This window comes from Microtetraspora malaysiensis (genome assembly GCF_050947145.1).
GTDB classification, from domain to species: Bacteria; Actinomycetota; Actinomycetes; order Streptosporangiales; family Streptosporangiaceae; genus Microtetraspora_A; species Microtetraspora_A malaysiensis.
The window spans coordinates 6,047,948-6,159,970 of the sequence record NZ_CP191998.1 but is presented as its reverse complement, the minus strand read 5'-3'; the positions used below and the strand labels follow the sequence as shown (position 1 = coordinate 6,159,970).

The window sequence follows — 112,023 nt, the reverse complement described above, 5'->3', positions numbered from 1 at the left end:
CACCTTCGCCGAGGCACGTCGAGTGCTCGCCGACGACGGTACCTGCTGGCTGAACTCGGGCGACAGGTACGCCACGAACTCCGACGGCTGGGCCCGAGGCAAGGCATACAACCCTCGCCGACCGGAGGCGCGACCCAAGGCACGGCTGGCCGTACCGCTCAAGAACCTCCTTGGGATGCCCTGGCGGGTCGCCTTCGCCCTCCAGGAAGACGGCTGGATTCGACGCAACGCCATCGTGCGGCACAAGCCGAACGCGATGCCGCAGTCCGTCCTCGACCGGCTGTCCAACCGCTACGAAATGATCTTCCTGCTCGCCAAGCAGCGGCAGTACTGGTTCGACCTCGATCCGATCCGCGAGACCTACACCGGGGACCGTTCGATCACCAGGCGCGCACGAGCCGGCCGCAACAAGCCGAACAGCATCAAGACGGCATGGCCGCCGCCTGGAAAGTACGGCACGTCCGGTGAGGACTCCGCCGGTGCGCGGCATGGAGCGGCAATGCGGCCGACAGGGGAGCGGCACACCGCGGCTCACCCCAACGGCAAGAACCCCGGGGACGTCTGGCCGATCTCCACCCGGCCACTACGGGCGGCGCACTACGCGGCCTTCCCGATCGACATCCCACTGAAAGCGATCGCCGCCGGCTGCCGTCCCGGCGGCACCGTCCTGGACCCGTTTGCCGACAGCGGCACAACCGGCATCGCCGCGCGGCAACTCGACCGGAAGTTCCTCGGCATCGAACTCCACGGCGACTACTGCGAACTTGCCCGAACCCGGCTCCTCGCTTCCCGGGGCCAGGCAATCCCGGCAGGAGGCGAGGGTGACTGAACAGCCACAAAGGGCCTGCTCAGGGCCTCCCGCATCACATTCATCGGCGTACCCTGCAGGGCTCCGAACGAAGGGCGGTACGCGGCCCGCACACCCCAGCGACATCGACCAACAAGATCACCAGCGCCGTTGCCCGGCGGATGGCAGACAGCTCTACCGGGTTGCTGACGTCATGCGCCTGCTCAGCATGAGCCGAAGCGTGATCTACGAGCAGATCCGATCCGGTCGGTTGCGCTCCGTCAAACAGGGCCGCACTCGGCTGATCCCGGCCTCGGCCATCACCGACTACATCACCCTTCTCGAACAGGAAGCGAGGAAGCTATGACCGCACGGCGCAGCCGGGGAGACGGCGGCCTGCACTGGGACGAACAGCGGCAGCGCTGGATCGCCTCGGTCACCGTCGGCTATGCCCCTGACGGCAAGCGCATTGTCAGGAAGGCCAGCGGCAAGACCAAGACCGAGGCCAAGGCGAAACTCAAAGAGATCCTCCGCGACCACGACGACGGCCTGGCCAGCGGTCCGGCCAACTTCACCGTCGCCGACGCGGTGACCAGCTGGCTCACCTACGGCCTGCAGGGACGCGACACCGAGACAGTGGCCAACTACCGGATCCTGTCCGACAAGCACATCATCCCCGCCCTCGGCGCGCGGAAGCTGCGGGACCTCAACGCTGAAGACGTGGACCGATGGCTTATGGGCAAGGCCAGGACGCACAGCACCCGCACCGTTCGCCTGCTCCACTCATGCTTGAACCGGGCAGTGAAGTTCGCCCAGGCACGGGACAAGGTCAAGCGCAACGTCGTGGCTCTGTGCGACGTCCCCGAAGGCAAACAAGGACGCCCTTCCAAGTCGCTCACCTTGGACCAGGCGGCGGCGATCCTGGCCGCCGCGGAACACTCGCGGCTGTACGCGTACGTGGTGCTGTCGCTCCTTATCGGAGCCCGCACCGAGGAGCTCCGCGCGCTCGCCTGGTCAGAGGTGGACCTCGACGGAGATCCCGACAACGGCATCCCGCCATGGATCGCCGTCTGGCGATCCGTCCGCGAGGGAGGAGACACAAAGACCAAGAAATCCCGCAGGTCGCTCGCCCTGCCGAAACGATGCGTGGAGGCTCTTCGCGCTCATCGAGCGCAGCAGGCCAAGGATCGCCAGCATGCCGGAACCACGTGGATTGAAAACGGTCTCGTCTTCGCCTCGCAGGTTGGCACACCCCTGGACTCCCACAACGTACGGCGCATGTTCCGGAAGATCGTGAACGACGCCGGCCTGGAGGCCAAGGACTGGACACCCCGGGAGATGCGGCACAGCTTCGTCTCCCTGCTCTCTGACTCCGGTGTTCCGCTGGAGGACATAGCCCGTCTGGTCGGTCACAGCGGGACGGCCGTCACCGAAGCGGTCTACCGCAAGCAGATCCGCCCCGTCCTCCTCGGCGGAGCCGAGGTCATGGACCGCATCTTCTCGTGACCACGCAGGTCTCGCGGCGGTGCGCCGGGGACTGTACGGTCTTCGGCGTGCGCCGTGAGGCGCTGTGATTCGAGCGGAGGTGAAAGACCTTCGTCGCCTGCCCTGTCGTAGCAGGGAGGTGGAGCTGGGGGCAGCCTGATCCGGGTGGTGCCGGGAGGGCGGAGCAGCCCCGACAAGCCGGAACGTGCCAGTACTGCCAGATGGTGCGGGTTCAGTAAGCGGGATGGAGAGGAGTAGGCGAGGAACCGGCGTCGTTACGTCCCTCAAAAGTACACCGGCTCGAACCTGGCGGATCAGGTCCGGAGGCGGTGCGCACCCGACCCCCTTTCCGGGGCGGGGAACTCCTGGGTGGCTTGCCGATGGCGCCCGGGAGGCCATGAGGAAGGACTACGGCGTACTCATGGCGATGCCGCTGGGACAAAGTCGGGCTCCTCCTTCGTCGAGCGAATCACAGTGAACACGGGAACCGTCTCGGATCTTGCCTGCCGTCTCGTGGCCAGCGGGGTGGGCGGGCTGGGCGCACCGACCGCTGATCGGTCCGGGACGGGGCGGAGCCGCCGTAGTAGTCCGAGGCCGGGAAAGCCGGTCACATGGCCAAGGGCGGCAGCGGGAACGCGAAGGGATGGGTGCTGCAATGCCGAAAGACGCGCCGCCGAATGGTGGCGCCCGGCCGGAGCAGGTCCCGATGGGGCAGCGTCGGCGGGTATCGGAGATGCAGGCCAAGCTTCACCGTTGGGCGGCCGGCCGAGTCTGGCCGCAGGTTCGATGACCTGTTCAACCTCGTGCATGATCCGGCGACGCTGCTGGTGGCGTTCGACCGGGTCGCGGGTAACACCGGATCCCGGACGGCGGGCGTTGACGGGTTGACCGTCGCCGCCGTCGAAGAGCAGATCGGGGTCCGGGGGTTCCTGGACGACCTGCGAACCAGTCTGAAAGAGGTTCGTTCCGGCCGCTGCCGGTGCGGGAGCGTGTGATTCACAAGCCGGGTGGGTCGGGGAAAATTCCGAAGTCCCCCGCCTCTCGGGATACCGACGGTGGCCGACCGGGTTGTGCGCGCTCTCGACCTGGCCAAACAGCGAAACCCCTAACCGGGTCGAACGGGCCTGCGCCCGACTCCACCATGAGGGCCGACCCGTCACCTTCACCGCCGTCGCCGCTCTCACCGGCCTCGGCCGCACCACCCTCTACCGCAACCCCACAGCCGGTCCGTCATCGACGAGCACCGGCACCGCACCGCCGCCAGCGGAACCCTCACCGGTCTCACCGACGAGATCGCCACTCTCCGCGCCGCTGTCGATGCCATCGCCGCCCGGGTCCGCCGACACGAAGAGCAACTCCGTCGGCTGACCGCCCACACTCGCTGAAAGCGTTAACTGGCCAACCGGGAGAACCGCGATCATTAGCCGGTTAAGCTCTCGACAACGCCGCGGCCGAGGCGTTCAACAGCACGCTCAAGGTCGAGTATGTGCACCGCAGCGTTTCCGGACTCGGGCCGAGGCCCGCGTGAAGATCGCAACCTGGATCATCGACTTCTACAACGCAAGGAGGAGGCACAGCGCCAACGACGGACTGTCGCCGATCACATTCGAGCGTCAGATGACCGAGAAGAGGCAAATCTCAACGGCCCTGCTGAGGGCCGCTGTGGCATAGGACTGTCTCCACGTTTTCAGGGGAGCAATGCTTGAGATCTGTGGATCGGCCGGGAAGGGGTGTACCTTCCCGGTGATCGTTTGAGGTCTCTCACGCATGGCCGACGCGCCAACGTCGGCTGGGAAGGCACACCCGATGCTCACCGTAGTCCCTGACCCCGCCGGCGGCGACCGCCGTCCGGCTGATGGCCCCGTCTCCTCCTCGCTGATCGACGAGATCGTCCGCGAAGGCGCCCGCCGGATGCTCGCCGAAGCACTCAAAGCCGAGGTCGACGCCTACATCGCCGCCTTCGCCGACCAGCGCGACGAGGCCGGGCACCGTCTGGTCGTGCGCAACGGCTACCACCAGCCGCGGGAAGTGCTCACCGCAGCCGGCGCGATCGAGGTCCAAGCGCCACGCGTCAACGACAAACGCACCGATGAGGTCACCGGCGAACGCAAGCGATTCTCCTCCGCGATCCTGCCGCCCTGGGCACGCAAGACACCGAAGGTCACCGAGGTGCTGCCGCTGCTCTACCTGCACGGCCTGTCCAGCGGGGACTTCGTCCCGGCGCTGGGGCAGTTCCTCGGCTCGTCCGCCGGGCTATCGGCACCGGTGATCACCCGGTTGACCGAGCAGTGGAAGGCCGAGCAGCGCGCCTTCGCCGCCCGCGACCTATCCGAAGTGGACTACGTCTACCTGTGGGCCGACGGCATCCACGTCAACGTCCGTCTGGAAGAGCAGCGGCTGTGCCTGCTCGTGATGATCGGCGTGCGCGCCGACGGCCGAAAAGAGCTGATCGCGCTATCGGACGGCTACCGCGAGTCGACCGAATCCTGGGCCGATCTACTGCGTGACTGCAAGCGTCGGGGAATGCGCGCCCCGGTCCTAGCAGTCGGGGACGGCGCGCTCGGGTTCTGGGCTGCGCTGGGTGAGGTGTTCCCGCAGGCCAGGGCTCAGCGCTGCTGGTTCCACAAGATCGCCAACGTGCTCGCGGCTCTACCGAAATCCGCTCAGCCAGGGGCGAAGAAGGCCTTGGCGGAGATCTGGAACGCCGAGGACAAGGACCACGCCCACGCGGCGGTGAAGGAGTTCCAGGCCGCCTACGGCGCCAAGTACGGCAAGGCCGTGGCCAAGGTCGTCGACGACCTGGACGAGTTGCTGGCGTTCTACGACTTCCCCGCAGAGCACTGGGTGCATCTGCGCACGACCAACCCGATTGAGTCGACGTTCGCCACGGTCCGGCACCGCACCAAGGTCACCAAAGGCCCTGGGTCCCGGGCGGCTGGGCTGGCCATGGCGTTCAAGCTGATCGAGTCGGCCCAGGCCCGCTGGCGCGCGGTCAACGCTCCCCACCTCGTCGCCCTGGTACGTGCCGGGGCGACCTTCATCAACGGCAGGCTCGTCGAACGTCCCGACGATCAGCCCTCACCGGCAGCTGCTTAGAAACTCGTGATCCACAGGTCTTGACGATTGCTCTTTTCAGGGGATTGACACCCGCTAGCTGCGATGTCCTTCTCGGCAGCTTGTTGCGATCCTAGAGACATGGCACCACGTTGTCTGATCGTTGATGACAGTGATCACTTCAGGGAGGCCGCTCGCCGTCTGCTCGACGCGGACGGGATCGCCGTCGTCGGCGAGGCATCCACAGTCGCCGAAACCCTTGATCGGTATTCCGAGCTCCGGCCAGATGTTGTGCTGATCGATATCGACCTGGGCGAGGAGTGCGGATTCGATCTGGCCCGAAAGCTCGTGGACGCGGCCGCTGGGGGTCCGCCGTGCGTCGTCATGATCTCGGCCTATGACGAGCAGGACTTCGCGGAGATGATCGCGGCCAGTCCCGCGATCGCCTTCCTATCGAAGCTCGATCTATCGGGGGCGGCGATCCGCGAAATTCTCCGCGTGGCAGCAGGCGGACGAGCTTGACGAGCATCGGAATGGCCATCGACGCTGAGTCGCTCTTCTTAGCTACCCAGGGTGTTCACACTCGCCAGGCTGGGGTCAGGTTGAATCTGACCTCGAACCCGAACGGGCGGACCAGGGGATGATGGGCACATGAAGGCGGGGCCGCTGATATTCATCTAGATGGATGTGCCACCAGTTCGGGCGGAGTCGGAGATCTCGGATCCGAGGCTGGCCACGGTGTTCTTCAGGTGGACGAAGCGCTGCGGCTCGTACCCCTCATGCACGCTGGCCGTCCAGGCGAGGCCGGTCGCGACGCTTCGGGGGAGAACCGGCGCATGAATGAGGTGCGGTGCTCCTTCTTGTCCACGTCGAGGCGGAAGTGGTCCGCCATCCACGTCTGGAACTCTACGAGTTGGTCGCGCATGCGCCCTGGTTGCCCGGGTAGCGCGTGATCTGGCGAACCGGGCGCAGTCAGAGGAACGGCTATGACGCGAGAAGATCCTCAACGGGAACCACGCAAGGCACCGGAGAGCCCCACCGATCTGCCCAAGAAGTCGTGGTTCGACGTGCTCAAGCGCACAGTCAAGGAGTTCCAGCGGGACAAGGTCACCGACCGGGCGGCCGCGCTGACGTACTATGCGGTGCTCTCGCTCTTTCCCGCGCTGCTGGCCGTGGTGTCGATACTCGGGCTGCTCGGCGCCTCGGCCACAAAGCCACTGATGAGCAATGTCACCGCTTTGGCTCCCGGGCCGGCCAAGCAGACCCTCGGGCCCATTCTGCAGGCGCTGCAGGGAAGCAGGCCAGCCGCAGGCGCCGCGGCCATCATCGGCATCGTGGTCGCCATCTGGTCGGCTTCGGGGTATGTCGCGGCCTTCATACGTGCGGCCAACGCGCTGTACGACATGCCCGAAGGGCGGCCCATCTGGGTCACGTTGCCGCTGCGGGTGGGCATCACCGCGATGCTGATCGCGCTGACCGCGATCGGGATGTTCGTCGTGGTGTTCACTGGCGGACTGGCGGACAAGGCCGGTCAGGTGTTGGGAATCGGCGAGACGGGAGTCGCGATCTGGAACGTCGGCAAGTGGCCTGTTCTGCTGGTCCTCGTCGCGCTGGTGCTCGCCCTGCTGTTCTGGCTGGCTCCCAACGTGCGGCAGCCGCGCTTCCGCTGGCTCACTTCTGGGACCCTACTGGCGGTGATCGTGTGGATCGTCGCGTCGCTCCTGTTCGCCCTGTACGTGGCGAAGTTCGGCTCCTACAACAAGACGTACGCCACGCTGGCCGGGGTCGTCGTCTTCCTGATCTGGTTGTGGATCACCAACATCGCCATCCTGCTCGGCGTGGAGTTCGACGCCGAGCTGGCGCGCGAACGCGCTATCGAGGCCGGCCACGCCCCCGACGAGACGCCGTACGTCGATCCCCGAGGCACCAGGAAGATGAGAAAAGAGGCATGACCTCCTTGTTCAGGGGCCGCACCGTTTAGGGACCATCAGCGCGAGACAGCGCGGCGGCGGGCGACGAAGCCGAGCACACCGACACAGGCGAGAGCGACCAGGCCGACCAGTCCGACGACGGCGAGGGATGCCGGCGACGACGAAGAACGGCGTCCGCGCGCCGAAGTCCCGGGCCCGCCAGGGGGTGACGACGCTCGGCGTCTTCGGGATGGGCAACATTGGCACCGCCGTCTCGGGCTGCCGTCCTGCACGCTGTCGGCTACACGATCGCCGCGCGTGAGGACGCTGCCGAATTGCGTAGGGGCCTTGAGCTGACTTCCAGATGCACCACCTGCGCGGAGGTATCCAGGCGAAGCTCTGCTGATAGCAGAATGCCCCGCCGGTGGTGAACACCACCGGCGGGGCCGCTTCTACCGTCCCGGGTATTGATCAGGCTGAGCGGGCGGCGGAAGCGAGTCTCTCGTTGAGAGACGGCTTGCGGGAGCTCGATACGAGGCCGAAGGCGACGAGAGCCGCCACTCCTATTGCCGCAAGGGCGACAATCGCCTTGATCATCACTTCTCCCGTTACGTCACTCTCTGCGTTGGGCACTACTCTCCGTAATGTCTCCGATGCTGTCGCCACCAAACGGGTCTCGGAGAAATCACTAGCCAGTCGGAGCCAATCGGGGGAATCACATGGCAAACGTCGCCCTTGCCGCTTCAGATCCCATGGATGCGTGGCTTCAGCGGCTACTTCGCCTCACAGGCGCCTGCGCAGCCGTACCCGAGCAGCGGGTCCATCTGCCCAGGGGTATCGCGCCGCATGCAGTTGATTCTTGCGGCGAGGAACGGCGCGCGGCTGATGCCTGATCCCTGCGCGGGCACGGCGAGGACCGCTGTCCTCTCGGACAGGGCCGGTCCGTCTCGTACGCCCTATGGCCTGGCGGTCGCCGAGGGGCGCGCCAACATGGCCCCAGCGCGTAGTACGCCGCGGGGCAGGCACTGGCGGTAGAGCTTCGAGCATGAGCGGACCCGCCCTCAGTGAAGCGCTCCGGCTTCGGTGGAGGCTCACCGAGCTGATTGAGGACACCGACAGCCTCTCGGCGTTCGAACGCGGTGAACTACGCGGAAGATCGCGGCCAAGCCCGGCCTGAACCGCTACCTCAAAACGACGCCAGCCGGCAAGCTCCGCCTCGACACCACCAAGATCAAGGCCGAGGAGAACCTCGACGGCAAGTACCTGCTGCGCTGCTCCGACCCGCACCTGACCGCCGAGGACAACGCCCTGGGCTGCAAGCAGCTCCTGGAAGTCGACCGAGGCTGGCGCGACATGAAACAGATCATCGATCTGCGGCCCGTCTGCCACCGGCTCGAAGAACGCATCCGCGCTCACGTCCTGCTCTGCTGGCTTGCCCTGCTCTTGATCCGGATCCTCGAGACCCGCACCGGCACCATCTGGACCGCCGCCCGCCGTGGGCTCGACCGGCTCCACGTCGGCACCTTCACCGGCCCCGCAGGCCTGTTCCGGCAGGTCGCCGCTCTGACCAAGCCTCAAATCGGCCTGCTTGCCAAGCTCGACATCCCCCACCTCAAGCAGGTCATCGACCTCCAGCCCGCAAGCCGCTGACCAGCCAGAACGCCACTTCCTAGAGAAACGCTCTCCAGGCGGCCCCAGCCATGTCCGCCCTGGTCAGAACCCAGGTTCGTGTCTCCAGCCAACCGAATTACCTCGAACCCGGGTAAGGGAGCAGCCATTCGCGATGAGTAAAGGATCTGCAGGCGGGACTCGCGAAGATCCGGTTCCGCTACGACCCTCACAGAATCCTGAGATGGAGAAGGGGTTCCCTTGCCTGCACACCGGATAGTTTTCCCGATAGCGGACAATCGCCGCATAGCGGAAGGAAGTCTGACATGGGTAGGGGTGACAAGGTTTCCAACAAGGCTCAGGAGCTCAAGGGCAAGGCCAAGGAGCTCGTCGGCGAGATGACCGACGACGAGCGTAAGGAAGCCGAAGGCAAGGCCGACAAGGTCAAGGGCTCCATCAAGCAGGCCGGCGAGAAGGTGAAGGACGCGTTCAAAGACTGATCTTATGGACCTGCGGGTGGTGGCGACCAACGATCTCCGTCGCCCGCTGCATCGTCTGCTCCCTAAAAGTAATCTCCCAAGCCCGCGAACTCTGAGGAAGTCTGCCGTCGCCCTGGGGCCGGACCGGGGCTGCCTTCATCACGGCAAGTTCGTCGATGGTCCTGCATCTCCCCGAACATGAGCGGATGGCGCGGCCGGGTACTGCCCGTCGGCCTCATGCCCAGGAGCCGTGCGCTTCAGGTGCGCAAAGGGAGGCGGAGCACGAACCTGGTGCCGCTGTGGGGAGTCACCGATCGTGAGCGTGCCGCCGTGTCGTGCCACTTCTCGTGGACGCAACCCCGAGTCGTCGGTAGAGGGGTGTTTGATCTCACTCAGCTCGCCATTTCGACGTGGCGCGCGTGCAGCCGCGCCCCCACGAGAAGGGCGCCCCCTGCGATTGCCGCCGCGGTCGTGGCCTGGCGGTGCCGCGACAGCCACGTCTCCGCGCTCGTGGAGCGGGACCTGTCGTCGAAGCGGCCGTGCGCCCCGAAGTCGTGCCCGTCCTTGCCGTCCGCTGGCTCCCACAGGTTGACAGGGCCGTCGGGCGGGCTCGGCTCGGATGTCTGCTGCGACGCGAAGCCGGTCCAGCCCAGATAGCGGTCGATAAGGGCGGGAAAGATCCTGTTGGCGATCAGCGCGACCGCCGTGGACCCGCCGACCCAGAACTCCTTGCGCCGGGGATGGTCGGTGGCGAAGAGCACCGCATGGGCTGCCACCTCCGGCTGGTAGACGGGTGGCACTGGCTGTGGCCGATGCGGCAATCGGGACAGCACCCAGTCGAACTGCGGCGTGTTCACCGCGGGAAGCTGCACCATGGTCACCCGTACGGCACTGCGCCCGTGTAGCAGCTCACATCGGAGCGACTCGGTGAACCCCTTGATCGCGTGCTTGGCACCGCAGTACCCGGACTGCAACGGAATGGCCCGGTAGGCGAGGGCGGAGCCGACCTGCACGATCGTGCCGTGGTTCCTGGGCAGCATCAGGTCGAGCGCAGCCTGCGTGCCGAAGACGTAGCCGAGGTATGTCACTTCAGTGATCCGCCGGAACTCGTCGGGGGAAATCTGCGTGAAGGGCGCGAAGACCGTGGCGAAGGCGGTGTTGACCCAGACGTCCATGGGGCCGAGCTCGTCCTCCACCCGCCGCGCGGCGTCGGCTACTTCCCGGTGGTCAGCGACGTCCGTCGGTATGGCCAGGGCTCGCCCGCCAGCTGCATCGATCTCCCGCGCTGCCGCGGCAAGGCCCGTCTCTCCACGGGCCAGTAGCGCCACTGTGTCGCCGCGGGCGCCGAACATGCAGGCGGTCGCACGGCCCACGCCAGCGCTCGCTCCGGTGACGACCACGATCCGGGGCCTTTGCCCCGCCTTCCGTGTCATGTGGTTCACCCCCAAAGGGCTCGCTACCCGGAGAAGGCGCATCTAGCCGTCACCATGTACCGGCGGCCGATCCGCTTGTGGTCGACGGTCGTGATCCAGCCGCGTAGCCCGTGGCCCTCCGGCCAGTGCCGGGCCACGCGCTCACCCGCGGCCTCCTCCGCCGCCTCGTACGCCTCGCCTGCGTTCGCGATGCTCATACGCGCTCCTAACGCAGCGTTCCGAGGTACGCGATGAGCGCATGCAGTTGGTCCGGGGTGAGGGGCTGGGGCGGCATGACGTTACCCGGTTTGATCGACTGGGAGTCGGCGATCCAGCCGCCCAGGTAGCCGGGGGTGTTGGGGATGGCGCCGGCGGCGAGGTAGCGCCTGCTCGCCACGTGGGTCAGGTCGGGGCCGACCCTCCCGTCCACCGTGGTGCCGCGCACGGTGTGACAGGAGGCGCAGGACGCGGACTGCAGCGTGCGCAGGCCGCGCGCTGCCTCGCCGCCGGATGGGTGGCCGCGGGCCGCGACTGCCCGGCCAGCCACGATGCGAAGGTGGCGGGGGGCTGGGCGACCACGTGGAAGGCCATGTGCCCGTGCTGGATCCCGCAGTACTCCGCGCACTGGCCGCGGTAGACACCGTCGCGCTCGGCGCGTAGCCATGTGTCGTTCACCCGGCCGGCGACGAGGTCGGTCTTCACGGCGAGCTGGGGCACCCAGAAGCTGTGGTTGACGTCGGCGGTCCGCAGCCGCAGGTGCACGGTCCTGCCGGTGGGCACGTGGATCTCGTTGGCGGTAACGAAGCCCGAGCCGGGATAGCGCACCTCCCACCACCAGCGATGGCCGGTGACCTCGACGACGAGAGCATGGGGATCTTCCGGGACGGCCAGGTCGCGTAGGTCGCGCAGGCCGACGGTGTAGACGAACGCGAGCACGATCGTGGGCAGCGCCACCCCCAACGTCATGCGTCGGATCGGGCCGCGCCCTTGCGATCGTCGGGGACGTGGGGCGTGGGTCCTTCGGGTTCGATGCCCGCCGGAGCCTCGGCCCCTGCGGAGTCTTCCCTGTCATCGGGCACGTGAGCCGGAGGCTCACCTGAGGTGTGCTCCGGGTCGGTTTCAGTCATGGAACTCTCCTGCCTCGGTGATCCCTTCCCGCCCTGGCACCGCTGGGCAGCCGGAACAGGGCGGTCCATCCATGTGACTCCCCTATCCGCGGAATAACGAGGCATGGTCTGCGGAGGTAAAACTCTCCGAAAAGCGCTTCGGCCCTGCACCCCCTGTTCGTCTACTCCCGCCCCGGGAGTGCCGAAGGACCGCTCCGTTGATCGTTTCGCGTTTGGCCGCCGTACTCCTTCGCCGAACTGACCGACGACCGGGAGGGGCGTGTTGCGATGATCATTTGATCACCGCTTCCTCTCGATTTCCGCGACACAGTGCATGAAGCGGGAAATGGGGACAGAAACCTTCGCAACGGGGCAGAAGGCGTCTCGTGGGTCGCCACACCGTCTCGTGGAGTACTCGTCTGAGGCCGGAGCGGCCCGGGGATGATGCCCATCCTTTGGGAGGCGGGAATGACGACGCGCGTGACGATCGTGGTGGCCACGCGGAACCGCCGGAAGGAGCCGGAGCGTTCGCTGGCCCACCATGAGTGCCCCGCCATCCTCGTCGACAACGGCTCCGCCGACGGAACCCCCGCGTTCGTACGCCAGAGGTTTCCGTCGGTCGAGGTCGTCGAACTGGGGGAGAACCGGGGCGCGCCCGCTCGCAACGTCGGCGTGCGCCGTGCCTCCACGCCGTACGTCGCGTTCGCGGACGGTCCCTGCCATGAGCGGTCCACTCATGAGCGGCCCCGGAACCGCCCCGCCAGCACCCGTGCCTCGCCGCTGAGCCGGTGAGCGCAGGCGGACGGCGGGATGACGACGGTGGACCGGATCAATGTCGGTCGCCGTGACCGTGTCGTGACCCTGGCCCACAGGCTGTGTGGCGGCGACCTCTCCGGCAAGCGGATAGCCGTCCGGGGAGCGGCCTTCAGAGCCGGCACCGACGACGTCCGCGACTCGCCCGCGCTCGACGTCGCCGCCCGGCTGCACCGTCTCGGCGCCACGGTCACCGTCTACGACCCGATCGCGATCGACGCGGCCCGCGCCAGTCATCCCCACCTCGGTTACGCCAACGACCCGGTACGGGCGGCGGTCGGCGCCACGCTCCTGCTCACCATGACCGCATGGCCGGAGTTCCGCGCCATCCATCCGGAGCTTGGTCGGCGCCGTGGTCTCCGAGCGCCTCGCGATCGATGCCCGGAACGCCCTCCACGATGCGCGATGGGAGGGAGCGGGGTGGACACTGCACCGACTCGGCCGCGGTATTGGGCTGGCCAACGCGCAGCCCCGATGACAGAGCACAAGCGCGGGCGGTGCGTCGCGCCGTAGCCTGGTGGTCGACTACACGCCAAGGACAGGCGGCGACGGCGGGCAGCCTCATGGTCACCAGCCGTCTACCAGGTGAGACGGCACCCGATGGACGCGAACGAGACAGCGTTTGTTCGTAAGGAAGCTGGGCAGCGGGGCTCAAGAGGTGACTGATTTGCCAGTACGCGAAGAGCTTCCATCAACCCTGCGCCGCCCTCCGAAGCACGCGCAGGAGATCTGGATCCGCCCACGACTCGGCAGTGGAAACGTACGGCGAAGGGCAGCGTGCGCATCGCACCGCTTTCGCCGCGCTGAAGCACTCCTACGAGAAGGTCGGCGACCACTGGGAGGAGAAGCGGCGGAAGGGGCCGTCCGACGATCAGGCGGCGAGAAGCACGCCCGACGTGGGGGAAACCGCCGAAGGCGTGGACGTCAACGCGTCCAATCAGCACCTCCAGAGTATTGCCCAGCGTCTTGGAGTCCAGGGCCGCTCCCGAATGACCAAAGAGGAGCTGGTTGAGGCGATCAAGAAGGCGAACAGGCGAGCCACCGCAAAGGCCCGCGGCTGAGCCACGAAGGACGTGTCTTCGCCAGGCCATCCCGGCGGAGGTTCAGCGGGCAGACGTCTCGGGTACAGCCGCTCAAGCCTCCGAATCGGGTGGTATGGGAAGTGCTTCGTGTTCACCGGTGAGGCAGCCGCACGGTAAAGCCGATCTAACGGAGAAGAAGAATTCTGATGGTGCGCAACCTGCTGAACGGCGCTCTCAGCGGCGCCCTCGCCACCGTAGCGATGAGCGCAGTGATGTTGGCCGGAGAGCAAGCCGGGCTCATGCGAGAGCATCCGCCCAAACACATCACCCGTGCCATCCTTCCGGGCCACCGGCACCGTCCCAAACGAGGAGAGAAGCCGCTCAGTTTGCTCGCTCACTTTGGATTCGGAACGTCGGCCGGAGCTCTCTTCGGCATCCTCTGCCGAGAACGGGAACCCGGGATTCCATTGGGCCTCGGTTACGGACTCGCGATATGGATCGCCAGCTACGAGGGATGGGTGCCGAGCATGGGGATCTTGCCACCGATCTCGCAGGACGAACCGGGCCGCCCGGCGGTGATGGCGGCGGGACACCTGGTGTACGGTACGACACTCGTGCTCATGAACCGCCTCTTGAGGCCATCCACCCAGCATCCATGATCTCCGAAGCCGTTGACGAAGTACGTGAAAATTCGGCGCGCATCACCAAACATGAGGATCGCGGGCGACGTCCGGCGCAGCGCCAACTTTGTCAACGGCATCAAGGAACTGCTGGAGTCTTCCGGGGGAAGCTCACCGCTTGTTCGAGCGGGACGGATCGATGCACGAGGAGCTCAAGACCAGCTTGGAGAAGCGGGCGCGCAGGACCGATCTTGATACCGAAGGTCCGCCATGCCGCAGGCCCGGATCTAGCCGCACGGCTATGTGGCTACGCACGGAAGTGCTGGACATCGGGGCTGGGCGGCGCAGCGTTTCGAGGGGCGTGCACTCGCTGCTCGGGCACGGCTGCGCAGGCACCCGTGAGGCGAAGAAGCTGCTGAAGCCACGCGTCGATCGGATCGGGCGTCCCATCGGCCACATTTATCACGGTTCCTCCAGCTGACTCTTATGGGACTTTCCCGCGTTGTAAGGCGGAAGTGATCACTCCAGGTGCCTGGTTTGGCGGTGGCGACGCCCGGATAGGTTGCATAGCGTAATTCCCCATCGCGCAGAGTGATCTAACGGGAAAAGTGATGATCAAGGCGATTGTCGACCTTGCGGCGATAGGACTGGCGGCTCTCGTCGCCTTCGATCTCCTGTCGAACTCCCGCAAGTCGTCTCTCAACGAGAGACTCGCTTCCGCTGCTGGTCCGGTCTGATCCGCCCCACGACTGCGGAAGCAGCCCCGCCGGTGGTGCCGCCACCGGCGGGGCTGCTTCCAGCAGAGCTTCGCGTGGATATCTCCGGGGCGAACACCTCGCGCAGTGGTGCATCCGGAAGCCGGTTGAAGGTCCAGGCAACTCAGCAGCGTCGTCACGTGCGGGCGATCTGTAGCGGATAGTTACAAGGCAGCGTGTTCCTGGCTAGTGGCCCGTCACGCAACCTTGGCCGGGTAACTCGTCCAGCTTCTGATCGGTGAGCTGGCAGCGAAGTTGGTCTTGGGCTCGGCTCGGGCGTTGCGCCAGCGCACGTAAGCGCCGATCGCCGCGTTTTGCTCGTCATGGGTGCGGTGGTCGGTGCCGTTCAGCGCGTAGTAGCGCAGCGCGGCGAACTCTGATTCGATCCAGTTCAACCAGGAGCCGTAGGTCGGCAGGAACACCAGCTCAACATCGTTGTCAGCAGCCCAGGTGCGGACCTGGGGATGCTTGTGCGGCGAGTAGTTGTCGGCGATCACATACAGCTTCTCGCCAGGCCAGCGGGCCCGCAACGTCTTGAGGAACGACAGGTATTCGCGCCAGCGCTTGCGCTTGCGGATCCGGTAGTACAGCTTGCCGGTGGCCAGGTCGAGCGCGGCGATCATGTGCATGACGCCGTTGTAGCGGTTGTAGGTGGCACGCAGCCGGGCCGGTGAACCCGCCGGCCGCCACCGCTTGCCCTTTCGAGGCATCAGGTTCAACGGCCCGAACTCATCGACGCAGATCACCCGCCCATCGGCGGGCGGGTGATCGTAGAGGTCCAGGACGCGCTGCATCTTGGCGATGAAGTGCGGGTCGGTGGAGGACTTCCACGTCGTGGTGGTCTGCCAGCTCACCCCGCCTTTACGGAGGATCCGCCGTAGGTGCTCGCGGCTGATCGCCGCCACCACTCCGCGGGTGATGAGGTGCTCGGCCAGGGTGCGCAGGCTCCAGGTGGAGTGTCCGGTGATGCCCCATTCGGCGGGGACCGTCTTGGCGATCAGGCAGATGTGCTCACGCACCTGGCTACTGATCGCTCGTGGACGGCCCCCGTTCCATTTTGGGTCGAGCGCGTCGAACCCCTTCTCGTTGAAGGCGTGGATGACATCCCGTACGTAGTCGTCGCTGACCTGCATCAACGAGGTGATGTCCGGGACGCTTTGGCCCTGGCCGGACATCATCACCACGATCGCCCGCCGCAGCTTGATCGGATCTTTAGCGCTCCGCGTGATCCGTTGCAGCTTGCGGCCTTCCTCCATGGTTAACGGCCGGACGAACACTTCCGGTCGGCGAGCCACGACCACCTCCCAACGTTGAAGAGGTAGCCAGCCTGACGGGTTCACCACCGGAGATCAATTACCCGTCCAAGATTCGGTGACGGGCCACTAGTCCAAGGCGCCGTAGACGATGGCGTCGTGCCGAGTCGGATAGGTAGGTATGCGCCCGACAAGGCCCAAAAGGATGAAGAGCTTCTGGAGATGTGGCCCGAGTCCGCAGACGGCGACTCGATCGTTGGAGCCCAGTGCGTAGTAGGCATCACGGATCACGTCGACTCCGTGGGTGTCGATGAAGGTCACGCCAGTGAGGTCGAACAGCAGGCGGGGCGGCGCTTGATGCAGGGCCGCCTCTACGATGCTGCGGAATGCATCCTCGGTGTCGAGGTCAAGGGCATCCCTCCACTGTGATCACCCTCCACGGAGGGCGAAACTCAGTCGAAACGCTGAACGCCTCCACTCTGGCCACCTCCATCGCAGGTGAGCGCGGGCCAGACGAGTGCTCCCTATCAAGAGCTTAAGCCGCTCGTTCTTCGCGATGTTGAAGGGAGAGCTGCTGGATGGGCGGGTCTGGCCGAGCCGGGCTACCGCCCAGAGTGCGATCTTCGAGTCCATCGAGAGCTGGTACAACCTGCACCGGCTCCATATGGACACCCTCACCACTGCAATCATGGGATTGCCCCGAGCAAGACCGGGGGAATCCCATGACTACAGCTGAGGGCCGTCTGAGCCCCCTGTTGGCGGGCGTGTGGAACCCGGACGCCGATGCGTCGTTGCCGTAGTCGCGGGCCCGCCCGGCGATCGCGGGCCCGCCCGGCGATCGCGGACGCAACCTCGTCGGCGAAACAGGCGGCGCGCGGGCCATGGCCCGTTGACTGCCCGGCCGACCCTGCTGCGTCAAGCGCGCAACGAGCAACGCGCGTTTCTGTCAGCCGTCCAGAAACTGCAGGTCGAGACGTTCGAGGTGTTCGGGGTCGGCGAGGACGTCGATCGCGGTGACCTTCCCATCGGTGAAGGTGAAGCCGAACACGACGCGCGGCTGACCGGCCGGGGCCCACACCAGCCCGCCGTCGATGAGGGCCAGTTGTGCGGCCTTGGCGCGTCCGGCGAAGCTACGGGCCACGGCGTATGCGCCGCGGGCTTGCGGCCCGTGGGGTCGCTGCGCAGCACCGCATCAGAGGCCAGCAGTGCGAGCAGTGCGTCAAAGTCGCCGCCGCGTGAGGCAGTCAGGAAGGTCGCGACGAGCTGGCGGTGGCGGGCGACGTCTGGCCTCAGGGTGGTCTACGCGCTACGGATCCCCACCAGCAGTGTGATGATTACTGCGTCCGCGGTCGGCCGCCTCTTCTTCGCCGGACTGTGCACCTTCGCTGTCGCGTTCGTCAGCGGGCGTTACGGCTTGGAAACGGTGAGCGGACCAACCCGATCGTTGGCCTCAGCGCCCCGAGTGGCCTCGACGGCCTCCGCCACCTCTTGCTTCACCTTCGACACCGCGTGCCTGGTGATGACACCTGTTTCGCGTAGCCTTCCCACCCCCAACAGTGCGAGCGCGGCGGCCGCGGTCAGATAGCCGGAGGCCAGCACGAGAGCAGCGTGCCGAGGAGACATCACCGATTCGAGCGCGCGGAGCAGAGCGACCGAGCTAGCGTGCAGTGCCAGCAGACCGAAGATGCCGCCTGCCGCCAGCAGGACGCTGCCGACACCCGCACGCCGCATGTCTGCCGTCAATTCAGCGCGAAGCTGCGTGATCTCCTGGCGCACCAGTCCGGCCGCGTCAGCCGCCAGCCGACTCGCGGCGTCTTCCTCGGCCCGGGATGGATTGTCGTAGTTTGTCATGTTCGCCTCCATCCCGCTCCTGAGCAGCAGGACGTTGTCGACGCTGACTCGCAGCGAGGTCGCTACCTGATCTCCACACTCGGCTGTGCGTGGAACGTCCTCCAGCGCCTACTGCCCGCGGTATGGCAGTACATACAAGTCGGCAGGACCGGCCGAAACTAGACGGCGCTGAAGTCGAAGTCGCACGTCGATGCAAGTGATGCCGTGGGCCGAGCGAAGCCGTACCACCGTGTCAGCAGACCTTATGGTCGGCTGAGGTCGGCGATCAGGCTGGCGGGAGCGGAGTTGCCCTTCCCTGTAGCGATAACCCATACGTTGTCACCGACCGTGATCTCGCTGAGTCCCTTGCGCCCCGCACAGATCCGGCTGGAGTCCGTGATGGCATACGTCCGTGCGAAGCCATCCTGGCTCTTGAGTGCGATGGACGTCTGGTTGATCGACGTCACGATGCCGGTCTGAGTGGTGAGGGTCTGGTAGCCGCCCCCTTTCTTTGCGATGACGAGTTCGCCGTGCATGGCGTTCAACGGACCCTGCATCTGGTGACCGCCATAGGTCGGCGATTGCTCAGTGGGAGATGGACTCGGCTGGGTGAAAGCCTGATGGATGAGCATGCGGTTGGCGATGGCCGGGCGCGTGTTGTCACCAAGAGGCGCACGCTCGTGGCCGCTGTCAGCTGCAGCCGCTACACCCGCACTCGTGGTGAGCAGCACCGCTGCGGTGACCCCGAGAATGATCCTTCGGCGGACAACGCCTCTTGCCTGCTTCGCACCGTCAACGCCGGCTCGTATGTTCTCAGGCATAGGTCTACGGGGCGGATCTCCGCTGTCACAGGCGAGGACGTCGCCCCTCCTCCCTTCCGGTTTCGTTGCGCAGTGTCCACTTCGAGTTTTTGGGTGCGCGTGCGGTTGCCTGGCTGGCGCCCCTGCTCGTTGCGGGCAAGAATGCTGCGTGGCTTTCTCAGCTACCCCGCGAAGGATGGGACTGGCCGCCGCATCGGTAAAGCTCTCGTCCCGAGCAAGGGGAAGGCAGTTACCATGGGTCGATGAAGCGTGCCGCAGCAGGGAAAAGATCACTCAGCTCTTCCTGCGTGTGAACAATTCCTGGGCCTTGGTCTTGAGGCCCTTGGTAACCACGCCGAACGCATTGGGGTCGCCCTTGATGATGGCCTCGGCGGCATCCTTGATCTGCTCGAACTCCGCGTGCGGCGGGATCGGCGGGATATCGGGGTCGCAGTGCACGTCGAGCACGACGGGCCGGTCGGCGGCCAGGGCACGGTCCCAGGCAGGGCCGATCGCCTCGGGCTTGTCGACCTCGATGCCCTCCAGGTCTAGCGAGCGCGCGAAGGCGGCGTAGGAAACGTCGGGTAGAGACTGGGTCTCGGTGAACTTCGGGGCGCCTCCCATGGCCCGCAGCTCCCAGGTGACCTGGTTGAGGTCGTTGTTGTGCAGGACCGCGACGATCAACCGCGGATCGGCCCAGCGGGCGAAGTAGCGCTTGATCGTGATGAGCTCGGCCAGGCCGTTCATCTGCATGGCGCCGTCGCCGACGAACGCGATGGCGGGCCGGTCCGGGTGGCCGAACTTCGCGCCGATCGCGTACGGCACGCCTGGCCCCATGGTTGCCAGAGTCCCCGACAGCGAGCCGCGGACGCCGGCGCGGATCTTCAGGTCGCGGGCGTACCAGTTCGCGGCCGAGCCGGAGTCGGCGGTCACGATGGCGTTCTCGGGGAGTCGCGGGTTCAGCTCCCAGAACAGCAGCATCGGGTTGATGGGGTCGGCTTCCAGCTTGGCTTGGCGTTCGACCGTGCTCCACCAGCGCGCGACGTTCTCCTCGACGGTACTGCGCCAGGACCGGTCCTGTGTGCGGTTCAGGAGCGGGATGAGGGCCCGCAGTGTCTCGGTGGCGTCCCCGACGAGGTTGACCTCGGTCGGGTAGCGCATGCCGATCAAGCGGCCGTCGATGTCGATCTGCACACCGCGTGCCTCGCCGAAGGGCGGCAGGAACTGGGTGTATGGGAAGTTGGATCCGATAATGAGGAGGGTGTCGCAGTCGCGCATGAGCTCGTATGACGGCCGGGTGCCGAGGAGGCCAATAGCCCCGGTGACGTACGGCAGGTCATCGGGCAGGACGTCCTTGCCGAGCAATGCCTTGGCCACACCGCCGCCGGTGAGCTCGGCCACTTCCATGACCTCGGCCGCGGCCGAGCGGGCGCCTTGGCCTACCAGGATCGCCACCTTCGAGCCCGCGTTGATGACGTCGGCGGCGTGTTCGACTTGGTCGTCCGGCGCGCGGGTCACCGGCGGGGTGTAGCCCGGCGCCGACGACGGCACGTTCTTGAACGCGTGCGCGGGCGGCTCGTAGGTCTCCTCCTGCAGGTCGGACGGGATGATCACGGCCGTCGGGGCGCGCTCGGCAATGGCGATGCGCATGGCACGGTCGATGAGATTCGGCAACTGTGCCGGGACGGTCGCCATCTGCACATACGCGCTCGCGACGTCCTTGAACAGGCTCAGCAGGTCCACCTCCTGCTGGTAGTTGCCGCCCATCGCGGCGCGGGCGGTCTGCCCGACGATCGCCACGACCGGCACGTGGTCGAGTTTGGCGTCGTACAGGCCGTTCAGCAGGTGGATCGCGCCCGGCCCGCTGGTGGCTAGGCAGACTCCGGGTTTGCCGGTGAACTTGGCGTATCCGACCGCCTCGAAGGCGGACATCTCCTCGTGTCGTGCCTGGACGAATCGCGGGCGGTCGTCCGCGCGGCCGAGTGCCGCGACGATCCCGTTGATGCCGTCGCCGGGATACCCGAACAGGTGGTCCACGTTCCACTGACGCAGGCGTTTGAGCAGGTAGTCCGCCACGGTAGGCGCCATGATCAGATCCCCCCGGGGGTGGTAGTGACCCTCTTGCGGGCCCTGCCCGGACCACACGATTGAAACCAATGCCCTGGGTAGTCGCTCCCGTATGTCCGCAACGCTGCCTGGCCGGCCAGTACTGCGGCCCGCCCGCCACACGAGCGGATATGCCGCACGCAACTCTGGCCGTCCCGGCATGTGCTCCATGGCGATCTCGGCGGTCGACCGCGCGTTGTGGGACTTGAAGGCGTGCCAGCTCGGCCTGCCGCTGCACCGCCGGCTCGGAGCCGTCCACGATGGGTACCCGTGTACGGCTCAGGCAGCTTCACGACGTGCGGCGCGACACGCCTGCGCGAACAGCTCGACCACTGGACCGGAGACCAGGGGATCACTCACGTGAAGATCAAGATTGGTGAGGCGTGGGCACGACGCGGGAGACCCGGGACCTGTCCGCGCACTGCGCCCCGCACCTGCACGCCGCCGCCATGGCGGCCATCCCCAATGCCCGGCACATCGAGTGGTTCCATGGCCACGTCCGTATCGAGTCGATGCTCTTCGACGGCGTGCTCGGCCCGTTCGGCGGGGCCGTCCGCCCGCGGGAGGACGCCCCGGGGCTCGGGCTGGAGTTCCGTCCGCCGGACACGGAGGCGCGTCGGGTGACATGAACGACGAGCGGTATCCGGCTCAGGTGCTGAGGGAGTACGCGCTCATCGCGGATGGTGAGCGCGGTGTCGTTGTGGGGCCGCGTGGGGAGTTCTGCTGGATGTGCGCGCCGCGCTGGGACGACGACGCGATCTTCGCTTCCCTGATCGGCGGTGCGGGGATCTACGCCGTCACCCCACAGGAGCGGTTCGTGTGGGGAGGCGCGTATGAGCCGGGCTCGTTGATCTGGCGCAACCGGTGGGTCACGCTCGGCGGAATCATCGAGTGCCGCGAGGCGCTGACGTTCCCTGGCGAGCCTGGGCGCGCCGTGCTGCTCCGGCGGATCATCGCCAGGGACGGCGACGCGCGGGTGCACGTCATCTGCGACCCGCGACCTGGGTTCGGCGCCTGCCGCCCGGATTTCTGCGGCGCGTGGGAGGCAGACGCGGGAGGTCTGTGGCTCCGCTGGACGGGCGCTGAGGAGGCGAAGGCCGGGCACGGGCTCGAGCTGGACCTCATCGTCCCGGCCGGGGGGTACCACGACCTGGTCCTGGAGGTCGCCGACCGGCCGCCGCGGGAGGGCCCGCCCGACGCCGATCGCGCCTGGCGCGCCACCGAACAGGAATGGGGCCGCACGATTCCGCGGCTGCGCACGATCGCTGACCGGGACGCGTGCCACGCGTACGCCGTCATGCGCGGCCTTACCGGCGCCGGCGGCGGGATGGTGGCCTCAGCCACCACGAGCCTGCCCGAGCGCGGTGAGGCCGGCCGCAACTACGACTATCGCTACGTCTGGATCCGCGACCAGTGCTTCGCGGGCCTCGCGGCGGCCGCGGCCGGGGCATACCAGCTCCTGGACGACGCGGTACGGTTTGTGAGCGCGCGGCTGCTGGAGGACGGACCGCACCCCAAGCCCGCGTACACCGGCACCGGCGGACCAGTGCCCGACGAGCGCCGCTTGGACCTGCCGGGCTATCCGGGTGGCTACGACCGGGTCGGAAACCGGGTAACCCGCCAGTTCCAGCTGGACTGCTTCGGCGACGCCCTGCTGCTGTTCGCCGCCGCGGCACAGCACGATCGGCTCGACGCCGACGGCCGCCGCGCGGCGCGGACAGCCGCGGCGGCCGTCGAGGCACGCTGGCGAGAACCGGACGCGGGCATCTGGGAACTGGAGAGCCGCGCGTGGACGCACAGCCGCCTCAACTGCGCGGCCGGGCTACGCGCCCTCGGCCGGACCGGGCCGGCCGACACGATCGTGGCCGACACGAAGGCCCATGCCACGCACCCGTCGGGGCGCTGGAAACGGGCGCGCGACGACCCCCGGCTTGACGGCGCGTTGCTGCTGGCCGCGATCCGTGGCGCGGTCCCCGCCAGCGACCCGCGCAGCCGACGCACGCTGGAGGCGTACGTCGACGAGCTCACCGACGACGGGTACGCCTACCGGTTTCGACACGACGATCGGCCGCTCGGCGAGGCCGAAGGCGCTTTCCTGCTCTGCGGCTTCCTCGTCGCGCTCGCCGCCCACCAGCAGGGCGACGTGCCGACCGCGCTGCGCTGGTTCGAGCGCAACCGCGCGGCGTGCGGACCGGCAGGTCTGCTGGCCGAGGAGTACGACGTGGCGCAGCGGCAGATGCGTGGCAACCTCCCGCAGGCCTTCGTCCACGCGCTACTGCTCGAATGCGCCACGCGCCTTGACGGGTGACCGCGAGGGCGTGCGGGCTGCAGATCAGGGCGCGAGTCACGCTGGCTCTCACCGGTGAGGACGCCGAAAGGTCCACAGCTTTCGACGAAGAGTTGTGCGCGGCACAGCTCGATCGTGCCGTTGATGCCGATCACCTCGCGTACCTCTCCAGCACGGCGTTAGCGGAACATGCAAAGCACCCGAATCTGGTGGTTTGACCGGCACTTACGTAAGGGCCAGCTGCTGAACTCGTAGGACTCCTTCGATGCAGTGGTCCGTCCTTTGGCCAGCGAGAACACCGACGACGCAGCCACACGGTTCGCGCACGCCGCGGCTGACCCGAACCGCTCCCTGAGCTCCCGGTATGCGTCACGCGGGATGCCGGAGCAGTACCCCCGTGGTTCGAGCTGGACGGCATGACGGGGTCGGTGACCTCCTCTTGCGGTCCAGGTGTCAAGACCGAGGCCATCCGCTCCGAGCTTCGCCGCGAGCGTGCCAAGCACGCTGACCCCGGCGAGATCGCGTCTGTGACCCCGTTGCGGGGTCAGCAGTGACCCCGACCGTGACACGGACCCGAGCGGAGGGCTTCAAGAGAAGATCCCGGCTCGGGTCGTGGTCGCCGCTCGGCGGATGGGGTGGGCCCCAAGGGTGGCTCGACGGGCGGCCGCGCTACGCCTGTCGGATCCATGGCGGGGAGAAGGGCTACGACTGGAAGTAGCTGCCCGGTGGTGCAGGTGGTGTGCCGCGCATGGGTGTGCGCGGCCGGGGCCTGCCTCCTGCACCACCGGAGGCGGCGCTCCGAACCAGAGGGCGGGCGGATGGAACACGACAGGGCGGCAGGTTACAGGGATGAGAAGGAGTTGAGTCAGCGCGGCGTTTCCTCAGTTATTGGCGGAGCTCGTCCAGGAGCACCCGCCCTCCCGGGGTGTCGATCTTCCAGTACTCCCAGCCGTTCACCGAACATCCTGCGTGCTGTGAGGCCGGTGACGAGACCGAAGTGTGGCGGGTGCCCCCGTACTGGACGGTGCCGTCAGGGTTGACCGTGGCCGTCTTCGGGTTTGTGGGCGACCTGCCGATGAGCGTCGTACCTGGGGCGAGAAGCCCTTCGCGGATCAGGTCGATCAGCTCGATCACCAGACCAGCATGCGCAGCTACATCCCGCCGGTCCTCAGCGTGCTGAACCTGCTCGGTCACCACCTCACGCCCTCAGCGCCTCGAGGCCGCCGCAAGCTCGATGACCAGCAGGCTACGTAGGTGCCCCACACACCTCGCGTGTAGGCCATAGGGCGTACGAGACGGACCGGCCCTGTCCGAGAGGACAGCGGTCCTCGCCGTGCCTGCGCAGGGATCAGGCATCAGCCGCGCGCCGCTCCTCGCCGCAAGAATCAACTGCATGCGGCGCGATACCCCTGGGCAGATGGGCCCGCTGCTCGGGTACGGCTGCGCAGGCGCCTGTGAGGCGAAGTAGCCGCTGAAGCCACGCATCCATGGGATCTGGAGCGGCAAGGGCGACGTTTGCCATGTGATTCCCCCGATTGGCTCCGACTGGCTAGTGATTTCTCCGAGACCCGTTTGGTGGTGACAGCATCGGAGACATTACGGAGAGTAGTGCCCAACGCAGAGAGTGACGTAACGGGAGAAGTGATGATCAAGGCGATTGTCGTCCTTGCGGCAATAGGAGTGGCGGCTCTCGTCGCCTTCGGCCTCATGTCGAGCTCCCGCAAGCTGTCTCTCGACGAGAGACTCGCTTCCGCCGCCCGCTCAGCCTGATCAGTACCCGGGACGGTAGAAGCGGCCCCGCCGGTGGTGTTCACCACCGGCGGGGCATTCTGCTATCAGCAGAGCTTCGCCTGGATATCTCCGGGCAGTCGATGCATCTGGAAGCCGGCTAAAAGCCCCTACGCAATTCGGCAGCGTCCTCACGCGCGGGCGATCGTGTAGCCGACAGCGTGCAGGACGGCATGTTCCGGGCTAGTCCAAGCCACCGTAGACGATGGCGTCGTACCGCGTCGGATACGTGGGGATACGCCCGACAAGGCCCAAAAGGATGAAGACCTTCTGGATATGTGGCCCAAGCCCGCAGACGGCGACCCGATCGTCGGAGCCCAGCGTGTAGTAGGCATCACGGATCACGTCGACTCCACGGTGGTCGATGAAGGTCACGTCAGTGAGGTCGAACAGTAGGCGGGGCGGCGCTTGATGCACGACCGCCTCCACGATGCTGCGGAATGCGCCCTCGGTGTCGAAGTCAAGGGCACCCTCGACTGTGATCACCTTCCAGGGAGGGCGAAACTCTGTCGTAACGCTGAAAGCCTCCACTCTCGTCACCTCCATCGCGGGCGAGCGCGATCCAGCCCAAGAGCGGCTTCCTCAGTAAGAGCTTAAGCTCCGCAGTGAACGGTTCGTGGGTGCAAGTCAAGCGTCCGCCTGTGAGTCCGCCGCCCATGCGGGCAGTGGCAGATCATGACGGATGCTGAGAGTTACCGCCCGGGGATGATCGTCCCCGAGAGCGGGATCTACGAATGCGACTCCGGGTGCGGACACCAGTGGTCCACGGACGTGAAGGGGCACCGGTTCCCGCCGCTTCCGGACGGCTGCAAGGGCGGCGGGTGGAAGCTCAAGACGAAAGCGCCGATCAAGTAGCCCGAGACGACGAAGAGCGCCCGCCCTCCCACAGGGGAGAGCGGGCTCAAACGTGCCGGGTGACTCGCTGGTGAGAACCGTCGCGTCGGGGGCATGGGCGTAGGTGAGGGCTCCGGCCCGGAGCCCTTGCGAAGGAGACGCGCGAAGGGACAAGAGACATGCCTCGGGGTTCGAGCCCGAAGCGGGAACGCCAGTACGAGCACATCAAGGAAAGCCTGCGCGAACGCGGCCGCAGCGAGAACCTCGCCGAGGAGATCGCGGCTCGCACGGTGAACAAAGAGCGCGCCCGGGCCGGGGAATCCAAGACCGCCAGCCGTACCTCGATCAACGACATCTCTTCCAGTCGACGCGGCGGGCTGCGGTCGCACTCCGGCGCGAAGGGGCGCACGCGCGACCAGTTGTACGCCGAGGCCAAGCGCCGCAACATCAAGGGGCGGTCGAAGATGACCAAGGCGCAGCTGGAAAAGGCCCTCAGCTAGGTGGAGTAGAGGTCGTCGAAGCCACAGTTCGGGACGATCTCCAGCGCCCGCCCCCTCGCTCCAGAGGGGCGGGCGGACCTGTTCATGCGCGACTACCGCTGGCGCTGCTCCGACTGGGCGGAGTTCGGCACCACATATGGTGATGCCCATCGCGCCGAGCACGGCCAGGGCCACGGTGACCCACTCGCCGGGCTCGATGGCGCTGTCGCCCATCGCGGTGACGAGCGCGGCCGTACCGGCGGAGACGCCGACACGATGGCCTTGGCGGACAAACCAACCTTGATCATTTCCCCTCCTCGGGGGACAGCCCGCCGGCGGCGGGACGCATCTACTTGGGTTTCGCGGCGAACGTCGAGCGCCAGGTGAGCTTGCCGACGATCCCGTCATCGCCCAGCCCAGCCGCGCGCTGGATCTTCCGGCACACCGCCCGCGACGACGGCCCGTACGCGCCGTCCACGTCGAGCTGGTAGCCGAGCGCCTTCGCCTGCTTCTGCCACCGGCGCACGTCATCGCCGCGCGCGATCGGCGGGTACTTCAGCAGCCGCCCCGTGAACGCAGGGACCTGCCCGCCGGTGGCCGGGGACGCGCCGCCGCCGGGCCGCGGAGCGCCCGCCTTCACCCAGGCGTACAGCGCGGGCCCCGGGCACTCCGTGGTTCCGGCGCGAGGGCGGTGCCCTTGTAGGAGCCGACGAGCAGCGCCACGTAGTAGTGGCCCTTCGCGCCGCTCGACGCAGCGTCGGTCCACAGCGCGTGTGCCGGGGTCACGACGACGGCGGCCTTCCAATCGCCCGCCGCCGGACGGGACCCGCCAGAGAGGAGCGCCACCTCGGCCCCGCCGCTGGGCGGCTCCCGGATCACGCCGAAGTACGGTACTCGGTGCTCTCCTGCTGTAGGACAACGTTCATGTCCCCACCCCCGTGACTTCGCGGCTCACCATCTGGACTGTCCAGGACGCGCCGTACGGCGGGGCCGGGACGGTCTGGACGACGCGGGCGGGGCCCGTCCACGGGCGTCGGCGGGATGGCCGTACCGTCCAGCCCGCGGCGCACGGCCGGGCTGTCCAGGACGCGCCGCACCGCTGGCCCTGCGCTCGGCAGCTCGGCGAGGCCGGGGCCATGGACGTTTGCATGGATGCCGCGCAGCACCAGGACGCTGCTGTGCTGGCTCGCGGCCATGGCGGGCAGCGTGGCCGCCGGCTCGCCGGGGACGGTGACAGCGCCGGACAGGCTGCCGGAGTGCGCGGGCAGCGCTGCGGCGGCCGTACCTGCGACGGTCGCCTTGGCCGTGATGCTCGCGCCCAGCGGCGGCAGGACGGCGGCGCCCGTACCGCGCGCGAGCAGCTCGCCGACGACGTCCGCGGAGAGCGCGGGGAGCGTGGCGGCCAGGGCCCTGGTCGCGTCCTGCGGGATGGCGCCCGTCAGGTCGGCGGCGAGCGGCGGCAAGGTTGTGGCCAGGGCGCCCGAGGCGATCGCCTCGCCCGCGAGGCTCCCAGCGAGCGCGGGCAGCGTGTCGGCCATGCTTGGGCTCATACCGACGAGCGGAAGTGCCGTGCAGGGCGAGCATCTGGATCTATGTCAGCAACTCGCAGGCCAGCGCAACGATCTCCAACCAGATCTGGTTCTGGGCGACGTCGTGCAGCGGCAGGTTGGCTAGACCGGTGTCCTTCGCGCAACGGATGCGGTCTTCGCAGCGGGCGCGGCGGCGGTGGCGTAACTCCAGATCGGCGAGCTGACCGTGCCGGGCGTTGGTGGCGTCAGGCCGCAAGGCGGTACGACGTCCCCGCCCACGAGATCCTGCAGTGGGTCGGCGAAGCCGGGCACGTCGGCGGCCAGGAAGACATGATCACGAGCAGGCCTTATTGATCAGCGCTGGCCGCAGAATATGCGAGGCAGTGACGCAAGAGTCAGCGTGAGAACGCAGTCTACTGAGTGACCAACTGTGTGAGCGCGTCACGCAGCGTGGCCGGGGAGGCGGGTCGACGTCTTCGCTTGAAGCCGCTCTGACCGGAGAGAATCGGGCGGCCTCTCCCTGCCTCGAAGCGGCAGTGGAGGGGCGGCGTGGATACCTCGGGGTGCCTCGGGGCCGTCCCTCGCATCCGGGGCGCCCGCGTCGAGCGGTGGTCCGATCAGACGTCGCCGGACGGCGCCTCCCGCCGCACCCGGCCGCGAACACCACCGGGATCGCCGCGATCAGCGCGGTCGCCGTCCTGCTGAGCAACGAGATCATGCCATCGGCTGGTTCCTGATGAGTGTGGGAGCTGTTCCATCGGGTGGTGCCGCCATCGCCGCCGCTCTCCTACTGCCGCCGGCTGGCCAAATGAGACGACGTCTAAAATGATCAGATCATGCTTCCGATCACGGTCGTCCAGGTACCGCAGTAGCAGGGATCGAGCGTCGCCGATGCCCGGCGCCTCGCGCGCGGTTCCGCACTGCTCGCCTCTCTGGTGCAGGCCGTCCGTATCGTCCGGGTACCCGTCCCTGACGCCGAGGGCGTCGAACGGGACGGCGTGCGTGCTCTGGACGTGTTGACCACCGTCGCCGCCCGGACCCGCGCCGCCCTTGAGAAACGGGCGCGGCCCCGGTGGTGACGGTCGGCGGCGACTGCGGGGTCGAACGGGAGCCCGTGTCGGCCGCCCTGGCCCGGTATGGGGATGCGCTCGCCGTCGTCTGGTTCGACGCCCACGGCGACCTCAACACCCCCGATTCCTCACCCTCGCACGCCTTCCACGGCATGGTCCTGCGCACCCTGCTGGGCGAGGGGCACCCCGATCTGGTTCCCGTACGAGCGCTCCGGCCCGAACAGGTGATTCTCGCGGGCGCCCGCGCGCTGGATCCGGCAGAGCTGGCTTATGTCGCCGACGCGAAGATCGCCTGGCATGCCGTCGCCGACCTGGCGTCCTCGCCCGACGCCCTGGTTGCGGCCGTGGCCGCGACCGGAGCCACGGCCGTCTACATCCACATCGATCTCGATGTCCTCGACCCGGGACGGTTCGGCCCGCTGAGCTGTCCCGAGGCCGGCGGCCTCACCATCGAGGCGTTGCGTGAGGCCGTACGGGCGCTCACTGCCCGCTTCGTACCGGCGGGCCTGGGCATCACCGAGTACGCCCCGCACCGCGAGGAGGACCAGGCCGTCCTCGCCTCACTCGTGCCGGCATCCCTGCACAGCTGATCATCCGGCCCAGCCATGGGTCCGACAGGTAGCCGGTCGCCGGCCACGCTCTCACCGGCTCACGCGCAGACGCTAGTGCAGCGCCGGTCTCGGTCCAGGCACCGGTTGTCGGTCTTCGCATCCGGAAGCGGGACGGGACGATGAGCCGACCCAACGGAGCTCAAGCGGTGAAACGCCACCGTCCGCAGGTGGTGCCCGACCACCTGTCCCGCTGAAGATGCCCCTGATCTCACGGGAGGGCGATGCGGTCGTCCGAGTGACTAACTGACCGGAAAATGATCCACCTCAGCCAGCGCGCGGCAGCGAACCCCGCCGGTGATCGCCGGTTCGGGGTTTGCCACAGCGGTATGGGTCAGGCGGCCGAGGTCAGGGTGACGGTCAGACCGAGTGCTTCGAGCTGCCGGACGTAAGTGCGGATCCTCTTGTCCTTGTTCACGCGGTCGGCGTGGTACCCGGCTCCTAGGTCGAAGTACTTGGCCGTGGGGTCGGCGAGCAGGTGCCAGATGATGACCAGGATCGACCGGGCGACGGCGACCAGAGCCTTGAGCTTGCCGCGGCGTTTGACGATGCGCCGGTAGCGTTCGCCGAGAAAGCTATCGGTCCGGGCAGCCACGGCCGCGGCTTGGCCGAGGACTCCTTGAGGTAGGGGTTGCCCTTGCCGGTCCGGCCGCCAGTGGGGCTCTTGGCGCCGGACTGGATCGTTCGCGGGCATAGTTTCGCCCAGGACACCAGATGGCCGGCGGTGGGGAACCGGTTCATGTCCAGTCCCACCTCCGCCAGGATGACTTGAGCGACCGCCGGGCTGATGCCGGGAATCTCATCGAGCCGTTCCACGGCCGACAGCATCGGCTGACTGGCCGTGGTGATCTCGGGATGGTGACTGGGGCTCGTGGAAGAATTCCCGTCCCGGCCGCTGTCGCCCGAGGCGCGATGTGGCTGCGCGGCAGGCAGATCGTCTAGAAGCTGCTCGATTCGGGCGGTGAGCTTGCCGATCTGCGCATCCAGACCGTCGATCTGGGCCAGTAGCAGCGCCGCGATCTCGGCGTGGTGGTCGTCGAACTGGCCGGTGAGCGCTTCGACCAGTGCTGGGATCTTGGCGCGCATCCTGCCGCGGGCGAGCTCGGCCAGCACCCGTGGATTGCGTTCTCCTGCGATGAGCGCTTCGATCATGTCCCGGATGGAGGCTGTGGTCAGTGTGCTGGCCACCGCCGACACCTTGATCAGGGAGTCTTCCAGTAGCTTTTCCAGCCGTAGCCAGTACCGGGTCCGCTCGGCGGTCAGGTCGCTGCGCATCCGCGTGTAGTCACGCAGCGTCCGAATCTCCTTGGGGGGTACGAACGAGGGCCGAACCAGGCCTTTCTCGGTGAGCTTGGCCAACCAGACCGCGTCCAGTTTGTCGGTTTTCGACCGGCCTGGCAGGTGCTTGACGTCACGGGCGTTGACCAGTTGCACGTTCAGTCCCCGGGCCTCCAGCACGTAGTACCAGATCCGCCAGTAGTCGCCCGTCGATTCGACGGTGACCTTCTCCACGCCCAACTCGATCAGCCGGTCGCTGAGTTCGGTGACCGCGTTCATGGTGGCTTCCACGTCCCACACCTTGGTCACCCGGCGTCCGGACGTGGACGGGTGCGGTATCCGCGTGCACACCTTGCCGAACGCCTTGGCCACATCGATCGCCGCGACTCGTTCGATGAGATGTTCATGCTCCTCATCCGGGACTTCCACGGGTTCTCTCATCGCCATGGGGTGATCGCTCCTTGTCGGCCGGGGGTGGTGGCGGGCTGCTCGGGGGCCTCGGTCGGGAGCCGAACATTCTGACCGGCGTGCTCGAAGCAAACAGTGCGTGACCCATCAAGGTCGGGGCCCCAGCGCCAGACTGAGTGACGGGATCGATGTGTCCCACGTTATGACCGGCGTCGGCGAGCAGCCCGCTCAAATTTTCACGCCTGTGTGGCGTCCGTGGAAGGGTCAGGATGACTGAGTGACAACGCACCCGGACGAGTGCGGATGGTGATGGACTAGCAGGGACTGTTTTTCCAGCTCAGAGCAGCTTTAGTGCCGCAGGGGCGGACGAGTTGGGTTGCCTGGGGGTCAAGGGGTCGCAGGTTCAAATCCTGTCGTCCCGACCGCGTTTACGCAGGTCGGATGGGGTGTCACGAGATCACGTGGCACCCTTTTCTGTTGCTGAGTGACTATCGCCGATGACGCGGAGACGGGTGTCTACTGGTGCTGTATTCCCCGTGACCGCAGGGGTTCTGCTTCGTCGGGCCGCCTCTTCGCGACGACCTCGTTGACCGTAGCCTGCGCGCGATGCTCGGATGTAAAGGGGCGGCGGGTTCAAAAAGCCCTTCACTGGCAACATCGGACATGCGATCTCGCAGAGCGGGGAATCACGGCTGGTCGCTGGACAAGCTGATCAGGCTTCGTGATGCCCACTGTGCTGGCGATTGTGAGATCCCTATTGGCGGGGACGGTGCTCCGGCATGCGGTTCACCTTCGCCGGTGAGGACGGGCTGGCGTGGGTCCCCTCAACAGTCAGACATCCCTGGAGCTTGGATGTCAAGCTATGAGGGCTTGGGATCGGTGTGACCAGGCGGTTGTCTGGTCGTAGTAGGCGCGGACCTCGGAGTCGTGCAGGATGGCGCAGGAAGCCTGGAGATGGAGCGCGTCCACGAGGCGGTCGTTGTGGACAAAGCGGGCATGAACGGTGCGCATCTTCCCGGATTGGCGGGTGATCGGGCTGGTTCCCGCGTAGTTCTTACGGGCCTTGGCAGAGGTGTAGCGTCCGGGAGCGTCCCCGAACTCGGCAAGCACCCGGGCGCCGAGAACGACACCGATACCGGGCTGGCTGAGGATGATCTCAGCATCCGGGTGCCGGCCAAAATGCGCCTCGACCTCGCTCTCGAGGGTGCTGATCTCGGCGTTCAGAGTGGTGATGACCGCGACCAGGGCGCGGACAGTGGAGGCGTAGGCGGCGGTGACCAGGCCAGACTGGCCCAGATGCTCACCGCGCAATGACTGCTGGATCGCGGCGGCTTTGCCCGCGATGTCCCGGCGGCCCTTGAGTGCCGCGCTGATCTGGCTGATCGTCAGCTTCGCCGCCGCGGCCGAGGTAGGTGCCTTGGCCAGCAGCTTCAGCACCGGCTCGGAGGTCAGGCCGAGGGGCTTATAGGCGTCCAGCGCGGCGGGGAAGTAGTCGCGCAATGCGACCCGCAACCGGAGCATGTGCCGGGTGCGTTCCCACAGCAGGGTCTGGTGGGCCCGCGTGACGACCTTGACCGCCTCGGCAATCTCGGAGTCACCGGCGACCTCCAGCAGTTGGTGGTGGCGGGTGCGCACCATGTCGGCCAGCGCATGGGCGTCGCCCCTGTCACTTTTGGCGCCGGAGCTGCTCAGGATCTCCCGATGCCGGGCGGCCTGCTTGGGGTCCACCCCGAACACCCGGTATCCAGCTGCCCGCAGCGCCCGCACCCACGGGCCCCGGTCGGTCTCGATACACACCAGCACGTCAGACGGCTCGGCGTCCTCGGCCACGAACCGGGCCACCAGTTCGTGGAAGCGCGATATCCCGGCTATGCCCTCGGGCAGCCGTACTCGCTTGAGAACCTTTCCGGCCTCGTCCTGGACCTCCACATCGTGATGTTCCTCAGCCCAGTCATCTCCGACGAACAGCACCGAGCCCCCAAAGATCGACAACATGACCAGCAGCCTGCAGGAGCCGGTCAGCGACCTAATGGACAAGTGTTCACGCCATGCGATCGGCGGACACGACATCCCATCAGCGATCAAGACCCCTGACCACTGGTGAGGGCACAATCTGACACTAGGGGCTGTACGGAGTTGAGATCAGAAGGATTCGCCTGCGCCTCGGTCTCTGATGCTGATAGGCCATCGCCATGGCGCGTGGAGACCTCACCGACGAGGAATGGCCCTTGATCGAGCCTCACCTGCCCCTGGGTGAGCGAGGCCCGATCCCGAACCTGCGACAGCAGTTCAACGCCGTGATGTGGCGGTTTCGCACCGGCAGCCCGTGGCGGGATCTGCCCGCCGAGTACGGGCCGTGGTCCACCGTCTATGACAGGTTCCGCTCCTGGGCGACGGCGGGCGTCTTCGAGCACCTGATGCAGGCCGTGATCGCCGAAGCCGCGGCCCAGGGGCAGGCCGACCTCGGCCTGGTCAGCGTGGACTCCACCACGGCCCGTGCCCACCACCACGCCGCCGGGATGGCCCTGGACGGCGAGCTGGTCACGGCGCTGGTGGAGGCCGCCGAGCAGGAAAAGGGGCTTCGTCAAAGACCCTGGTGGTTAATTTGTGACACACGGGCGGATGTTGATGATCTGGGGCTGTCTGGCCGGGATCATGCGGTGTGCGGCTGTTCCCCCGTCCCGGCCGCGAATATGGAGCAGTCGTGTCGATGCAGCCGCAGCCGTGGCCGCAGATTCCGGAGATGACCGCGCGGGTGGCGCGCGCGGCCTCGGCGAAGGGCGCGTATCCGCTGGCCATGCGGGTTCGAGATGAGCTAGGCGAACTGTTTGCCGATGCCGAGTTCGCTGAAGCGTTCGGGACGCGGGGCCGCCCGGGCCTCTCCCCGGGCTTGCTCGCGCTGGTCACGGTTTTGCAGAAGGTGGAGAACCTGACCGACCGGGCCGCCGCTGACCGGGCCAAGTACGCGATGGACTGGAAGTACGCACTATCGCTGGAGCTGGACGATCCCGGGTTCGACCACACCGTGCTGAGTGAGTTCCGTACCCGGGTGGCCGAGCACGGCCTGGAGGAGAGGGTCCTGGATCTGCTGCTGGCCAGGCTGGCCGCAAAGGGCCTGGTGAAGGCTGGTGGTATGCAGCGAACTGATTCCACGCATGTGATCAGTGCGGTGCGGGATCTGAACCGGATCGAGCTGGCGGGTGAGTGTGTGCGGGCGGCGCTGGAGGCGCTGGCCGCGGCGGCTGCGGGCTGGGTCGAGCAGGTGCTGGAGGTGGGCGGCTGGTCGCGGCGGTATCACGCCCGGGTGGACTCCTGGCGGCTGCCGACCTCGGCCACCAAGCGAACCGAACTCGCCCTCGCGTACGGCGCGGACGGATATGCGCTGGTGGAAGCCGTTTATGCGCCGTTCTCCCCACCCTGGCTGCGGCAGTTGCCCGCCGTGCAGGCGCTGCGGGTGATGCTGATCCAGAACTACACCCGGGTGACTGGCAAGGACGGGCGGGAGGTGGTCAAAAGGCGGCAGGCACTCGATGAAGGCGGAGAGGGACTGCCGCCGGGCAGATGGCGTCTGACCTCCCCGTATGACACCGACGCCCGCTGGGCGGCCAAGGGCGATGACCTCGTCTGGAACGGCTTCAAGGTCCACATCAGCGAGACCTGCCACACCATGGCCCGCAGTTCGGCCGGCAGTTCCCACTCGATGGAGGCAAGCGACGGGCGCGATGTCACGAACAGGGACCCGGGCAACACAGACCCGGTGAGCGAGGAGCCGGAGAACGGGGAGGATCGCCTCCCGCCCAACCTGATCACGAACGTGTCGACCACGGACGCGACCGTGCCGGACGTGGCGATGACCAGCATCATCCACCAGGCGTTGCGGCGGCGCGGCCTGCTGCCGGCCGAGCACTACGTGGACTCGGGGTACGCCGCCGCGGAGCTGCTGGTCACCTCTCGCACGGTCTACGGCCTGGCGTTGATCACCCCGGTCCTGCTCGATCACTCCTCGCAGGCCCGTGCCGGTGCAGGGTTCGACCGCACCGCGTTCACGGTCGACTGGAAGAGCGAGCAGGTCACTTGCCCGCAGGGCCAGGTCAGCGCCTCGTGGAGCCCGTGCACCCAGCGCGGTGCCGAGGCGATCGTGGTCAAGTTCCCCGGCGAGAGCTGTCGGGCATGCCCGGTCCGGGCTTCGTGTACCACGGCGCGGAAGGGTGGCCGTCAGCTCACGTTGCGTCCGCGTGAGCTGCAGCGAGCCCTTGATCAAGCGCGCAGCGAGCAGAACACCAAGGATTGGCAGGCCAAATACGCTCTCCGCGCGGGAGTCGAGGGCACTATGCATCAAGCTGTCGCGGTCACCGGGATGCGCCGGGCCCGCTACCGGGGTCTGAAGAAGGTCCATCTCGACCACGTCTTCTCCGCGGTCGCACTCAACCTGATCCGTCTGGATGCCTGGTGGAACGGCCATGCGCTGGACCGCACCCGCACCAGCCACCTCGCTCGACTCGAACTCACCCTCGCCGCCTGATCGAATTAGCCACCAGAGTCGTCAAAGGGGCAAAACCCCCATGATGGCGACGATGGGGACGAGGAGCGAGGCGAACAGCGGCGATTACGACTGCGGCGCCGGATCCGGCTGACGGCAGCCAAGCTGGGCCGCTCACGGGGTGGGCTGACCAGCAAAGTCCACCTGTCCGCCGACCGGCGCTGCCGCCCTCTGTCCTTCGTCCTCACCCCGGGCCAAGCCGGAGACAGCCCGCAGTTTCACGCCGTGCTGGCCCGTATCAAGGTCCGCATTCGCGTCGGGCGCCCGCGTACCCGCCCGGACGCGGTGGCCGCCGACAAGGCGTACTCCTCTCGCGCCAACCGCGCCTACCTGCGCCGACGCCACATCCGGGCGGTGATCCCCGAGAAGGCGGACCAGGCGGCCAACCGCAAGAAACGCGGCTCGCGTGGCGGCCGCCCGGTCAGCCATGACGCGGATCTCTACAAGGAGCGCAACACGGTTGAGCGCTGTATCAACCGGATCAAGGACTGGCGTGGGCTGGCCTTCCGGTTCGACAAGACCCCTGAAAGCTATCTGGCCGGCCTTCATCTACGTGGAGCCATCTTGTGGATCCGAAGCCTCCGGCCTGCCTGAAGATCCGAACTCCGCACAGGCCCTAGGACTCGAGATCCAGGCCGTGGAAGTGCTCACTCACCAGCGGCTACCAGGCACCGAGTCTGCCCGAACAGCAGGCCCGGTAGCTTCCATTAGGCCGTACGGCGCCCTCACGGGCGTGGGGAGGACCTTGTCCACGGCGCTCTCGTCACATGGAACGACGGCTCACCCCCACGGGCGTGGGGAGGACGTGGAAGGGGATCACGTCCGCGGTGCAGGTCGCGGCTCACCCCCACGGGCGTGGGGAGGACACTTCGCGACCTGCGGTTTCACAAAGGCACTTGCAGGTTTCCGAACGGCGCTAATGCCGTAAATTCGATCAGCTTCGCTCTGTCAGCTCCGTGATCGCTCGCGCTTTCACTCCATCGAGACCGCCGGTTAACCGGGATCAGTGCTCCCCGGGCGTCGACCTTCAATCGTAAAGGACCTCCAGTGACATGACCGCCGACTCTGGCTGATCTGCGCACGGAAATGATCATCACTGATCTCGCTATGCCCCGGCGAGTCAACCGGGATCGCGCCTGGGGGTTGACTCCGCAGCTCTGCGCGCAGACGAAGTAGGGCTCGCCAGGTTCTCTCAAGCGGTCCAGGCGACGAGACGGCCGCCCCGCACCTCCTTGTTCGGAGAGACTTCGAAGCTTCGATTGGGCTGAAACCTCCAATGTCATCGAGAGAGCGCTTATTCACGGAGAAAGCTACAAATATGCATTCGCCCAGCTCAAGAGGTAGGGCGTAGTAAAGGATCTGTTGCTTGAAACGTACAGACCGCTGCTGGACAAGATCGACGCACGCGAAGCTGCCCTGACCTGCGAGGCTGAACAGACACGCGCCCGGATTGATGAACTCACCGCGAGGCTGCACGAACTCGACCAGGCGATCGATCACCTGCAGATCACCCGCAAGACCCTCGTCTCACTCGCCAGCGAATGTGACACCGAGCCGGCCGCACCACCTCCCGCGCTGCCCGACCACCCCGCCTACCAGCAGATTCTGACCGTCTTCGCCGACGTCAACCGACCTTTGCGCGCTCGCGACCTGTGCCAGGCCCTGGACCTGCCCATCGTGTCGAAGAACACCGAGAACATCCGCTCCAAGCTCAAACGCCTAGTCAGCCGCGGCATCCTCGTCGAGACCGAGCCGGGCTTGTTCACTCAGCCACGCCCGTAGCCCAGCAGCCGACCCCCTGACCAGCCCGCCTCTTCCAACCCCAATGACGAAAGGGACATCAACTCACGAACCGCCCCCTCAGGAGGCGCGTTGACATTTCACGATCATCTCGCTTACCTTTTTAACTATGGAAGTAGATAAAGAGCTACCTTCACCGATCGAGTTCCGGCTCGACCCCGGCTCTGGAGTCCCGACTTACCTGCAGCTGGTGCAGCAGGTGGAGCAGGCCCTGCGGCTCGGCTACCTGAAACAGGGCGACCAACTGCCCCGGGTCAAGGACGTGGTCGCGGGGCTGGCCATCAACCCCAACACCGTGCTCAAGGCCTACCGGGAGCTGGAGCACAGGGGACTGGCATCGGGGCGACGCGGCCAGGGCACCTTCGTCGATGGCGCGCTCCCGATGGTGGGGCTGCGCGAGCAGGAGGCGCTGCGGCGCGACCTGCTGCGCTGGATGCGGACCGCCACCGCGGCGGGCCTGGACGAGGAGGGCATCGTCGCGCTGGTCTCCAGCGCGCTCCACGACCTCCACGCGGAAAATGAGGAGGTGGTGGCGTGAACGCAGTGGAAACCTCACGGCTGGGCAAGCGATACGGCGGGACCTGGGCGCTGCGCGATTGCACGCTGGCCATCCCGGCCGGGCACGTGGTAGCGCTTGCCGGGCCGAACGGCGCGGGCAAATCCACCCTGCTACATCTGACGGTCGGCCTGGCCAAGCAGAGCACCGGTGCGATCAGCGTCCTGGGAAACGCGGCAGGCTCTCTGCCAGCGCTGGATCGAGTGGCGTTCATGGATCAGGACGCCGCGCTCTACAGCGGCCTGTCGGTCGCCGACATGCTGCGGATGGGGCGCAGCATGAACCGGCGCTGGGACCAGGCCAGAGCCCGTGACCGGCTGGCCGAGCTGGACATCCCGCTCACCCGCCAGATCGGCAGGCTGTCGGGCGGCCAGCACGCCCAGGTCGCGCTCACCCTGGCCCTGGCCAGGCGCCCCGACCTGCTGGTGCTGGACGAGCCAATGTCCTCCCTCGACCCGCTGGCCAGGCACGAGTTCAAGTCCGCGCTGATGACCGCGGTGGCACAGGACGGCCTGTCGGTGATCTTCTCCTCGCACATCGTCTCCGATCTGGAGCGGGTCTGCGACTACCTGGTCGTGCTGGCGGGCGGCCGGGTCCAGGTCGCCGGCCAGACCGAGGACCTGCTGGCCGGGCACCACGTGCTGGTCGGGCCAACCACCCAGGCCGATCAGGTCGCCGCGACGCTGCCGGTCGTGCGGGACCGGCGGGCCACAGCCCAGACACACCTGCTGATCCGCGCGACGGGACAGACCCTCGCCACACCACCGGGATGGCGCAAGGAGCCGGTGGGGCTGGAGGAGTTGGTGCTGGCCTACCTGCGAGAGCCCGACGCGTTCGCGCTTCCCGGCCCGCGGACCAGCGATGCGACCAAGGAGGCGACGTTCTCATGACCGTGATCGACACACCGGTGAGCACGCGCGGGCTGTCCTGGGTGGCCTGGCGCCAGCACCGCACCGCCCTCGTGGCGAGCCTGGCCATGGTCGGCGCGCTCGCGCTCGTCCTGCTGGTCGGCGGGCTGGCCATGCGCGGCGACGAGCACAGCATGGCCATGGACACCTGCCAGGCCGACACGTTCGCCTGCCAGCAGCGGTTCGGCCCCTTCAGCGAGAAGTACGACAACCTGATCGGCCTGACCAGCTTGGTCGCCATGTTCATGCCGCTCCTGATCGGCTCGATCCTCGGCGGTTCGCTGCTCGCCAGGGAATATGAGACGGGGACCTTCAGGTTCACCTGGACCCAGGCGTGCGGGCGGATGCGCTGGCTGCGGGTCAAACTCGCGCTGCTCGTGACCGGGGTGACCGTCGTCGGCCTCGCGATCGGATGGCTCATCACCTGGTGGTACGGGCCGGAGGAGCGCTTCGACAACCGGTTGGAGGGGATGAACGTCTTCGACGCGATGGGGCTGATGTTCGCCGTCCATCTGCTGTTCTGCCTCGCGGTCGGAGCTTTCGCCGGCGTCGTCATCCGCCGGGTGATGCCCGCGGTCTCCGTAGCCCTCGCTGTCTCCCTGGCCGTCATCATGATCCTGACGCCAGCCCTGCGCGCGAACTACATGCCTGCGGTGGAGGGGCCGATCCAGATCGCGACCAACGAGTGGAAGCTCGACACCTGGTGGGTCGGTCCGCAGGGGCAGCGACTGACCAACGAGCAGATGGCCGAACTCGCCGACAAATCCGTATCCGCGTTGCCCGCCAAGGGCCCGGCGGGCAACGCGGCCAGGCTCCTGTGGAGCTCCCAGAACCACTACTCGCCTGTGATGAGCTACCAACCGGCGAGCCGGTTCTGGCCCTTCCAGTTCATCGAGGCGGGCTGGATGCTCGCCATCGCGATCCTGCTGGGCGCTGCCACCATCTGGCGGGTACGGCGCAGCCCCACCTGAGCTGCCCTGGACCTCGGGGGTTGTCTTCATCGCGCCACCGATAGCCGTTGCCGATGTCAGGCGTACCTCGACGGTCGCCACGGCTGGATGATCGCTGGCTCGGTTCGCTCAGATGATCACGGGCTCAATCAGGGCCCACCGTTCGTCGGATAAGTCGCTCGGGTACGGCTTGCGCTCACTTATCGGGTCATCTCAGCACGCCCAAGCCCACCGACCGGCCGTAACGCTACAAACTCACGCGATCACACTTCGCAATTCGGGCATTCGCTCGCGAAACGCCCTCTTAGATCGAGGTTAGGATCAAAGTTTCTGATTGGCCGGTCTGGGTTCGACGTTCTGATGGTCCCGGTGGTCCCGCTCGCGCTCTGCAGTGTCCCGACTGGGTTGATCGGTGTGGTTGCCGCCGTCTGGCCGACCCAGCGGGCCGGATGGACGTTCTGGCAGCGATCACACACGAGTGAAACGGGTAACGTTTACATGGTGACGTGGTCCTGGACGCCGCGGATTCGCTTCCCCTTGTTCGACACCGGGTTCGCGGCCGCGGTCACGATCGTCGGTAGTGGGCTCAGGCTGGGACCCAGTCCGTTGTCTCCCGGTCGGGGCGCGCACGCGCCCGCCATCGTCGTCGCGGGTATCGCCGGCCTGTTGCTGGCCTTCCGGCGCCGCATCCCTTTCTCGGTGGCCCTGGTGTGCTCGGTGGCCGCAGTGTTCGTCTCCCCGCTCGCGCTTCCCTTCAGCCTGTACGCCCTGGCCGTTTACGGCCGGCGTCACACTCTGCTGGGATGGGCCGCCGTCGGAGCCGTACTGCTGGTCGCCGTGGGCGTCCACCTGCACTACGCGCAGGCCGTGTGGGGGAGGGCCCCTACCTGGGCCGAGATGGTGGGCGTCGCGGTTGCGAGCGTTGGGGTGATCGTGGTGGTCCCCGTGCTGCTCGGCCTCTACCAGAAGTCGCGGCGGCGGCTGATCCAGGCGCTGGCCGAGCGGGCCGAGCGGGCCGAGGCCGAGCAGGAGATCCGGGCCGATCAGGCCCGCCTGGAAGAACGAGCCCGGCTGGCGGGGGAGATGCATGACGTGGTCACCCACCGGGTGAGCCTGATGGTGCTGCAGGCGGCGTCGCTGCGCACCCGTGCCCCCAACAAGGAGGTACTGGCTGCGGCCGAGGAGATACGAGTGATCGGCAGGCAGGCGATGAAGGAGCTGCGAGATCTCGTCGGGGTGCTCCGCTCGCAGGACCAGGTGGGGACCGCGCTCAACGACGAGGCCGACGTGCTGGACGTGTCGGCACTGGTCGCCGACTCCCGATCCGCCGGGATCGGCGTAGAGCTGGTCACCGACGGGGAGCCGTTCCCTGTGGAGTCCGCTGTACGGCGCACCGCCTACCGGATAGTGCAGGAAGCTCTCACCAACGTGCACAAGCACGCTCCCGGAGCCAGTGTCCGCATTCGGGTGCGCTATGACGCCAAGTGGATCTACATCACGGTGCGCAACACCTGCTCCGCCCGCAGGCCCGATGTCGAGCTGGGCACGGGCGGCACCGGGCTGGAGGGACTGCGCCAGCGCATCGACCTGGTCGGCGGCCACCTGCACGCCGCATCGCAGCCTGATGGCGGATTCGAGCTGGCGGCGGCGCTGCCCGCAGGCGGACGATCATGACCAAGGTGCTGATCGTCGACGACGACCGGCTGGTCTGCGCGCACCTGCGGATCATCCTGCAGGACGCGCGGGACCTGACGGTGGTGGGCGTGGCGCACGACGGGGCCGAGGCGGTGGAGTCGGTCGTACGGCTGGCCCCGGACGTCGTGCTGATGGACCTGCACATGCCGGGTGTGGACGGGCTGACCGCCACCGAGCGCATCGCACGTCTGGCCGATCCGCCCAGAGTCATCGCCCTGACCACCTTCGACCTCGACCAGTACGTGGTCCAGTTGATCGACGCGGACGCGGCCGGCTTCCTGCTCAAGGACACCCCTCCCGAAGACCTCATCGCCCTCATCCGGGTCGCCGCCCGTGGCCACACCGTTCTGTCACCGGGCCCCACCAAGCGGCTGGCCGCCGCATCCGCCCAACACCAGGCGACCCGCCGCCACGCCCAGGCGAAGATCGCCGAACTCACTGAGCGGGAACTGCAGATCCTGGCGTGCATCGGAGCAGGTCTGTCCAACGCCCAGATCGCCGAACGAGTGCACTTCAGCGAAGCCACCATCAAGACCTACGTCTCCCGGATGCTGACCAAACTCGACTGCGCCAACCGCACCCAAGCAGCCAGACTCGCGTTCCACGCCGGCCTCGACCTGAACTGACCCCTGGTTGACGCAGCGCGACATGGAGCACGAGGCCGCCGCGATCCCAGGCTCCCTTCTACTCTGGCCCGGCGCACTGCGTCAGCGGGTCGGGCTCCCTGCCTGCCCTGCCGGATCGCACTCTGCAGTCCAGGCCGGCCACTGTCATCTCATGAGGAGGCGTGCTCAAGGGCGGAATCAAGGCGTTGGGTTCGTCGACTTTGGTTGATCGGGTCGGCGACGAATGCCGATTCCGGGGGCGGGATGTCAGGCCGCAGGGTGGAGCTGTACTCAATCACCCTGGTCAAGGAGCCCGCCGATGTCGCTTGTCCCCCGCCTTTCTCCTGCCTGGAGACGTCCCCTGGCAGGTGCCGCGGCGGTAGTGAGTCTCGCTGCTGCCGCGGTCACCGTGCCGGCTTCCCCTGCCGCCGCCACATCGGGTAGGCACATCGACTGGCGTCCGTGTCCTCAGGACGCGAGTGCCGATTGCGGGACGCTCGTACTGCCCATCGACTGGGCACGTCCGGACGGGGCCACTTTCGGACTGGCCGTCGCGCGACGCAAGGCCACTAATCCGGCGGCACGCATCGGCTCACTGGTGACGAACTGGGGCGGCCCGGGCACCTCCGGTGTGGATGCGGTGGTGGGCCCGTACAAGGACGTGTTCTCACCGGCTGTCAGGGCCCGCTTCGACCTTGTCTCCTTCGACCCCCGCGGTGTCGGCCGCAGCAGCCCTGTCACCTGCGACATGGCGGTGGTCGGCCCACAGCCGACCACCGATCCGGCCACCCAGAGAGGGTACGCCGATCTGGTCGGCTACAACCGGCGTATGGCCGAGAACTGCCGCAGCCACACCGGCGCGATCTACGACCACATCGATTCCCGTAACACCGCCCGGGACGTCGACGCGCTCCGGGCGGCCCTCGGCGACCGAAAGCTCACCTACTGGGGGGTGTCGTACGGAACCCTGATCGGACAGCAATACGCCGAACTGTTCCCCGGCCGGATCCGCACGCTGGCCCTGGACAGCAACTTGGACCACAGCCAGGGGGTACGGGGCTACCTCGACACCATGGCAGCGGCAAGCGAGGACTCCTTCAACCAGTTCGCCACATGGTGCAGCGCGAGCGCGGGATGCGCCCTGCATGGAAGGGACGTCGGGGCGGTCTTCGACCAGCTGTATGCGCGAGCCGAGGCGGGCACCCTGCCCGATCCCGACGATCCGACGAGCGGCATCACCCCGCAGTACCTGCTTAATCACACCCAGCACCATTTCGCCATGATGGGATCGGACAACTGGGCTTCGCTCGCCACCATACTCGCCGCCATGAGCCGACAACCGTCACGCCCCGTAACGCCCAAGAGCGCTCCGGACGCCGGCCAGGGGCTAGGTTATGACCAGAAGGTGTTCTGCTCCGACTGGCAGCTGTCCCTCGACGGGCCGGGAGCGCTGGCAGCGGCCGAGCGCCGTCTGGCTCGGATCGCGCCGCACATGCGCCGGCAAATGCTCGCCTGGAGCGTGATGACCTCCTGCCAGGGCAAGCCGGTGACCCTCACCAATCCTCCGCACCGTTTCCGCATATCGGGGGCGCCGCCGATCCTGCTCGTCAACAACCTGCACGACCCCAACACTCCCTACGCGTTCGCCACCGATGTAGCCAGGCAGATCCCCGCCTCTGTCCTTCTCACCTACAACGGCTGGGGACACGGCAGCTACAACAGAAGCCGCTGCATCGCTGACCTGACCGACCGCTACCTCATCGACGCTCAGCCTCCTGCCCACGGCACCCGTTGCCCCGCTATCCCGCCTGTCGACACACCCCGTACTCCTTAGCGTGCCTGTACTGCTTCTCTAGTAGGGCTTGAGCTGGGAGTTCTCCGAAGGGCTACGTGGCTCGGTGCTCGGGGCGTCGAGCCACGTATCGTCCTCCGAGGGTTACTTGTCCCCTGGTGTCCGAGGTAGGAGTCCGGGGCCGGATCAATGGGACCGTCGTCCAGGTCTTGGGGACGGTCCCTGAGTCGTTGCTCTCCGCGGGACGTCGTCGAAGAACTGTTCGGCAACCTGGTTCGTCATCACAGCACCGCCAGTCCGGGCTCGGCGAGCAGGGCGGCGGTGTCGGCGAGGACCTGGGAGCCCTCGGCGCCGTCGAGCACGCGGTGGTCGAAGGAGAGCGCGAGCTGGAGGATCGATCGGGGCTCGATCCTCTCGCCCGCGGCGTCCTCGACGACCCAGGGCTGCCGACGGATGGCGCCGACGGCCAGGATCGCCGTCTCACCCGGGTTGAGGATGGGGGTGCCGGTGTCGACGCCGAAGACGCCGACGTTGGTGATTGTCGTCGAGCCGCCCGCCATCGCCTCCGGCGTGGTCTTGCCGGCGCGGGCGGTGGCAGCGAGCTCGTTGATCGCGCTGGCGAGGTCGAGCAGGCCGAGGGTGTGCGCGCCCTTGATGTTCGGCACCATCAGGCCACGTGGAGTGGCGACGGCGAGGCCGAGGTTGATGCCGGAGGGGACGACGATCTCCTGGGCGGCCTCGTCCCAGCGCGCGGTCGCCATCGGGATCCGGGCCAGGGCGCGGAGGTAGGCACGGGCGACGAACGCCAGGGGTGTGAGCTTGGTGTCGCGGAACTCGCGGCGTCGCTGGACCAGCTCGCGCAGCTCCAGGGTCTTCGTCACATCGACGGTGATGAACTCGGTCACGTGCGGTGCGGTGAAGGCGGAGGCGACCATCGCGGCCGCGGTGTGCTTGCGCACCCCCTTGATCGGGATCCGGGTCTCCGAGCCGATGGCCATGGCCGGGGCCGGCTCCGCCGACGTGGGGCGAACGCCGGACTCCGAGGCACGCAGTACGTCGGCACGTAGGACGGTCCCGTCCGGGCCGGTCGGCGCGACCGCGGCGAGGTCCACCCCGAGGGCCTTCGCCAGCTTGCGGACCGGAGGCTTGGCCCGCGGCCTGTCCCGGCCGGGAGCGGCGGATGGCGTGGCTGCGGGGGCGGCCGCGCCGCTTGGGGCGGCGCCACGGCGACGCCGGCTGCGGACGACGTCCCTGGCGCCGTAGCCCACCAGCAGCTTGGGCTCCGGCCCGCCGGCCTCGCCCTCGGCGGGATCGGCCGGAGCGGCTGCCTGTGCGTCGCGGGTGCGGATGGCGATGATCGGCGAGCCGACGGCCACGGTCTCGCCCTCGGCGGCGAGCAGCTCGACGACCTTGCCGGCGTACGGCGAGGGCAGCTCGACCACGGACTTGGCGGTCTCGATGTCGACGATGATCTGGTTGACGGTGACTGTGTCGCCGACGGCGACATGCCAGGTGACGATGGCGGCCTCGGTGAGGCCCTCACCGACATCGGGCAGCAGAAAGGTCTGTGCAGTCGCGGTGGTCAAGGTGTGCTCCTGCGGGCGGAACGGATGGGGCCGTCTCGGGATGGTGTCAGTGGCTCAGGCTGAGGTCGCAGGCCTCAAGGATCCGGTCGATGTTCGGCAGCCAGTCCTCCTCAAGGCGGCTCGCCGGGTACGGCGTGTCGTAGCCGGTGACGCGCAGGATCGGCGCCTCGAGCTCGTAGAACGCCTGGGCCTGCACTCGGGTGGCGAGCTCGCCGCCGATGCCGCAGGTCTGGGAGGCTTCGTGGGCGATGACGAGGCGGCCGGTCCGCCGTACGGACTCGACGACCGTGGCGTCGTCGATGGGCGAGAGGGAGCGCAGGTCGATGACCTCGACCTCGCATCCTTCCTCCGCCAGCACCTCGGCGGCCTTGGTCGCGACCGGCACCAGGGCGCCGTAGGTGACCAGGCTCAGGGCGTCCCCGGGCCGCACGATCCGGGCGCGCTCCATGTCGAGCGACGGGGCTGACAGGTCGACGTCGCCCTTGGACCAGTAGGACCGCTTGGGCTCGAGGAAGATGACCGGGTCGTTGCACCGGATCGCCTGGCCGAGCAAGTCGTAGGCCTCCTGTGCGTCGGACGGGCAGAGCACGCGCAGTCCGGGGGTGTGCGCGAAGTAGGCCTCGGGCGACTCACTGTGGTGCTCGATCGCACCGATGCCGCCGCCGACGGGGATGCGGATGACGACGGGGAGCGAGATCTGGCCCTCGGAGCGGTGGCGGTACTTCGCGAGCTGGGTGACGATCTGGTTCATCGCCGGGAAGACGAAGCCGTCGAACTGGATCTCGCACACCGGCCGGTACCCGGCCAGGGCAAGACCGATCGCACTGCCGACGATGCCGGCCTCGCCCAGGGGTGAGGTGACGACGCGGTCGTCGCCGAAGTCCTTCTGCAGGCCGTCGGTGATGCGGAAGACGCCGCCGAGCCGGCCGATGTCCTCGCCGATGAGGATTACCTTGTCGTCGGCCTTCATCGCGTCGCGCAGGCTCGCGTTGAGGGCGTGTGCCATTGCGGTGCTCACGCGTGGTCTCCTTCGGCTGTGGCCACGAAGGCCAGGTGCTCGTCCATCTGCCGCTTGAGGTCGCGTGGCATGCTCTCGAGGGTGTGGAGGAACGGGTCGCCCGCCGCGGGCACGGGGAGGGCCCGGCAGCCGCTGCGTAGACGCTCGGCCAGCTCCTCCTCCTCACGGGCCAGGTCGGCCAGGAACGCCTCGTCGATCTGCGGCGAGCAGTCACCGCTGGTCAGGAGGGCACGGAGCCGGTCGATCGGGTCGCGGGCCGCCCACTCGTCGTTCTCCGAGCCAGCCCGATAGCGCAGGTCGTCGTCCGACGTGGTGTGGGGGTTCCGGCGGTAGGTGACCGCCTCGATCAGGGTCGGGCCGCCACCGGCGCGGGCGTTCGCAAGCGCCGCCTGGGTCACTGCGTGGCAGGCGATGACGTCGTTTCCGTCGACCCGCACGCCCGGGAAGCCGAAGCCCCGGGCGCGCTCGGCCGCCGGAACGCGGCTCTGCACGGAGAAGGGCGCCGAGATCGCCCACTGGTTGTTCTGGCAGAAGAACACCACCGGCAGGCTCTGCGCGGCGGCCCACACGAACGCCTCGTTGGTCTCGCCCTCGCTGAGCGCTCCGTCGCCGAGGAAGACCAGTACCGCTCGATCCCGGTCGGGGTCGCCGGTGCCGACGTCGCCGTCACGCACGATGCCCATCGCGTAGCCGACGGCATGCAGGGTCTGGGCGCCGATGACCAGGGTGTACAGGTTGAAGTTGCGCTCCCGCGGGTCCCAGCCGCCCATCGTGGTGCCGCGGAAGAGCCCCAGCAGCTGGACCGGGTCGACGCCGAAGCACCAGGCCACCGCGTGCTCGCGGTAGGTAGGAAACACCACATCCTGCGTCCGCAGCGCGGAACCCGCGCCGACCTGGGCACCCTCCTGGCCCAGCATCGAGGGCCACAGCCCGAGCTCACCCTGCCGCTGCAGCGCGATCGCCTCGGTGTCGACGCGGCGGGCCAGGACCATGTCGCGGTAGGCGGCCTGCAGGTCCAGGGCGTCGGCGCCGGCCGGGATGCGGTCGTCCTGGCGCAGTTTGCCCGCTGCGTCGAGGACCGACCATGGCTCGGTCGTTGGAGTCGCGGAGGTCATGGTGCTCCCTGAATCGTCGTGCGGAGCACTCTCGCAACAGCTGAATCCCGGACGCAATCAATGAGCGCAAGATGCGCGCAAAACGCTGATACTGTGCGTCTATCTCACTGCAATCCGCAAGAATTGCGTGCATTGCGGCACATTCTTTCGCACTCCGAGAGGCGTGATGGACAGCATCGACCGACAGATCCTGGAGCTTCTCCGCACCAACGCGCGCATGCCGGTCAGCGAGATCGCGCGACGCGTCGGCTTGTCCGGAGCTCCCGTCTCGCGGCGCATCGAGCGGCTGGAGGCGGAGGGGGTCATCCAGGGCTACGTCGCGCTCGTCAGCGAAGAAGCGGTGGGCGAACTCGACGCCTTCACCGAGATCCGCCTCACAGGGGACACCGACACCCGGGAGATCGAGGAGATCGCGCGTCAGGTCCCGGAGGTCCAGCAGTACTACACGATCGCCGGCGACCCGGACGCCCTCGTGCGGTTCCGGGTCCGCAACGTCGATCACCTGCAGCAGGTCGTCAACGCCATCCGGCGCACGGGGATCGTGGCCGGCACCAAGACGCTCATCGTCATGTCGACGTGGGACCGCACCCGCACCCTGGACTGAGGGTGCGGCTAGAGGTACAGCCGCGGGAGGATGGGAGATGGCCACTCGAGCGACTGTCGGCGGGTTGCGACGCCTGGTCACGGCGTTGTCCAGCGCTGAGGCTCTGATCGAACGAACGGTCCGCGATGTTCGGGCCGATGTGCCGGCCTACGAGGCGGTCCCGACCGCTTCTGTGATCGCGAGCGTCGAGCGAAACCGGGCATTGGCATCCCGGGTCCTCGCTGAGGGTGTCGTCCCGCCGAGCAGGGACATCTGGGAGGCGGAGCTGTCGACCTCGGAACGGCTCCACCAAGGTGTCGAGATCCAGGACATCATGGGTGGGTTTCGGGTGGTGATCGCCTGCATCCAGGGGTGGGTCGTCGACAACGCATCGGCCCACGGGGTGGACGCGACCGAGACACTGCGTCTGTCCCAGCTCCTGTGGCGGCTCAGCGATGCCTTCTCTGCGCGTGCTGCCATGACCTACCGCCAAGAGGGAATCGCTGGAGCCCTTGCCGACGAGCAGCGGCGCGCCCAGTGGGTGCTGGGCCTGCTGGCAGGCACACTCGAGCCGCCCCAGCTCCAGGAGGGGTGTGCCAGGTACGGGCTGAGCCGAGACACCCGGTTCCACGCTGTCTGCACACAGCAGCTGCCCGACAGCGACCTCGCGCGGGTGCGCGAAGAGCTGACCCGCTCGGCCACACCGAACGCCTACGGACCGCACCGACGCGCCGCGATTCTTGTACCAGCCGAAGGACGCCTCGTCGGACTCGCAGCTACGCCGCCCGTCGGATCAACTGTCGTCGTGGCCGTTGGACCGGCGGCGGAGGTCGAGGAGCTGCCGTCGTCCTTCGCCGTAGCCGAACAGGTCCTCATGGCCGCAGGCCTCTACACCGACCGCGGGGTGCACACAGTCGAGACGGTCACGTGGCGAATCGCCGTACCGGTGCACCGTGAGGTGAGCGAAGTCCTCCTCGCCCGCTATATCGAGCCGTTGCGCGAGCAAGGACCTTTTGGCGAGCTGGTTCTGGATGCACTCGACGCCTGGCTCGGCCACGCGCGGAGCATCCCGCGAGCCGCGGCCAGCATCCCCGTCCACGTCAACACGCTGCGCTACCGACTGGCCCGCTTCGAGAAGCTGGTCGGCTGCTCGCTCGAAGACACCGACACCATCCTCGAGTTGTCCTGGGCGCTTCTCGCGAGAAAGACAGCGTCGTAGCCAGCTACGAAGGGCAGCCAGCGGGATTGGGCGGACGACCGTAGTGCGACGGCTCCGGGAAGTCCTACGTTGTTCTGGTTCCCAATGCTCGCGTGCGGGAACGCCTCGTCAAGCCCGCTCGACAGGGCGGTCACGCTCTCCTGGAGCCTCAATGACAGAGCACGCCTCCGGTCGGAAAGCCCTTCCTCTTCGCCATCTCGCCTCCTTCTGTCGTCCCCCGGCGCTTCGGCGACGGCTCGTGGGTCGCTGAGTTAATTGGAAGGGGATACCGGCTGATGAGTACCAGCGTCTGGATCGCAGGTGTGGGCATGACGCCCTTCGGCATCCATTCGGACAAGACGGTCAATGAGTTGGTCCGTTGGGCAGTGAACGACGCCATCTCCGACGCGGGAGCGTCGTCCGTCAACAGCGTCGACGCCGCCTTCTTCGGCACAGCCACGCAGGGTTTCCTGCAGGGCCAGGTCATGATCGCCGGCCAGATCGCCCTGCGTGAGGCAGGCCTGCAAGCCATTCCCGTGTTCAACATCGAGAACGCGTGCGCCACCGGAGCGAGTGCCTTCACGCTGGCGGTGAACCACATCCGAGCGGGCGCCGGAGACGTTGTGCTCGTCGTGGGCGTCGAGAAGATGCACATCGGCAACCCTGAGCGGTCGATGGCGGTTTTCGACACCGCATACAACGTGGCAGATCCCGAGGCCCTGACCAGGACGCTCAAGGAGCTCGGCGGCGAGGTCGACGAGCCGAACCTCGGCCACCGGTCGATCTTCATGGACATTTATGCCGCCATGGCCCGCAACCATATGCGCCTGCACGGCACCACGCCCGAACAGATCGCCGCGGTCGCGGCCAAGAACCACAACCACGCAGCGGACAATCCGCGCGCGCACTACCGCGAACCGATGACCGTCGAGCAGGTACTGGGCGCGCGGAAGCTCTCCCATCCGCTGACCGTCCCCATGTGTGCCCCGCTCACTGATGGCGCCGCCGCGATCGTCGTCTGCAGCGATGAGGGGATACGCCGTATTGGAGCGCGCCGAGGCGTGGAGGTGCTGGCTGCGGTCGTCGGCACCGGGACCGATCGGGATATCACCATCTTTGACGGGCATCTAAGTCAGCGCGTCTGCGTCCAGGCATACGAGGCAGCCGGCGTAGGCGCCGGCGACGTTGACGTGGCCGAGGTGCACGACGCCACCGCGTTCGCGGAGATCCTGCAGACCGAGATGCTCGGCCTGGTTCCCCGGGGCGAGGGAGGGCCCTGCGCCGAGCGCGGCGAGACCTCCTTGGGCGGCCGAATCCCGGTCAATACCTCCGGTGGACTTGAGTCCAAGGGTCATCCCATCGGCGCGAGTGGACTGGGCCAGATCTTCGAGTTGACCGAGCAACTCCGTGGCGCCGCCGGCAACCGACAGGTAGAGAACGCCCGTATCGCCCTCGCCGAGAATGGCGGCGGGTTCCACCGTGGCGAGGAAGCGGTCACCTCCGTCGTCATCCTTGGAAAGGCCTGACCCATGGCGATCATTGACTTCTTCGATCGCGGACGGCGTATCAACCCTCACGGCGTCGCCTATCGGGACACCGTCAGCACCTGGACCTTTGATCAGGCGGGAGCCATGTCCTGCCGCATCGCCCACGCGCTACTTGCGGCGGGCGCGCGCACCGAGACCAAGGTGGCCGTGCTTTCGCCCAACGACCCCCTCGCATGGATCTGCGTGCTCGGACTCTGGCGGGCCGGCGCGGCCTGGGTGCCGCTCAACCCAAGCCATCCTGTCGACGACAACGTCGTACTCATCAACCGGCTCGACGTGGAGATCCTGTTCTACGCACCCGCGCTGGCCGACGAGGTCGAGCGGATGCGGAGCCGGCTCCCGGGCATCAAGACCTGGGTGGCGCTCGGTGCGGGCACCGGGGACCCAGCGCTTGCGGACTGGACCGCCGGTCATCCCGATACCAGCCCCGCGGTCCGCTACGACATGGACGACGTCATCGCCATCGCACCGACCGGCGGCACGACCGGTACGCCCAAAGGCGTGATGAACACCCATCGCAGCTTCTCGACCATGGTCGCCCATCAGATGATGGCGCTCACCTATCCCGCCGACGCCCCCATCGTGAATCTCGCCGCCGCCCCGATGACTCATACGTCTGGCTTGTTCAGTCTCCAGGCGAGCGCGCGCGGCGGCACGGTGGTCGTCGTGCCCGGAGCGACTCCCGACCACGTCCTCGACGCCATCGAGGAACACGGCGTCACCGAGCTGTTCCTGCCGCCGACAGCGGTCTACCGCCTCCTCGAACGGCTGGACCAGCGCCCGGCTGACACCGCAACACTGCGCTACCTCATGTACGCCGCTGCGCCGATGTCGGTCGAGAAACTACGCCAAGGCATTGAACGCCTGGGGCCCGTCTTCATCGAGTGCTACGGGCAGATGGAGGCACCGGCGGCGATCAGCTTCCTGCGCCCCGACGAGCACCTCATCGCCGGCGAGATCGCGCCGCCGGCCAGGCTCTCTTCTTGCGGACGTCCGTACCCCCTGGTCACCGTGGCGATCATTGATCCCGAGACAGGTGCGATGGTCGGGCCGGGTGTCACCGGCGAGATTTGCGTTCGCGGTGACCTACTGATGAAGGGGTATTACAAGGACCCTGATCGCACCGCCGAAGCAATCGTCGACGGCTGGCTGCATACAGGTGACCTGGGGGACATGGACGAGGCGGGCTACCTGCACCTCACCGACCGCAGCCGCGACGTGATCATCTCCGGCGGATTCAACGTCTACCCGGGAGAGGTCGAACAGGTGCTCTGGGGTCATCCCGCCATCCGCGACTGTGCCGTCGTCGGCGCTCCACATGACGACTGGGGCGAGGTGGTCACTGCGGTCGTCGAACTGAACGCAGGTGCGGAGGTCGACGGCGCTGAGCTCATCGCGTTGTGTCGGCAGCGGCTCGGCCCCGTTCGGGCCCCTAAGCAGGTGTTCTTCGTCGACCAGCTACCACGCAGTCCCAACGGCAAGGTCCTCAAGAAGGATGTACGGGCGGGTTTCTGGGCGGACCGCGGGACAAGGATTTGACCATGGCGTGAGCCGCTGCATCGTCCCAGTGGGGCCGGTGAAGGCGCCGACGTGGAGCCGGTCGAGTTCGCGGCGGCCGCGCCGGCGCCCGCACCGATGAGGCGAACAGGGCGGGCGCCGTCTACAGCCGCTCAGTAGCCGGAGCTGAGCGGCTGTGGCTTCGCCCCCGCCACCACCCGCTGCCGGATCTCACCGAGCCGCTCCACGACCAGCCGCACCTCGTCACCGTGCCGCAGCCAGCCCCGGAACCCCGCCGGGTCCTTTGCGAAGTGCTCGTAGAGGCATCCGGTCGGCACGGTGCCGGAGCCGATGACGTCTCCCGGCCGCAACGTCGTCCCGCGCGACGTGTAGGTGATCATGTCGGGGAAGCCCCAGTCGATCGTGTCCCAGCGGCCCTCGCTCACCAGCTCGCCGTTGACGTAGCCGGTCATGCCGAGATCGAACGCGTTACGGCTGCGGAAGGGCTCGATCTCGTCGGGGGTGACGAGCATGGGGCCCAACGTGGTCGCCCCATCCTTGCCCTTCGCCGGGCCCAGCCGCAGCTCCATCTCGTTGATCTGCAGGTCGCGGGCGCTCCAGTCGCCCAGCAGCATGTAGCCCGCGATGTGCGACTCGGCCTCGTCGAGCGGGATGTTCGAGCCCGTCCGGCCGATCACCGCGGCGATCTCCAGTTCGTAGTCGAACTGCTCACTGCCGGGCGGGATCGCGACGTCGTCGTACGGGCCGACGACGGCGGCGGGGTTGGAGAAGTAGAACGCCGGGAACTGGTGGTTGCGCTCATCCACCGGGCTGTCCGCGGCTCCCTGGCAGTTGCGCAGGTGCTGGAGGTATCCGGTGCAGTCGCGGATGGCGCGCGGCTGCAGGGGAGCGCGCAGTGTGAGCCCGGCGAGCGGCAGCGTCTCGCTCGGGGTCTGCTCCGCCGCGGCGGTGAGGGTGCCGGCGTCGAGCAGGTCGAGCAGCGAGACGCCGGACTCCAGGCCGTGCACCTGATCGCCGACGACCAGGCCGACCCGGTCGTCGCCGGTGGGCGAGGCGTAGGTGACGAAGCGCATCAGGCGTTTCCCTCCCCGATGCCGACCGCTGTGGCGAGAGCGGGGAAGCCTTCGAGCGCGGCGATGCGGCCGAGCACGAGGAAGTTCCCCTCCCTCGGCATGTCCGGGTCAAGCTGCTGGTAGACGTTGATGACGTTCTGCGCGAACCTGCCGTGCTCCGGCAGCTCCGCGTACTTGCCGAGATCGATGGACGCGATCGCGGCGTCGACGTCCAGACCGTCCTCGAATCGCTTGCGTGCCTCGGCCTCGATGAACACCAGGTATTCCCGCATGGCGGAGACCTCGGTCTTGCCGGACACCGGTCCGTGCCCCGGCACGATGGTCGTGACGTCCATGTCGAGGATCAGGTCGAGCGCGGAGATCCAGCGCTCGATCGGACCGGCCCATGCGATCGGGGTGCCGCCGACGAACAGGATGTCGCCCGCGTAGAGCAGCTTCGCGTCGGGGACGAGCACGAGCGTGTCCCCCGGCGTGTGGGCGGGCCCGACCTGGATGAGCCGGACCTCGCGGCCGCCCACGTCGAGGCTCAGCTCCTCCTCGAAGGTGCGATCCGGGCCGGTGACGGTGATCCCCTCGAACGTGAACGACCCGAAGACGTGCCGTGCGAAATCACCCGCCGCGCCGGGCGACTTCAGGGTGGCCACCACCTGGTCGACGGCCTCCTGCGTCATGAGCGCCGCGGCCGCCGCCGACGCGACGATCTCCACGCCCCGCGCCGCGACCAGCTCGTTGCCGAAGACGTGGTCGCCGTCGGAATGCGTGTTCACCAGTGTCCCCAGGGGGTACTGCGCGAGCACGGGAGCGAGGCCGTCGAGCATCTCCCTGGTGAGCGCGAGGTCGACGAGCGTGTCGACCATCAGCGACGTGCCGGAGCCGGTGATCAGACCCGAGTTGCTCCAGCCCCAGCTGCCGTCGGGCAGCAGCCACGCATGGCAGCCGTCCCCGAGGTCGTGCAGGCCCTTGCGATAGTCCAAGCTCATGAAACGCCCTCTTTCGTGATCAGCGCCCGTGATCGGTGCGTCGGGAAGTGCTCGACTGGAGCCGGGGAATTGGGTCGAATTTCGGCGCTTTTCAGATCTATAATGCCGATTTCTGGATTTCTACGTGTGCATGGAGGATGCTGTCAAGGTGCCTGGACGAGAACGCCGCCGTGAGCTCGACGAGCTCGACAGAGCCCTTGTCGCCGCGCTGCGGGAGGACGGGAGGGCGCCGAACGTCGAGTTGGCCCGGATCGCCGGGACGTCCGAGAAGACCGTCCGGACCCGCATCGCCCGCCTGATCTCGGAGTTCGGGCTGACCATCACCGCCACGCTGCCCGAGCAGGGCCGGCGCAGCCGCATGGTCTACCTGCTGCACACCGAGCCGGGCAGCCGGTTCGAGGTCGCCGAGTTCCTCGCCGCGCGCGCCGAGGTCACGCGGGTCGAGCTGACGACCGGCTCGGCCGACGTGCTGGTCACCGCATCGTTCCCGGACGACGCCGCGGCCTTGCGGTTCCAGGTGCAGACCGTGGAGGCGCACCCCGGGGTCCGCTCCGTGTCCTCGTGCCACCTGATCGGCGAGGTCGGCGGCACCGGTCACGGCGCGGGGGAGAGCGGGCCGCGGGTCGACACCGAAGCGCTCGCGGCGCTGATCATCGGCCCGCCGCGCTACGCCGACTTCGAGGGGCTCGCCGGCTCCATCTGTGACGCCGTCACGAAGGGCCTGGGCGCCGACCGCGCCATGGTCGTCACCAGTCCGCCCGACCTGCCGCGCACTGCGGGGAACTGGTACGCCCGGGGCATCTCCGAGCGCTACCTCGACAGGTGGCAGCGCCTTGTCCAGGACCGGCGCACCCAGGGCCCCATCCGACGCGTGTGGGACACCCGCTTGCACGTCTTCGTCTCGGACGCGCGCAGCGACCCCTTGGTGGCCGACGCTCACGACCTCGTCCGGCAGGAGGGCTACATCAGTCTGCTGACCCTCCCCGTCCTCTACGGGGCGTCGCTCGTCGCGACGATCAGCATGTACTACGACCGCCTGACGGCGCTGGACGACGAGTACATCGCCACCGCGCAGGGTGTCGCCGACCATTTCGCCGTCGCCATGGCTCGTGTCCTCGGTCTCGCGCCCGCCCCGCCGAGGGGCTCGCGACCGGCGGCGCAGGGCGGCGCGACCTGGGCCGTCGGCCGCGATGGCATGGCAAAGCCGACGCCGAAACCCGTCAACGTCATGGGCGCCACCCGCACGCCATAGTCTGTGTCACCGCCTGCCATCAGCCAGCTGAGCACCCCGAGCGCACCGATGACCAGACCGGCCGTCATCGGCACGTGCGGACCAGTGCGCACGGCGGCCCGGCCGCCAGCGGGGAGGCGATCATCGGCATTGTCGCCATCGGCAGCAGCGCGACGCCGGTCAGGAGCGCGCTGAGGTGATGCACCTGCTGGAAGTACAGCGGGACGATGAACAGCAGCCCGTAGAAGCCGAAATTGAGCACGCCGATCAGCGCCGAAGCAGAGCTGCCGGGAGCCGAACAGCTCAAGGGGCAGCATCGGCGCGCGTGCCTGGCGTTCGAGGAGCAGGAACGCCGCCAGCGCGAGCGCGAACACGGCGAAGCCCCCGAGCACGACGGGCGAGGTCCAGCCTTCCGGCCCCGCCTCGATCAGTGCCGCGGTCAGCACGGCCAGGCACAGTACACCGCTCGGTCATGGCCGGACCTTCGGGCGCACAAGGTGTCAGCCGCGGGCCGGCATGTGCTTCTGGAACCAGTCCACGACGCGGGTACTGAAGTCGATCAGAGCCGGAAAGGCACGGACGCCGTGGCCTTCCTGCGGGTAGATCGCGAGCTGGGACTCGACCCCGTGCTCGAGCAGCGCCTGGTGGAACTCCTGGGCCTGCGTCGGGGGCGTGCAGCGGTCCAGAGCGCCGGCGATGTTCAGGCACGGGGTGCGCGCCTTGCCGGCGTGGGTGACGGGGCTCCTGGAGTGGAACTTGTCGCCGGGGACTTCTGGGTTCCCGTCGAGGAACAACGCGTCGAAGTAGGGGATGTTGCTGGTGAAGTGCTGGCTGTACCAGTCCGTCACGGGTGAGACCGGTACGGCGGCGGCCCAGCGCCGGTCCTGGGTGACCAGCCACGAGGACATGTAGCCGCCGTACGACCCGCCGATGAGGCCGACCCTGGTCGGGTCCACGATTCCGCGCTCGACGAGAGCGTCGATCGCGGACGTGAAGTCGGCCGTGTCCTCGCCGCCCATCTCCCCGAACACCAGCCGGGCGAAGTCCTGCCCGCGGCCGGAGCTGCCCCGCGGGTTGGGGTTGAGGACGGCGTACCCCTGGGCCACCAGCAGCGGGGTACAGGGGGAGAACATCGACCACATGTTCCGGTAGGCCCACACCGGGCCACCGTGGATGTTCACCACGAGCGGGAAGGGCCCGTCCCCGGCGGGGAGGCACAGGATCCCCTCGATTCGCAGCCCGTCCGGTGCGGACCAGGTGACCGTCTCGGCCTTGCCCGCGACCGAGAGCAGGTACTCGGTGCCCGAGTGTCCGATCCCCGCGAGCTCGACCCGCTCCTCACCCAGCACCACGACCCGTTGCGGCATCGAGTAGCCGTCCTCGACGAGCACCACGCGGCCGTCGGCGGACCAGGCCGCCTCCGGGTAGCGCGTGCCGCAGCTGGTGTCCGTGCTCGACCACAGCTCGGTCATCTTCCCGGTCACCGCGTCGTACACCGCGGCGACGGTCTCCATGCCGCGGATCCCCAGGATTCCCAGGCGATCCGCATCGATCCACTGGGTCGAGGTGACATCCACCCCGCCGGTGTCGACCCGCTCGAAGGCAGCACCGGGAGCGCTCACCAGCAGGTCACCCGCGACAACCCCACGGTCGCTGCACACCGCCTCGACCACCGCCAACCGTCCCCCGGAAGGCGAGGCCGCGGGCCAGCCCAGCTGCACCTCGGAGCGGGCCAGTTCGGTGACCGCCCCGTCGAGGCCCAGGCGGGAGAGCACGGCCGTGTACCAGGCAGCCTCGTCCGGAGCGGGGCTGGTGACCGCGACGACCGCGTCGGGGCCGAGCCAGGCCGCCTCCCAGGTGTTGAGCCCCTCCGGCGACAGCCTGGTGGTCGTACCTGCCGCGAGGTCGTGAATCCACAACGACCGCCACGACTCCTTCGTCACGCCGATCTCGACGCGCGGGTGCCAGTCCGGCAGCTCCTCCTTCGGCTTGTACGTCGTGCCGCTCCCCTGATCACTGGCCAGATCGGCGCCGAGCCCCGCCACCCCGAGCAGCACCTTCGTGCCGTCCGGCGACCAGGAGCAGTACTCCACCGTCCCGGCGGGCACGGCCGGGGTCGCCTCCGCCTCACCGAGCTGACCGGTGCGTAGCAGGTAGAGCTGGAACCGGCCTGCCTCCGTGCGGTCCGACAGGAATGCCACCGTCGCACCGTCCGGGGAGAAGCGCGGTTGCCGCGAGGAGCCGGACGGTCCCGTCAGCGGCCGCAGGTCCAGACCGTCGACCAGGAAGCAGGCCTGGCGCGGAAGGCCGGCCAGCTCGTCGTACACGAGGCCGGTCACGGCGATCCGCGACCCGTCGGCGGAGCAGGACGGCTCCAGCAGCTTGTGCGGCCGTCCCATCACCGGCTCGTGCAACCGCCGGAAGTGCTCTTCGACCAGGTCCCAGGTGGCGCTGCCGCGCACGTCGCTACCGCTCATGGGCGGGACCCTACGCGGTGGGGCGGTCCATCTCCTATCGACTCAGGTCGGAAACCGGAGGGCTTGGACTCTACGGGTGTCGAGGGATGGTGATCGCAGCGTGGAAGGCCGCGCACCTCCGGTAAGATATGTAGCCAAATCGAAAGGGATTGGAATGAGCAAACGCGCAGCCGGTGGGTCGGATTCGCGGGCGATCCCGAGCGATCTGCGCACGCAGCTGGTAGAACGAGCCGGGGTGATGTTTCGGCTCAACGGGTTTGCCGGAACCAGCGTCGACGCGATAGGCGCCGAGCTCGGCGTCTCGGGGCCGGCACTTTACTATCACTTCGGCTCGAAGGCCGATCTGCTATTCGAATGCCTGCGTATGCCCATGGTGGAACAGATCGCCCGCTGCCAACAGGCCACTCTCGCCGAACCTCCCGAGAGGCAGTTGCCGAAGTTCGTCGAAACCCACGTTCAATGCGTGCTTGCTCAACCTTATGTTCGCGAGCTTCGCGGAAACTCCGCGGTCAGCATGGGAGTTCTGGTCGAGTCGCTTCCCCCGCCGCAGGGACGCGAGGTCCGGTCCTTGATGCACCAGCACGTGACGGATCTGAAGCAGATCATTGCGTCCGGCATGGCCAAAGGTGTGTTCCGGGTCGTTGACCCGACGGCGGTGTCGTTCGCGATCCTCGGGATGGCCGACAACGTGATGTGGGTTCGGCCGGATGGCCCCCTGACAAAAGATTCGGTCGCGCGGATGTACGGCGACCTGGCGCTCGCGATGGTGGCGAACGTCAAGGGCTGACTCGGTCAGCGGACGCCCTGGCGCCTTACGACGATCCAAGCCACGCGTCCAGGTCGAGTGGCGCGACCAACCGCGATGGCAGTTCATCGTCGAGCTTCTCCAGTGTCCAGCGGCCGCGGCTCCACAGTTCGTGGACGATGGTCGGCAGCGAGGAGATGATCAGACGTTCGCCTGTGATGTGGAAGACCTGGCCGTTTGCCCGGCACCGCTCATCGGCAAGCCAGGCGACGAGCGGGGAGACATTGGCCGGGTCCATCTGATCGAAGCCTGCAGCGGCGTTATCGGGTGCTGTCTGCGTCGCGCCTGACTCCGTGATCCTTGTCCGTCCGCCGGGCGAAACGACATTCGATCGGACGCCGTATTGCTGGGCTTCCAGGGTGACAACGCGCGAGAGCGCGAGCACACCCAATTTCGCGGTGGCGTAGTTGGCCTGCCCGAAATTGCCTGCGAGTCCGGCCACGGAACTGGTCATGATGACGGAGGAGTCGGCCGGGTTTCCGGCCTTGGCGCGTTGCCGCCAGTAGGCCACCGCGTGTCGGGTTGGTGCGGCGTGTCCTTTGACGTGAACGCGGATCACGTCGTCCCAGTCGGCTTCGGTCATATTGGCAAGTGACCGGTCGCGGATGATGCCGGCGTTGTTGACCAGAATGTCGAGGTCACCGAAGGACTCGACAGCCATCTGAATCAGATCGGCTGCTTGAGACCAGTCCGATACGTCGTGGCCGCTGGCGACGGCTTTTCCGCCGAGGTCGCGAATCGTCTGGACGACGTCCTGGGCCGGTGTCGGGTCCGCTCCGGCGCCGTGTACGTCTCCGCCGAGGTCGTTCACGACGACGTTCGCCCCCTGTGCGGCGAGTTCGAACGCGTGCGCGCGGCCGAGACCCCGCCCGGCGCCGGTCACGATCGCGGTTCGGCCGTTGAGACGTGTCATCGCGGAATCCATCCTTCGTCGTTCCAGCGGTTGTTGCTTAACGATGGTTAAGACCAATGCACGATGGCGTATCAAGAGCCGCTCGGTCAATAGCCCACAACCCCGCTGGTAGGTCGCGTTCACCTCCTGTTCGGGGCCTTGACTTCTAACGATCGTTAAGGTTCACTGCGGCGTAGCTCGGCGAGGCGCCAAAAGTGGCTGGGGGATCGCTTGAGCTGAGGAGATCGCATGAGAGGCATGTTCATGTCCGTGAAATTCTCGGTTCGACTGGCCGCTGCGACTGCTGTCGTCACTCTGGCCTGCGTAGCCTGTTCGAACGGGTCGACCAGCGACGGAGCGAAGGGCGGGGGGTCCGAGCTCGCGGCGCCCGGCGGCACCGTCACCTACCGGATGGCAGGCGCACCCGATTCGCTCGATCCGTTCAAGACCGTGACCGGCACGTCCACCCCGATCACCTACGCGACGTACGACACGCTGGTGCAGTACAACCCGAAGACCAAGGCCTACATCGGCGTGGTCGCCAAGTCCTGGGAGGTCACTCCCGCATCGATCAAGTTTCAACTGCGGTCTGACGTCAAATGCCGAGATGGCTCGGCATTGACTCCGACCGACATCGCCGCGTCTCTCCGGGCCTACATGGACCCCAAGACCGGCTCCCCCTACGCGACGCGCTGGCTGGGGAGGGCACCTTTGACCTTCACCGCAGACGACGCCGGCTCCACCCTGACCATCACCGCGGCCAAGCCGTTCGGCGCGCTGCTCGCCGGTCTCAAGATGGTGCCACTGGTGTGCCCGGCCGGGCTCAAGGACAGAGCGAAGCTGGCATCGGGCGCGGAGGGCTCAGGTCCCTATGAACTCGCGGACAGCAAGCCGGGGATCTCCTACACGCTCAAGTTGCGGGACGACTACACCTGGGGACCCAACGGAATGACGTCGGGAGCGCCGGGCGTGCCGGAGACCATCATCCTGAAGGTCATCAACAGTGACGCCACCGCGGCGAACGAGCTGCTCGCCGGCACCGTCGACGTCTCCGGGCTCGGCGGTGTCGACGCACAGCGTGTCCAGGGCAACAAGTCCATCGCCAAGACCGTCGTCGCCACCCAGGGACAGTGGTCCGTGGTCGGCAACATGGAGGCCGGTCACGTGACGGCGGACCCGGAGGTGCGACACGCACTGTTCCAGGCGATCGACCGGAGGGCCCTGCTTCTCGCCTACCTCGGTGCCACGGCGTCCGACGTCGAGCTGGGGACGAGCGTCCTGCCGCCGAACATGCCGGGGTACGACGAAAGCACCAAGGGGCTCGTACCCGAGTTCTCGCCGGACGCGGCGAAGGCCACGCTGTCGGCAGCCGGATGGACCGAGTCCGGCGGGCAGTGGACCAAGGATGGCAAGGTCCTGCAGGTGCGCGTCATCGGTGTCGCCGGGTGGGGGAACGCGAACGAATATCTCGCCTCGCAGCTCAAGAACATCGGCGTTGACGTCAAGCTCTCCGTCACCGACGACAACGGGTGGCTCGCCGACCTGTCGGGCGGAAACTACGACATCACGATCTTTCCGATCGACAACTCCATCGAGGCGCCGACCGGCGTGATGCCGTTCTACGTCGGCGCGCTCCCGCCGACCGGCACGAACTTCATTCGCAACAGTGACGCCGAACTGTCCGCGCTGGCCGACAAGGCGTCGGCCTCGGTCGGGGCCGAGGCGGACAAGCTCTGGGCATCCGTCCAGACGAAGCTGCTCCGCGGCTACGACCTGCTGCCGTGGCAGGTGCCGGTCACGTCCGTCTACTCGTCCTCGGACGTCACTCTGCTGGTCAACGGCCTGCCGAGCACTCTCGCGATCCGCCGGATCAAGGGCTGACCGGAGATGAAGGCAACTGGGCAACGGACATCGTTTGGAGCAGCCCGTGGCTGAAAAGGCAGCCGTCGCCTCCCGCCCGGCTCGGCGACAGTCGAGCCGGACGGGGTGGAGCGACATCAAGGCGCGTCACCCGTGGCTGGTTTTCCTGCTCGCCCGCGTCGTACGGCTCGTTGTCGTGTGCGCGCTGCTGCTCGTCGGCACGTTCTTGATGCTTCGGGTGATGCCCGGCGATCCGGCTCGGCGGATCCTGGGCCTGCAGGCCACGCCGGAAGCCGTTGAGCTGACCCGGCACCGCCTCGGGCTGGACCGGCCGCAGTTCGAGCAGCTGTGGTCGTACTGCTGGAACGCGCTGCACCTGGACTTCGGCGAGTCGTTCAGCCAGGGAGTGCCGGTACGGGAACTGATCGCCGAGCGCTTCCCGAAGACGGTGGAACTCGCGGCGGCGGCCACATTGGTGCTGCTCATCGTGGGCTTCGGGGTCGGCACCCTCATGGCCGTGCTCACCCGCGACGGGCGGCGACCCCGACTGGACGCCACGTACGGCACCAGCATGGGCGCGCTCAGCGCCGTCCCCGACTTCGTGCTGGCCGCGCTGTTCGCACTGGTCTTCGGTCTCTACCTCCAGTGGTTTCCAGTCTCGGGGGACAACGGTCTGTCGAGCTTGACGTTGCCCACGCTGGCGGTGGCCATTCCGGGCATCGGGTTCCTGTCGCGAGTGGTTCGTGCCGAGGTCCTCGACGTCCTCTCGCAGAACTATGTCCGAACCGCACGAGCGAAGCGGCTGACCAGCTGGCGGATTTACGTCCGGCACGTGATGCCGAACGCCGCCTACGGTGGCGTGACCCTCGCCGGCGTCTCCTTCGCCTCGCTCGTGGGGGGCACGGTCGTTGTCGAGCAGGTCTTCAACTGGCCGGGCATGGGGTCCGCGCTGACCAGCGCGGTCGTGAACCGTGACTACCCGGTCGTGCAGGCGGGGGTGCTGCTACTCGGCGCCACCGTCGTGATCGTGAACACCCTCGTCGACGTCCTGCTGGCGATCGTCGACCCCGGCGCGTTGCGGGAGAGCTGATGCGCAACAAATACCTGCACGCCCTTGTCCGGACACTCAGCGGAGCGGTCGGGGCGCTGACCATCCTCCTGATCATCGCCCTTGCCGTCGTCGGGCCGTATCTGTGGCACGACGCGGCGCAGGCGGAGAACGTGGCCGACCTCAATCTCGGCGTGTCCCCAGATCATCTGTTCGGGACCGACGGGTTGGGCCGTGACGTCTTCGCGCGCACCATGGTCGCTACCCGCCTGTCGCTGCTCCTGGCCGTCGGCGCCGCGGTGGTGGGAGCGATCCTCGGCTATGTCGCCGGAATCGTGATCGCCGTTCTGCCCGCCCAGCTTCGACGCGTGTGTATGGCCGCGGTCGACGTCTCGTTGAGCTTCCCGGTGATTCTTCTCTCGATCGTCTTCGTCGCGATGTTCGGAGGCGGCACGACGAGCACCATCGTGGCGATCGGCATCGCCTTCGCGCCGCCGCTCGCGCGGTTGTCGAGCAATCTGGCGCTTGCCGAATCGCGCAAGGAATACTTCCGGATCGCGCGAACCCTCGGTGTGCCGACTCGAACTCTCCTGTCGCGCTATCTTCTCGCGAACATCGCCGAACCGCTGCTGCTGACGTTCTTCTACGCCATCGGCTCAGCGCTCGTCGCCGTGTCCGCGCTCTCCTTTCTGGGCATCGGCGTCCAACCGCCCAGCTACGACTGGGGAGTCCTGCTCGTCAACGGCTTCACCCTGCTGTACGTGCAGCCGGCTGCGGCCCTGGGTCCGGCAGCCATGATCGTCATTGCCGGTATCGGCCTGGCCCTCGTCGGCGAGGCGTTGGCCCGGGCCGTCAACCCCAGGCTTACCGGGGCGCGGCGCCGCACGGCGGGCGACGACGCGCAGCACGCGAAGGCAGCCGCCGAACCGGCACCCGTTGATCCAGCGCCCGATGACCTTGTGCTCGATGTCCGGGGCCTCCGCGTCGCGTTCGACACCCCCGCGGGCGAAGTAGTGCCCGTACATGGCATCGACCTGCGGATACGCAAGGGAGAGGTACTCGGTCTGGTCGGTGAGTCCGGATCCGGGAAGAGCATGACCGCCCTGGCCGTCGCCGGCCTGACGCCCGCCAACGCGCGGGTCACGACGGAGCGTTATCGCTTCCTGGGACACGGCCTGACTCCCGCGGATCTCGGGTCGCGGCGGATCGGGCAGCGGCTCGCCATGGTCTTCCAGGACCCGGCGACGTCGTTGAACCCGGCCATGCGGCTCGGAACGCAGATGACCGAGGCGGTTCGCGCCGGCGGTGTCGGCCGCCGCGAAGCCGTCGAACGCGCGGTCGAGCGGCTCACAGACGTACGTATACCGGCGCCCGCGAGCCGGCTTCGCGACTTCGCCAACCAACTGTCCGGCGGTCAACGGCAGAGAGTCATGATCGCGATGGGCCTGATGACCGAACCGGCGCTGATCGTCGCCGACGAACCCACCACTGCGCTCGACGTCACCGTACAGGCGCAGGTACTCAGTGTGCTTCGTGACGTCAACGTGCAAAGCGGAGCCTCGGTCCTGCTCATCAGCCACGACATGTCGGTGATCGCCCAGATGTGCGGCAAGGTCGCCGTCATGTACGCCGGAGCCATCGTCGAGTACGGCGACACAGCCGACGTCGTGCACCGGCCGCAACACCCCTACACCCGGGCGTTGCTCGCGTCGGTCATCACGCTCGACCACTCCGCCGATAGCGAGGCGCCGGCCGAACCCAGAGGCGTCGCACAGTCGGCCGACGGCCGGAACAGGCCGGGCGGGTGCGGCTACCTGGCCCGCTGTCCCATTGCCTCCGAGCGGTGCGCGGAGGAGACTCCGCCGCTCATGCAGGGCGCGACCAGCGAGGTCGCCTGCTGGAATGTGGCCGACAAGGAGCAGTTGGTATGACAGCACTGGAAGTAACCGACCTGCGGGTCCAGTACGGCCGGGGAGCGCGCGCCGTCCACGCGGTCGACGGAGTCAGCCTCGCGGTTCCACCCGGTGGCACGCTCGGGCTCGTCGGCGAGTCCGGAAGCGGCAAGTCGACGGTCGCCCGCGCGCTCGTCGGGCTCACCCACGGCAGCTTTCAGCGCCTGGTCGTCGCCGACGCCGAGTTCAGCAGCTGGTCACGTCCGGCGGAAGCCCGGGTCCGCAGTTACGTCCAGTTCATCACCCAGGACCCGTCGTCGGCCTTCAATCCGCGATCCACCATCGGCGCCGCCATCGCCGAAGTGCTCGCCTCGCCGGTAAGAGAATCGGCGAGCGGGACGGCGCGCACACCGGCCGAGCTGCTCGAACTCGTCGCCCTCGACACCGGTGTGGCCCGACGCTACCCGCACGAACTCTCGGGTGGGCAGCTCCAGCGCGCGTCCATCGCGCGCGCCCTCGCTGCCAGGCCCAGCGTTCTGATCGCAGACGAGATCACGTCCGCGCTCGACGTCGGAGTCCAGGCCGGCATCCTCCGCCTCCTTGGGGATCTGCAGAAAGAGTTGGCACTTTCGATCGTGTTCATCTCACACAATCTCGCGGTGACTCGACACATCAGTGACCAGGTCGCCGTCATGTATCTCGGCAGAATCGTGGAGGCGGGCAACGCGCAGGAAGTGCTCGTGCAGCCGCGACACCCTTACACACGCGCGCTTGTCGACTCCGTTCCTCGCCTCAAGGCCGGCGCGCCGTTGCGACTTCCGATTCAGTCCGAGCCACCTGACCCACGGCGCCCGCCGGCCGGGTGCCGCTTCCATCCCCGCTGTCCGGTCGGGCCGCAGACTAACCCGGAGCGGACGGACTGCATCGAGCGTGACCCCGGAACGATCGCGACGTCCGCGAGCGATGCCGCGTGTCACTACGCGTCCCAAGTGCGCTGACCGCCCGGCACCCGTGTGCGCCTGGGACACCTATGGAAATACGAAAGGACACGATGACAGGGCTCAGAGCACGCCCGGCCTATATCGCGGGCGTCGCGGAAACGCCGCTCGGCAAGGTGCTCGACCAGACGGAACTGTCGATGGTCGCACTGGCTGCCAAAGAGGCGCTGGGGGAGGCCGGAATGACCATCGCGGACGTGGACGGCCTGTTCGTCAACTACATGGGCGAGGAAGGCACGGTCCAGGTCGGCGAGTATCTCGGAATCGAGCCGCGGGTCGCCGACTCCAGCGATCTGGGCGGAGCCGCCTTCGAGGCGTTCGTCCATCACGCCATGCTGGCGGTCGCGGCGGGAGAGTGCGAGGTCGCGCTGATCGCGTACGCGTCGCGGCAGAGAAGCCGACGGAACCGCCGCCCTCCCGCAGCCGACGCGACCTCGCTCACCGCACAGTTCGAGCACCCCTACGGGCTGCCTGCTCCCATCGGGCACTATGCGCTTATCGCAGCCCGCCACATGGCCCAGTACGGCACCACGTCGGAGCAACTCGCACAGGTCGCGGTAGCAGCGCGCAAGTGGGCGGCGCTGAACCCGAAGGCGTGGATCAGAACGCCGTTGACCGTCTCCGACGTGCTCGAATCACCACTACTGGCCGACCCGTTGCATACGCTGGACTGCTGTCTGGTGACCGACGGGGGAGGGGCCGTCGTCGTCACGACACCTGAACGGGCGCGCGATGCCGCCAAACCCGCGGTGCGCGTTCTCGGAGTCGGACAGAGCCATACCCACTGGCACATCGACCAGATGCCCGATCTCACCGTAAGCGCCGGCGTGAAGTCGGGTGAGGCCGCGTTCCGGATGGCCGGGATCGTCCCCGCGGACGTCGACGTCCTCGAAACGTACGACTCGTTCACCATCACCGTCATCAAGGCGCTGGAGGACCTCGGCTTCTGCGGGCGAGGTGAGGGCGGTCCATTCGTGGAGAACGGCCGACTCGAACCGGGCGGTGACCTTCCGGCGATGACCTCCGGAGGCGGCCTGTCGTACAACCATCCAGGCGCGCTCGGCGTTCTTCTCCTCGTAGAGGCAGTGCGTCAGTTGCGCGGCGAGGCGAACGACCGCCAGGTCGCCGACGCCGAGATCGCGGTGGCCCACGGTGTCGGCGGGTTCCTGTCCACTTCCTCGACGGTGGTGCTCGGTCGTGACTGATCTCTACTACGGTGATCCGCTGTCCCAGGCGTTCTGGGACGGGGCACGCAACGGAATCCTCGTCCTGCAGCGATGCGCCGACTGCGGCCGGTGGCAGCACTATCCGCGCCCGCTGTGCCTCGGTTGCGAGTCGACCTCGCTGGAGTCCGTACCCGCGAGCGGATGGGGAACCATCTACTCCTGCACGACGGTGCGGATCTCCGCGAGGCCCGACCTGGAGCCGCCTTACATCGCAGCCATCGTCGAGCTGGATGAAGGGCCCAGAATGCTCACGAACGTCGCTGCCGACACCGCGCGGATCGGCGATCGGGTGCGAATCGACTGGCGCCACCGCCCCGACGCGCCGCCGCTGCCGATCTTCACGGTGGACGCCGATGAGTGAGCCGCGCCCGGTGACCTCAGGACCTCTCGCCGGAACCGTCGTCGTGGAACTCGCCGGCATCGGACCCGGACCGTTCGCGACCATGCTGCTGGCCGACCTCGGTGCCGACGTCATCCGCGTCGACCGCATCGTGCCCGGCGACCCGCGGCTCGAGCAGCGCTACCGCAAGGACGTCGTCAACCGCGGCAAGCGTTCGATCGCCGTGGACCTCAAGAAACCTGACGGCCGCGACCTCGTCCTCGACCTGATCGAACGCGCGGACGTGCTCGTCGAAGGGTACCGGCCCGGTGTGGCCGAGCGGCTGGGCCTCGGACCCGAGGACTGCGCCGCCCGCAACCCCCGACTGGTGTACTCGCGGATGACCGGGTGGGGTCAGGAAGGACCGTTGTCGCAGGTCGCCGGCCACGACATCGGCTACCTGGCTCTCACCGGGGCGCTATGGGGGATCGGTCGCGCCGGCGAGGCGCCGGTGGCTCCGCTCAACCTGGTCGCCGACTACGCCGGTGGTTCGCTCTTCCTCGTCATGGGCACCCTCGCGGCGCTCCTCGAGGCACGAGCCGGCGGGCTCGGCCAGGTCGTCGACGCGGCGATGGTCGACGGTGTCAGCGTCCTTACGACGATGATCACCGCGCTGTCCGAGATGGGCGTATGGGACCCGACCCGCCGAGGGGCGAACGCATTCGACTCCGCCGCTCCCTACTACGACGTCTACGAGTGCGCCGACGGCAAGTGGGTCGCCGTAGGCCCACTGGAGCAGCACTTCTTCGCTGAGATGGTGCGAATCACCGGCTTCCGCGAGGGCGACGACAACCGCTTCGTCCAGCCGTCACAGGACGAGTGGCCGGCCCACAAGCAGGAGTGGGCGGCACTGTGGCGCACACGCACCCGGGATGAGTGGGCGTCCCTGCTCGGTGGCACCGACGCCTGCGTGCAGCCGGTCCTCGACTGGCAGGAGCGCACGCGGCACCCTCACCTCGCCGCACGCGGCACCTACGTCGAGCTGGACGGCATCACGCAGCCGGCGCCCGCCCCGCGGCTGTCACGCACGTCCCTGTCGGTGTCGGGACCCGCCTGCTACCCCGGGGAGCACACCCGCGAGATCGCCAGGGCGCTCGGGCTGACGGACGACCGGCTCGACGCGCTCGTCGCCGCCGGCGTGGTGAGCGTCGGATGAGCCGGCAAGGGCCGCTGCGGGACACCTCCGGCTGCTCAGCTGCCGCCGGTCGCGTCGAACCGGCCGGTCCATAGGCAGGCCGCGGCATAACCGAAGAGCTCGCCCCGGGGTTCGCCGGTCTGCACCCGGGCGAGCGCGAAGCCGCCCAGGGTCGCGGCCAGCATCCTTGCCAGGTCGATGGCCGGGATCGGCAACGACTCGCCGGCCGCCGCGGCGTATCCGGTCAGCTCGTCGGCGAGCTCCTGCATCTGCGCGCCGTAGCGACGCTGCGAGTCCGCCTCGATGGAGCTGTCCCCCCGTGCCGTCAGCCGCAGCTCCATGGACAGGTCGAGGGCCGTCTTCGTGGTCGGCTGGTTCGTCATGTCGGCCCAGTGCAGGCCGAAGGCCTCGAGTGCCTGGATCATCGGCGTGCCCAGGGGGGCCGCGTCGGTCAACCGGGGGAGCCGGTTTATCTCGTCGAAGGCCTGGGCGAACAGTTGGCGCTTGCCGCCGAAGATCGAGTAGATCGATCCCGTCGTGACGCCGGCCCTCTCGGCCACCGCCTCCACGGAGGTGGCCAGATAGCCACGTTCCTTCGCGATCTCGCGTACCGCCTCAATCAGGGCGGCGCGCGTGGCGGCCTTGGCCGCGGACCTTGCCGGCCACCGGGCCGAAGTCGAATCGCTCATCTGAAGGAACCCCTTGATTAGTTCTGTAACGTCACTATTATAACTTCATTATAGCCCCATGGATGGAGGATCCATGACGCGTCAGGTCACCCCCGAAGACCTGTTTCGCCTGCGGTTTCTGCGCGGCGCCGACCTGTCCTCGGACGGCAGTCGTGCTGTCTATGCGTTAACCCGAGCGGATACCGAAACCAACACCGAACACGTCGACCTCCATTTGCTTGACGTGGCGAACGGTACATCGATACAGCTCACGCACAGCGACTGCGTCAACACGGCCCCGGCCTTCTCGCCGGACGGCTCGCACATCGCTTTCATGTCCACTCGCGCCGGCAAGCCGCAGCTGTGGTTGCTGCCGGTGGCCGGCGGCGAGGCCCGTCAGATCACGAACCTCTCCCAAGGCGTGGGCAGCGGTGCGGTGTTCTCCCCGGACGGCAGCAAGATCGCTTTCACCGCCGGGCTGGCCGGCGAGCCTCGGGACCCGAGCGCCCCGTATCGCGTGACCCGTACTGTATGGCGGGCAGACGGGATCGGCCTGGTCGACGACGCGCTCCAGGACATCTACGTCCTCGACCTCACCACGGACGCCGAACCCCAGCGGCTCACCTCGGACGCGTGGATGAACGTCGCTCCGAAGTGGACCCCGGACGGGCAGGCCATCGTCTTCGTCGCCGGGCACAACCCGGACTCCACCAAGCCGGACTCCCGCCTGCACCGGGTCACCCTCGGCGGTGAGGTCAGCGATGTCACCGGTACGGATGACGAGGTCATCGTCTTCACGCACAGCGTGACCGCCGACGGCAAGGTCGTCTACCTGACCGGTTACGAGGCGCACACCAAGCCGGGCGTCCGCCCGTCGTTCTACATCGTCGATCCGGCCACCGGGCAGCGGGAGAAGCGGGGCGCCGACATCGCGGGTCACCTCGGCGGCCTGATGCAGACCGACAGCCCATCCGCCGGCTTCGTCGCCGGCGTCGCCGGCGGCATCGTGCCGACCGAGGACGGTACGGCGGTGCTGCTGCAAGTACAGGCCCGCGGCGCCGTGTCGATCGTACGGATCCAGCTTTCCGGTCCCGAGCGGCACCAGGTCATCGTGACCGGCGATCGGGTCTGCACCGTCGTCGGAGCGGCCGGCGGCGACGTGGTGTTCGCCGCCTTCGGCTTCACCGAGCCGGGCGACCTGTATGCCGTCGACCTGGACGGCCAGAACGAGCGGCGGCTCACCCGGACCAACCAGGCGCTGCTGTCCGAGCTCGCGCTGCCGACCGTCCATCGGCTGTCGTTCCGCAGCAAGGACGACGCGGAAGTGGAGGGCTGGTTCCTCTGCCCGGCCGACGCCCAGCTTCCGGTGCCCACAGTGCTGGCGATCCATGGCGGTCCGCACGCGGCCTGGGGTTACAACTTCGGATTCGACTCGCTCATGTTCAACGGAGCCGGGTTCGGCGTGCTGCAGGTGAACCACCGCGCCTCGACCGGTTACGGAGACGACTTCGCCACCGCGATCAACGGTGACTGGGGCAACCTCGACTACGCGGACCTGATGGCGGGTGTGGACCACGCCATCGAGCTGGGCCTGGCCGACGCGGACAAGCTCGGCGTGTGCGGGATCTCCGGTGGCGCCAACCTGACCGGCTGGGTCATCGGGCACACGGACCGGTTCAAGGCGGCCTGCCCGGAGAACCCGCTGTTCAACTGGATCAGCTTCTTCGGCACGAGCGACGTCGGCGCCTGGATGGGCGTCACCGAACTTGGTGACACCCCGTTCGAGGTGCTCGAAACCTACGCACGCTGTTCGCCGATCACCTACGCCAAGAACTGCACGACGCCGACGTTGTTCCTGCAGCACGAGAACGACTACCGCTGTCCGGCCGAGCAGACCGAGCAGTTCTACACCGCGCTGCGGATCGCCGGAGTTCCGGCCGAGATGCTGCGCTTCCCCGGCTCCAGCCACGGTGGCTCCGTCATCGGCCCGATCGGGCACCGCCGAGCGCAGAACGACGCACTGCTCGACTGGATGAGCAGGTACGTGCTCGGCAAGGAGGCCGAGGTCACCGAAACGGTCCCGCACATCGAGAGGAAGAGCGCGTGAGCACATCCGTCCGTACCGTCTTCACCGGTGGCGACGTCTTCGACGGGACCGGCGCCGCGCCGAGTCCCGCCGATGTCGCCGTTCAGGGTGGCCGGATCGTCGACGTGGGTCCGGGGCTGGACGGTGACGTCGAGGTCAGCGTGGCCGGCCGGACACTGCTTCCGGGGTTCATCGACTGCCATGTGCATGTGACCCTGGAAACGATCGACCTGATGACCCTCATGCAACAGCCATACGGGTACGGCCACTACATAGCCGCCGACAATCTCGCCAAACTGCTTTCGATCGGCGTCACCACCGCGCGGGACGCGGGCGGCGCCGATCCGGCCGTGAAGCGGGCCGTCGCCGATGGGCGGATTCCGGGTCCACGGCTGCTGATCGCGATCCAGATGTTGAGTCAGACAGGAGGGCACAGCGACGGCTGGATGCCCTCGGGTCAATGTATGGCCTCGCTCGGAACCGGATCCGTACCCGGCGTCGGAAGCAGCGTGGTGGACGGCGTCGAGGAGATGCGGCGACGGGTGCGCGAGTTGGCGCGTGCGGGCGCGGACCAGATCAAGATCGCGACCTCCGGGGGAGTCCTGTCCCCCGGGGACGATCCCCGGCATTCCAAGCTGCTGCCGGAGGAGATCGAGGTGGCGGTGATCGAGGCGCGGGCGGCGGGGATTCCGGTGATGGCACACGCCCAGGGAACACAGGGCATCAAGAACGCGGTCGAAGCGGGTGTGCGGTCCATCGAGCACGGGATCTACCTCGATGAGGAAGCGGTCGACCTGATGCTCAAGCACGGCACGTATCTCGTGCCGACCCTGCTCGCACCGCACAGCGTCATCGAGGCCACCGACAACGGAGTCGCGATCACCGAATCCTCGCGGCAGAAGGTGCACGAAGTCATCGCCCACCATCAGCGTTCCTTCAAGCTTGCCGTTGAGGCCGGCGTTCGAATCGCGATGGGCACCGACGGGGTCGGCTTCCCGCATGGCAGGAACCTTGAGGAGTTGCAGCTGATGGCCGCGGCCGGCATGCCGGCGGCAGACGTGCTGAAGGCGAGTACGAGCACGGCCGCGCGGCTTCTCGGGCTCGACGCGGAAGTCGGCACCATCGAGCCGGGCAAGCAGGCGGACCTGGTGGTGGTGGACGGAGACCCACTTGACTTCGCCGACCTGACTCGGCGGGTTCGCGCCGTGTACCAGCGAGGGGAACTCGTCGCATCCCACGACTGACATGGAGCGGGGGCCGTCCACGAGCGATCAGCAGCCAGGTGCGTGCGCACATCGGCCTGATCGCCGGGACGGTCCCCGCCGCATGTGTCCCGCGTCAAGAAGTCGGCTCATGAGACCCGGTCTGAATGTCGGGGATGCAGACCCGGGCCGATGTACACCTCGATCGGGCGGTGCCCGCCCAGGGCCTCGTACGGGCGGATGTAGTCGACGACATGCCGAAAGGCCTCGGCCTGCCAGGCGTTCGGCCTCGGCGACGGCGATCTGAGCCGCAGCGGAGTTCCCCGCGTTGCCGCGCGCTGAACGGCACCGGTCGCCGCGTTCCTGACGAGTGGAACGCGGCGACCGGTGCCTACGTGCGCCGGCGCAGGTGCCGACCGAGCGATCAGAAGCTGGAGCGGTTACCCGGCCGAGGTCGCGTGCCAGGCCACTAGAACATCTCCGGCAGCCAGGCCGGAGGGCCGGCGAAGATCCGGTCCAGCGCGTCGACCGCCTCCGGGCCGCTGATCGCCAGCCGCCCGGCGCGCAGCAGGTCACGGCCGCTTGCCCAGCCCGAGTAGAGAGTCGCCAGCTCACACGATCCCAGCGTCACGACGGGCACACCGTCATCGCCGGCTCCGGCTTCGACCGTCGCATTGCCGTCGGACACCTTCAGCAGCCAGCGACCGGTGTTCTCCCGCAGATTCGGGTCGGTCAGATTGAAGCAGACAGCCGCGTCGACCCATGTCGGGTACCCGCGGCCCGACAGAGCCGCGGCCACATCGACGATGCGGAGCATCCACGGGTAGCAGAACTCGGTGCGCGCGACCAGGCCGCCCAGCAGGCTCAACCACGGGTCCCGGGGCGGGCCCGACCACAACAGGTCGCGTCCCAGGCCCCTGTGCCTTGCGAAGTGGGTCAAAAGTGCGGCCGATGCCGTCGGGGTGGTCCAGACGACCTCACTCACCTCGACGTCGAAGTAGTGGGGCAGGTCCTTGCCGGCCGACCGCTTGCGGTACGCGACGTAGCCGGTGACTCGGCCGTCCTCCCACACCGCCCGGTGAAAGACGGAAGTCCGATCGGCGTTCTTCGGGTGTCGCAACGCCCACCAGTACGGCGACCGGGCCAACAGTCCCTGTTCCGTCGCAGCGAACCGGTGGTAGCAGTCGGCGATCGCCGGCAGGTCGTCGTAGGTCCAGGTCCTGATCAGGGCCTCGGACCCCTTGGCGACGGGCAGCGCGTCGAGCGGCGTGCGGTAGGTGCGGTGGTCGCCGGCGATCTCCCAGCCGGCCTTCCGGTACGGCGCCGGCGCGCTGGGAAAAAGAGTGGAGACCGCTACCCCGTCGGCGTACATCTCTTTGAGCATGCCGTCCATGAGCAGACTGCCCGCGCCCGAACCGCGGTAGTCGGTGCCGACGGCCACAGTGTGTACGCCGGTGGCCTTCAGTTCTCGGCCGCCGAAGTACTGGCCGAGGGGAGTGGCCACTGCTGTGGCGCACACGATGCCATCGCGTTCGAGGACGTAACGCCCGTCGAGACGGAGGTCGGCCTCACCGCCGCGGGTGTCGGAGGCGAGGGTGAAAGCCTCGTGGATGAGGACGATCATGTCGGGCACGTCGTCGTGTGTGGCGGCACGCATCACATCGGTCACAGGGGCACTCGAGACTGTCAGCCGCGTTTCCACGGGGCACCCTCCGGGGCGGTGGACGGTGAGCGCTTCTCGCCCCACCCGCTCGAGGCCCCCTCCATCATGGCGAAGGGACCGACCGGCCATCGATAACCGTCGACGACGATCTGATCGACCTGCTCTTTGCTGGCCAGCCCTTCGTCGACCACTCGCTGGGCCTCACGCACCATCGCCGTCAGCAGACGGTTGCCGACGAATCCCCATACGAACGGATTCTCTTTGACCACGACGGGGTTCTTGCCGCACGCGGTCGCGACCTGAACAACCGCGTCGACCGTCGCCTGGCTGGTCTGCGGCGTCACGACAAGTTCGGCCAACGGCATGACCGGCGGCGGCGACGACCAGTGCCACCCCATCACCTTCTCCGGACGCGTTGTCGCCCCGGCCAGCGCACAGATCGGGTGGCCCGAGGTGTTCGACGTCAGGATCGCTTCAGGCGGAGCCATCTCGTCCAGACGCCGGAACATCCGCGTCTTGAGACCCAGGTCTTCTGGGATGGCCTCGATGACCAGATCGGCCGAATCCAGCGCCTCGGCCAGATCGGTGCCGAAGGACAGCCGCTCCTGTGCGGCTCGCGCCCACTCGGGTGAGATCTTGTTCCGCTCCACCGCCCGGTCCAGGCCGTAGCGGCCATTCACGACGAGTTCCCGCGCGGCCCTTATCTGGTCTTCGGACAGGTCGTAGCAGTGGGTGCGGTAGCCGTAGGTGGCCGTTGTCTGGGCGATACCACTGCCCATGACTCCGGCACCGATCACGGCGATGCGCATGTCGCTCATGCTCGCGCCCCACTTCCGCTTGCCCGGCTTCGGGCGTTGACCCAATCAGTCATGAGCTCCAGCTTCCAGTCCATTGTTCGGGCGAAATTCAGACCAGTTCGTAGATCGTCGCGTTGGCCTGGCCGCCGCCTTCGCACATCGTCTGCAGGCCGTACCGCACGCCGTCCGCCCGCATGTGATGGATCAGCGTCGTCGTCAGTCGTGCACCCGATCCGCCGAGCGGGTGGCCGAGCGCGATCGCGCCACCTTTGACGTTCAGCGCCTTCTCCTTCGCGCCGGTCTCGGCGAGCCACGCCAGCGGCAGGCACGCGAAGGCCTCGCTGCACTCGAAGGCGCCGATGTCGTCGATCGAGAGACCCGCCTTCTTCAGCGCTTTCCGCGTCGCCGGGATCGGCGCGGTCAACATCGGCATCGGCGCGTCTGCCGCGAGCACCGCGGTGTGTACCCGGACCAGCGGCGTCAGCCCCAACGCGGCCGCCGTCTCGGACGTCGTCACCAGCACCGCCGCCGCGCCGTCGGAGATCTGCGACGAGTTGCCCGCCGTGATCCGGCCGTCCGGCCGGAACGCCGGCTTGAGCTTCGCCAGTCCTTCCAGCGTGCCGCCTCGGCGTACGCCTTCATCCGCTGACACCACGGTGCCGTCCGGCAACGTCACCGGCGCGATCTCGGCGTCGAACTGGCCGGCGTCCTGTGCCGCCGCCGCCTTCTCGTGGGATGCGAGCGAGAACTCGTCGAGCTGCTGACGCGACAGGCCCCACCGGTCTGCGATGATCTCGGCCCCCTCGCCCTGGTTCGGCATGGTGTCGCCGTACCGCGCGGCGTAGTCGGAACCCAAGGGGGATCCGCCGACGAAGGACGAACCCATCGGGACCCGCGACATCGACTCCACGCCACCGGCCACCACCAGGTCGTAGTGACCCGCGATGACCCCGGCGGCGGCGAAGTGGATCGCCTGCTGTGACGAGCCGCACTGCCGGTCGACCGTGACCCCGGGGACCGCCTCCGGCCAGCCCGCCGACAAGGCGGCGGTTCGCGCGATGTCGAACGCCTGATCACCTATCTGCCCAACGCAGCCCCAGATCACATCGTCAACATGCGCAGGGTCCACGCCGGCGCGTGAAACCAAGGCGCGCAGGACGTGCGCCGAGAGATCCGCCGGGTGAATCCCCGACAGGACACCGTTGCGACGTCCCACCGGGGTCCGTACCGCTTCCACGATCACCGCGTCCCGCATGGCTCACCATCCGCCTGACTCCGCTGGGATTGACCAACCTGGTAACGCCGGTATCATAACGCCATTACCCGAACGACGCTACTGCACCGTGGCGGAGGATCGACGGCGCCGCCCGATCAACGCGGAGGACCTGTGACAACAACGACCGCATTCGAAGGTTCCACTGCTGTGACGTTTGGGCAGCGGTTGGCGACGCTGGCCGCGTCGGCTCCTGACCGTCCGGCACTGATCGTGGCGCACCAGGCCGGTGGAGAGACCGTGATCGGTTTCGGTGAGCTCGACCGGCGCAGCAACCAGGCCGCACGCAGGTTGGCCCAGGTAGGGGTCGGCCCGAAAAGTGTCGTACTGGTTGCCCTGCCCAACGGGATCGCGCACGCGGTCGCGTCGTTCGCCACCTGGAAGTTGGGTGCGTGCGTACTGACGATGAACTCCACCCTGCCCGAACACGAGCGTCAGTTGACCTTGGCGTCGGCCCGGGAATCCGGGCGGGAACTGTTCGTCGTCGGGGATCCCCACGCGTGGGCACTACCGGGAATCAGCCAGACCGAGCTGATGGACGCCGGACAGTACAGCGCCGACGCGCTGCCGGATGCCGTGTCCTGCCCCGGCACGGCGCTGGCCACCGGCGGTTCCTCTGGGCGGCCGAAAATCCTCGTCAACCCCAGGCCCATGGTCGCAGTGCCGCTCGAACCCGGCCAGCGGGACATCTTCGGACGGGAACCGTACGGCACGGCGCTGGTGTCCAGCCCGATGTACCACGCGATGCCTTTCCTGCAGACCTATCAGAATCTGTTCCATGCCTGCACGGTGGTGTTGCTGGAACGATTCGACGCGCAGCGGGCGATGGAGATGATTGAGCGCTACCAGGTCACCTGGATGGTGATGGTGCCCACCCAGCTGCAGCGCATGCTTCGAGTTCCCGATGTCGACTCCCGGGATTTCAGCAGTGTGAAAGCCCTCTACCACGCAGGCGCGGTATGCCCCCAATGGGTCAAGCGGCGTTGGCTGGAACTACTGGGACCTGACCGGGTGCTCGAAGCGTTCGGCTCCTCGGAAAGTGCTGGTGGCACATTCATCTGGGGTCAGGAGTGGCTCGCGCACCCCGGCAGCGTCGGCAAGGGCGGCGACCTGACGGAAGTGCGCATCCTTGACGACGAAGGTGTTCCGGTGGCTCCCGGCGAGATCGGCAACATCTACCTCCGCTGGCTTCGCCCGCCGGCCGGCTTCACGGAGAACCCCAATGACAACTACACCTACTGGGGAGCGGAGCCGGCCACGGCCACCAGCGATGGCGCGGTGAGCGTCGGTGACCTCGGCTGGCTCGACGAGGACGGATACCTGTTCATCGCGGACCGCCGCGTGGACCTGATCATTACCGGCGGCCAGAACGTCTACCCCGCCGAAGTCGAGGCGGCGCTCAGCGAACATTCCGGTGTCCTCGACGTCGTCGTCATCGGTCTGCCCGACGAGGCATGGGGCCGACGCGTGCACGCCATCGTCGTCGCCGACCCCAAGCAGCCACCCGGCGAAGAAGAACTCCGTCGGCACTGCAGGGACCGCATGGCCCACTACAAAACCCCCAAGACGTTCGAATTCATCGATGCCCTGCCCCGCGACGACGTCGGCAAGATCCGACGCAACCAGCTCGCAAACGAACGCCTGACCGATGGCTCATGATCATCCTTCCTAAGGAGCCGCCGGCTGCCTGCTCGGGGTCGCCGGTCTGAGGCCGGCGGCCCATGAAATCGCTGCCATCTCTCGCGGCTACCTGGAGGCTCGGACGGCGGCCGACGACGACGGAGTTCGCCGTCGGGCCGCCTGACGAGGAGCGGGCCCCGGTGCCACGCGGCGAGAGATGGACGCAGGCCACCCGGAGCTGCGGCTACCTGCTGTCGGGACTGGGATGCGGTCCGGCGACTCTCGTCCTGCTGTTCGCGGCGGCGCTCCCTGGAGGCGCGGCCAGGCTGCGGCGGTGGACGGGGTGGAATCGGCGCCAGGCCGCCGCAACGTCCTGCTGGGCATGGTCGTGGAGGCCGCGACCGGCCGGCCGTACGCTCGCGAGGTCACCGAGCGCGTGATCGTGCGCGCGGGGTTGACCCGCACATCCGCGCCGAGCGAAACCACCCGGATCACCGGGCCGCACCCGCGGTCCTACGCCATGGTCGGCGGCGCCGTCACCGACATCACCACGCTCAATCCGACCATCCTGGGAGCGGCCGGCGGCATCGTCTCCACCACCACCGACCTCAACCGGTTCCTGCGAGCCCTGCTCGGCGGCCGGCTTCTGCCTCCCGCCGAGCTCGCGCTGATGAAGACGCCCGTGCCCGGCACCACCTACGGGATGGGCCTGTCGACCCTGCAGACGCCCTGCGGCGTCTTCTACGGTCAGGCCGGCGGGATCGGCGGCTACTTCGCCGCGGCATTCCACCGCCAGGACGGCCTCCGCGAGGTCAGCCTGGCCGCCACACCGTACACGGGAAAGCCTGATCAGGCCCTTAACGCCCTGCTCCAGCGCACGGCCTGCGCCTGACATCCCGAGAATCCCTGCCTCACCACCGGTACACCTCCTGGGTGGACCGGATGGCCGCGAGCGCCGGGACGTCGGCGCCGGTGGCGGACCGCAATGTCACGGCGCCGTCGTGCAACACGGGGTGCGCGTCCAGGGACATGTCCGGGAACGTCCCGGGTTCAGCCCGGCCAACGCCTTTCCCGTCGGTGGTTCAGAGGCATACGCGAGATCCCCGGGGCCCGGACCCCGGGGATCTCGGGACGGTCAGGCCAGGTTGGCGAAGGTGGACCTCGGCGGACAGGGGACGTAGACCCCGTCGCAGGCGGAGTCGCGGCCGCCACCGCCCCCAGAGGAATCAGTGGGCACAGGCGGCGGAACGTAGTAGTCGAAGATGCCGCCGGGGCCGATGCCGCCGGGGTTGTCGTATCCGCCCGGGGTGACCCCGCCGGGGCGAGGGGGCGTCAGCACGCCGGACGGCGTCGAGTGGGTGGTGCCGGCCGGCGGGACGAAATCAGGCGGCATGAGTACGTACCGCGTCCCGGTCAGGTCTCCGCCCGACTCGACCCGCACCCAGGTTTTGCCGTTGTCGTCTGACTCATACCAGTACTTGCGCCCGCAGCAGACTTCCGGCGTGTTGCCGCGGGGCGTGCTGGCGTCACCCGTACCCGTCGAGGTCGGGTCACTGCTGCCCGTCGTGGAACTGGCCGCCGCCCACATGGCCAGCCACAGGTTGTACAGGGGGCTTTCGGGCTCGGCGTAGACGTCACCGCGAGGCACGGGTCCGCCGCCTCCGCCGCTGACGACGGCGCCCGGGATGCCGCTGTTGTGGGCGGCGACGGCTGCCATGTGCCTCAGGAGCAGGCCGGGCAGCCTGTTGGCCTGCAGCGGGGCCTTGTACGGCTGGGCGGGGATGTTCACCTGGGCGAATGTCGGCGGCGTGGGCCAGAGCCCCGGGCATTTGGCCTGCAGCCAGATCGCCAGGGCCTGGCCCAGCGCGACCGTCCCCCGACGATTGGGGTGGAAGCTCTCCTGGAAGGCGTGCAGCAGGTTTCCCTGGGCCAGTTCGTTTTCGTCCAGCATCCACGGGGTGAAGTAGGAATCCGGCTCGTCGACCTCGTGGCCGGCCATGACGCTGGTGCCACCGGGGCCCGCGGTGTTGGGGTCGAAGATCTCGATCGGCGGCCACTGCGGGTGGTCGCTGTTGAACTTCTGGACCGCGGCCCGAATGGTGTCGTTGAGCGCGGTGGCGAATCCGTAGACGGCGTCCAGCGTCAGGCCGCCCATGAGGGGGGTCCTGTGGGTGTTGCCGGTCGGCTTCACTCCTATGGGATACAGCGTGACGGCGATCATGGCGTTCAGGGCGGCGGCGCGCACCGTGGAGAGCGACTTGTAGACGCTGGTCTGCACATCGGCCATCTTGCGCTGCTCGCGGGCTATCGCGGCCTGGACGTCGGTGAGCTGCGCGTTCTTCCACACGCCCGGCCCCGGCGCCAAGCCCTGCAGATAAGCCGGGATGGCCGTATTTGCGTAGGCCATGAGCGCTGTCTGCAGGATGTCGCCGTAGTGCGCGTCGTTGCCGCCGAACCCGTAGATCACCACGTTGGAGCTGGGGAGGATCCCGTCGGCCTGGGGGATGTTCCTGTTGCGCCCGGTGTCGGAGTCCACCTGGGGTATCACCAGGTGCTTGCTTTCAGCTCCCGAGGAGGCGAAGAACGCGAGCCTGTCGAAGCCCCAGGTGTCCTCGAGATACCCGTCCTGCATGGTCAGGGAGGACACGAGCGGCTTGTTGGTCGTCTCCAGGTAAATCCAGGCCAGCGGCCCGGGTGCGTAGGGGGACTGGTGGCGATAGAACGAGGACGAGGAGGAGGAGGTGCCTGCGATGTAGCCGCCTGTGCCTTCGCCTGAACTGACGCTGTCACCCACGGCCGACACCACCCGGGGGATGGTCGCCGGTACCAGGGCCGAGCCCGCACCACCGCAACCGGGCACCGTGGGAGGGTCGGCCGCCGCGGGCCCGGCCAGGCCGACCGTCACTGATAACACCGTCGCCATAGTCACGGCGGCGGTCCTGGCCATGAATCGTCTCGGGGACGAGGGGGATGAGCGGTCAAGTGGCATGAATGCTCCCGGAGAGGGGTCGAGGAGGACGTCCCGATCGGAGTACAGGACGATCAGGACGCTGTCGGGGCGGCCAGAGCCGGCGCGGCCACAGCCGGGGTGACGACGGTGCCGTGCGCGTGAGCAAGCGGCGCATGAAGCGTCTACTCCCATCAGGCCAAAACATGAGGGTGACTCATTCTTTGCCGCCTCGCCGCGCAAAATATCCTCCCAACGGAGGATCTTCGTTCGGCCAGATGGCCAGGAGCTTCGGCCACATGGCCAGTAGCGGAGGCGCCGGACGGAACCTATGCGTTCGGGACGAGTCAGCCAGCAGCCGTGTAGAGGGCCCCGCCCGCCGGCCGATCAGGTGCACACCGTACGCACCGTGCTCCTTCCTCCTTGAGGAGGAGGCGCGAGCACGCTGTGGCCGGGCTTTCCTCCACGCGGCGGAGGCCGGCTTGCTGGGCGCGTTCCTAGCATCGCCTGCATGAAAACACGCATGGATGAGGAGAGGCAGCAGTGATCGAGGCGCGGGGACTGACCAAGAGGTACGGCCGCAAGGCAGCCGTTTCGGGGCTGGACTTCCGCGTCGAGCCCGGCCGGGTCACCGGGTTCCTCGGGCCTAACGGGGCTGGCAAGTCGACGACGATGCGGATGATCCTCGGGCTGGACCTGCCCTCCTCCGGGTCGGTGACCGTCAACGGCCGCCGATACCAGGGGATGGTGTGGCCGCTCTACGAGATCGGCGCGCTGCTGGACGCCCGCGCGGTGCATCCGGGGCGATCGGCCTACAACCACCTGCACAGCCTGGCCGCCGCCAACGGCATCCCCCGGAGCCGGGTCGACGTCGTGCTGGAGCAGGTCGGCCTCACCGCTGTGGCGGGTAAGCGGGTCGGCGGGTTCTCTCTTGGCATGTCGCAGCGGCTGGGCATCGCGGGTGCGTTGCTCGGCGACCCCGGGATCCTGCTGTTCGACGAGCCGGTCAACGGTCTGGACCCGGACGGCATCCTGTGGATCAGGACCCTGATGCGTTCCCTCGCCGCTGAGGGGCGCACCGTGCTGGTCAGCAGCCACCTGATGAGCGAGATGGCGCTGACCGCCGACCATCTGCTGGTGATCGGCGAGGGACGGTTGCTGGCCGACATATCGCTGGACGAGCTGATCGCCCGCGACGCCACGAACCGGGTCGTGGTCCGTGCGGTCGACCACCACCGGCTCGCGGGCGAACTGCGGACGCTGGGCGGCGAGGTCACCCTGGAGCCGGACGGGACGTTGCTGGTCGTGGGAGTCGACTCGGAGACCATCGGCGAGCTTGCCGCCGCGCAGGGGCACGTGCTGTACCAGTTGCGGGACGTGACCTCGTCGTTGGAGGAGGCCTACTTCCGGCTCACCGAGGACAGTGTCGTCTACCGGGCTCCGGTGCCGGCATGAACGCGTACACGGTTCAGACGGTGCCGGCGGAGCGGCGGTACGGCCTGCGGGCGCGGCTGCGCGCCACGGCCCGCAGCGAATGGGTCAAGCTCTGGTCGGTGCGGTCCGCGCCGGCGGTGCTCGCGGCCACGGCCGTGGTGATCGTGGTCGGGGCGCTCGTCCTCGGCTCCGGATACCGGTCCGGTTGGGCGTCGCTGTCCGCGTCCGACCGGGCGGCCTTCGACCCCACCTACACCAGCCTGCGCGGCATCGAGCTGGCTCAGCTGTTCGTCGGCGCGCTCGGCGTGCTGGCAGTGACGAGCGAGTACGGGACCGGTCTGATCCGGGCGACGCTCGCGGCGACACCGCAGCGCACACAGGTACTCGTCGTCAAAGGGCTGGTGCTCGGTGCGGTCGCCTGGGTCGTGGGCACAGCCTCGTCGTTCGGGGCCTTCGCTCTCGGGCAGCGCCTCTTCACCGGGCCGGTGCCCCATGCGGCGCTGGGTGACCCGGGGGTGCTGCGCGCCGTCCTCGGCGGTGGCCTGTACCTCACCCTGATCGTGTTGTTCGGAACGGTCCTGGGAGCGCTGTCGCGCTCCACCCCGCTCGGGCTGGCCGCTCTGTTCGGCGTGCTGCTGGTTCTGCCGCTGATGGTGAACCTGCTTCCGGGCAGCCTCGCGGACCGGATCCTTCCGTATCTGCCCGGCGAGGCCGGTGCCCAGGTCTGGCACGTGATGCCGCCCTCGCCGCACAGCCTCGGCCCCGGGCAGGGCTTCTCGCTGTTCGCCCTGTACGTCGTCGTGTCGGCCGGCGCCGTCTTGACGCTGACCCGAAGGAGGGACACGTGATGCCCACTGGTACCACCGGCACACCGATGCCCGCAGCACAAGCGCAGCGCCCGCCGGTGACGCCGCTGTCCCGCGGACGGGCGGTGCTGGCGAGCGAGTGGATCAAACTTCGCTCGCTGCGGTCGCTGTGGTCGACCGCCCTGGCCGGGTTCGCGTTCAGCGTCGGGCTCTCGTTCCTGGTCAGCTCAAGCTTCCGGTCACGCTGGCACACCTTGGGCGCCCAGGCGCAGGCCCACTTCCATCCGATCGACATCAGCCTCGGCTTCCTCCAGATCACCTCCTTGTTCTTCGGCGCGCTCGGTGCGCTCGTGGTGACCACTGAGTACGGCACCGGGGAGATTCGAGGCACCTTCGTGGCGACGCCGCAGCGCCCGCTGGTGCTGGCGGCGAAGGCGCTCCTGCTCGGCCTCCTCGGCTTCGGCCTGGCCCTGGTCACCGTCTCGGCTGCGTTCCTGCTCGGCCAGAGCCGGCTGTCCGGGGCGGTGCCTCACGCATCCCTGACCGACCCCGGCGCGGCGGGCGCGGTCCTCGGCGGTGCCCTCTACTTGACGCTGACCGGGCTGCTCGGTCTGTTGCTTGGCGTGCTGGTGCGCAGCACCGCGGTCGCGATCTCGGCCCTCTTCGGCCTCTTCACGATCCTGCCCGTGCTGGTCAACAACCTCCCGAAGGGCTTCGTATGGCGGCACACGGTCCCGTACCTGCCGTCCAACCTCGGCTTCTCGCTGTGGCACTCGCACATCGAGTTCCTGGCGCGGCCCGTGACGGCGGGGAGCACGCTCGCCCTGTACGTCATCGTGACGGCTGCCGCTGGGTTGGCGCTGCTGCGGACGCGGGACGGGTGACGTCGGGCATGCTGATCGGCATGAGGCAACCGGGGTGGAGGTCGCGAGCCGTCGACGCGCTGTTCGCCGTGGCGGGCTTGGCGGTCGTCGTCTGCGGCACGACGAACCGGCTGGTGCCCTGGCTGCCCGGCTTCTCGGTGTGGCTGCTGGCACCGGCGCAGGCTGCGCTGATCCTGGCACGCCGGCGAGCGCCACTGGCCGTTCTGGCAGCGACCACCGCCCTCAGCGTATTCATGATCGCGACAGGCTTCCCAGGACTGGCCGCCGTCGCGGCGCCCCTCGCCGCGGCCTATGCCGTGGCCGTCTACGGCCCCGCCGGTCCGACCAGGCCGGGCGCGGGCCGGCTTCCCGCTCCGCTCGCCCGCCCCGCGGTGACCGAGGGAGCCGACGGTCGCGGCGTCCTCGCCTCGCTGGCGGCCGCCGCCGCGCTCATGGCCGCGAACCTTTCCCCCGGCGCCCGCGTCCGCCCGTCCGACGGAGCCCTGTGGGCTGCCCTCTCCATCGGCCTGTGCGTCGTTCTGGCATGGGTCTGCGGCTACGCCGTCCGCACCCGGCGCGCGTACGTCGTCCAACTGGAGGAGCGGGCGCGCCGCCTGGAACGCGAACAGGGCGAGCGTGCCGAACGCGCCGTCGCCGACGAACGCCTGCGCATCGCCCGCGAACTCCACGACGTCATCGGACACTCGATCAGCCTCATCACCGTGCAGGCCGAGGCAGCCGGCCGCTGCGCCCGCACTCGGCCGGAGGCCGTCCCGGACTACCTTGCGACCATCTCCGCCACCAGCCGAGAGGCGCTGGCCGAGATGCGTCGCGTTCTGGCCGTGCTGCGCCCCGAGGAGGGCGAGCCGCTGGAGCCGCGGCCGGGCCTGGCGTCCCTGCCCGAGCTGATCGCGAAGGTGGAGTCCGCCGGCGTACCGGTCCGCTTGGACGTGGAGCCGTCGACGCTGCCCGCCGGCGTCGGGCTGGCCGCCTACCGCATCGTCCAGGAGGCGCTCACCAACACCCTCAAATACGCCGGCCGCCCCGCCACGGCCTCGGTCACCATCGCCCGGGCCGGGCCGATGCTCCACGTCTGCGTCGTCGACGACGGTCTCGGCCCGCAGAGCGAGCCGTCCGCCGCCGCCCACGGACTCGTCGGGATGCGCGAGCGCGCCGCGATGTACGACGGCACCCTGCGCGCCGGGCGCCGCCAGGGTGGCGGATTCGAAGTCCACGCCACCCTGCGGATGACCGGAGAGGCACCGTGACCATCAGGATCCTGATCGCCGACGACCAGACCCTGATCCGGGCCGGCCTGCGCGCGATGCTCGAGACCGAACCCGGCTTCGACGTCGTCGGCGAGGCAGCCGACGGCGCCGAAGCTGTGGAGGCGGCCCGCCGACTGCGCCCCGACGTCCTGCTGATGGACATCCGCATGCCCCATCTCGACGGCGTCTCCGCGACCCGCGCCCTACTCGCCCAGAGTCCCGCGCCGTGCCGCATCCTGGTCCTGACCACCTTCCACCTGGACGACTACGTGGCCCAGGCACTGCGCGCGGGAGCCTCCGGATTCCTGCTGAAGGACTCCACCGCGGATCAGCTCGTCGAAGCCGTCAAGGTGATCGCTGCCGGCGAGGCGATCCTCGCGCCGTCCGTGACCCGCCGACTTCTTGAGCGCATGGCGGGCGGACCCGAACAGGCCGACGGTCAGGACCTGCGGAAGCTGCTCTCCGCGCGGGAGATCGACGTGCTTCTGCTGCTGGCCCGCGGGCTCTCCAACGCCGAGATCGTGCAGGCGCTTCACGTCGCCGAGACCACTGTGAAGAGCCACGTCCAGAGCCTGCTGCTCAAACTCGGCGTCCGCGACCGTCTGCAGGCAGTCGTCGCAGCTTACGACTCCGGTCTGGTCAAGCCGCGGGGGCAGGGGGCGAGGGACTGAGCCCGGATGGGTGCAGCTCTTTCTCAGGGACTGGATGACCTGGGTCGCGTCCAATGTCGTGTGCCCCGGCAGCTCACACCGTGTGCGGACCAGTTCCTTCAACGCCACGTTGATCAGGTGGGCCGGGCCCACCGCTTCCGGCTGCGCGCAAAGGTGTTCCCGCACTCAGCGCGCGACAACGTATACGCGGGTTGCCGGGCGCGTTATCTGACCCGCGACCGGGATGGCACGTTCCCCGCTCGCATGAAGGAGACCCTCGCCGGGGCCGGCATCGAGACCGTGCTCACTGGCCCACGGGGCGGCTGCCGACGCTCACCGCCCGCCTTCGAGCTGGAAGTCAAGGTCGACCGCGTGTCCGCTGAGTGTGCCGGTGGCGTGGCCGGCTCCGGTCCCCAGCGCGATCCGTACCTGCAGCCGGCCCGGCGTCACGCCGGGCCCGGAGAGCCGCAGCGTGCCGATGAGCTGCTGACCGGCGCCGGGCGTCAGCGTCCCGGAGACACTCGCGTCGCGTACCACGCGCACGGCCGTCAGCGTGATCGCGCCGGGTGTCGCCGTGTCGGTGGCGTAACGTCCGCCGCGCAGGCCGTCGGCAGCGCCCCATGCGCGGACCACTCCGTTATGCTGCACGAGGTCCTCGGCGGTCGCGCCGACGAGCCCGAGCGCGCGGCGGACCGCGGGCGTCGCGGCCGCGTGCGCCGGCGGGAGCTGCGCCGCCGAGACCGCGGCGCGTCCGGGCACCGGCGGCGGCGTCCCGGTGCGGAGGCATGCCCCCGGATCGGCGGACAGTGTCTTCACGAAGCCGATCGCGAGCGCGAGGGCGCACGGATCTCCCGACGGCGTGTGGCCGGCGTTGGCGACCTCCGCGAAGATCGCGTGCGGGAACTGCGCCGCGGTCTCGCGACCGGCGCGGCTCGGCGTGTTCGCGTCGAGGTCGCCGGAGAGGACGAGCACCGGCACGTCCGGCAGCGGCCGGCCGGTGGCGACCGGGGAGCCTGCGGTCGGATCGTTCGGCCAGTCGATGCAGAGGTCGGCGCCCTCGAATCCGGCCGCCGTCCATCCCGCCGCCGAGAACGGCCCGAAGGCCGCCGGGCCGAGCGTCGACAGCGCCCGCCGGTAGTCGGCGCGGCGCACGGCCGGCGGGTCCTGGTAGCGGAACGCGCGCGGGTAGTCGTGGCACATGACGGCCGCGAAGGCGGTCGGGCTGAAGGCCGGATTCTGTGTCAGCCCGGCGACGTCGAGCATCACGAGCGAGGCGAGGCGCTTCAGCGGGTCGAGGTCGCCGGCCGCGGCGTTCGCGAGCGCGGACGGCAGCGCCGCCGACAGCGACCGTTCGCCGCGCGCGTAGACGACCGATGCGAGCGCGGCCTCGTCGAGCGTCGCCTGATAGGTACGCGAACCGGTCGCGACGGTGAAGCGGACAGGGTGGCTGCGCAGCCGCGCGGCGACCCGCTCGAGGTCGCGCATGACGGCGTCGCCGTCGCAGGAGCGCGTGCCCGCGCAGATCAGGTGAATCGCCCGCAGCCCGGCGTCGAGCCGGTCGCGCCCGAAGGTGTCGAACGCGATCGGGTAGGAGCCGCTGAGCACGACCGATTGGACGTGCTCGGAGTGGCGCGCCGCGTAGACCGTCATCAGGTACGTGCCATAGGAGTCGCCCCAAAGGTCGAGGCGATCGAGGCCGAGGACCTGGCGGACCGCGTCGATGTCGTCCGCGACCGCGGCCGAGCCGTAGAGCCCGGCCTTCGAGCCCAGCTCCCGCCCGCACGCGCCGATCGCGGCGACGAGCGTGGGGTGCGAGAAGCCGGCGAGCGGATCGGTCATCGACTTGCACGTGATCTGCTGCGACAGCCCGATGCCGCGCGGGTCGACGAGGAGCAGGTCGCGGCGGTCGAGCAGCGGCGCCAGCAGGCCGGCGTAGTTCACGAAGCGCGACGCCGGGGCGCCGGGCCCGCCGGGGTTCGGCACGACCGTGCCGAGCGACGGCTGCGACTGGTCGCGCCGGGGGAGGAACGCGAACCCGACGCGCGTGGTGCCCCGGCGCGGCTCCGCGCGGTCGAGCGGGACCTCGACGGTGCCGCAGCGGGCGCCCGCCGGCGCGCCGTCGTAGGTGCAGGGCTTCAGCGGCTCCAGCAGCCGTGGGGGCGCCGGGGATGTGGGGACCGCGCCCGCGGCGGCGGTGCCGGTGCCGACCGCGAACGTGGCGAGCGTGGCGAGCGCGGTCGTGGCCAGCCACCGTGTGCGCGTACGCGCAGGGGATATCGACAGCAACATCTCTCTCCAGTTCATCAGCGACGGGTCAGGCGAGCAGTGCGAGCGTCGCCCGGGTGAGGGACTCGACTCCGACCACCAGGGAGCGCTCGTCGATGTCGAAGGCCGGGTGGTGATGCGGGACGGCGTCGGGGGAGCCCGCGCCGACGGCGTAGTAGCAGCCGGGGACCATGTCCAGGTAGAGGGCCATGTCGTCCGAGCCGGTCGTCGGCTCGACGTCGAGGACCCGGTCTGGTCCGAATGCTCCGGCGAACGCGTCCCGGACCAGCGAGGTGACGGCCGGGTCGTTGGTCAGGGGCGGGCAGCCGGCGCCGCGCGAGAACGTGGAGGTCGCCCCATGGAGCTCGGCGACGCCACGGGCGGTCTGCTCGACCATCTCGCGGAGCGCGACGCGTCCTTCGGCGTCGAGTGTGCGGATCGTGCCCGCGAGCGCGACCTCGGCGGGGATGATGTTCGGGGCCGCACCGCCGTTGACCTGGGCGACGGTGACGACGGATCCGTCCGCGTGGGCCCGCTTTCCGAGATCGCGCAGCGCGAGGATCACTTCGGCGGTGATCGACACCGGGTCGATGGCACCGCCCGGGGCGCCCGCGTGCCCGCCCGTACCCGTGATCGTGATGTGGAAGGTGTCGAGGCTCGCGAGCAGCAACCCCGGGCCGAGGCCGAGCCGGCCCGTCGGCATGAGCGAGGTCAGGTGCAGGCCGACGGCGCGGTCGATGCCCTCCATGGCCCCGTCGCGGATCATCCGGCGAGCACCGTCGTCGAGTTCCTCGGCCGGCTGGAAGCACATGCGGACGCGCCCGCTCCAGTGGTCGCCGAGCGTGTGCAGGACGTGCGCGACACTCAGTGCGATCGCGGTGTGGCCGTCGTGCCCGCAGGCGTGCATGACACCGGGCACGGTCGAGCGGTACGGTCGCCCGTCGTCCACCTCCGAGATCGGCAGGGCGTCCATGTCGGCACGGACCAGCACCGTGCGGCCGGGCCGTCCTGAGTCGAGGTCGGCGATCACCCCGGTGCCGCCGACACCGCGCCGGACGTCGAGTCCCAGTGCCGAGCAGTGGTCCGCGACGTACGCGCTCGTGGCGTGCTCTTCGAAGCCCAGTTCGGGGTTGGCATGCAGGTGACGGCGTATCTCGATGGTGCGTTCGGTGTGCCGGGCGACCTCGGTGAGGATCTCGGCGTTCAGGCCTTCCGAGGGCAGGAGGTTCCGCATGACAAGGACTCTATCGATCTAACATCAAAGATAAAAGACTTTGATGTTAGGACGGCTTCTTCGCCTTCGCGGACCGCCGGGCATCGCGGTCGCGCCCGCGCCGCATTCGCTCCACGGTGTCCTCCAGGTCGTGGAGATGGTGGTCCATCGCCGCCCGGACGACCTCGGGGTCGCGCGTGCGCAGTGCGGCGAGCGTCTCCTCGTGGACGGTGGCCAGCGGCACCGGGTCCATCTGCACGGTCCACGAGTTCACGAGTACGGCCTTGGCCTCCAGGATCTCGTGCTGGTAGCGCGCGAGCATGTCGCTGCGGGCGGCCCTGCCGATCAGGTAGTGGAAGAGGTTCTCGGCATGCATGACGTCGTCGCGCTCCTGCGCGGCGTGCAGCATCGCTGTCGCCTCGGCCATCTGCTCGAAGTCCTTCTCGGTCGCGCGCATGGCGGCGAGCCGCGCGAGCTCCATCTCCACTGGCCTGCGCGCCTCCACCAGCTCGATCATCTCGCGGGCGCGCAGCTCGACGTCGAAGCCGACCAGCGCAGCGGGCACGTTCCCCGAGCGCACCACGATCCCGCCCGTAGCGCCCCGGCGTACTTCAACGACCCCGGCACGCGCCAGCACGTGCACCGCGTCGCCGACGGTGGGCCGGCTGACGCGCAGGAGCTCGGCGAGCTCCGCGACGGTCGGGAGCTTGTCGCCCGGTGCGTAGTAGCCCGCGCGGATCGCGTAGGTGATCTGTCCGACGACTTCCTCGAACGCTCGTGTGCCGCTGATCGGACGGAACAGCACCGTCGGCGTGGGCTCTTCGGGGATGGTCACGGCATCACCGTACCGTCGGGCAACGGGTCCGGGACCGCACCCGGATCGGCGGGCGGCAACGTCCCGGCCGTACCTCCCGGGTCGGCCGGCGCTGTGGTCGTATGGCCGGCCGGTAGCGGTCGCAGGCAGGCCGCGCTGTGCCCGGCGGGACGCTTATCCACCGGGCCGAGCGCGGGATCGGTCGTACGGCAGCCGTCGTCGGCCAGCGGGCAGCGGGGATGGAACGCGCAGCCGTCCGGCCGCGCACCCGGGTCGGGAACATCACCGCCGAGCACCACGCGACTCCGCCGCTCGCGCGGGTCCGGGTGCAGCACCGACGACATGAGCGCACGGGTGTACGGGTGCGCCGGCGCTTCGAGGACCGTACGGGTCGGGCCCTCCTCGACGATCCGCCCGAGGTACATGACGGCCAGCCGGTCGGCATAGTGCGCGACGGTGGCGAGGTCGTGCGTGATCAGGAGGATGCCGGTCTCGCCACTGTCGCACAGCTCGCGCAGCAGCCCGAGGACTCCCGCGCGTACGGAGACGTCGAGCATCGAGGCGGGCTCGTCGGCGATCAGGAGGCTCGGGTCGAGCACGAGGCCGGAGGCGATCGCGACACGCTGGCGCTGCCCGCCCGACAGCTCGCGAGGGCGCCGCGGCAGGAAAGTCTCGGCAGGCCGCAAACCCGCGCGCTCGAGTGCGTCCACGGCCTTGGCGCGCCGTTGCTCCGCCGAGCCGCCGAGGCGGTGGATCAGCAGCGGTTCCTCGACGATCGACGCGACCGTGCAGCGTGGGTCCAGTGAGCCGTACGGGTCCTGAAGTACCATCTGCATCCGCCGGCGCCACGGCCGCATCGCGCGAGCCCCGAGGCCCTCGATCGCGGAGCCGTCGATGCGTACGGTCCCGTGTGACGGCGTCACCAGGCCGAGGATGCTCTGGGCGGTCGACGACTTGCCCGAGCCTGACTCGCCGACCAGCGCGACGAGCTCGCCCCGATCGACATGCAGTGACACGCCGTCGACCGCTCGCACCACACGGGCCGGCCGCCGAGCCAACCGATCGGCGACCGTACGCGGAGCGCGGTGGTGGAGGAGCAGGTTCTCGACCTCGAGAAGATGACTCATGGCTTCCTGATCAGGTGGCAGGCGGCGTGGCGGGCCGGAGCGACGGGGGTGAGGGCGGGCTCAGTGAGGGAGCAGCGGTCCTCGGCGTCGGGGCAGCGGCTGCGGAAGGCGCAGCCCGCGAGGGGGACGTCGAGGGAGGGTGGGCTGCCGCCGATGGAGCGCAGCGGACGATCGGCGCCGAGTACGGGCGTCGCCTCGTAGAGGAGTCGTGTGTAGGGGTGGCGGGGGGTGGTGTAGAGCCCCTCGGTCGGCCCCTCCTCGACCGCGCGGCCGGCGTACATCACCATCGCCCGGTCACAGAGCTGGCCGACGAGCCCGAGGTCGTGGCTGATGAGCACGACGGCCAGCCCCAGCTCGTCCGCCAGCCGGTCGAGCAGCTCGAGGATCTGCGCCTGCACGACGACGTCCAGAGCTGTCGTCGGCTCGTCGGCGAACAGCACACGCGGCTCGCCCGCGAGTGCCATCGCGATGCACGCACGCTGGCGCATCCCACCCGACAGCTCATGCGGATAGAGGGCCACGTTGCGGGCCGCCATCCCGACCCGCTCGAGGAGCTCGCCGGCCTGCCGCAGCGCCGCCCGTCGCGATACCCGCCCGTCGCGCGGTAGGACCTCGGCGATCTGGCTGCCCACGGTCCGTACGGGATTGAGTGCGTTCAGCGCCCCCTGGAAGACGATCGAGAGGTCACACCAGCGATAGGCTGCCATCGCGGCATCGCCGCCGGTCAGTACCTCCTGCCCGTCCACACGGACCGAACCAGAGACCGACGCGGTGGCCCCCAGCAGCCCGAGCACACCGAGCACGGTCGTGGTCTTGCCGCAGCCCGACTCCCCGACCAGCGCCAGCCGGTCCCCAGGACGCACGTCGAAGCTCACACCGCGTACGGCATGGACATCCCGTCCGCCGGGCCCGTCGAACCAGACATTGAGATCACGAACTTCCAGCACCGGTCCGTTCATCACTCCTCCATAACGGTCGCAGCCGTACGTCTGCGAAGTCGCCGACCGGAATCAGACCCGCCACTGTCGTCCTCGCCGCCGCCGCCGCCGCCACCGCCGCCCGCCGCCGTCGTGCGCAGCCGTACCCGCCTTGGGGGCAGGTGGTCGTGCCGGAGCTGGGGGTTGGCGATCTCGGCAACGCCCTGGCCGATGACGCTGGAGGCCACGACCACGGCGGCGATGCACAGGCCCGGGGGGACGAAGGCCCACCAGGCGCCGGCGCTGAGTGCCGACCGGCTGAAGGCGTGCTCGATCATGCGGCCCCAGGAGATGCTCGTCGGATCGCCGAGGCCGAGGAACGCCAGCGCGGCCTCGGCGAAGATCGCGGCGGCCACCGTCAGCGCGGCGTTCGCGACGACGAGCGGTGTGAGGTGCGGCAGCAGGTGGCGGGTGACGATCCGCAGATGACTGCTGCCCAGGCCGCGGGCGCGCAGGATGTAGCCGCGCTCGCGCAGCGACATCGTCTGGGCACGCGTGAGCCGCGCCATTTGCGTCCACGACAGCAGCCCGATGACCAGGATGATGTGGCTCAGGCTTGGTCCCCAGATCGCAGCGACGACGATCATGAACGGCAGCGCCGGGACGACAAGAAAGTAGTCCGTGACGCGCATGAGGACGCTGTCCACCCAGCCCCCCGCATAACCTGCGAGAACCCCGACGGCACAGCCGATCAGAACCGCGACGAGGCTGGCCGCCGCACCGACGATCAAGACCGTACGCGCACCGCGCAACAGCAGTGAGAGCACGTCCTGGCCCGCGTCGTCGAGCCCGAGGGGATGAGCGGAGGAGGGGCTGCCGAAGACCGGGCCGACGCGGCGGCCGGCCGCGCTCGTCGCCAGCAGCGGCGCGAACAGCGCGACCAGCAGTGTCAACGCGAGCACCCCGGCCGCGACGGCGATCGCGGGCTGGCGGAGTAACCGGAACTGGGTCATACGGTGATCCTGGGGTCGAGTCGCAGATAGATGAGATCGGAGACGTAGTTGCAGACGACCACGACGACCGTGAGGACCAGGAACGCACCCTGCAACATCGGGTAGTCGCGCGAGGTCACCGCGCTGTAGATGGCGCGGCCGATGCCCGGCCACGAGAAGACCGTCTCGATCAGCACGACACCCCCGACGACGGAGCCGAGCGAGAGCGCGATCAGCGTCGAGATCGGCAGCATCGCGTTGCGCAGCGCGTGGTGGCGCACGATGCGTGGCGTCGACAGGCCTTTGGCGCGCGCGGTCAGCACGTAGTCCTCGGCGAGGGTCTCCAGCATCGCGGTGCGCGTGAGCAGCGTGTACTGACCGAAGAGGGTGAGGCCCACCACGAGTGAGGGGAGCGTCATGTGCCAGAGCACGTCGACCGTGTGCTGCCACGGGCTCGGCTCGATCAGGAACTCGTCGACGCGGCCGCCTGAGGGGAAGACGCCGCCGAGGAGGAAGAGCAGCAGCAGCCCGACCCACTGCGCCGGAAGCGCGTAGACGGTCAGCGACGAGACGGTCAAGGCCCGGTCCGTCCGGGTTCCCCGCCGTACCGCCCCCAGTACGCCGGTCGCGATGCCGGCGAGGATCGCCACCACCGTGCCGAGCAGGACCATCGGCAGCGTGTTGCCGAGGGCCTCGCCCAGGTTCTTGGAGACGGGCTGGCCGTTGGCGAACGACCGCCCGAGGTTGCCATGCGCGAGCTCGCGGAGGTATGCCACGTATTGCACGCCGATCGACCGGTCGAGGCCGAATTCGTGGCGCAGCGCTTGTTGCTGGGCCACGGTCGAGTTCGGCACACGGGCGAGGTTGCTCACCGCGTCGCCGGGGACGACACGGAAGAGCAGGAAGTTGAGGCTGATCGCACAGAAGATCGTGATCAGCGCCACCGCAGTCCGGCGGAGGACGAGGTCGAGGCCGCGGTTCATCGACTCAGCCGGAGCGCTGCACGCCGGCGAACGCGTTGGTCGAGAGGAAGTCGGTCGTGTACGGGCTGGTCACGAAGCCGTCCCACGTGGAAGCGTGCGCGTCGAGGATCGCCCTCGCGTAGAGCGGGATCCACGGCAGGTCGTCGTTGAGGATCTGCTGCATCTGGTCCACGATCGCCTTGCGCTTCGCGGGGTCGAGCTCGGTGGCCTGCTGCTGGAGCAGACCGTCGTAGGTCTTGTTGCAGTAGCCCGCGTCGTTGAGGTTGGCGAGCTGGCCGCAGCTGAGGACACTGAGCTGCAGCGTCGGGTCGTAGAGGGACATCCAGTTGTTGAGGAAGAGATCGGTGTCGAGGTACTTGTCGTCCGGCCCGTGGACGGCGGAGACGAACGAGCTGGCATCCGACGGAGCGGCCTCGAGCTTGACACCGATGCGGCCGAGGTCGTTCCTGATGCTCTCGAACTGGCGCTCCCTCTCGCCCGCGACGAAGCGCACCTTGTAGCTCATCGGGTGTCCGTTGGCGATCCGCACGCCGTCGGCGCCGCGTTTGAAGCCGAGCGCGTCGAGCTGACGGCCGGCCTCGTCGGCATCGAACGTCGGCAGCTTGACGCCGGTCGCGGTCCAGCCGCCGCCGATACTCGGGGGCAGCGGGGTGTCGATGACGGTTCCGGTGCCCACGGTCGCGGTCGCGGTGAGCTGCGGACGGTTGAGCGCCGACGCGAACGCCTTGCGCACACGCGGGTCGAGCAGTTCGCGGTGCTCCGGCTTGGCGCTGTTGGAGTTGAACCCGAGCACAAAGACGTCCGCGCTCGGCACCTTGCTCACGCGCAGCTTGCCGTCGCCCTTGAGCTTGTCCACGACGGTTGCCGGGACGACCTTGGCCTGGTCGATCTCGTTGTTGCGCAGCGCGGAGACCATCGCGTCGCCCGAACTGTAGAGGCGGATCCCGACGGCGTGGACCTTCGGCCGTTGCCCGTAGTAGTTCGCGTTGCGCTTCAGCAGGAGGAACTCGTCCTTGCGGTATTCGGAGAGGGCGAACGGACCGCCGGACACCACGGGTGTGCTGTTCGTGAAGCGCCGCAGCCCGGAGCCGTCACCGGCCGCGGCGGGCGCATAGACGTGCTGAGGAAGGATGGGCAGCATCGCGAACTGGGCGATGGCGGTGCTCAGCGGCGCCGCTAACTTGATCACCAGCGTGTGGTCGTCGGGCGCGCTCGCCGACGTCACGCCGTTGAGCAGGAACGCCAGGCCGGCGGTGGACGACTTGGCGAACTTCAGCGTCGTCTGGATCGTCCACACGGCGTCCGCCGAGGTGAGCGGCTGCCCGTCGCTCCACTTGGCACCCGGGTGAAGGTGGAAGGTCATCGTCGTCCCGTCCTTCGAGGTCTCCCACGAGGTCGCGAAGTCCGGGCCCACCTGCTCGCCCTTGTAGCCGACGAGGTAGGGGTAGACGTTGCGCATCACCGAGAGCGGCAGCACGTACTGTGCGACGAACGGGTTCAGCGAGTCGATCGGGCTGTCGGTGATCCCGACGCGCAGTGTCTCACCACCCGACCCCGTTGACGACGCCCCACAGGCGGTCGTCCCGGCGATCGTGGCGACTGTGGCCACGATGAGCATCTTCCTCAGCATGGCGCGACCCTAGTCAGGCACCTGCTCAAAAGTCAATGAACTTTATGTTTGACCTTAAGTGCGCTTCTCCTGATGGGAAATCGGCTGCCGGCGGAGCGGTCTCCTGGACCGGGATGACGTTGCCGTCCGGGGGCGGGCAGGGGATGCCCGCGTGCAGGGGTTCCGGCGAGCGCGTTGAGCACGGCCTGCTCGGTGACGTCGGTGTCGCCCAGGCATGCCTCCGGCAGTCGCGGAGCGGCTGAAGTGCGGCTGCGGGCTGAGCGCGAGCATGCCCGAGGGGCGTTGTGGCTCTCCCCGCCGATCTCGGCGGTACTCAAGCCCGCGAAGATGAGTCGGTGAAGTCGGTGAAGTCGGTACGGCGGGTGACCGCCCGCAGGAGTGCCTGCCGACATGCCCGGACGGCGAGGTGCCGGGTGCCACCCCTGCGTACGGCGGTGAACAGCCGGCGTGCTTGTCGGCCGGGAGGGAGCGATCGCAGAGCGACGCTGGGCCGGAGGCCTCGCCATACGAGGTCCGGGAGCAGCGCGGCGGCGTGCCCTTGTTCCACCAGCCGTAGGTGAAAAAGCAGGTCCGTGGATTCGAAGCGCACATCGGGTTCGAATCCCGCGTCGCGGCACAGGGTCATCGCCCAATGGCGGGCGACCGTATCTTCGGGCTCCATGACCCATGGGTGATCGGCCAGCGCGCGCAGCGCCTCCTGCGGCTCGGCCACATCGACACCTTTCGGCTGGGCCAGGCGCAGGGGATCGTCGCACAGGTCCTCCCGCTCCAGCTCGGGGTGCCGCGGATTGGGGTGGCCCGGGTACTCCTCGGCGATGACCAGATCGAAATCGTGGGCGAGCAGGGCCGGCAGCGCCTCTTTCGGCTCCATCTGGGTGACATGGACGCGCAGGTGGGGATGGGTGTCGCGGATGAACGTCAGTGCGTCTGGGATCAGGGCCAGCGCCGCGGTCTGGAAAGAGGCGACGCGTAGGGTGCCGGTGAGGTCGATCATGGAGTTGGCGACGTCGGCTTCGGCCTGTTCGAGTCGTTCCAGTATGGCTTCGGTGTGGGTGACGAGGATCTCGGCCTGCGGTGTCAACCGCACCCGCCTGCCCACGCGCTCGAGGAGGGGAACGCCGACCTCCACCTCCAGCAACGAAAGCTGCTGGGAGACCGAAGATGGGCTGTAGGAGAGAGCGGCGGCGACCGCGGCGAGCGTTCCGCGGTGCTTGAGCTCGCGCAGGAGGCGAAGCCGGTGCAGATCAAACATTCGTAGGTTTTTCTAATGAATATTGCTCGAAAACATTCGCTGGACCAACGATATGGGCGGACGGCACTGTGCTGGCGTGAATCCGAGCTCTTCTGCCACCACTTCCACCGTCCCGCCGAGGCCCACATGGTTCGCGCGACCCGCGGCCCGGGCCTGGAGCTGCATGCCCGCCCCGGACGAGGTGTGGGAATTCCACACCAGACTTCCGGACTACGCGCCCACCCCGCTGATCGAGCTTCCCGCCCTGGCCGAAGAGCTCGGCGTCGGCCGGGTGTTCGTCAAGGACGAGTCCTCCCGTCTCGGGCTGCCCGCCTTCAAGGCCCTGGGTGCGTCGTGGGCGATCCACCGGGCGTTGTCTCGGCGGCCGAGTGACGGGCCGGTGCGGCTCGTCACCGCTACCGACGGCAACCACGGCCGCGCCGTGGCCCGCATGGCCCGCCTGCTCGGACACCGCGCCCATGTCCTGGTCCCCGAGGGCGTGCATCCGGCGGCCGTGGCCGCCATCACCGCCGAGGGCGCGGAGGTCACCTCTGTCGCCGGGACCTACGACGACGCGGTCCGCCAGGCGGCCGACGCCTCCCGTGAGCCCGGCTCCCTACTCATCCAGGACACCGCCTGGCCTGGCTACGAACAGATCCCCGGCTGGATCGTCGAGGGTTACTCCACGCTGTTCATCGAAGTCGACACACAGCTGTACGCCGCGGGCGTCGGATCACCCGGTCTGGTCTCCGTTCCCGTAGGTGTGGGCTCGCTCGCCCAGGCCGCTGTTACCCACTACCGCAGCCAGGCAGTGGTTCCCGCCACGGCTCTGCTGGCGGTGGAGCCGGACAGTGCGGCCTGTGCCCTGGCCAGCCTCACCCGGCAGGAGCCGGTGACTGTGGCGACCGGCACCACGATCATGGCCGGGCTGAACTGCGGAGCCCTCTCCAGCTTGGCCTGGCCGTACCTGCGCGACGGGCTGGACGCCGCTGTCGCCGTCACCGATGCCGACAGCGCCGGCGCGGCCCGCGACCTTGCCGCCCTTGGCGTATCGTCCGGCCCCTGCGGCGCGGCCACGCTGGCCGGCGTCCGTGCCGCGCTGACCGGCGGCGGCACCGGCCGCCGCGCCGCCCTGGCCGTCGGGCACACCACAACCATCGTGCTGCTGAGTACCGAAGGCGCCGCAGCCAACCCGCATGGCCTGGACTCCGGCGATTAGGGCGGCTTGCCAGGCCGAGCTTGACGCCAGGCTGCGTGCCGACTGCCGAGAGTGAGCTGGTCAGGCCGGGCGGCGGCACCGCTGGACGACCAGGGTGACCCCGGCGACCAGGAGCGACACCGCCGGTCCGATCAGCAGGGCCGTGGGCCCGCCGCCCGGGACGAGCCGTCCGCCGAGGTAGCCGAGCCCGATGGTGCACGTGACGAAGATGATCTCGGAGAGGCAGGCGGCGAGCAGGAACCTGCGGAACGGCAGGTCGACGATCCCTGCGGTGATCGCGCCCATCCCCCTTCCTCCTGGGACGAAGCGGACGCCGATCACGGACGGCACGCCGTACCGCTGGATGCGGTTCGTCGTCCACGCCAGCGTCGAGCGGCGCCTCGGGCTGCGCGACAGCCATGTGGTGGCACGTCCGCTCCACTTCCTGCCCACACCGTAGACGGCCAGGTCGCCTAGGACCGTCCCGGCCAGGATGATCGTCGCCAGCAGCGGGAGATTGAGGCTGCCTGCGGCGGCGAGCGCGCCCGCGCCTGCCAGCAGAGCGGAGTTCGGGATCATCGGGGGAGCGGTGACGAGAAGGAGGAGCGCGTAGAGATGAAGCGCGCTTTCCATCAGGTGGCGGGGCAGGAGGTTCCCTTGGCGGGGACCTTGCCGTTCACCACGTAGTCCTCGACGACGCCGGTGATGCAGGGACCACCGGCCGGGTAGGCGCCGTGCAGGTCACCTCCGTAGGTGACCAGCACGCCGTTGGTGAGTTGCCTGCTCAGGCTCGCCGCCTCCTTGGTCGGCGCGGCCGTGTCCTGCTTCGAGCTGATCACCACGATCGGGGCCGGGCCGGTGTGCCCGACCGTGCGGCCTTCGGGGTCGACGGGCACCGGCCACTGCGCGCATGAGGGGATCATGAAGGCGGTCGTCGGGCTGAGCTGGCCGAAGATCGGGGAGATACGGGTCAGCTTGGCCTCGATCCGGGGCAGGTCCCGTATGGCGGGCCGTTCGCGGTCACGGCAGTAGACCGCGCTGCCGTACGGGGCCGAGCCGAAGATTCCGAAGGGGCTGTAGGTGTCGCCTTGGCGACCGGTCATCGCGTCGGCGAGCTCCAGCAGGGGACCACCGTCGCCCTTGATCGCTTTGGCGAGCCTGGCTTCCAGCTCCTGCCAGTACGCCTCGCCGCCGCTCGCTGCATGCAGGGTGGCGATCGCCAGGCTGGCGCCGAGCCGGCGGTCGCCGACCTCGAGCGGCTTGCGCTTGAGCCGCTCGACCAGTCCCTCGACGGCGCTGTTGACCTCCTTGGTGTCCTTGCCCAGGTCGCAGCCCTTCTTGACGCACCCGGCCAGGAACCTCTCGTAGAAGAGCTGGAAGGTGCGGGTGAGCTGCGTTTGCACCTCGAGCACCGACTGCCGGGGATTGAGCCCGGCGTCCAGCACCATCCGGCCGACCCGCTGGGGATGCAGGGTGGCGTAGACGCCGCCGAGGACGCTGCCGAGGGACATCCCGTAGTAGTTGAGCTTGTTCTCGCCCAGCGCCGCGCGCAGCCCGTCCATGTCCCTGGCCGTGTCGCCCATGCCCGCATGTGGCAGGATCCTGCCCGACTCCTTCTCGCAGGTACGGACGAAGTCGGCGGTCGCCCCCAGGAACGCCTTACGGTCGGCGGGGTTTCTGACGCCCGGGTTGACGGCGAACAGGCGGTCGATCGAGGCGCCAGGGCCGCAGGTCACCGGGGAGGTAGCGCCCGAGCCGCGCGCATCGAAGCTCACCAGATCGTACTGTTTGCGCAGGTCCGCGTACTTCTGGTGGCTCGCCGCCAGGTTGATGACGCCGCGGCCGTCGCCGCCGAAGTTCATCACGAGTGAGCCGATCCGGGTGCCGGTGGCCTTCGCTCTGATCACCGCGACGTCGATGGTCCCGGCGCTCGGGTTGCCGTAGTCGAGCGGCACGGTCAGCTTGCCGCAGTCCAGGCCCGTGGTGGGAACGGGCAGTCCGGTGCACGCCCCCCAGGAGATCGCGGGCGCCGTGGCGGCCGTACCGGTTGTCGTGTCTGCGATGGCGGCGGTGGCCGGCAGGAATCCCAGCGTGGCCACCACCGGCAGCACCAGGGACCTGGGTGATCGGAGGATCAACATGATCGCCTTCCGAGTTGAGGAATCTCTTCCTCGACCCTTCCAGCGTTGCTCCCGCGGCTCCTCCCCGATCAGGATGAAACCATTCGCTGGGTGGCCCTCCTCGCGACCGACGTCAAGATCCTGTGACCAGCCGGGGATCAAGAACCGAAGTCGATATGAGGGTGATACCAAAGTTTCAACAGCTGCTCTGGCACCTCGCCATACCCGGTGAACCGTGGTCGCCGTATGCGGCCGTGCCGATGATCGCGCTGGCCTGCCTGCCGCTGACAGGGCGTCACCCCGGGCCGCGACCGGGCCGGACTCAGGCGCCGATCAGCTTGCGCACCCGGTCGGCGTCGACCGCGAGCAGCAGCGTCGGCAGCCGCGGGCGGTGTCCCGCCCGACGAGCAGGCGGTACAACAGGGTGCTGACTGCATCGGCCCTCGCCCGCGAGCACTGCCACGAAAGCCGCCACCCTCCGCACGGCGGAGGTAGAAGATCATCCGTTGGTTCATGTCGCTCCGCGATCGGGACTTCTAGCGTCAGCACAATGACCCACGCACACCGCTGGATGGCAGCCGCCATTGCCGGGCTCGCCATGCTCCCCGGACTACCCGCCCACGCCGCCTCCACCACCCCGGCCTGGTGTCCCTCGGTCCCCGGCCACCAGGTTGAATGCGACACCATCACCCGCCCGCTCGTACAAGACGACCCGGCACTCGGTGTCGTCGACGTCGCCTACGCCCTCATACGCCGGTCCAACGCCATGGCCCCGGCCGCCGGCACCATCGCCGTCAACCCCGGCGGGCCAGGCAACGCGCCCATTCCCCTTACCGGCTTCTACACCGACCTCCTCAAACCGCTCCTCGCCGACCACGACCTCCTCCTCGTCGACCCGCGCGGCACGAACGCCTCCGGTGCCCTGGACTGCGGCATCACCCTCGACACCCTGGCCGGACGCGCCCAGGTCCAGAGCGCCGTCGCACGCTGCGGCGCCGTACTCGGCCCCCGGACCCGCGGCTACACCTCCACCGCCGTCAGTGACGATATCGACGCCGTACGCGCGCGCATCGGCGTCGACCGCCTGCATCTCATCGGCCAGTCCTACGGCACCTATCTCATGCAGGTCTACGCCCGCCGCTACCCCAGCCGCGTCGCCTCCGTCGTCCTGTCAGGAGTTTTGCCGGTCGACGCCGATCCGCTCCTTGGACCAGGCTCACGCGCCTTCCCCGGCATGTTGCGCACCGTCTGCGAACGCAGCGCCGGAGCGTGCGACGCCGACATCGCCGTCGCTGACCTGTGGGCGTTCGCCGCCCGGCTCCGCGTACATCCGGTCACTCTCACCGTGCCTGATCCCGGCGGCAGCGCCAGCCGTACGGTGACCTTCACCGAGGACATGCTGGCCGGCCTGGCCCTGCAGAACGCCGCCGGCGGCAACGGCGGAGACCCTCAGGCCATCGGGGTGATGGGCCGCTTTCCCGCCATGCTGCACGACGCCGTACGCGGTGACTACGGACGACTCGCCGCCCTGGCCCAGCGCCTGTGGCCCGAGCTTGGCGGCGACATCAACGAGTCGACGGCCACCACCATGGCCTGCAACGACTTCCCCGTGCTGTGGCAGCCCAGCGCACCGATGGCGCAGCGCGCCCGGCAGTATCGCAAAGCGCTGTCACGCTCGACACCCGGCCGTACCGGACCGTTCAGCCCTGGAGCAACCGGCGCGGCCCGCTACGGCTTCGGCGACTACTGCCTGCAGTGGCCCACGGTGAAGGGTGCCAAGCCGTACAAGCCGACGGGTACCACACCGGACGTGCCGGTCCTGCTGCTGTCCGGCGACATGGACGCCAACACACCCGCCTCACAGGCAGCCCACGTCGCCCGATCATTCACCCACGCCCGCCAGATCGTCCTGCCCAACCTCGGCCACCTGGTGGACTTCGAACGCAGCGGCTGCGTCACCGGCCTCGTTTCCCGCTTCATCCGCACCAGTGACCCCGGCTCCACCGCATGCATCACCGCGATCCCAGCCCTCAAGGTCGAACCCGTCACCCCATGAGCTCTCGCCGCACCCGCTCTTCCGGGCCAGCATCAACCGCTTCGGCGGTTCGCTGTCCACGACGCGCCGTCCCAACCTGCAACGTTGGCTACGCGAACAGCGACAGCAGGCGCCCGCTGGGAAGAGTTGTGACGGGTATCCTTTCGCCACCATGCCCGAAGAGCAGCAAAGCCAGGGCGACCTGATCAGCGGCGTCCACAGGCGAAACCGCAACCTCGACGGTGACCCCTTCTACGTCCAGGTGTAGCCCTGTGCCCCGCCTACGACCGGGTTCGGCCTGACCCGGCCCCCGGGCTGGGGGCCGAGTCAGGCCGAACTTCTCAGGGCAGAATCAAAACCATGACCCGCGGCGACGACGCCGTCCACGCCATCACCCCCTCCCGCAGGAACGCGCCCAGGAGTTCGCGGCAGCGGGCAATGGCGAAACGGCCGAACTGGTCAGCGCGCTGACCGCGGCCTTGGAGGCGATGTAGGCCCCGGACCGGGCGGGCGGCGGTGGGCGCCGAGGTTGAAGGAGTTGTTCACGATGACGCCGGAACCCTGCCCCGCATCCGCCAGATCTCGTACTTCATCGACAGCCACACCTCCGTCAGGTTGACCGCCGGCACCCACTCCCAGCTCTCCCTGTCGAGGTCGGCGACCTTGCCGAGGACGCAGGTGCCGGCGTTGTTGAAGGCGACGTCCAGCCTGCCATGCCGCTGGACAACCGCCACGCCCGCCACCCTGCCGAGCGATGAGCCTACGGCTGTCCGCCGGGGCGGACCAGCTCGCTCTCGTAGGCCAGCACCACCGCCTGAGCCCGGTCGCGCAGGTGGAGCTTGGTGAAGATGCGCGTGACGTGCGTCTTCACCGTCGCCTCGCTGAGCCGGAACTCCGCGGCGATCTCGGCGTTGGACAGCCCGCGCCCCATCAGCCGCAGCACCTCCACCTCCCGCGGTGTCAGCTCCCTCAGCCGCCCCGGCGCCGGGGCTGCGGTGGGCCAGGCGAAGCGTTCCACGAGCCGCCGGGTGATCGACGGCGCGAGCAGCGCGTCGCCCGTCATGACCAGGCGGACCGAGGCGAGCAGCTGCTCGGGGCTGACGTCCTTGAGCAGGAAGCCGCTGGCGCCCGCCTGGAGTGCCTCGTAGACGTACCTGTCGAGGTCGAAGGTGGTCAGGATGATCACTCGGGGCACGTGGTCGAGGGCCATGATGCGGCGGGTGGCCTCCAGGCCGTCCAGTTCGGGCATGCGGATGTCCATGAGGACGACGTCGGGCTGCAGCTCCGCCACCAGCTCGACCGCCTGCGCGCCGTCTGAGGCCTCGCCTGCCACCTCGACGTCGCCGGTCTTGAGTATCAGCCGTAAGCCCGTCCTGACCAGGGCCTGGTCATCTACGATCAGTACCCGGATCATGCCGCCGGCTCCCCGAGGGGGATCTTGGCCCGCACGCGGTAGCCGCCGCCGAGCCGCCTGCGGGCGTCGAGGTCGCCGCCGAGGACGGCCACCCGCTCGCGCAGGCCGACGAGGCCGCGACCGGCGCCGTTCCCCGAAGAGGGGGCGGGTGTGCCGGTGAGCACGCTCGGCCCGGTGTTGACCACCTCCACGCGCAGTAGCCGCTCGGTGTAGCGCACGAACACCTCGGCCCGCCCGCCGGGCGCGTGCTTGAGCGCGTTCGTCAGCGCCTCCTGCACGATCCGGTAGGCGGTCAGGTCCACCCCGGCGGGCAGCGGGCGCGGCTGGCCCTCGATCGACATCTCGACGGGCATGCCGGCAAAGGCGATCTTGTCCATCAGCGTCCCCAGTCGTGACAGGCCGGGCTGAGGGACCAGGTCCTCGTGTGGATCGGCGGGCGCCAGCAGGCCGAGCAGGTGGCGCAGCTCGTTCATCGCCTCCCTGCCGCTGGTCTCGGCCGCCCGCAACGCCTCGATCGCCTCCTCAGGCAGCTCGTGGACGCTCCGTCGGGCCGCGCCCGTCTGGATGATCATGACGCTGACGTTGTGGCTGACCACGTCGTGCAGTTCGCGGGCGATCCTGGCCCGCTCCTGCTCGACGGCCAGTCTGGTGGCGCTGTCGCGCTCGGCCTGCATGAGCCGGTTGCGCTCGGCCAGTTCGCGGGTGCGCGAGCGCCGGGCATGGATCGCCACGGCCGCGGCGCACACCGCGACGAGCCAGCCGAGCAGGGTGAACGCCACCTTCCCATGGTGGCAGAACGGGTCGTCGGGGCCATCCGCCCGGGGATGGGCCCGCCGTACATCCGGGGAGGTACGTCCCCCGCCCGACGACAGACGGCGGCCGCCGGTCGTACGGTCGCCTGCATGAACGCAGTGGTGCAGGTGGAGGCCGTGCGCAAGGAGTACGGCGAGACGGTGGCGCTGGCGGGGGTCACGCTGTCGATAGGGGCGGGCGAGGCGGTGGCGATCATGGGCCCGTCCGGCAGCGGGAAGTCGACGCTGCTCAACATGATCGCCGGGCTGGACCGGCCCTCCTCGGGGCTGGTGACCGTCCAGGGGGAGGAGTTGACGCGGATGAGCGAGGGCGCGCTGGCGCGCTACCGCAGGCGGCGGATCGGGATGGTGTTCCAGTTCTTCAACCTGCTGGACGACCTGCCCGTGCTGGAGAACGTCGCCCTGTCGGCCAGGCTCGTCGGCACCCCGCGGCGCCAGGCCAGGACGCGAGCGCTCGAACTCCTGGAGGAGCTGGGCATCGCCGACCGGCGCGACGCCTACCCCGCCACGCTCAGCGGTGGGCAGCGCCAGCGCGTCGGGGTGGCCCGCGCGCTGATGAACCGGCCCGCGCTGCTGCTGGCCGACGAGCCGACCGGGGCGCTGGACAGCCGCTCCGGCGAGCAGGTCATGGACCTGCTGCTGGACCTCAACCAGATCGGCCAGACCCTGATGCTCGTCACCCACGACCACCGGCTGGCCGAACGCTGCGCCACCCGCGTCGTTCACTTCGCCGACGGCCGGATCGCGGAGATGGAGGCGGCGTGAGGGCGGTCTGGATCGCCGGCCTGGCGGCGGTGCGCAGGCGCCGCCTGCAGAGCGTGATCGTCGGCGTGGTGGTCACGCTGTCCTCGGGCGTGATCGCGCTCTGCCTGGCGCTGCTGTCCGGCACGAACGCGCCCTTCGACCGGGCCTTCGAACAGCAGCGCGGCGCCCAGGTGACGGCGCTGTACGCCGCCGGCTCGGCGCCGGGATACGTGGAGGGGACCGCCGGCCCGTTCCCGGTGGCGACGGTCAGGGACACCGACGGCGCGTCCTGGCGGGTCGTCGGCCGCGCCGATCCGGGCGGCGCTGTGGACCGGGTGGCCGTGGTCCGGGGCCGTTGGCCGCGGGCGGCGGGCGAGGTCGTGATCAGCCGGGACCGCTGGGATCCCGCCTCCAGCCCGGTCGGCGCCAGGTTCGCGACGCTGTCCGGCGAGCCCGCGCTGACCGTCGTCGGCGTCGCAGTGTCCATGTCGGCCTCGGCCGACGCGTGGACGACCCCCGCCCAGGCCCGCGCGCTGCCGCACCCAGCGGGTGACCAGCTGCTGTACCGCTTCGCCGATGCCTCCGCCCTGCCGCGGGAGGGCCTGATCTCGACCGGTTCGTACCAGACGCTCCGGTACGCCTTCGAGAGCCGGCTGTCCTCGACGGTGCCGCTGCTGGTGACGTTCGGCGGTCTCGGTCTGGCCATCTCGGTGCTGATCATCGTGATCACGGTCAGCGGTGCCGTCATCTCCGGCCTGCGCGCCATCGGCGTCATGAAGTCGCTGGGGTTCACCCCGGCGCAGGTCGTCGCCGTCCATCTGATCATGATCATGGTGCCGTCGGCGGCCGGCGCCCTCGCTGGTACGGCCGTCGGCAACGCGCTCTCCCTGCCCATGCTGGGCGACTACGCGAGCATGATCGGGCTGCCCGTCGGTGTGGAGGTCGAGTACCTGGCCGCGCTGGCCACCTACGCGGGTGTCCTGGCCCTCGTCGCCGTCACCGCGCTGCTGCCCGCGCTACGCGCCGGCCGGCTGGGCGCCGTCCAGGCCATACAGCTGAGCGCGGGCTCCGGCCCCGGCCGGAGCCGTACGGCCCAGCGGCGGCTGGCCGGTTCGCGGCTGCCGATCCCGCTGGGGCTGGGTCTCGGCCAGCCGTTCACCCGCCCGGCCAGGACGGCACTGACGCTGGCGGTGCTCGTGGTGGGGGCGAGCGCGCTCACGTTCGTCGGCGGCCTCTACCTGAGCACCGGCGCGGTGGAGAGGCTGCAGGACCGCAGTGCGGCCGTCCAGGTGAGCGTCGACGGCAACCCGGTCCCCCAGGACATCTCGGCGCGGCTGCGCGCGCTTCCCGGCGCCCGCACGCTCACCGCGATGCGGGCGGCCGATGCCCGGATTGAGGGCCTGGCCCAGTCGGGGATCCTGATCGGCTGGAGCGGGGACATGGTCACCGCCGGGTATCCGCTGGCGAACGGCCGCTGGTTCCGCGGCGAGGACGAGGTGGTGGTCCCCGGGCCGCTGCTGCGCCTGACCGGCAAGCGCGTCGGCGACACGCTCGCCGTACAGCTCCAAGGCCGTACGGCCGAGCTGCGCATCGTCGGCGAGCTGGCGATCACCAAGACCGAGCGGACCGTCTACGTCAGCGGGCAGACCTTCCTCCACCGCAACGGCGGGCGGCGGCCCTACGCCTACGAGATCGGGCTGGCGCCGGGCTCCGACGTGAGCGCCTATCTGGCCGCGGTGCGGGCCGGGGGCTGGCAGGCGCGCGCGATCCCGCGACCCGCCGAGAGCGACGTGAGGACCGTCGTCCCCGCCTTCGCGCTCGTGCTGGTGCTGGTGACGGCACTCGGCGTGTTCAACGTCGTCGTGCTCAACACCCGCGAACGGCGGCGCGAGCTGGGCGTGCTCAAGTCGGTCGGGATGGAGCCGCGGCAGGTCGTGGCCATGGTCGTCACGTCAGTCGCCGGGCTGGCGCTGTTCGGCGGTCTGCTGGGGCTGCCGGCAGGGATCGGGCTATTCCGGGCGTTCATCGCGATCGCCTCCGAAGCAGGAAGGACCAGCTATCCGGCCACGATCATGGACATCTACGACGCCAGGATGCTCGCCGCGGTGGTCGGCGTCCTGCTCCTGACGGCCATGCTCGGGGCGCTCGTGCCCGCCGGGTGGGCGGCCAGGGCGGGGACGGCCACCGTCCTGCGCGCGGAGTGAGCCGTAGGGTCCTGGCATGACACTCCCTGTGTCAACCTCAGGCGGCAACGAGCTCGTTGAGCGCTGCTGCGGCGCTGTGCTTGGCGGGGTCGTAGGGGACGCCGTCGAGCCAGCAGCGCCAGATCACGCGGATCCAGGCGCGGGCCAGCACGCGGACGGCGTGCGGGTGGTCCTTGCCTGCTTTGCGGGCCTGGGTGTAGATGTGCGCGGCCCAGGGGCTGGCGTGCCGGCTGTTGTCGGCGATGGTGGTCAGCGCGACGCGGAAGCGTTTGTTGCAGGCCCAGCGGAAGTGCACGGCCCGGTGTTTGCCGGACTCCTTGGTGACGGGTGTGCAGCCCGCGAGGGCTGCGACGGAGTCGGGGCGCTCGTAGGCTTGGCGGCAGTCGCCCCACTCGGCGAGCATCTGGGCGGCGTTGATCTGACCCGACCTTGGCAGCGACGCGAAGATCTTCCCGTCCGGATGCTCTCCGAGCTGGGCGGCGCACGAGCGGTCGAGGTCCTTGAGCGCGCGCAGTACGGTGACCAGCGCCAAGACGGCATCACGCAGCGCTTCGGTCAGCGCCTGGCCGGTCGCTCCAGCCGGGGCTGCGCGCAGCCGCTCCAGCAGCACCACGGCCGATCGGCGGCCGGAGTAGCCGTGCTTGACCAAGAACGCGGCCATCCGCTTCTTGCCCAGGTGGCGGGCGCTGGCCGGGGTGGGGTAGCGGGTCAGGAAGTCCAGGCTGATCGGCGATTCCACGTCGGCGAAGACGGCCTTGGCGCCGGGCCAGTAGGCGTCCAGCAGCGCGGCGAGCTGGTTGGTCGCGGCGACGCGCATGTCGACCAGGTCGGTGCGGGTGCGAACGACGGTCCGCAGCGCCTTGGTGTCATTGGAGTACGGCACGGCGACGCGCAGGCGGTGCTGGCGCAGCCGGAGGTATTCGGCGATGACGGTGGCGTCCCCGGCATCGGACTTCTAATCCGACGGTCTTCGAATCCCTCAGGGCGCGCTCATCATCCCACCCTTGACCTGCAGAAACGCGGAGTTCAAGGCTTCTCTGGGACAGAGACTCGTCCTCTACGTGCTCGCAGCGTGCTCGCGTGCACCAACCGTGCACATTCCATGATCGGAAGTGGCCACGCCGGCGATGAAAGCTCGCCAACCGTTTTGATGGATGTCCCGAGCGCACGAGATGGCCGTCCTCGTTTCATGACGCCACGCCTCTACCAGCGGAAACTCTTACACCACTTCCGTGGACGCAACCCATGTCGTGTGCCCATGCGGTGAGGTAGGCCATAGATACAAGCTGCGCACCACATTGGGTCACCCTCTTGCCTTGTCGGGCACGCAGTGCGCGGGGCGGTTGCGGGAGCTGCGACGGCGCTAAAGCCGACAAATCGATCATTGACCGCGATTTGACAAAAAATTACATTATGTTGGCAGATCGGGGGACCGCGTGCTCGAAGGGAGACCGTCCTGATGGGGCGTCGAGTCCTGATTCCCACCGTCGCAGTCCTACTCTTCCTGATCTGGGGTGTTCCATCGGCCGCCTTCGCGGTGGACGGGACCCGGACGCCGGCGTCGCCCTCCTACACGGTCAGCCTGACCAGCAACACGTCGGGCAGCACATGGACCGGACACGAGAGCATCACCTTCACCAACCCGTCCGCCGATCCCCTGACGGAGGTCTACCTCCGGTTGTGGGACAACTACCACGGCACGTGCCCGTCCACACCGATAACCGTGACCAACGTGACCGGGGGCACGCCGACCCCGCTGTCGGTCGCCTGCACCGCGCTGAAGATCGCACTGCCCGTCCCGCTCATCGAGAACGAGAGCGCATCGATCGGCTTCGACCTGAGCATCGTGGTGCCCAGCGGCGCGGACCGGTTCGGCAGCGATGGGTCCTACAACTTCATCGGCAACGCGCTGCCGGTTCTGGCGGTCCGCGACGCGAGCGGCTGGCATCTCGATCCGTACACCAACAACGGCGAGTCCTTCTACGCGCTCGCCAGTAACTACTCCGTCACGCTCGACCACCCGACCTCGCTGCTGGTGCCCGCCACCGGCACCTCCGTCGAGACGCCGGGGACGTCCGGTCGTACGGTCACCAAGGCCACCGCCGCCAACGTGCGGGAGTTCGCCTGGGCGGCCGGGCCGTTCGTGAAGACCACCAGCACCACGACCAGCGGCGTCGCGGTGAACGTCTACCGGGTGAGCTCGATCAGTTCGAGCAGCGCCGCCTCGATGATGACCACCGCCAAGAACGCGCTGGTCGCCCACTCCGGGCGGTTCGGGGCCTACCCGTACGGCGAGGTGGACGTGGTGTTGGACAACAACTTCTGGTTCGGCGGCATGGAGTATCCCGGCTTCGTGCTCGACGTGGTCAGCTCCACGGCCCTCGCCCACGAGCTGGCCCACCAATGGTGGTACGGCATTGTCGGTGACGACGAGTACACCAGCCCGTGGCTGGACGAGTCGTTCACCGACTACGCCACCGACCTCTACAACGGCCTCTCGGGCACCAACTGCTGGAACAACGTCTCCTGGCAGTCGCCGGCCGAAAAGATCAGCAACTCGATGGCCTACTGGGACGCCCACTCAAGCCGATACGGCACCGTGGTCTACACCTACGGCAAGTGCGCGCTGCACGACCTGCGGCGCACGATCGGCACAACGGCGATGGAGAACCTGCTGAAGAACTACGCCAGCGCCCACTGGTACGGGATCTCGACCACCGCCGAGTTCAAGGCCGCCGCCCAGGCCGCCACCTCGGTCGACCTGTCATCGTTCTGGACCACCCACCGCATCGACGGCTGAGCGAACCCACACGCTCACGAGTCCGGGCCTCGACCGGGCACGGACACCCGCAATCAGAACCCGCACGCCTCCATGACAGCGGCAAGCCCTCCTGGCGCGGCCTGGGGTGACAGCGCCGGGGCAGCGCTCCCCGTGACCACGTCGGTTCACGACAAGGTCAAGCCGCATGGTGGTACTCCCTGAGGACTCCTCCAAGTCGATCAGCGACCGCCGCTACCTCTTGGAGGGGTCCATGGCCCAACTCGCCGCCCCGACCAGCGAGCCGAGCGGAGATCTGACCGAACCGCTGGCACCGACCGCGCTCGCCGCGTCATAGTCACAACATTCCGAAACAACTCGCCGACCTCACATGATCGGCTGGAGTTACACCACTCAACGGGACGTGACCCCCGGTGACACATGTATGTCCAGCGTGTCACCGGATTCGAGGGGTTGAGCAGCCGGGTGCCCGGGCGTGTTCAAATACGATTGGAATCTACGCTGTAAAGGCATGCGCTGAGGGCAGATCGCTTGCTCGGGTGGTCGTCGATCGATCGGGTCGCGCTCGCCTGAGCCGCCTGCGGGGTGGAGATGCTCGGCCCGACTTCCTCCCCGTGCCGTTTCGTCGACGCGCGGGTGGTGCCTGCTGCAGTCCGAAGCGGCCTCTGCCTGAGTGAAACCGCAGGCGACGACGCGAGAGGTGGCGGTCCCTGCTCAAGGGACGCTGCCGAGGTCAGGGCGGACGAAACGGCTGTCCGCCGGTTCCTTAAACTCCGAGAAGTTCCACTGGGCAGGTGACGCCCGTCCCGGCGGTTCACCGTGTTCGCAGCGCCGCCTTGCGCTCATGCCAGCGGCGCATCATCGCGCGGGTCTCGTCTCTGAGGAACTGGATGAGCTCGAGTGTCTCGTTCAGCCGGTCGGCCGCTGGCGAGTCACCCAGGATGGCGATGCCTTCTCGCAGGTCGGCCTCGCCTCTTTCGAGGAACGGGTTCGCGAGGAACGTGGACTCGTACCACGAGCCGTCCACGACGTAGGCGTGGCGGCGCGTTCCCGGGTCCCGTTCTGTGCGGATGAGGCGGATCTGGACCAGGTAGCGGACGGCGCCCGAGACCCCGCCGGTGCTGGCGTGCAGCCATTCCGCTAATTCGGCCGCGGTCATCCGCCCGTTCTCGCTGGCCAGGAGTGTCGCGAAGACGCGGGCGGCGAGGCGTGGGAAGCCGGCATCGGCGAGGGTGGAGGCGAAGCGCTCGACGAATTTGCCGAGCTCGTCCATCTCGTCTTCGCGCACGGCGCTCCCTTCAGTCATCTCGTCACAAGGGTACCGCAGTAACACGAACTTTCAGTAATTATTGAAAGATAGTGTTACTATGTACCAGACGGCGCACAAGGGACACCGCTCGGCGGCAGACGGGATCCGGGTCGAGCGCCCGCGGCCGATGCGGGCGACGGGAGACGCGCATCGCCAGGCACGCGTTGGTGATGGAGAGGGGAGAGATGAACCAACGAGCCAAGGATCGGACGCTCGGGCAACGGCTCGCCG

General features: G+C 68.4%; 108 protein-coding genes and 6 pseudogenes (2 of these 114 only partly in view). 62 read left to right on the top strand and 52 right to left on the bottom strand.

The annotated features are described in order from the left end of the window. The 6 genes from ACQP1V_RS29075 to ACQP1V_RS29050 all read left to right on the top strand — a co-directional run. Positions 1-829, top strand: the 3' portion of a protein-coding gene (locus tag ACQP1V_RS29075) for a DNA-methyltransferase (protein WP_433413229.1). The gene continues 203 nt to the left of window position 1, outside the view; the window shows 829 of its 1,032 coding nt (coding positions 204-1,032); its start codon lies beyond the left edge, outside the window; its stop codon occupies positions 827-829. After that, complete coding sequence (locus ACQP1V_RS29070; RefSeq protein ID WP_433413228.1) at positions 822-1,154, top strand: helix-turn-helix domain-containing protein; 333 nt, start codon at positions 822-824, stop codon at positions 1,152-1,154. The genes ACQP1V_RS29075 and ACQP1V_RS29070 overlap by 8 nt, the downstream gene beginning before the upstream one ends. Continuing rightward, the gene (locus ACQP1V_RS29065) at positions 1,151-2,293 is read left to right on the top strand and encodes a site-specific integrase (RefSeq protein ID WP_433413227.1); all 1,143 of its coding nucleotides are present in this window, start codon (positions 1,151-1,153) and stop codon (positions 2,291-2,293) included. Before ACQP1V_RS29070 ends, ACQP1V_RS29065 begins: the two co-directional genes overlap by 4 nt. A gap of 782 nt (positions 2,294-3,075) precedes the next feature. Further along, complete coding sequence (locus tag ACQP1V_RS29060) at positions 3,076-3,267, top strand: hypothetical protein (RefSeq protein ID WP_433413226.1); 192 nt, start codon at positions 3,076-3,078, stop codon at positions 3,265-3,267. 811 nt (positions 3,268-4,078) lie between these two features. After that, positions 4,079-5,368, top strand: coding sequence for an IS256 family transposase (locus ACQP1V_RS29055; RefSeq protein WP_433412960.1), 1,290 nt, complete (start codon positions 4,079-4,081; stop codon positions 5,366-5,368). Positions 5,369-5,467: 99 nt separating this feature from the next. Further along, positions 5,468-5,848, top strand: coding sequence for a LytR/AlgR family response regulator transcription factor (locus tag ACQP1V_RS29050; protein ID WP_433413225.1), 381 nt, complete (start codon positions 5,468-5,470; stop codon positions 5,846-5,848). 260 nt (positions 5,849-6,108) lie between these two features. Here the strand turns inward: ACQP1V_RS29050 and ACQP1V_RS29045 are convergent. Further along, positions 6,109-6,245 (bottom strand): annotated as a pseudogene (locus tag ACQP1V_RS29045) (FAD-dependent thymidylate synthase); the annotation flags it as partial. Positions 6,246-6,312: 67 nt separating this feature from the next. Here ACQP1V_RS29045 and ACQP1V_RS29040 point away from each other — a divergent pair. The 3 genes and pseudogenes from ACQP1V_RS29040 to ACQP1V_RS29030 all read left to right on the top strand — a co-directional run bounded on the left by ACQP1V_RS29040 (position 6,313) and on the right by ACQP1V_RS29030 (position 9,344). Next, on the top strand, positions 6,313-7,278 hold the full coding sequence (locus tag ACQP1V_RS29040) for a YihY/virulence factor BrkB family protein (RefSeq protein ID WP_433413224.1): 966 nt from the start codon (positions 6,313-6,315) through the stop codon (positions 7,276-7,278). Positions 7,279-8,323: 1,045 nt separating this feature from the next. Next, positions 8,324-8,886 (top strand): annotated as a pseudogene (locus ACQP1V_RS29035) (IS1634 family transposase); the annotation flags it as partial. Between the two features lie 284 nt (positions 8,887-9,170). Beyond that, positions 9,171-9,344: a CsbD family protein gene (locus ACQP1V_RS29030; RefSeq protein WP_433413223.1), complete on the top strand. Its 174-nt coding sequence runs from the start codon at positions 9,171-9,173 to the stop codon at positions 9,342-9,344. Positions 9,345-9,715: 371 nt separating this feature from the next. Here ACQP1V_RS29030 and ACQP1V_RS29025 read toward each other — a convergent pair whose 3' ends face one another. The 5 genes from ACQP1V_RS29025 to ACQP1V_RS29005 are packed head-to-tail and all read right to left on the bottom strand — an operon-like array spanning position 9,716 to position 11,862. Then, a complete protein-coding gene (locus ACQP1V_RS29025) occupies positions 9,716-10,756 on the bottom strand; it encodes an SDR family oxidoreductase (RefSeq protein ID WP_433413222.1) in 1,041 nt (346 codons plus the stop codon). 23 nt (positions 10,757-10,779) lie between these two features. Next, a complete protein-coding gene (locus ACQP1V_RS29020) occupies positions 10,780-10,953 on the bottom strand; it encodes a hypothetical protein (RefSeq protein WP_433413221.1) in 174 nt (57 codons plus the stop codon). A gap of 8 nt (positions 10,954-10,961) precedes the next feature. After that, positions 10,962-11,180 (bottom strand): c-type cytochrome, encoded by a 219-nt coding sequence (locus ACQP1V_RS29015; protein WP_433413220.1) that lies wholly within the window; start codon positions 11,178-11,180, stop codon positions 10,962-10,964. Continuing rightward, on the bottom strand, positions 11,138-11,701 hold the full coding sequence (locus tag ACQP1V_RS29010) for a cytochrome c oxidase subunit II (protein ID WP_433413219.1): 564 nt from the start codon (positions 11,699-11,701) through the stop codon (positions 11,138-11,140). The genes ACQP1V_RS29015 and ACQP1V_RS29010 overlap by 43 nt, the downstream gene beginning before the upstream one ends. Next, a complete protein-coding gene (locus tag ACQP1V_RS29005) occupies positions 11,698-11,862 on the bottom strand; it encodes a hypothetical protein (RefSeq protein WP_433413218.1) in 165 nt (54 codons plus the stop codon). The genes ACQP1V_RS29010 and ACQP1V_RS29005 overlap by 4 nt, the downstream gene beginning before the upstream one ends. Positions 11,863-12,309: 447 nt before the next feature. Here ACQP1V_RS29005 and ACQP1V_RS29000 point away from each other — a divergent pair, with 447 nt between their 5' ends. The 4 genes and pseudogenes from ACQP1V_RS29000 (at position 12,310) to ACQP1V_RS28985 (ending at position 14,335) form a co-directional block, all read left to right on the top strand. Continuing rightward, positions 12,310-12,633: a glycosyltransferase family 2 protein gene (locus ACQP1V_RS29000; RefSeq protein ID WP_433413217.1), complete on the top strand. Its 324-nt coding sequence runs from the start codon at positions 12,310-12,312 to the stop codon at positions 12,631-12,633. 18 nt (positions 12,634-12,651) lie between these two features. Continuing rightward, entirely contained in the window at positions 12,652-13,167 is a 516-nt protein-coding gene (locus ACQP1V_RS28995; protein ID WP_433413216.1) for a UDP binding domain-containing protein, read from the top strand. A gap of 154 nt (positions 13,168-13,321) precedes the next feature. Then, a pseudogene (locus tag ACQP1V_RS28990) lies at positions 13,322-13,715 on the top strand (ChaB family protein). 167 nt (positions 13,716-13,882) lie between these two features. Next, a complete protein-coding gene (locus ACQP1V_RS28985) occupies positions 13,883-14,335 on the top strand; it encodes a DUF6789 family protein (protein WP_433413215.1) in 453 nt (150 codons plus the stop codon). A gap of 913 nt (positions 14,336-15,248) precedes the next feature. Here ACQP1V_RS28985 and ACQP1V_RS28980 read toward each other — a convergent pair. Further along, positions 15,249-16,346, bottom strand: coding sequence for an IS630 family transposase (locus ACQP1V_RS28980; protein ID WP_433412161.1), 1,098 nt, complete (start codon positions 16,344-16,346; stop codon positions 15,249-15,251). An 87-nt stretch (positions 16,347-16,433) separates the two neighbouring features. Next, positions 16,434-16,667, bottom strand: coding sequence for an STAS domain-containing protein (locus tag ACQP1V_RS28975; RefSeq protein WP_433425979.1), 234 nt, complete (start codon positions 16,665-16,667; stop codon positions 16,434-16,436). Between ACQP1V_RS28975 and ACQP1V_RS28970 the strand changes: the two genes are divergently transcribed. Beyond that, positions 16,605-16,733, top strand: a complete 129-nt coding sequence (locus ACQP1V_RS28970) for a hypothetical protein (RefSeq protein ID WP_433413214.1) — start codon at positions 16,605-16,607, stop codon at positions 16,731-16,733. The genes ACQP1V_RS28975 and ACQP1V_RS28970 overlap by 63 nt on opposite strands. A 127-nt stretch (positions 16,734-16,860) precedes the next feature. After that, positions 16,861-17,040, top strand: a complete 180-nt coding sequence (locus ACQP1V_RS28965) for a hypothetical protein (RefSeq protein WP_433425977.1) — start codon at positions 16,861-16,863, stop codon at positions 17,038-17,040. Between the two features lie 210 nt (positions 17,041-17,250). On the opposite strand, the gene ACQP1V_RS28960 is transcribed toward ACQP1V_RS28965, so the two are convergent. The 4 genes from ACQP1V_RS28960 to ACQP1V_RS28945 all read right to left on the bottom strand — a co-directional run bounded on the left by ACQP1V_RS28960 (position 17,251) and on the right by ACQP1V_RS28945 (position 21,022). Continuing rightward, positions 17,251-17,445: a hypothetical protein gene (locus ACQP1V_RS28960; protein ID WP_433413213.1), complete on the bottom strand. Its 195-nt coding sequence runs from the start codon at positions 17,443-17,445 to the stop codon at positions 17,251-17,253. Positions 17,446-17,711: 266 nt separating this feature from the next. Beyond that, positions 17,712-18,155 carry a phage holin family protein gene (locus ACQP1V_RS28955; protein WP_433413212.1) on the bottom strand — a complete coding sequence of 148 codons (444 nt, stop codon included), beginning with the start codon at positions 18,153-18,155 and terminating at the stop codon, positions 17,712-17,714. A gap of 242 nt (positions 18,156-18,397) precedes the next feature. Beyond that, positions 18,398-18,955, bottom strand: a complete 558-nt coding sequence (locus ACQP1V_RS28950; RefSeq protein ID WP_433413211.1) for a hypothetical protein — start codon at positions 18,953-18,955, stop codon at positions 18,398-18,400. A 273-nt stretch (positions 18,956-19,228) separates the two neighbouring features. Then, on the bottom strand, positions 19,229-21,022 hold the full coding sequence (locus ACQP1V_RS28945; RefSeq protein WP_433413210.1) for a thiamine pyrophosphate-requiring protein: 1,794 nt from the start codon (positions 21,020-21,022) through the stop codon (positions 19,229-19,231). 91 nt (positions 21,023-21,113) lie between these two features. On the opposite strand from ACQP1V_RS28945, the gene ACQP1V_RS28940 reads away from it, so the two are divergent. From ACQP1V_RS28940 to ACQP1V_RS28930, 3 genes are read left to right on the top strand one after another with little or no spacing between them, the layout of a single operon-like run. Then, positions 21,114-21,404, top strand: a complete 291-nt coding sequence (locus tag ACQP1V_RS28940; protein ID WP_433413209.1) for a hypothetical protein — start codon at positions 21,114-21,116, stop codon at positions 21,402-21,404. Between the two features lie 19 nt (positions 21,405-21,423). Continuing rightward, the gene (locus ACQP1V_RS28935; RefSeq protein ID WP_433413208.1) at positions 21,424-21,669 is read left to right on the top strand and encodes an enolase C-terminal domain-like protein; all 246 of its coding nucleotides are present in this window, start codon (positions 21,424-21,426) and stop codon (positions 21,667-21,669) included. Continuing rightward, positions 21,666-23,348 carry a glycoside hydrolase family 15 protein gene (locus ACQP1V_RS28930; protein WP_433413207.1) on the top strand — a complete coding sequence of 561 codons (1,683 nt, stop codon included), beginning with the start codon at positions 21,666-21,668 and terminating at the stop codon, positions 23,346-23,348. The genes ACQP1V_RS28935 and ACQP1V_RS28930 overlap by 4 nt, the downstream gene beginning before the upstream one ends. Before the next feature lie 864 nt (positions 23,349-24,212). Here ACQP1V_RS28930 and ACQP1V_RS28925 read toward each other — a convergent pair. Together ACQP1V_RS28925 and ACQP1V_RS28920 are read right to left on the bottom strand one after the other, a co-directional pair. Next, complete coding sequence (locus ACQP1V_RS28925) at positions 24,213-24,461, bottom strand: hypothetical protein (RefSeq protein ID WP_433413206.1); 249 nt, start codon at positions 24,459-24,461, stop codon at positions 24,213-24,215. A gap of 837 nt (positions 24,462-25,298) precedes the next feature. Further along, positions 25,299-25,646: an STAS domain-containing protein gene (locus tag ACQP1V_RS28920; protein WP_433413205.1), complete on the bottom strand. Its 348-nt coding sequence runs from the start codon at positions 25,644-25,646 to the stop codon at positions 25,299-25,301. Between the two features lie 144 nt (positions 25,647-25,790). On the opposite strand from ACQP1V_RS28920, the gene ACQP1V_RS28915 reads away from it, so the two are divergent. Then, positions 25,791-25,970 (top strand): hypothetical protein, encoded by a 180-nt coding sequence (locus tag ACQP1V_RS28915; protein ID WP_433413204.1) that lies wholly within the window; start codon positions 25,791-25,793, stop codon positions 25,968-25,970. A gap of 158 nt (positions 25,971-26,128) precedes the next feature. Further along, on the top strand, positions 26,129-26,449 hold the full coding sequence (locus tag ACQP1V_RS28910) for a hypothetical protein (protein WP_433413203.1): 321 nt from the start codon (positions 26,129-26,131) through the stop codon (positions 26,447-26,449). 328 nt (positions 26,450-26,777) lie between these two features. Here ACQP1V_RS28910 and ACQP1V_RS28905 read toward each other — a convergent pair whose 3' ends face one another. From ACQP1V_RS28905 to ACQP1V_RS28890, 4 genes are read right to left on the bottom strand one after another with little or no spacing between them, the layout of a single operon-like run. Then, complete coding sequence (locus ACQP1V_RS28905) at positions 26,778-27,068, bottom strand: peptidoglycan-binding domain-containing protein (RefSeq protein ID WP_433413202.1); 291 nt, start codon at positions 27,066-27,068, stop codon at positions 26,778-26,780. Beyond that, positions 27,065-27,274 carry a hypothetical protein gene (locus ACQP1V_RS28900; protein ID WP_433413201.1) on the bottom strand — a complete coding sequence of 70 codons (210 nt, stop codon included), beginning with the start codon at positions 27,272-27,274 and terminating at the stop codon, positions 27,065-27,067. The genes ACQP1V_RS28905 and ACQP1V_RS28900 overlap by 4 nt, the downstream gene beginning before the upstream one ends. Before the next feature lie 29 nt (positions 27,275-27,303). Beyond that, positions 27,304-27,978 (bottom strand): hypothetical protein, encoded by a 675-nt coding sequence (locus ACQP1V_RS28895; protein ID WP_433413200.1) that lies wholly within the window; start codon positions 27,976-27,978, stop codon positions 27,304-27,306. Positions 27,979-28,018: 40 nt separating this feature from the next. Continuing rightward, positions 28,019-28,213, bottom strand: a complete 195-nt coding sequence (locus tag ACQP1V_RS28890; protein WP_433426149.1) for a hypothetical protein — start codon at positions 28,211-28,213, stop codon at positions 28,019-28,021. A 26-nt stretch (positions 28,214-28,239) separates the two neighbouring features. Here ACQP1V_RS28890 and ACQP1V_RS28885 point away from each other — a divergent pair, with 26 nt between their 5' ends. The 3 genes from ACQP1V_RS28885 (at position 28,240) to ACQP1V_RS28875 (ending at position 29,617) form a co-directional block, all read left to right on the top strand. After that, on the top strand, positions 28,240-28,311 hold the full coding sequence (locus ACQP1V_RS28885; protein ID WP_433425975.1) for a hypothetical protein: 72 nt from the start codon (positions 28,240-28,242) through the stop codon (positions 28,309-28,311). Between the two features lie 254 nt (positions 28,312-28,565). Further along, complete coding sequence (locus tag ACQP1V_RS28880) at positions 28,566-28,694, top strand: hypothetical protein (protein ID WP_433413199.1); 129 nt, start codon at positions 28,566-28,568, stop codon at positions 28,692-28,694. A gap of 335 nt (positions 28,695-29,029) precedes the next feature. Beyond that, complete coding sequence (locus ACQP1V_RS28875; RefSeq protein WP_433413198.1) at positions 29,030-29,617, top strand: arginase family protein; 588 nt, start codon at positions 29,030-29,032, stop codon at positions 29,615-29,617. A gap of 459 nt (positions 29,618-30,076) precedes the next feature. Here ACQP1V_RS28875 and ACQP1V_RS28870 read toward each other — a convergent pair whose 3' ends face one another. Both ACQP1V_RS28870 and ACQP1V_RS28865 read right to left on the bottom strand, forming a co-directional pair. Continuing rightward, positions 30,077-31,342: an IS110 family transposase gene (locus tag ACQP1V_RS28870; RefSeq protein WP_433413100.1), complete on the bottom strand. Its 1,266-nt coding sequence runs from the start codon at positions 31,340-31,342 to the stop codon at positions 30,077-30,079. Positions 31,343-32,176: 834 nt separating this feature from the next. Beyond that, positions 32,177-33,316 (bottom strand): IS110 family transposase, encoded by a 1,140-nt coding sequence (locus ACQP1V_RS28865; protein WP_433413197.1) that lies wholly within the window; start codon positions 33,314-33,316, stop codon positions 32,177-32,179. A 197-nt stretch (positions 33,317-33,513) separates the two neighbouring features. Here ACQP1V_RS28865 and ACQP1V_RS28860 point away from each other — a divergent pair, with 197 nt between their 5' ends. From ACQP1V_RS28860 to ACQP1V_RS28830, 7 genes and pseudogenes are all read left to right on the top strand, one after another. Then, on the top strand, positions 33,514-34,068 hold the full coding sequence (locus tag ACQP1V_RS28860) for an IS5 family transposase (protein WP_433413196.1): 555 nt from the start codon (positions 33,514-33,516) through the stop codon (positions 34,066-34,068). After that, on the top strand, positions 34,032-35,843 hold the full coding sequence (locus tag ACQP1V_RS28855) for a transposase (RefSeq protein ID WP_433425761.1): 1,812 nt from the start codon (positions 34,032-34,034) through the stop codon (positions 35,841-35,843). Before ACQP1V_RS28860 ends, ACQP1V_RS28855 begins: the two co-directional genes overlap by 37 nt. 78 nt (positions 35,844-35,921) lie before the next feature. Next, a pseudogene (locus ACQP1V_RS28850) lies at positions 35,922-36,455 on the top strand (IS5 family transposase); the annotation flags it as partial. 768 nt (positions 36,456-37,223) lie between these two features. Beyond that, positions 37,224-37,643, top strand: coding sequence for a hypothetical protein (locus ACQP1V_RS28845; protein ID WP_433413195.1), 420 nt, complete (start codon positions 37,224-37,226; stop codon positions 37,641-37,643). A 127-nt stretch (positions 37,644-37,770) separates the two neighbouring features. Next, entirely contained in the window at positions 37,771-38,199 is a 429-nt protein-coding gene (locus ACQP1V_RS28840; protein ID WP_358142659.1) for a GntR family transcriptional regulator, read from the top strand. After that, positions 38,196-39,107 carry an ABC transporter ATP-binding protein gene (locus ACQP1V_RS28835; RefSeq protein WP_433413194.1) on the top strand — a complete coding sequence of 304 codons (912 nt, stop codon included), beginning with the start codon at positions 38,196-38,198 and terminating at the stop codon, positions 39,105-39,107. Before ACQP1V_RS28840 ends, ACQP1V_RS28835 begins: the two co-directional genes overlap by 4 nt. Beyond that, positions 39,104-40,096, top strand: coding sequence for an ABC transporter permease subunit (locus ACQP1V_RS28830; RefSeq protein WP_433413193.1), 993 nt, complete (start codon positions 39,104-39,106; stop codon positions 40,094-40,096). Before ACQP1V_RS28835 ends, ACQP1V_RS28830 begins: the two co-directional genes overlap by 4 nt. A 114-nt stretch (positions 40,097-40,210) precedes the next feature. Here ACQP1V_RS28830 and ACQP1V_RS28825 read toward each other — a convergent pair. Further along, a pseudogene (locus tag ACQP1V_RS28825) lies at positions 40,211-40,279 on the bottom strand (transposase); the annotation flags it as partial. Positions 40,280-40,576: 297 nt separating this feature from the next. Here ACQP1V_RS28825 and ACQP1V_RS28820 point away from each other — a divergent pair. The 3 genes from ACQP1V_RS28820 (at position 40,577) to ACQP1V_RS28810 (ending at position 44,209) form a co-directional block, all read left to right on the top strand. Next, the gene (locus ACQP1V_RS28820; RefSeq protein WP_433413192.1) at positions 40,577-41,749 is read left to right on the top strand and encodes a sensor histidine kinase; all 1,173 of its coding nucleotides are present in this window, start codon (positions 40,577-40,579) and stop codon (positions 41,747-41,749) included. After that, positions 41,746-42,396 carry a response regulator gene (locus tag ACQP1V_RS28815; protein WP_433413191.1) on the top strand — a complete coding sequence of 217 codons (651 nt, stop codon included), beginning with the start codon at positions 41,746-41,748 and terminating at the stop codon, positions 42,394-42,396. The genes ACQP1V_RS28820 and ACQP1V_RS28815 overlap by 4 nt, the downstream gene beginning before the upstream one ends. Positions 42,397-42,973: 577 nt before the next feature. Then, entirely contained in the window at positions 42,974-44,209 is a 1,236-nt protein-coding gene (locus ACQP1V_RS28810; protein WP_433413190.1) for an alpha/beta hydrolase, read from the top strand. Between the two features lie 239 nt (positions 44,210-44,448). Here the strand turns inward: ACQP1V_RS28810 and ACQP1V_RS28805 are convergent, their stop codons facing one another. Genes ACQP1V_RS28805 through ACQP1V_RS28795 form a run of 3 tightly spaced genes read right to left on the bottom strand, consistent with a single transcriptional unit; the run spans position 44,449 to position 47,886 of the window. Then, positions 44,449-45,753 (bottom strand): dihydrolipoamide acetyltransferase family protein, encoded by a 1,305-nt coding sequence (locus ACQP1V_RS28805; RefSeq protein ID WP_433413189.1) that lies wholly within the window; start codon positions 45,751-45,753, stop codon positions 44,449-44,451. A 46-nt stretch (positions 45,754-45,799) separates the two neighbouring features. Continuing rightward, on the bottom strand, positions 45,800-46,759 hold the full coding sequence (locus ACQP1V_RS28800; protein WP_433425973.1) for an alpha-ketoacid dehydrogenase subunit beta: 960 nt from the start codon (positions 46,757-46,759) through the stop codon (positions 45,800-45,802). An 8-nt stretch (positions 46,760-46,767) separates the two neighbouring features. Then, positions 46,768-47,886 (bottom strand): thiamine pyrophosphate-dependent enzyme, encoded by a 1,119-nt coding sequence (locus tag ACQP1V_RS28795; protein ID WP_433413188.1) that lies wholly within the window; start codon positions 47,884-47,886, stop codon positions 46,768-46,770. A 166-nt stretch (positions 47,887-48,052) separates the two neighbouring features. Here ACQP1V_RS28795 and ACQP1V_RS28790 point away from each other — a divergent pair, with 166 nt between their 5' ends. The 4 genes from ACQP1V_RS28790 to ACQP1V_RS28775 all read left to right on the top strand — a co-directional run bounded on the left by ACQP1V_RS28790 (position 48,053) and on the right by ACQP1V_RS28775 (position 52,753). After that, positions 48,053-48,490: an Lrp/AsnC family transcriptional regulator gene (locus tag ACQP1V_RS28790; protein WP_433413187.1), complete on the top strand. Its 438-nt coding sequence runs from the start codon at positions 48,053-48,055 to the stop codon at positions 48,488-48,490. Between the two features lie 64 nt (positions 48,491-48,554). Next, positions 48,555-49,688: a PucR family transcriptional regulator gene (locus ACQP1V_RS28785; protein WP_433413186.1), complete on the top strand. Its 1,134-nt coding sequence runs from the start codon at positions 48,555-48,557 to the stop codon at positions 49,686-49,688. Positions 49,689-49,963: 275 nt separating this feature from the next. After that, complete coding sequence (locus ACQP1V_RS28780) at positions 49,964-51,193, top strand: thiolase family protein (protein ID WP_433413185.1); 1,230 nt, start codon at positions 49,964-49,966, stop codon at positions 51,191-51,193. A 3-nt stretch (positions 51,194-51,196) separates the two neighbouring features. Continuing rightward, positions 51,197-52,753, top strand: a complete 1,557-nt coding sequence (locus ACQP1V_RS28775; RefSeq protein WP_433413184.1) for an AMP-binding protein — start codon at positions 51,197-51,199, stop codon at positions 52,751-52,753. Between the two features lie 131 nt (positions 52,754-52,884). Here the strand turns inward: ACQP1V_RS28775 and ACQP1V_RS28770 are convergent, their stop codons facing one another. Both ACQP1V_RS28770 and ACQP1V_RS28765 read right to left on the bottom strand, forming a co-directional pair. After that, positions 52,885-53,805, bottom strand: a complete 921-nt coding sequence (locus ACQP1V_RS28770; protein WP_433413183.1) for a fumarylacetoacetate hydrolase family protein — start codon at positions 53,803-53,805, stop codon at positions 52,885-52,887. Beyond that, on the bottom strand, positions 53,805-54,785 hold the full coding sequence (locus tag ACQP1V_RS28765) for an MBL fold metallo-hydrolase (protein WP_433413182.1): 981 nt from the start codon (positions 54,783-54,785) through the stop codon (positions 53,805-53,807). Before ACQP1V_RS28765 ends, ACQP1V_RS28770 begins: the two co-directional genes overlap by 1 nt. Positions 54,786-54,933: 148 nt before the next feature. Between ACQP1V_RS28765 and ACQP1V_RS28760 the strand changes: the two genes are divergently transcribed. Beyond that, on the top strand, positions 54,934-56,037 hold the full coding sequence (locus ACQP1V_RS28760) for an AsnC family transcriptional regulator (protein WP_433413181.1): 1,104 nt from the start codon (positions 54,934-54,936) through the stop codon (positions 56,035-56,037). Positions 56,038-56,101: 64 nt separating this feature from the next. Here the strand turns inward: ACQP1V_RS28760 and ACQP1V_RS28755 are convergent, their stop codons facing one another. Both ACQP1V_RS28755 and ACQP1V_RS28750 read right to left on the bottom strand, forming a co-directional pair. Continuing rightward, on the bottom strand, positions 56,102-56,278 hold the full coding sequence (locus ACQP1V_RS28755; RefSeq protein ID WP_433413180.1) for a hypothetical protein: 177 nt from the start codon (positions 56,276-56,278) through the stop codon (positions 56,102-56,104). A 238-nt stretch (positions 56,279-56,516) separates the two neighbouring features. Beyond that, positions 56,517-58,493, bottom strand: coding sequence for a S9 family peptidase (locus tag ACQP1V_RS28750; protein WP_433413179.1), 1,977 nt, complete (start codon positions 58,491-58,493; stop codon positions 56,517-56,519). 154 nt (positions 58,494-58,647) lie between these two features. Between ACQP1V_RS28750 and ACQP1V_RS28745 the strand changes: the two genes are divergently transcribed. Next, positions 58,648-59,280, top strand: a complete 633-nt coding sequence (locus ACQP1V_RS28745) for a TetR/AcrR family transcriptional regulator (protein ID WP_433413178.1) — start codon at positions 58,648-58,650, stop codon at positions 59,278-59,280. A 25-nt stretch (positions 59,281-59,305) separates the two neighbouring features. On the opposite strand, the gene ACQP1V_RS28740 is transcribed toward ACQP1V_RS28745, so the two are convergent. Continuing rightward, the gene (locus tag ACQP1V_RS28740) at positions 59,306-60,211 is read right to left on the bottom strand and encodes an SDR family NAD(P)-dependent oxidoreductase (RefSeq protein WP_433413177.1); all 906 of its coding nucleotides are present in this window, start codon (positions 60,209-60,211) and stop codon (positions 59,306-59,308) included. Positions 60,212-60,601: 390 nt separating this feature from the next. On the opposite strand from ACQP1V_RS28740, the gene ACQP1V_RS28735 reads away from it, so the two are divergent. Genes ACQP1V_RS28735 through ACQP1V_RS28705 form a run of 7 tightly spaced genes read left to right on the top strand, consistent with a single transcriptional unit; the run spans position 60,602 to position 68,749 of the window. Beyond that, a complete protein-coding gene (locus ACQP1V_RS28735; protein WP_433413176.1) occupies positions 60,602-62,071 on the top strand; it encodes an ABC transporter substrate-binding protein in 1,470 nt (489 codons plus the stop codon). Between the two features lie 46 nt (positions 62,072-62,117). Further along, complete coding sequence (locus ACQP1V_RS28730) at positions 62,118-63,140, top strand: ABC transporter permease (RefSeq protein ID WP_433413175.1); 1,023 nt, start codon at positions 62,118-62,120, stop codon at positions 63,138-63,140. Further along, positions 63,140-65,029: a dipeptide/oligopeptide/nickel ABC transporter permease/ATP-binding protein gene (locus tag ACQP1V_RS28725; RefSeq protein ID WP_433413174.1), complete on the top strand. Its 1,890-nt coding sequence runs from the start codon at positions 63,140-63,142 to the stop codon at positions 65,027-65,029. Before ACQP1V_RS28730 ends, ACQP1V_RS28725 begins: the two co-directional genes overlap by 1 nt. Then, positions 65,026-65,988, top strand: a complete 963-nt coding sequence (locus ACQP1V_RS28720; RefSeq protein ID WP_433413173.1) for an ABC transporter ATP-binding protein — start codon at positions 65,026-65,028, stop codon at positions 65,986-65,988. The genes ACQP1V_RS28725 and ACQP1V_RS28720 overlap by 4 nt, the downstream gene beginning before the upstream one ends. Before the next feature lie 53 nt (positions 65,989-66,041). Next, a complete protein-coding gene (locus tag ACQP1V_RS28715) occupies positions 66,042-67,193 on the top strand; it encodes an acetyl-CoA acetyltransferase (protein WP_433413172.1) in 1,152 nt (383 codons plus the stop codon). After that, complete coding sequence (locus ACQP1V_RS28710; RefSeq protein ID WP_433413171.1) at positions 67,186-67,575, top strand: Zn-ribbon domain-containing OB-fold protein; 390 nt, start codon at positions 67,186-67,188, stop codon at positions 67,573-67,575. Before ACQP1V_RS28715 ends, ACQP1V_RS28710 begins: the two co-directional genes overlap by 8 nt. Further along, the gene (locus tag ACQP1V_RS28705) at positions 67,568-68,749 is read left to right on the top strand and encodes a CaiB/BaiF CoA transferase family protein (RefSeq protein ID WP_433413170.1); all 1,182 of its coding nucleotides are present in this window, start codon (positions 67,568-67,570) and stop codon (positions 68,747-68,749) included. The genes ACQP1V_RS28710 and ACQP1V_RS28705 overlap by 8 nt, the downstream gene beginning before the upstream one ends. A 35-nt stretch (positions 68,750-68,784) precedes the next feature. On the opposite strand, the gene ACQP1V_RS28700 is transcribed toward ACQP1V_RS28705, so the two are convergent. Then, positions 68,785-69,417 carry a TetR/AcrR family transcriptional regulator gene (locus ACQP1V_RS28700; protein ID WP_433413169.1) on the bottom strand — a complete coding sequence of 211 codons (633 nt, stop codon included), beginning with the start codon at positions 69,415-69,417 and terminating at the stop codon, positions 68,785-68,787. A gap of 223 nt (positions 69,418-69,640) precedes the next feature. Between ACQP1V_RS28700 and ACQP1V_RS28695 the strand changes: the two genes are divergently transcribed. Together ACQP1V_RS28695 and ACQP1V_RS28690 are read left to right on the top strand one after the other, a co-directional pair. Continuing rightward, complete coding sequence (locus ACQP1V_RS28695; RefSeq protein WP_433413168.1) at positions 69,641-71,503, top strand: S9 family peptidase; 1,863 nt, start codon at positions 69,641-69,643, stop codon at positions 71,501-71,503. Then, complete coding sequence (locus ACQP1V_RS28690) at positions 71,500-72,726, top strand: amidohydrolase family protein (RefSeq protein ID WP_433413167.1); 1,227 nt, start codon at positions 71,500-71,502, stop codon at positions 72,724-72,726. The genes ACQP1V_RS28695 and ACQP1V_RS28690 overlap by 4 nt, the downstream gene beginning before the upstream one ends. Positions 72,727-73,153: 427 nt before the next feature. Here ACQP1V_RS28690 and ACQP1V_RS28685 read toward each other — a convergent pair whose 3' ends face one another. From ACQP1V_RS28685 to ACQP1V_RS28675, 3 genes are all read right to left on the bottom strand, one after another. Further along, positions 73,154-74,353: a GNAT family N-acetyltransferase gene (locus ACQP1V_RS28685; protein ID WP_433413166.1), complete on the bottom strand. Its 1,200-nt coding sequence runs from the start codon at positions 74,351-74,353 to the stop codon at positions 73,154-73,156. 17 nt (positions 74,354-74,370) lie between these two features. Further along, positions 74,371-75,165: a 3-hydroxyacyl-CoA dehydrogenase family protein gene (locus tag ACQP1V_RS28680; RefSeq protein WP_433413165.1), complete on the bottom strand. Its 795-nt coding sequence runs from the start codon at positions 75,163-75,165 to the stop codon at positions 74,371-74,373. 88 nt (positions 75,166-75,253) lie between these two features. Then, complete coding sequence (locus ACQP1V_RS28675; protein ID WP_433413164.1) at positions 75,254-76,399, bottom strand: thiolase family protein; 1,146 nt, start codon at positions 76,397-76,399, stop codon at positions 75,254-75,256. 132 nt (positions 76,400-76,531) lie between these two features. On the opposite strand from ACQP1V_RS28675, the gene ACQP1V_RS28670 reads away from it, so the two are divergent. Both ACQP1V_RS28670 and ACQP1V_RS28665 read left to right on the top strand, forming a co-directional pair. Further along, on the top strand, positions 76,532-78,076 hold the full coding sequence (locus ACQP1V_RS28670; RefSeq protein WP_433413163.1) for a class I adenylate-forming enzyme family protein: 1,545 nt from the start codon (positions 76,532-76,534) through the stop codon (positions 78,074-78,076). 295 nt (positions 78,077-78,371) lie between these two features. Then, complete coding sequence (locus tag ACQP1V_RS28665; RefSeq protein WP_433413162.1) at positions 78,372-78,929, top strand: serine hydrolase; 558 nt, start codon at positions 78,372-78,374, stop codon at positions 78,927-78,929. A 243-nt stretch (positions 78,930-79,172) separates the two neighbouring features. On the opposite strand, the gene ACQP1V_RS28660 is transcribed toward ACQP1V_RS28665, so the two are convergent. Further along, complete coding sequence (locus ACQP1V_RS28660; RefSeq protein ID WP_433413161.1) at positions 79,173-80,951, bottom strand: hypothetical protein; 1,779 nt, start codon at positions 80,949-80,951, stop codon at positions 79,173-79,175. Positions 80,952-81,527: 576 nt separating this feature from the next. Here ACQP1V_RS28660 and ACQP1V_RS28655 point away from each other — a divergent pair. From ACQP1V_RS28655 to ACQP1V_RS28635, 5 genes are read left to right on the top strand one after another with little or no spacing between them, the layout of a single operon-like run. Further along, positions 81,528-82,439: an ABC transporter ATP-binding protein gene (locus ACQP1V_RS28655; protein ID WP_433413160.1), complete on the top strand. Its 912-nt coding sequence runs from the start codon at positions 81,528-81,530 to the stop codon at positions 82,437-82,439. Then, positions 82,436-83,266, top strand: a complete 831-nt coding sequence (locus ACQP1V_RS28650; protein WP_433413159.1) for a hypothetical protein — start codon at positions 82,436-82,438, stop codon at positions 83,264-83,266. The genes ACQP1V_RS28655 and ACQP1V_RS28650 overlap by 4 nt, the downstream gene beginning before the upstream one ends. Then, on the top strand, positions 83,266-84,108 hold the full coding sequence (locus tag ACQP1V_RS28645) for a hypothetical protein (protein WP_433413158.1): 843 nt from the start codon (positions 83,266-83,268) through the stop codon (positions 84,106-84,108). The genes ACQP1V_RS28650 and ACQP1V_RS28645 overlap by 1 nt, the downstream gene beginning before the upstream one ends. A gap of 20 nt (positions 84,109-84,128) precedes the next feature. Continuing rightward, positions 84,129-85,355, top strand: a complete 1,227-nt coding sequence (locus ACQP1V_RS28640; protein WP_433413157.1) for a sensor histidine kinase — start codon at positions 84,129-84,131, stop codon at positions 85,353-85,355. Further along, on the top strand, positions 85,352-86,026 hold the full coding sequence (locus tag ACQP1V_RS28635) for a response regulator (RefSeq protein ID WP_433413156.1): 675 nt from the start codon (positions 85,352-85,354) through the stop codon (positions 86,024-86,026). The genes ACQP1V_RS28640 and ACQP1V_RS28635 overlap by 4 nt, the downstream gene beginning before the upstream one ends. A 312-nt stretch (positions 86,027-86,338) precedes the next feature. Here ACQP1V_RS28635 and ACQP1V_RS28630 read toward each other — a convergent pair whose 3' ends face one another. The 9 genes from ACQP1V_RS28630 to ACQP1V_RS28590 all read right to left on the bottom strand — a co-directional run bounded on the left by ACQP1V_RS28630 (position 86,339) and on the right by ACQP1V_RS28590 (position 97,198). Then, positions 86,339-88,309, bottom strand: coding sequence for an alpha/beta fold hydrolase (locus ACQP1V_RS28630; protein WP_433413155.1), 1,971 nt, complete (start codon positions 88,307-88,309; stop codon positions 86,339-86,341). A gap of 10 nt (positions 88,310-88,319) precedes the next feature. After that, positions 88,320-89,504 (bottom strand): M20 metallopeptidase family protein, encoded by a 1,185-nt coding sequence (locus ACQP1V_RS28625; RefSeq protein WP_433413154.1) that lies wholly within the window; start codon positions 89,502-89,504, stop codon positions 88,320-88,322. A 46-nt stretch (positions 89,505-89,550) separates the two neighbouring features. Further along, positions 89,551-90,318 (bottom strand): FadR/GntR family transcriptional regulator, encoded by a 768-nt coding sequence (locus tag ACQP1V_RS28620; RefSeq protein ID WP_433413153.1) that lies wholly within the window; start codon positions 90,316-90,318, stop codon positions 89,551-89,553. Next, positions 90,315-91,424, bottom strand: a complete 1,110-nt coding sequence (locus tag ACQP1V_RS28615) for an oligopeptide/dipeptide ABC transporter ATP-binding protein (protein ID WP_433413152.1) — start codon at positions 91,422-91,424, stop codon at positions 90,315-90,317. The genes ACQP1V_RS28620 and ACQP1V_RS28615 overlap by 4 nt, the downstream gene beginning before the upstream one ends. Further along, positions 91,421-92,383, bottom strand: a complete 963-nt coding sequence (locus ACQP1V_RS28610) for an ABC transporter ATP-binding protein (protein ID WP_433413151.1) — start codon at positions 92,381-92,383, stop codon at positions 91,421-91,423. Before ACQP1V_RS28610 ends, ACQP1V_RS28615 begins: the two co-directional genes overlap by 4 nt. Then, a complete protein-coding gene (locus tag ACQP1V_RS28605) occupies positions 92,383-93,354 on the bottom strand; it encodes an ABC transporter permease (RefSeq protein WP_433413150.1) in 972 nt (323 codons plus the stop codon). Before ACQP1V_RS28605 ends, ACQP1V_RS28610 begins: the two co-directional genes overlap by 1 nt. Further along, positions 93,351-94,316: an ABC transporter permease gene (locus ACQP1V_RS28600; RefSeq protein ID WP_433413149.1), complete on the bottom strand. Its 966-nt coding sequence runs from the start codon at positions 94,314-94,316 to the stop codon at positions 93,351-93,353. Before ACQP1V_RS28600 ends, ACQP1V_RS28605 begins: the two co-directional genes overlap by 4 nt. 4 nt (positions 94,317-94,320) lie before the next feature. Next, positions 94,321-95,946: an ABC transporter substrate-binding protein gene (locus ACQP1V_RS28595; protein WP_433413148.1), complete on the bottom strand. Its 1,626-nt coding sequence runs from the start codon at positions 95,944-95,946 to the stop codon at positions 94,321-94,323. A 313-nt stretch (positions 95,947-96,259) separates the two neighbouring features. Then, entirely contained in the window at positions 96,260-97,198 is a 939-nt protein-coding gene (locus tag ACQP1V_RS28590; protein ID WP_433413147.1) for a LysR family transcriptional regulator, read from the bottom strand. Between the two features lie 163 nt (positions 97,199-97,361). Here ACQP1V_RS28590 and ACQP1V_RS28585 point away from each other — a divergent pair, with 163 nt between their 5' ends. Beyond that, positions 97,362-98,396, top strand: a complete 1,035-nt coding sequence (locus ACQP1V_RS28585) for a pyridoxal-phosphate dependent enzyme (protein ID WP_433413146.1) — start codon at positions 97,362-97,364, stop codon at positions 98,394-98,396. 60 nt (positions 98,397-98,456) lie between these two features. Here the strand turns inward: ACQP1V_RS28585 and ACQP1V_RS28580 are convergent, their stop codons facing one another. The 3 genes from ACQP1V_RS28580 to ACQP1V_RS28570 all read right to left on the bottom strand — a co-directional run bounded on the left by ACQP1V_RS28580 (position 98,457) and on the right by ACQP1V_RS28570 (position 100,958). After that, a complete protein-coding gene (locus tag ACQP1V_RS28580; RefSeq protein ID WP_433413145.1) occupies positions 98,457-99,008 on the bottom strand; it encodes a DedA family protein in 552 nt (183 codons plus the stop codon). Then, positions 99,008-100,516, bottom strand: coding sequence for an alpha/beta hydrolase (locus ACQP1V_RS28575; protein WP_433413144.1), 1,509 nt, complete (start codon positions 100,514-100,516; stop codon positions 99,008-99,010). The genes ACQP1V_RS28580 and ACQP1V_RS28575 overlap by 1 nt, the downstream gene beginning before the upstream one ends. A 301-nt stretch (positions 100,517-100,817) precedes the next feature. Continuing rightward, positions 100,818-100,958, bottom strand: a complete 141-nt coding sequence (locus ACQP1V_RS28570; RefSeq protein WP_433413143.1) for a hypothetical protein — start codon at positions 100,956-100,958, stop codon at positions 100,818-100,820. 87 nt (positions 100,959-101,045) lie between these two features. Here ACQP1V_RS28570 and ACQP1V_RS28565 point away from each other — a divergent pair, with 87 nt between their 5' ends. Further along, complete coding sequence (locus tag ACQP1V_RS28565) at positions 101,046-102,551, top strand: alpha/beta fold hydrolase (protein ID WP_433413142.1); 1,506 nt, start codon at positions 101,046-101,048, stop codon at positions 102,549-102,551. A gap of 521 nt (positions 102,552-103,072) precedes the next feature. Here the strand turns inward: ACQP1V_RS28565 and ACQP1V_RS28560 are convergent. From ACQP1V_RS28560 to ACQP1V_RS28550, 3 genes are read right to left on the bottom strand one after another with little or no spacing between them, the layout of a single operon-like run. Continuing rightward, positions 103,073-103,264: an SDR family oxidoreductase gene (locus ACQP1V_RS28560; RefSeq protein ID WP_433413141.1), complete on the bottom strand. Its 192-nt coding sequence runs from the start codon at positions 103,262-103,264 to the stop codon at positions 103,073-103,075. Positions 103,265-103,290: 26 nt separating this feature from the next. Next, the gene (locus ACQP1V_RS28555; protein ID WP_433413140.1) at positions 103,291-103,944 is read right to left on the bottom strand and encodes a response regulator; all 654 of its coding nucleotides are present in this window, start codon (positions 103,942-103,944) and stop codon (positions 103,291-103,293) included. Further along, positions 103,941-104,723, bottom strand: a complete 783-nt coding sequence (locus ACQP1V_RS28550) for a sensor histidine kinase (protein ID WP_433413139.1) — start codon at positions 104,721-104,723, stop codon at positions 103,941-103,943. Before ACQP1V_RS28550 ends, ACQP1V_RS28555 begins: the two co-directional genes overlap by 4 nt. A gap of 123 nt (positions 104,724-104,846) precedes the next feature. Here ACQP1V_RS28550 and ACQP1V_RS28545 point away from each other — a divergent pair, with 123 nt between their 5' ends. Continuing rightward, on the top strand, positions 104,847-105,521 hold the full coding sequence (locus ACQP1V_RS28545; protein WP_061261594.1) for an ABC transporter ATP-binding protein: 675 nt from the start codon (positions 104,847-104,849) through the stop codon (positions 105,519-105,521). Continuing rightward, a complete protein-coding gene (locus ACQP1V_RS28540) occupies positions 105,518-107,704 on the top strand; it encodes an ABC transporter permease (RefSeq protein WP_433413138.1) in 2,187 nt (728 codons plus the stop codon). The genes ACQP1V_RS28545 and ACQP1V_RS28540 overlap by 4 nt, the downstream gene beginning before the upstream one ends. A gap of 37 nt (positions 107,705-107,741) precedes the next feature. Here ACQP1V_RS28540 and ACQP1V_RS28535 read toward each other — a convergent pair whose 3' ends face one another. After that, complete coding sequence (locus tag ACQP1V_RS28535) at positions 107,742-108,443, bottom strand: transposase (protein WP_433425971.1); 702 nt, start codon at positions 108,441-108,443, stop codon at positions 107,742-107,744. Between the two features lie 36 nt (positions 108,444-108,479). Further along, positions 108,480-108,647 (bottom strand): annotated as a pseudogene (locus tag ACQP1V_RS28530) (IS110 family transposase); the annotation flags it as partial. 516 nt (positions 108,648-109,163) lie between these two features. On the opposite strand from ACQP1V_RS28530, the gene ACQP1V_RS28525 reads away from it, so the two are divergent. Then, complete coding sequence (locus tag ACQP1V_RS28525; protein WP_433413137.1) at positions 109,164-110,504, top strand: M1 family metallopeptidase; 1,341 nt, start codon at positions 109,164-109,166, stop codon at positions 110,502-110,504. 166 nt (positions 110,505-110,670) lie between these two features. Then, positions 110,671-110,820, top strand: a complete 150-nt coding sequence (locus ACQP1V_RS28520; protein WP_387418173.1) for a hypothetical protein — start codon at positions 110,671-110,673, stop codon at positions 110,818-110,820. A gap of 477 nt (positions 110,821-111,297) precedes the next feature. Here the strand turns inward: ACQP1V_RS28520 and ACQP1V_RS28515 are convergent, their stop codons facing one another. Continuing rightward, positions 111,298-111,789 (bottom strand): GbsR/MarR family transcriptional regulator, encoded by a 492-nt coding sequence (locus tag ACQP1V_RS28515; protein WP_387417372.1) that lies wholly within the window; start codon positions 111,787-111,789, stop codon positions 111,298-111,300. Between the two features lie 188 nt (positions 111,790-111,977). Between ACQP1V_RS28515 and ACQP1V_RS28510 the strand changes: the two genes are divergently transcribed. Beyond that, on the top strand, positions 111,978-112,023 hold the 5' end (the start) of the coding sequence (locus ACQP1V_RS28510; protein WP_433413136.1) for a CocE/NonD family hydrolase. Its footprint extends 1,688 nt past the window's final position; only the first 46 of its 1,734 coding nucleotides appear in the window; its start codon is at positions 111,978-111,980; its stop codon lies off the right edge, out of view.

Coding starts and splice junctions, on each gene's coding strand:
- ACQP1V_RS29065 (WP_433413227.1), top strand. CDS start 1,151: ATGACCGCACGGCGCAGCCGGGGAGACGGCGGCCTGCACTGGGACGAA.
- ACQP1V_RS29055 (WP_433412960.1), top strand. CDS start 4,079: ATGCTCACCGTAGTCCCTGACCCCGCCGGCGGCGACCGCCGTCCGGCT.
- ACQP1V_RS29050 (WP_433413225.1), top strand. CDS start 5,468: ATGGCACCACGTTGTCTGATCGTTGATGACAGTGATCACTTCAGGGAG.
- ACQP1V_RS29040 (WP_433413224.1), top strand. CDS start 6,313: ATGACGCGAGAAGATCCTCAACGGGAACCACGCAAGGCACCGGAGAGC.
- ACQP1V_RS29030 (WP_433413223.1), top strand. CDS start 9,171: ATGGGTAGGGGTGACAAGGTTTCCAACAAGGCTCAGGAGCTCAAGGGC.
- ACQP1V_RS29025 (WP_433413222.1), bottom strand. CDS start 10,756: ATGACACGGAAGGCGGGGCAAAGGCCCCGGATCGTGGTCGTCACCGGA.
- ACQP1V_RS29020 (WP_433413221.1), bottom strand. CDS start 10,953: ATGAGCATCGCGAACGCAGGCGAGGCGTACGAGGCGGCGGAGGAGGCC.
- ACQP1V_RS29010 (WP_433413219.1), bottom strand. CDS start 11,701: ATGACGTTGGGGGTGGCGCTGCCCACGATCGTGCTCGCGTTCGTCTAC.
- ACQP1V_RS29005 (WP_433413218.1), bottom strand. CDS start 11,862: ATGACTGAAACCGACCCGGAGCACACCTCAGGTGAGCCTCCGGCTCAC.
- ACQP1V_RS29000 (WP_433413217.1), top strand. CDS start 12,310: ATGACGACGCGCGTGACGATCGTGGTGGCCACGCGGAACCGCCGGAAG.
- ACQP1V_RS28995 (WP_433413216.1), top strand. CDS start 12,652: ATGACGACGGTGGACCGGATCAATGTCGGTCGCCGTGACCGTGTCGTG.
- ACQP1V_RS28985 (WP_433413215.1), top strand. CDS start 13,883: ATGGTGCGCAACCTGCTGAACGGCGCTCTCAGCGGCGCCCTCGCCACC.
- ACQP1V_RS28965 (WP_433425977.1), top strand. CDS start 16,861: ATGTTGAAGGGAGAGCTGCTGGATGGGCGGGTCTGGCCGAGCCGGGCT.
- ACQP1V_RS28955 (WP_433413212.1), bottom strand. CDS start 18,155: ATGACAAACTACGACAATCCATCCCGGGCCGAGGAAGACGCCGCGAGT.
- ACQP1V_RS28950 (WP_433413211.1), bottom strand. CDS start 18,955: ATGCCTGAGAACATACGAGCCGGCGTTGACGGTGCGAAGCAGGCAAGA.
- ACQP1V_RS28945 (WP_433413210.1), bottom strand. CDS start 21,022: ATGGCGCCTACCGTGGCGGACTACCTGCTCAAACGCCTGCGTCAGTGG.
- ACQP1V_RS28940 (WP_433413209.1), top strand. CDS start 21,114: ATGTCCGCAACGCTGCCTGGCCGGCCAGTACTGCGGCCCGCCCGCCAC.
- ACQP1V_RS28930 (WP_433413207.1), top strand. CDS start 21,666: ATGAACGACGAGCGGTATCCGGCTCAGGTGCTGAGGGAGTACGCGCTC.
- ACQP1V_RS28915 (WP_433413204.1), top strand. CDS start 25,791: ATGACGGATGCTGAGAGTTACCGCCCGGGGATGATCGTCCCCGAGAGC.
- ACQP1V_RS28910 (WP_433413203.1), top strand. CDS start 26,129: ATGCCTCGGGGTTCGAGCCCGAAGCGGGAACGCCAGTACGAGCACATC.
- ACQP1V_RS28895 (WP_433413200.1), bottom strand. CDS start 27,978: ATGAGCCCAAGCATGGCCGACACGCTGCCCGCGCTCGCTGGGAGCCTC.
- ACQP1V_RS28865 (WP_433413197.1), bottom strand. CDS start 33,316: ATGTTGTCGATCTTTGGGGGCTCGGTGCTGTTCGTCGGAGATGACTGG.
- ACQP1V_RS28860 (WP_433413196.1), top strand. CDS start 33,514: ATGGCGCGTGGAGACCTCACCGACGAGGAATGGCCCTTGATCGAGCCT.
- ACQP1V_RS28855 (WP_433425761.1), top strand. CDS start 34,032: ATGCAGCCGCAGCCGTGGCCGCAGATTCCGGAGATGACCGCGCGGGTG.
- ACQP1V_RS28840 (WP_358142659.1), top strand. CDS start 37,771: ATGGAAGTAGATAAAGAGCTACCTTCACCGATCGAGTTCCGGCTCGAC.
- ACQP1V_RS28830 (WP_433413193.1), top strand. CDS start 39,104: ATGACCGTGATCGACACACCGGTGAGCACGCGCGGGCTGTCCTGGGTG.
- ACQP1V_RS28815 (WP_433413191.1), top strand. CDS start 41,746: ATGACCAAGGTGCTGATCGTCGACGACGACCGGCTGGTCTGCGCGCAC.
- ACQP1V_RS28800 (WP_433425973.1), bottom strand. CDS start 46,759: ATGGCACACGCCCTCAACGCGAGCCTGCGCGACGCGATGAAGGCCGAC.
- ACQP1V_RS28795 (WP_433413188.1), bottom strand. CDS start 47,886: ATGACCTCCGCGACTCCAACGACCGAGCCATGGTCGGTCCTCGACGCA.
- ACQP1V_RS28790 (WP_433413187.1), top strand. CDS start 48,053: ATGGACAGCATCGACCGACAGATCCTGGAGCTTCTCCGCACCAACGCG.
- ACQP1V_RS28780 (WP_433413185.1), top strand. CDS start 49,964: ATGAGTACCAGCGTCTGGATCGCAGGTGTGGGCATGACGCCCTTCGGC.
- ACQP1V_RS28775 (WP_433413184.1), top strand. CDS start 51,197: ATGGCGATCATTGACTTCTTCGATCGCGGACGGCGTATCAACCCTCAC.
- ACQP1V_RS28770 (WP_433413183.1), bottom strand. CDS start 53,805: ATGCGCTTCGTCACCTACGCCTCGCCCACCGGCGACGACCGGGTCGGC.
- ACQP1V_RS28765 (WP_433413182.1), bottom strand. CDS start 54,785: ATGAGCTTGGACTATCGCAAGGGCCTGCACGACCTCGGGGACGGCTGC.
- ACQP1V_RS28750 (WP_433413179.1), bottom strand. CDS start 58,493: ATGAGCGGTAGCGACGTGCGCGGCAGCGCCACCTGGGACCTGGTCGAA.
- ACQP1V_RS28745 (WP_433413178.1), top strand. CDS start 58,648: ATGAGCAAACGCGCAGCCGGTGGGTCGGATTCGCGGGCGATCCCGAGC.
- ACQP1V_RS28740 (WP_433413177.1), bottom strand. CDS start 60,211: ATGACACGTCTCAACGGCCGAACCGCGATCGTGACCGGCGCCGGGCGG.
- ACQP1V_RS28735 (WP_433413176.1), top strand. CDS start 60,602: ATGGCAGGCGCACCCGATTCGCTCGATCCGTTCAAGACCGTGACCGGC.
- ACQP1V_RS28725 (WP_433413174.1), top strand. CDS start 63,140: ATGCGCAACAAATACCTGCACGCCCTTGTCCGGACACTCAGCGGAGCG.
- ACQP1V_RS28720 (WP_433413173.1), top strand. CDS start 65,026: ATGACAGCACTGGAAGTAACCGACCTGCGGGTCCAGTACGGCCGGGGA.
- ACQP1V_RS28715 (WP_433413172.1), top strand. CDS start 66,042: ATGACAGGGCTCAGAGCACGCCCGGCCTATATCGCGGGCGTCGCGGAA.
- ACQP1V_RS28705 (WP_433413170.1), top strand. CDS start 67,568: ATGAGTGAGCCGCGCCCGGTGACCTCAGGACCTCTCGCCGGAACCGTC.
- ACQP1V_RS28700 (WP_433413169.1), bottom strand. CDS start 69,417: ATGAGCGATTCGACTTCGGCCCGGTGGCCGGCAAGGTCCGCGGCCAAG.
- ACQP1V_RS28680 (WP_433413165.1), bottom strand. CDS start 75,165: ATGAGCGACATGCGCATCGCCGTGATCGGTGCCGGAGTCATGGGCAGT.
- ACQP1V_RS28675 (WP_433413164.1), bottom strand. CDS start 76,399: ATGCGGGACGCGGTGATCGTGGAAGCGGTACGGACCCCGGTGGGACGT.
- ACQP1V_RS28650 (WP_433413159.1), top strand. CDS start 82,436: ATGAACGCGTACACGGTTCAGACGGTGCCGGCGGAGCGGCGGTACGGC.
- ACQP1V_RS28645 (WP_433413158.1), top strand. CDS start 83,266: ATGCCCACTGGTACCACCGGCACACCGATGCCCGCAGCACAAGCGCAG.
- ACQP1V_RS28640 (WP_433413157.1), top strand. CDS start 84,129: ATGAGGCAACCGGGGTGGAGGTCGCGAGCCGTCGACGCGCTGTTCGCC.
- ACQP1V_RS28630 (WP_433413155.1), bottom strand. CDS start 88,309: ATGAACTGGAGAGAGATGTTGCTGTCGATATCCCCTGCGCGTACGCGC.
- ACQP1V_RS28625 (WP_433413154.1), bottom strand. CDS start 89,504: ATGCGGAACCTCCTGCCCTCGGAAGGCCTGAACGCCGAGATCCTCACC.
- ACQP1V_RS28615 (WP_433413152.1), bottom strand. CDS start 91,424: ATGAGTCATCTTCTCGAGGTCGAGAACCTGCTCCTCCACCACCGCGCT.
- ACQP1V_RS28610 (WP_433413151.1), bottom strand. CDS start 92,383: ATGAACGGACCGGTGCTGGAAGTTCGTGATCTCAATGTCTGGTTCGAC.
- ACQP1V_RS28605 (WP_433413150.1), bottom strand. CDS start 93,354: ATGACCCAGTTCCGGTTACTCCGCCAGCCCGCGATCGCCGTCGCGGCC.
- ACQP1V_RS28600 (WP_433413149.1), bottom strand. CDS start 94,316: ATGAACCGCGGCCTCGACCTCGTCCTCCGCCGGACTGCGGTGGCGCTG.
- ACQP1V_RS28595 (WP_433413148.1), bottom strand. CDS start 95,946: ATGCTGAGGAAGATGCTCATCGTGGCCACAGTCGCCACGATCGCCGGG.
- ACQP1V_RS28590 (WP_433413147.1), bottom strand. CDS start 97,198: ATGTTTGATCTGCACCGGCTTCGCCTCCTGCGCGAGCTCAAGCACCGC.
- ACQP1V_RS28585 (WP_433413146.1), top strand. CDS start 97,362: ATGCCCGCCCCGGACGAGGTGTGGGAATTCCACACCAGACTTCCGGAC.
- ACQP1V_RS28580 (WP_433413145.1), bottom strand. CDS start 99,008: ATGGAAAGCGCGCTTCATCTCTACGCGCTCCTCCTTCTCGTCACCGCT.
- ACQP1V_RS28575 (WP_433413144.1), bottom strand. CDS start 100,516: ATGTTGATCCTCCGATCACCCAGGTCCCTGGTGCTGCCGGTGGTGGCC.
- ACQP1V_RS28565 (WP_433413142.1), top strand. CDS start 101,046: ATGACCCACGCACACCGCTGGATGGCAGCCGCCATTGCCGGGCTCGCC.
- ACQP1V_RS28555 (WP_433413140.1), bottom strand. CDS start 103,944: ATGATCCGGGTACTGATCGTAGATGACCAGGCCCTGGTCAGGACGGGC.
- ACQP1V_RS28545 (WP_061261594.1), top strand. CDS start 104,847: ATGAACGCAGTGGTGCAGGTGGAGGCCGTGCGCAAGGAGTACGGCGAG.
- ACQP1V_RS28525 (WP_433413137.1), top strand. CDS start 109,164: ATGGGGCGTCGAGTCCTGATTCCCACCGTCGCAGTCCTACTCTTCCTG.
- ACQP1V_RS28520 (WP_387418173.1), top strand. CDS start 110,671: ATGGTGGTACTCCCTGAGGACTCCTCCAAGTCGATCAGCGACCGCCGC.
- ACQP1V_RS28515 (WP_387417372.1), bottom strand. CDS start 111,789: ATGACTGAAGGGAGCGCCGTGCGCGAAGACGAGATGGACGAGCTCGGC.